The following is a 115,343-nucleotide window of genomic DNA, read 5'->3' as shown; positions in this document are numbered from 1 at the left end:
ATTTTGCATACCCTACCCTCTTCACCCCTTTTATTTTTGCCTATTTTTAGATGTTTTATAATGCTCAAATAAGATCTATAAAAATAGAAATATTTAATTTAGACGCGCAATAAACAAAGTTTTGAATAAAAGCTATTTTCTAAGTTAATAAGGTATATTTTTGTTTTAATGCAGCCGAATACGGACTTTAATCATCAATTATGAAGAAAGTATATTTTGAGGTAGGAGATAAAAAGATCTTAACATCAATAATTTAAAAAATTGATAACATAAGATCTTTCGTGATTAACTTATGAATTATATTAAACTCTCGAATTCTGGTTTAAAGTCCGTGTTTGCAGTTGAGTAATTATAAAATGGCAATCCCCAGATAATAAACTCTTTACCATGCCAAACTTGATCGATTTTATGTTTAGATTTTAACTCCATCAAAAAATCTTGTTTCCACTTATCTTTATCAAGTAATTGAGAGCCTTTTGGCTCAATAAAGACTTGGTATGTAATTTCCAGATTTTCTCTTTTCTGATTTAAAAGTAAAACAAAATCAGGCTCAAAAGCTTTACCATCATCAAATGAGTAAAGTTTAAAGTGTTTTTCATTACGAAGAAGATATACTTCATCATACTTCTTCTGTAAATCACTAATCATTTCATCAATATATCTAACAAGGTATTTTTCTTCTGTTGTTCCATAGTTATCATTGAAAACAAACCAATCTCGATTTGATAAATCTAATTGAAGTTCTTTTTTAGTTGTTTCATTTTGACCAAGACCAAACTCTTGATCAGTTAAACCATCATTAACTATATTAAGAACTTTATCATTTTCATAAAGCCTTCTAATAAATTCAGCTTTAAACTCTGTTGAACCTTTAAAATCAATTCTATCTTGTTTCAACTTTTCACTTATTTGAGCAATAACTTTTTTAACAGCATTCAACTTTTCAATTTGTGGTAGGTAATCCAACACATCTTCACGGCCACTAATTGATACCTTAATATTGCCAAGATAAGAAGTTGATGTGATGAACTCATCAAGTGATTTAAGTTTTGGAAATAAATAAACTAACTCACGAAACTTAAAGGCAGGATTTGAAGCAAGAGCCTTTCTTATGATGTGAGAGCCAAAATCACTGATTTTGAATACTCTTCTTTTTACATCAATATTTTGAATGCTTGATTGCTCAAATACCGTCAAAGTAGACGATGTGCCAGTTTTTACAGAATATGAATAGTCTGTATTGATAAGTGAACTATCTAAACCTACAACATCTTCACGGTCATATGGGAGCCGTTTATTTACATACAAAAAACCATTGTTGTAAAAGTTAGTTTTCTTAAAATCATCCTTTAATTTCAATGACAGTTCACGACTTGTTTTAGCCTTTATCCCTAATTCTTGTAATGCTTGGTTTAACTCTTGAATATATTTAGGGTTATGCGCTGAATGATAATAAAGTTCCTCACAAATCTTCAATTCGTGTTCTTCTTCATTATCATTAAAAGTGTCATATTTCCTTTGATATAAAGGTTGTTCATCATCAACTTTAAATGGGCAATACCTTGCACCACGCCCGATCAATTGAGCCTCTTGTAAAGTTGTCTTACCAACCTTGTTGGCTTTACTATCACGAGTATCATAAAGCCTTACAATATCAAAGAGGTTTAAAACATCCCAACCTTCATTTAATTTATCAACAGCAAAAATTGCACGAATTTCATTACTTTGATCTTCCAAGCTATTTAATAAAAGCTGCTGACTTTCAACGTGATCTTTACTATTTACTTCAAGTGTTTTTTCTATCGAAAAGTCTTCTTTTAACTCCAATGCTAATGTTTCTAAACTTTTGTTATTTGTTTGAAAGAAATCAAATGCCTTACGAAGAACAGAACCATTAACAGATAGGTTTTTGATTTTGTCTAATACGGTTTCATCTAAACCTTCAATCGCTTGGATAAATTCTTTATGAAAACTTTGGCTATCTTTAATAATTTTTGATTTGAATAAGATAACAGGCTTAATAATTAACTTATTTTTTTCAAAAACCTTGCGCCTATACTGACTTAAAATAACTGCCTGTAATGCTCGATCCAATGGCTCACTATCAGCTTGAAGCACTTTAACTTCCTTTGAGTACAGGTCTTGTCGAAACTGTTTTAAAGGGTAATCAAAGAGTAAAACATCTTGGTATTTATCCTTGATTTCAGGAGCAGTGAGATCAGCCGTTGCTGTATATTCAAGCATTATGTTTTCTGTGTTTGAATTGAAAATATCTTTAATCGTATTTTCCCAACTCACAACAGACAAAAGTTCATCGTTAGTTTTTTTCTTTTTCGTTTCAGCGTTGATGTGGTGTGCTTCATCTGAAATTAATACGATTTTATTATCTTCAAAATCTTCAAGAGAGAGAGCATTCTCTTTTGGATGAGACATAACAGAATGAAGCCCTTGAATGGTAGTAAATACAATATTTATATCGTCAGGATTTGCGGAAGCAAAATTATCAACTTCCCTAACATTGATTAATTCACCGTCAATGTTAATCTCATCTTTAAACAGGTATTTTGTAGAGGCTTTGTTTAAAAAGTTCTCTTTTGTTTTTTTTATAATGTTTGTGCTGTTAACAAAGAACAGAAAATTTCTATACCCTCTTTTGTAAAGAGTTAAGATTTCTCCTGCCATTATCAAGGTTTTACCAGAACCAGTGGCCATATGATAAAGCACATTCAATGGCTGATTTTTAGGTTTATTTGGGTAAGTATCAAAGTAATACTCAAACCGCCCGAAGGCTTCTTCTTGATAAGGTCTTATGGCAAAGTTCGGATTGAGATTGTCTATGATGTATTGAGGGACAAGATTGCTAAACGCATCTTGTCCTGCCATATCTTTATAATTAGTAAATTTTTCGTGAAGCATCGTCATTGTTATGCTCCATAAAATTGTTTGTTATATTTCTTATCTTGCTCAGAGATGTCATTCGTCTCATCATCAATTTCAGAGTAATTTACATACAACTGATTTTTATCAATCGCTTCAATCAAGAAACTTTTCTGCTCTTCAATACTTAACTCACTGAAATCTTGTATACTCTTATCAAAACCTTGCGGATTAATTTTGTAAGATAAGTTTGAATTTTGCTTTAAGTCATTCCAGATATTCAGTAATTCTTCATTAGTATTTGCAAGTTCAATTCGATCTGAATATTTAGAAGCTAACTCTGTTAATTCGCAATAGACAAAAGAACCTCCACCTTGCCAACTTACATCTTCAGAAATACCACCAAGATCACCATCTACAACCTTTTTCAATCGTGGAACTGTGGTCGTATTTACATAATCCATTTGTTCACAAGTAACGAAATTTCTTTTCATTTTAAGAGCAGTGCTTGCTGTTGTTCCACTACCACCAAAGAAATCTAAAACAACATCATTAACGTTGCTCCCAAGAGTTAAAATTCTCATTAATAAACTCTCTGGTTTTGGGGTTTCGAAGCCCTCTGGAAGTCTTAAAGTATTTACTTCCTTTTTAGCATCTTGGGTATGACCTACTTCATCATAAAACCAAATTGTTTGAGGTGTTAAGCCTTGTTTAACTTCATTTAAATAACGTTTAAGTTGTGGTGCTCCTTTACCATCTTTTCCAAAATAAAGCCCATTGTTTGCGATTAAGTTTCCATAAGTTTCTTTGTTAAAACGCCAACAACGACCTTCTGGTGGGAAAAATTGCTCATTAGTATTTGGGTTTATAATCGCAAAAACACCTGTTTTAGAAAAAGACTTTACTAAAACATTATCTGTTCTGTATAACCCCTTTCCGTCATTGTCATTATATTTATAGGCTTTATTTTGTTTGTCAGTCCGTGGTAGTAAGTTAGGTCTCCAAATACTTTTATCTTTTGCATAAACTAAAATATGATCATGCATATCAGAAAACCATTTAGCATCACTTTGAGGTGAGTATTTCTTTTGCCATACAACATTTGCGACAAAATTTTCTCGCCCAAAAATATCATCCGCTAATACCTTCAAATAGTGCGCTTCATCATCATCAATATTAATGAAGATTGATCCATCTTGTGATAATAACTCATTCGCTACATTTAACCGATTATTCATAAATGTTAACCAAGTAGAATGGTTAAATTTGTCATTATAACCAAAACTATCAGAGCCTGTGTTGTATGGAGGGTCGATATAGATTAGCTTTACTTTTCCTCGAAATCTTTCTTTTAAAGTATGTAAAGTTAAAAGGTTATTCCCTTTGATTATTAAGTTATCATTTTCTTCTAATTGAAAATCTTTATGCTCACCATTTTCGTCATACTTAACAAAGTTTTGAAGTGCCTTTGGAGCAAGGAGTGTATCAACCTGTTCAGGTGCAAGCGTTTCATTCCAGAAAATTTCTGATCGCTTTTGGTCTTCTTTGGTTTGACCACCTTCAAGAATACAATCTTTATAAGGCCAAGACAGAACAATATCATTTGTTTCTGTTAAATAGTGATTATCAGCAGATAAACCAATTTTGTTTTTGAATTGAGTGAAGCTATCAGGAAGAAAAGATTTATTGCTTACAAAACGCTGAAAAGCCACTTTATCAAAGATCAATATTCCTTCTACATCAGTGAAGAAATGATTTTTCAGTTGCTCGTTAGAAAGTAAGAGTTTCAATAAAGAAGGATCAAGATTAAGAGCAAGTTCAACAATCTTGTTTTTTGCCAACTTTCCATTGATAACGAGACGCTCATCGTTGGAAAGTATTTCTGTTAACTGGGTAAGCAAGGTCATAATTCAACCAAAAATAGTGAAAAAATTGGTTAGATTATACAATAATTGATATTTTTGTTCATTAGTAAAATACAATTATAAGCTTATATAAATGCTGATATAACATTCAAGAGGCTTTATCTTATTTTTGATTTATTTTGTCGTAATCTAAATGCAAAAAAGCCGACCCTATAAAGGATCGGCTTTCTCTAAATATGGTAGCCGAAGACGGGCTTGAACCGTCACTTCCGAAGAAACTAGTGTTTGAAACTAGCGTGTCTACCAATTCCACCATTCGGCCATTAAAACTTATACAACTATATACAACTTATTTAAAGCATTGAATAACACTATAAACAACTGTATTTAAAGAATAATACTTTAAATTATTGATAGATGCAACCAATTTTGAATCCGTCGCGTCTACCAATTTCACCACTCGGGCTGAGTGCGAGAGATTATACCTATGCTCTGTTTACACACAAGTATTTTCACTCATAAAATGTGCAAGCGCTTAAAAACTCGTCAAAATAAGATTAAAAATAATGAGAATTAACAATGCATAAATAAAATGCCAAGTATTAGCACTTTTGCTAAACTCTAGATTCATACTTTTGAGGGATCACTATGGCTAAGAATAATAACGCTAAAATGACACAGTTAGATATAGAAGAGCAGTACCAAACCTGTAAACGGGCTTCTTTTTTTAGACGCTTAGGTGCTTATATTTATGATTTGTTTACTATTAGTGTAGTCGTATTCATTGCTACCCTATTAGCTATCATAGTGGTTTTGATTGCTAATAAAATCGGATCAATTGACCTAACCCTTTACAAAGGAGCTACCGATTTCTTAGGACAAAGCTTGGTATTTTTAATTTATTTATCCGTGGTTATTATTGGATTTTTCGCTTATTTCTGGAGCCAAGTAGGACAAACCTTTGGTATGAAAATATGTCGAATTCGAGTACAAAACAGTGATGGCAGTAATATCACCTTTACCCAATCACTAATTCGTATCGCCACTTCTGCATTTGGTTTAGGTAGCTTTATGGCTTTATTAAAAGATCGTAATGCTTTTCAAGACTTATGGGCTGAATGTGAAGTAGTTTTATTACCAAAAGAATTAAGTAACTGGAAAGGCTTTAGTACCATCTTAAAGCTAGATAAAAAATAACACCTAATTCAACTTCAGTTATGCCGCTTTGTATAACTGAAGTGCTTATCTGAAATACTTACCTGAAATCGCCCAACGCTAAATGATGATTCAAGTACCAAGCAAACCTATTACTTGGTACTTCGTCTATTAGCCGATAAAGCAAAGTGCCCTATTCAATCACCATCATTCTTTTAAACCATCAAAATAATGGAGATCAGTTAAAATGCTAGCTCTGCTTCTTCAGTAAATACATGGCAATCGCTAAAACCAGAATACTAGGTAGCAGTGCGCCCAGAATAGGTGGTAATCCAAATACCAGACTCGCAGGACCAAATAGCTCTCCAGATACATGGAATGCAAAACCACTTGCAATACCGAAGATTAATCGAGTTCCCATTGGCACTGTTCTTAAGCCACCAAAAATAAAAGAAACAGATAACAACATCATTACGATAACAGTGAAAGGCAATACTGCTTTACGCCAAAAAGTAAGCCAATAGGTGTTTGCATCCTGCTCATTACTTTCTAGATAGGTAATATAATTATAAATATCACGCATTGACATCTTATCTGGATCACTAATGATCACCTCTAATTTTTTAGGTGTTAACTCGGTATGCCAAACAAACTCAGGAAATGATTCCACTTTAGTCGATTGCCCTAAGAAGCTTGTCTTACTGACATCTTCTAATAACCACGACTCTTTTTGGAAAGTCGCTTTTTGAGCCAATAATGCATAATCTAACTTTAATTCTTTATCGAAAAAATACAGCTGTACTTTAAATAATTCAGCCTTGCTATTCATACGTCCAATACTAATAAATGAGTCAGTGCCTTTTGCCCATACACCGTATTCATTCTCTACCAATTCACTGCCACTTCTTAATCGGTCTCGCATCGCATAGGCTTCTTTATCTGCACTAGGTACAACAAATTCACCTAATAACATAACGGCTATAACCATTGGTATTGCGGTTTTTAATACAGAGGTAGCAATTCTAAATTTAGACATACCAGCAGCTTGCATAACCACTAATTCACTGCTGCTTGCTAATGACCCTAAACCAATTAAAGCGCCGATTAACGCTGCCATTGGGAAAAAAATTGTTATTTCAGAAGGCATTTTTAAAAGAACAAAGTAAGCAGCAGAAAGGACGTCATAATCGCCTTTACCGACACTCTTCATTTGTTCAACAAATTTAATAATGCTACTTAAGCCATTTAATACAAATAAGCTTAAAAATGTCGCAGCAAAAATCGTACGCCCTATATATCTATCTAAAATACCCATCTATTTTTCCACCTCAACGGCCTTTGCTTGTTTTGGTTTCTTATTGAATTTACCAATTGTTTGTAAATGTAAAATAACACCTATGGCAAAAAATAAAATTTGTACTGCCCATATTCCAATGTAATGAATAATACCGTCTTCTATCAAACTTCTCGACGCACTTAATAAAAGGAAAAAAGTTAAATACAGCGCCAAAGCAGGTAATAGTTTTGAATAACGTCCTTGGCGAGGATTAACTTTTGCCATTGGTACTGCCATAAAAGTTATCAATAAGATAGAAACAGGAATTGCGATACGCCATTGCAGTTCTGCTTGATATTTAGGATCTTCAACCCCGATTAATTTACTGGTTGGCATCGCTTCAACATCACGCTTTTTACTTTCTACTTGTGCATTAGCGATATGTACTTGATAGCTTGAAAAAGACGTATTCTCAAATTCATGCTGTCCAACAATTCCCGCATAACGTTGGCCATTATTTAAGGTTAACCACGTGCCATCTTGCTTAGATTCAACACTACCTGTTTGAGCGGTAATCACCGAAGGAGAAATATCACCTTCTTTAGGCCAATGTGCTGCAAAAATATTTGATAAGTTTTTACCCGCTAAGTATTCCTCAACATAAACAACGCCGCCATTTCCAGAACTTTTATGGAAGCGGCCTTCAATTAACGTCGCAGCACCAGCATCTGATTCCGCATTTTCTATGACGGTTAGCATTTCATCTTCCGCTGCGGGCGCTAAATATAAACTATTAAAACTTGCAAAAACAAAGGTCAGTAACGATAACGCTAACGTTGCTTTTAGTACTTTATTAGGGCTATAACCACAAGAGGTTAGAGCAACCATTTCACTTTCACTATGTAATCGACCATGGGCAAATAAAATGGCAAGATAAAAACTGATAGGTAGCATTAACGTACCTAAGGTTGGCAAGTTTAAATACAATACAGTCAATACGAGATCAGCAGGAATATTACCATTGATAGCTTGAGCAAGAATGGAGATGAACTTTTGGCTTACAAAAATAAGCACTAACACGAAGAGAATCCCGACTTGGGTTTTAAATGTTTCGGACATTAAATAACGAAGAATTATCAAGCTGCTCTCCAATGCAAAATTAAGATATAACAAAAGACGGTAAAATAGTGGATTAAGCAAGTAATTACGGTAAAATTGCTCTTTAAGTAAGTTTATATTACGTTTAAAGATCCACAATTGCTTATGATAACTGCATTTTTACAAAAATAGCACAGTTAATATTAATATAATCGTTTTAAGGATACATATGGAATTTTTAGTTAAAAGTGGTAGCCCGGCAAAACAACGCAGTGCATGTATCGTTGTCGGTGTATTTGAGCCACGTCGTTTATCAGCAGCAGCTGAAGTATTAGACGAAGTAAGTGAAGGATATTTAAGCGCTCTACTACGCCGTGGTGATATCGAAGGTAAAGTTGGCCAGGTCTTATTTTTACATCATGTACCTAACGTTTTAAGTGAACGTGTTTTATTAGTAGGTTGTGGTAAAGAGCGTGAGTTAACGGAAAAAGAATACAAGCAAATCATTGAAAAAAGCATCACGACATTAAATGATACCGGTGCATTAGAAGCAATTAGTTTCTTATCAGAGCTTCATATTAAAGGTCGTGATAGCTACTGGGCGGTTCGCCAAGCGGTAGAAACAACACAGGACAGCTTGTATAGTTTTGATCAATTCAAAACCACTAAAGACAGCGCACGACGTCCATTGCGTAAGCTGACTTTCAATGTACCAAGCCGTAAAGAACTGACTCGAGCAGAGCTTGCCCTACAACATGGTTTAGCTATTGCTGAAGGTATGACGCTATGTAAAGACTTAGCAAATATGCCGCCAAACATTTGTACGCCATTATACCTAAGCCAACAAGCACAAGAACTTGATCAAAAGTTCGACAAGATTACGACTGAAGTGGTTGATACAGAGCAAATGCGAGAGCTAGGCATGAATAGCTACTTAGCTGTTGCACAAGGTTCTGCAAACCCAGCTTATATGTCAATTATGAATTACCAAGGTGGTCCAAGCGATCAAAAACCGATTGTACTTGTTGGTAAAGGCTTAACTTTTGACTCAGGCGGTATCTCATTAAAACCAGGCGCAGGCATGGATGAGATGAAATACGATATGGGTGGTGCAGCATCAGTCTTTGGTACTATGCAATCAATCGCAAAATTAGATCTAAACATTAATGTGATCGGATTAGTGGCTGCGGCAGAAAATATGCCATCAAGTAACGCTTATCGTCCTGGTGATATCCTAACTACAATGTCTGGATTAACAGTTGAAGTATTAAATACTGATGCTGAAGGCCGTTTAGTATTATGTGATGCACTAACTTACGTTGAACGTTTTGAACCTGAGTGTGTTGTTGATATGGCAACATTAACCGGTGCTTGTATTATCGCATTAGGTCACAATATCAGCGCGCTAATGAGCCCACATAAAGGTTTAACAAATGAGCTGTTAAGTGCATCAAATCAAGCAAGTGATAAAGCGTGGCAATTACCAATGGACGATGACTTCCAAAAACAATTGGATAGCCCATTTGCAGATATGGCTAATATCGGTGGCCGCCCAGCGGGTTCAATCACTGCAGCTTGTTTCTTATCTCGCTTCACTAAAGCTTACACATGGGCACATTTAGATATTGCCGGTACAGCATGGCGCTCTGGTGCTCAAAAAGGTGCGACAGGCCGTCCTGTTCCACTATTGACTCAGTTTGTTATTAACCGTAGTGAACAAGATCTAACAGACGTAGACGCTTAAATGTATTTAAATAAGCAAGGTACAAACCAATAATGAGCCAAGTTCTATTTTACATTCATTCTGAAGAAGGAACGGATGCCAACTTACCGCCGTATTTTATGCAAGCGTGTCAGTTGGCGGCTTATTATTATCAGCAAAATCAGAAAGTGTTTATTTATACTGAAAATCAACAAGATGCTTTTATTGTTGATGAGTATTTATGGCAATTTGATGGTGATAGTTTCGTACCACACAACTTAGTGGGCGAAGGCCCACGTTATGGTTCACCTGTTGAAATAAGTTGGCTTGCTCCGCAGCACCCTCGCGCTGTGTTAATCAACCTGAACCAATCCATTCCGGAGTTTAATTTAAACTTCCAACAAATTATTGATTTTGTGCCAGCACAAGAACAACTAAAAATTAATGCGCGAATGCGTTACAGTGCCTATAAAAAATTAGGCCACACCCTATCTACTCAAGATGTTAAAGCAACATCCCAAGAGTCAACCAACCAGACAGAAGACAAATGATGGAAAAAACATACAACCCAAGTGCGATTGAGCAAAAAAATTACCAAACCTGGGAAGAAAAAGGTTACTTCAAGCCACACGGTGATACTGATAAAGAAAGCTTCTGCATCATGATCCCACCACCAAATGTCACTGGTAGTTTACACATGGGTCACGCTTTCCAAGATACGATCATGGATACATTGATTCGTTACCAACGTATGCAAGGCAAAAACACGCTTTGGCAAATGGGTACAGACCACGCTGGTATCGCAACACAAATGGTTGTTGAACGTAAATTATTTGCTGAAACAGGCCAAACACGTAAAGAACTAGGCCGTGAGACTTTCATTGAAAAAATCTGGGACTGGAAAGCAGAGTCTGGTGGTAATATTTCACGTCAAATGCGTCGTCTAGGTACGTCTGTAGATTGGGATCGTGAACGCTTTACTATGGATGATGGTTTATCTGAAGCGGTTAAAAAGACTTTTGTTGATTTATACAACGACGACCTAATCTACCGTGGTAAACGTCTTGTAAACTGGGATCCAAAACTACACACAGCGATTTCAGATTTAGAAGTAGAAAATAAAGATGTTAAAGGCTTCATGTGGCACTTCCGTTACCCACTAGCGAATGGTGTAAAAACTCTCGACGGTAAAGATTACATTGTAGTAGCAACTACACGTCCTGAAACCTTATTAGGTGATACAGGTGTTGCAGTTAATCCAGAAGACCCACGTTACCAACACTTAATTGGTAAAACGATTTTACTACCATTCGTTAATCGTGAAATTCCAATCATAGCTGATGAACATGCCGATATGGAAAAAGGCACAGGTTGTGTAAAAATCACACCTGCACATGACTTCAATGATTATGAAGTTGGTAAACGCAATAAACTACCAATGATCAACGTATTAACCTTTGATGCTTGTATCCGTGAAAGCGCAGAAGTATTTAATACTAATGGTGAAAAGAGCGATGATTACGCAACTGACTTACCAGCACAATTCCAAGGTTTAACGCGCGAAGCTGCACGTAAATTAGTGGTTAGTGAGCTGGAAGAATTAGGTTTATTAGATGAGATTAAAGACCATGACTTAACCGTACCATACGGGGATCGTGGTGGTGTTGTTATCGAACCAATGTTAACAGACCAATGGTATGTGCGTGTTGCACCACTGGCTAAAACAGCAACTGAAGCTGTTGCAAATGGCGATATCAAATTCGTACCACAACAATACGAAAACATGTACAACTCGTGGATGAATGACCTGAATGACTGGTGTGTTTCACGTCAGTTATGGTGGGGACACCGTATCCCTGCTTGGTATGATGAAGCTGGTAAAGTTTACGTGGGTCATGATGAAGCAGAAGTACGTGCTAAGCATAACTTAGATGAGAGTGTTGTTTTAAACCAAGATGATGATGTATTGGATACATGGTTCTCTTCAGGCTTATGGACCTTCTCTACATTAGGTTGGCCAAACCAAACAATGGATCTAAAAACGTTCCATTCAACTGATGTATTGGTAACAGGTTTTGACATCATCTTCTTCTGGGTAGCACGTATGATCATGCTAACCATGCACTTTATGAAGAATGAAGATGGCACACCACAAGTACCTTTTAAAACCGTTTATGTAACCGGGCTTATCCGTGATGAGAATGGCGATAAAATGTCTAAGTCTAAAGGTAACGTATTAGATCCTTTAGATATGATTGATGGTTTAGACCTTGAAAGCCTAGTGACAAAACGTACTGGCAATATGATGCAGCCACAACTTGCTAAGAAAATTGAAAAAGACACGCGTAAAACCTTCGCAAATGGTATCGAAGCACATGGTACTGATGCATTACGTTTCACATTAGCAGCAATGGCTTCAACGGGTCGTGATATCAACTGGGATATGAATCGTCTTGAAGGTTACCGCAACTTCTGTAATAAATTATGGAATGCAAGCCGCTATGTATTAATGGATGCCGAAGATCAAGACTTTGGTTTTGGTGACAACAAAGCAATGCAGTTCAGTCTTGCTGACCGTTGGATCCAAGGTCAATTACAAAATATGATCAAAGAGTTCCGTCAAGCATTAGACTCATACCGCTTTGATATCGCAGCAAACATTCTTTACGATTTCATTTGGAATGAATTCTGTGGTTGGTACTTAGAGCTAACGAAACCTGTTTTATTCAAAGGTGATGAAGAACAACAACGTGGTACACGTAATACACTAATCAATGTATTAGAAACATTATTACGTGTTGCTCATCCTATGCTTCCGTTTATGACTGAAGAAATTTGGCAACGAGTGAAAACAATCACTGGTCAAGGCGGTGAAACCATCATGTTAGAAGCTTACCCTGAATATGATGCATCACAAGTTGATGAGCAAGCTGTCGCTGACCTTGAATGGGTTAAACAAGTTATCGATGCAGTGCGTAACATCCGTGGTGAAATGGATATTAGTCCAAAAGTACCACTTAACGTATTAGTGAAAAATGCAGATGATGAAGCTAGACGTCGCTTTAACGACAATGAAGCTTTCTTAGCTGCATTAGCAAAACTAGAAAGTGTTACTTTTGTTGCACAAGGTGAAGAAACACCAGTGTCTGTTACTGCATTAATCGGTGATCTAGAGCTATTAATTCCAATGGCGGGATTAATTGATGTTGAAGCGGAATTAGCGCGTTTAACAAAACAACTTGAGAAAGCTAAAAAAGAGTTAGATAAAGTATCTGGTAAACTGAGCAATGAGCGTTTTGTAAGTAATGCACCTGAAGCGGTGATTACTAAAGAAAAAGCAAAACAAGCTGAGTACCAAACGACTTGTGGCAAACTTAATGAGCAAATTGAGACAATCAAAGCATTGTAATGTGATGTTGTCATGAGCAGCCCGTTATTAACTGGCTGTTCTTAATATGCACATCAGTAATAGCTAATAAAAGGGACTTATTTTTAAGTCCCTTTTTTCATTGCATTGAATACAACAATGAATTAAACACAGCACCTCTATTTAAAATAAGTTTACGCATTAATTAAAACTACTAAACAAGCGGTCCATTGCTCGATAATTTAATGCTTCACATAAATGCGCTCTAGTTAAATCAGGAGCCTGCTCTAAATCTGCAATGCTCCTCGCCACTTTCAATAAACTATGCCAAGCGCGAATAGATAATCCCATTTTTTCAATTGCTTGCTCTAAAAATAAAGCATCATCATGATTTAAGACACAATAATCATTCACTTCTTGGCTAGATAAATAATGATTTAATTTCCCCTGTCTTTTCCATTGCAGGTCACGCGCAGCTAAGACTCGAGCCCTAATCTCTGCACTTTTTTCCGCTTTATTTTGCTTACCTTGTTGCGATTCAGCTAACATACCCTTGGGTAATAGAGGCACCATAATCGCTAATGCAAAGCGGTCTAAAAAAGGCCCTGATAAACGGTTTAGATAACGTAAAATTTGATCTGGGGTGCTGCGTCTCAAGCTCCCTGAAATATGTCCACAGGGGCTCGGGTTCATCGCTGCAATTAATTGAAAGTGAGCAGGAAAAGTCACTTGATTAGCGGCACGAGAAATAGTGACTTGATGATTTTCCATCGGTTGTCGTAAGCTGTCTAATACTTGTCGAGGAAACTCAGGCAATTCATCTAAAAATAACACGCCATGATGTGATAGTGATATCTCCCCGGGTTTTGGCTTTCCTCCGCCACCCACCAGCGCAACCGCAGATGCACTATGGTGTGGCGCACGATAAGGAGGAAGAAACCAATCGTCTCGTTGCTTGCCACACACAGAATATACGGCTGCAGTTTGTAGTGCTTGTTGCTCCTCTAAATAAGGCAAAAGTGTCATAAAGCGCTCAGCCAACATGCTTTTACCTGTTCCAGGGGGACCAATCAACAATAAATTATGCGACCCTGCTGCTGCCACCTCTAATACTCTTTTAGCTTGCTCTTGTCCCATTACATCACTGAAATCAATATGTGAAGATGAAACTGGAGCAGCTTCTGTTTGCTGTACACCTTCAAGCGTTAATTTATTTTCTAGAAAAGCACATACATCTAGTAAATGCTTCGCCACAAACCCAGTTGCGCCAGTTAATGCACACTCATGTTCATTCTCAACACAAACGAGTACTTTTCTTTGCTGCTTTTTAGCTGCTAAAGCACAAGGAATAATACCGTCAACACGTCGTAGTTCGCCTGAAAGAGAGAGCTCAGCATAACATTCAAAATCTAAAATAGATGGACACTGTATCTGCTCCGATGCGAGTAAAATACCAATGGCAATTGCAAGGTCAAAGCGCCCTCCTTCCTTAGGTAAGTTAGCCGGAGCAAGATTAACAGTGATCCTTTTACTTGGAAATTTAAAGTGACTATTTAAAATCGCACTACGTACCCGATCTTTTGCTTCTTTCACTGATGTTTCCGGTAACCCAACTAAAGAAAACCCTGGCAAACCTGTCCCTAAATGAATTTCTACTTCAACTTCAGGGGCATCTACACCAGAAATAGAGCGACACACTAATCTCGCTAACGCCATGCTTCCCCCTTACTTAAATCAGTAAATATAAGATTAAGTATAGGAGGCATAACCAATTGTGCCCGTCGCATTAGCAAGATTTTATATATTAAAAAAGGTAACCAACACTGGATAATTTAAATTGAGTTATTGTTCACGGTATTACCGCCCATTAAATAGTATGGTATGACAAAATATTTAACCATTAATGATCAAAGTAAAAGGGAAAGTCGATGAAAAGTAACAAAGAAATTGCACTAGACGCCATTGAAGTCGTTAAACCATCTATTGCAAAATTATTTGAGCGTACTAATAGACAAGAATTACACATCGTAATCATGGATCCAGCATTAAAGCCTTGGGAAGCATCATTTGAAGATGCTATTTTAGTAGAGCAATCATTAGGTAACCCAAGTGAGTGGACTATTCCTTTTGACGAGCTAGCAAGAAAGAAAGCGAAACAAGCTTGGCGTAATGGCTGTGCAAATTTAGATATTCAATCTAAACACCCTTCATCATTGCAAGAAGACGATATTTTATTTTATGGTTCTTTTGTATACGGTAATATTGTGGTTGGTTGTAGTGGTGTTGAACAGCACTATGATATGTTGATGAGTAGTTGGATTGCACTTGCTTTTGAACAACTTACCGTTGCTGAATACACAAAAAGCAAGGCTGAAACACCAACAAAAGCGGCAAGATAGTTTTAATATTTAAGCAAACGCGTTTTTATTCTGTAAAAGCGCTTTTGCTATCCTTTCAAGCCCCCCCTGTATTTACTCTAAAATGTATAAGTATCTTTAGGTTTTCATCACTTAAACATTTTGCAGCGAGAAGTGGTGAAAAACTGCTTTTTTATAGCCAATACTACAAAACCATAGCACCGCCCAATATTAAACAGACAGTATCAAACCTAGCAACTTATCCTTAGATCTAGATCCTGTTATTTATCATTGATTAAAAATGTTACAAATCTTGTTTGAACCGCGTATTTTTGCTATAAAGACCACCCTTTTAAAAAATCAATCTTGCCTTTATTACGACAAATTGATTAACCATCATTAATTTCAGGAAGAACCCATGAATGGTGCACATTTTGTTGTACAAGCATTAAAAGAAAAGAACGTTACTCAAGTATTTGGTTACCCTGGTGGCGCGATCATGCCACTATACGACGCATTATATGATGGCGGTGTTGATCACCTGTTATGTCGTCATGAGCAAGGTGCTGCAATGGCGGCAATAGGCTATGCACGAGCAACTGGTAATGTGGGTGTGTGCATTGCGACTTCAGGTCCCGGCGCAACTAACCTAATTACAGGATTAGCTGATGCATTATTAGACTCGATTCCTGTTATTGCTATTACGGGACAAGTGCCAACTCATTTAATTGGTACCGATGCCTTTCAAGAAGTCGATGTATTAGGTTTATCCTTAGCTTGTACTAAGCATAGTTTTTTAGTGCAGTCTGCAGAACAACTTGGCCCTATTATTGAGCAAGCTTTTGAGGTTGCTACCACAGGTCGCCCTGGCCCTGTTTTAATCGATATCCCAAAAGATATTCAAGTCGGTCAAAGTGTCGCTTATCAAGTTGCTCAACTTGCCGCTAAACAACAAATACTCGACGCACAGCTTGTTGAACAAGCACAACAAATGATTAGCAACGCTGATAAACCATTATTATATATTGGTGGCGGTGTTGGCATGGCCAAAGCTGTACCTGAACTACGTGACTTTGTAAAAAACACAGGTATTCCAAGTGTTTGTACATTAAAAGCGATTGGTTGTATTGAGCATGACTCGCCTTACTTTATGGGAATGGTGGGTATGCATGGTAGTAAAGCCTCTAACCTTGCTATTCAAGAGTGCGATCTATTAATTGCTGTGGGTGCGCGTTTTGATGACCGTGTGACAGGTAAGTTAGATGAATTTGCCCCTCATGCAAAAGTCATTCATTTAGATATTGATGCCGCTGAAATTAATAAATTACGTGCAGTGACGTTATCCATGACCGATGATTTAAAATTAGTGTTACCTGCTATTTCAACCAATACTGATATCGCTCCTTGGCAGCAACATGTTAACGATATGAAAATCGAATTTGCTAATCGTTACGATCATCCTGGAGAGCCTATTTTTGCCCCAGCATTATTACGTCAAATTGCAGAAAATATCCCTTCAGATACAGTGATTTGTAGTGATGTAGGACAACATCAAATGTGGGTAGCTCAACATATGTTTGTAGATCGCCCTGAAAACCATATATCTAGTTCTGGTTTAGGTACAATGGGGTTTGGTGTACCTGCAGCGGTAGGTGCGCAAGTTGCTCGCCCTGATAACATGGTGATCGCAGTCGCTGGCGATGGTTCATTTATGATGAACGTACAAGAGCTAGGCACGATTAAACGTAAGAAATTACCAGTAAAGATATTACTCATCGATAACCAGCGTTTAGGCATGGTAAGACAATGGCAAAAGTTATTCTTTAAAGGCCGTTACAGTGAAACAATATTAACTGATAACCCTGATTTTGTGACCTTAGCAAGTGCCTTTGATATTCCAGGGGAAACCATTGTTGTAAAATCACAAATTAATGCTGCTTTAGATAGATTCTTAAATAGTGAAGGCGCCTACTTACTACATGTATCCATCTCTGAAGAAGAAAATGTATGGCCTTTAGTGCCACCAGGCGCACCTAATGATCAAATGATGGAGAGCGTAGAATGAATAATTCAATTGTAATTAAGGCAAGTAATAGCCCTGAATTTCTAGAGCGTGTATTACGAGTTTGTCGTCATCGTGGTTTTAGTGTGGACAGTATGAGTTCACAAACTGAACAACCACAACAGACCTTATCGATCACGTTGAACATTGTCAGTGAGCGCGATATTAGTTTGTTAACCAAACAAATTGAAAAAATCATTGGTGTAATAGAGATCACGCTATCTAAACCACAAGAAATTAAAGCAACTGCATAATTGCAGATTGTACCGGTAAAGGTGATATGCTCTACTTGCACTATCATTGTTATTAAAAATTTAACATATTTATTTGCTCCACAAGCAGTTTAAGGAAATTGAAATGCCAGCTTATCGTTCAAAAACATCAACACATGGTCGTAACATGGCAGGTGCCCGTGCATTATGGCGCGCAACTGGCGTGAAAGATGATGATTTCGGAAAACCGATCATCGCAATCGCGAACTCTTTTACACAATTTGTACCGGGCCACGTTCACCTAAAAGATATGGGACAACTGGTTGCCGGTGCTGTTGAAGCTGCTGGCGGTATTGCTAAAGAATTCAATACTATCGCTGTTGACGATGGTATTGCGATGGGTCACTCAGGGATGCTTTATAGCTTACCGTCACGTGATCTCATTGCAGACTCAATTGAATACATGGTTAACGCTCACTGTGCTGATGCCATCGTTTGTATTTCTAACTGTGACAAAATCACCCCAGGAATGTTAATGGCGGCTTTACGTCTAAACATCCCTGTTATTTTTGTTTCAGGCGGCCCAATGGAAGCAGGTAAAACTAAGCTTTCAGATCAAATCATCAAACTAGACTTAGTTGATGCAATGGTAATGGGCGCTGATAAAACAGTCTCTGATGAAGATGTTGAAAAAGTAGAGCGTAGCGCTTGCCCTACCTGTGGTTCATGTTCTGGTATGTTTACAGCTAACTCGATGAACTGTCTTACTGAAGCATTAGGTTTATCATTACCAGGTAACGGTTCAATGTTAGCAACTCATGCTGACCGTGAACAATTATTTTTAGACGCTGGTAGCCGAATTGTTGATATCGCAAAACGCCATTATCAAGAAGATGATTACTCTGTATTACCTCGTTCAATTGCTAACCGTGCAGCTTTCGAAAACGCAATGGCATTAGATATTGCAATGGGTGGTTCAACGAATACAATTCTGCACTTGTTAGCTTGTGCACAAGAAGCTGAATTAGACTTTACCGTAGCGGATATGGATGAAATGTCTCGTCGTATTCCTCAGCTATGTAAAGTAGCGCCTTCAACGCCTAAATACCACATGGAAGATGTGCATCGTGCAGGTGGTGTAATGGCTATTTTAGGTGAGTTAGACAGGGCTGGTTTATTAAATGGCGACACACCAACTATCTTAAACATGACCATGCGTGAACAGTTAGCAAAATACGATATTATGCAAACGCAAGATCAAGCTATTATTGATTTTTACCGTGCAGGTCCGGCGGGTATCCGTACAACACAAGCATTCAGTCAGTCTTGTCGTTGGGATACTGTTGATAACGATCGTGCAGAAGGTTGTGTACGCTCTCTAGATAACGCTTTCAGTACTGAAGGTGGTTTAGCCGTATTATTCGGTAATATGGCTATTGACGGCGCTGTGGTTAAAACGGCAGGTGTTGATGATGATAACCTAACCTTTACTGGCCCAGCTAAAATATACGAAAGCCAAGATGATGCTGTTGAAGCAATCTTAGGTGGTAAAGTGGTTTCTGGTGATGTTGTTGTTATCCGTTACGAAGGCCCACAAGGTGGACCGGGTATGCAAGAAATGCTTTACCCAACGAGTTACTTAAAGTCAATGGGGTTAGGTAAAGAGTGTGCACTTATCACCGATGGTCGTTTCTCAGGTGGTACATCTGGTTTATCTATTGGTCATGTATCACCAGAAGCAGCTGCTGGCGGTGTCATTGGTTTAATTGAAAATGGTGACATTATCGATATCAACATTCCAACACGTGAAATGAACCTACAAGTATCTGATGAAGTACTAGCAGAGCGTCGTGCTAAACAAGATACTATCGGCTGGAAACCAGTTGATCGTATTCGCCCTATCTCAACGGCGTTAAAAGTTTATGCGTCAATGGCAACATCAGCAGATAAAGGTGCAGTACGAGATTTAACTAAACTTAAATAAAGTTTAAATAAATAGCCATACTGAACCTTACTAATAAGCCAGTGTCGACTTTAACGTCTCACTGGCTTTTTTGTCGCACTTTTCTAGAGATTGTTAACCCCACTGCCGCTAACAATAGCCCACTCTTTTAATCATTCACATTTGCCTTTATTATCACCAGAGAAAACTAACCGTTAAGGCGCTACCTATAATGCAAAATAAGCTATCGATTCGCTCCTATAGCAGTAAACCTGTAAGCCATACCCATCCGTTTAATCAACTAGTGCTGCCTTTACGTGGTGTTATTAATATCACAGTAGAAAACTTCAATGGTAAGGTTGCACCAGGCGAATGCGTTATTGTTAAGCGTGATCAACAGCATTTATTTACAGCTAATTCAGAGGCGAGGTTTGTTGTTGCTGATATGCAACAGTTACCCGCCAACCTGCTATCTTCAAACACGGTGGTATTTGCGATTAATCGTTCTCTTATTCATTATTTAAATGTCATAGAGAGCCAATTAGAAAACAAAATAAACCAACAACTAGAAAAGGTAATGTTTGATATGTTTTATCTCTTATTATCGGAGCTTACCTTACTGCCTAAAGTTGATAAACGCATTGCTGCAGTCATTTCATTTATAGAAAAAAATATTGCCCATTCAATTCAACTTAAACAATTAGCCGCCATTGCTTGTTTAAGCGAAACGCAGCTTAAAAAGAACTTTAAAGTGCAAACCAACAGCACTGTCATGGCATACGTTAGCAGAATACGAATGGAAAAAGCACAAGCTTTGTTAATTCATACAGATTACCCATTACAAATAATCGGTGAAAAAGTGGGCTATCAGGAACTGTCTACTTTTAGTATAAAATTTTCACAATACTTTGGTTTACCGCCGACTAAATTTAAAAAATAACTCGTCTTAATTGTTAATAAATGCGTCTTAATGGTTAAAAAGTCAGATCATATTTACTTTATTATTAGCTCTCAAACATAGCTTGGTAGACTTTATATGAACAATGACTTAAATAACGTTAAAGGTATATTAGCAATCATTTTTGCTAGCTTTTTATGGGGCACAACAGGCACAGTGGCTAGCTATGCACCACAAATAAACTCACTTGCTATTGGTGCTTTTTCAATGGGCGTCGGAGGCATATTTCTTGTTTTTAATGCTCGAGAAAAACTGCTAAAAAACAGTCAAAAATTATTAAGCTCACCAAAATTACTGCTACTCGGCAGCCTATCAATTGTTGTTTATCCACTCGCTTTTTATACCTCAATGCGATTATCTGGCGTGGCGATTGGTACAGTCATTTCTATTGCCAGTGCCCCTTTATTTGCTGCTTTATTAGAGCGTCTGATCAGCAAAAAGGCAATTTCTGCACAATGGTTAATAAGCTTTATCATCGGTGCAATTGGTATTGCCCTGTTGGCCTTAGGTAGGAAAATTGATAGTAATGCGAGCGATATTTATCAACAAAGCATTGGCATTATTTTAGGCTGTATCGCTGGCTTGAGTTACGCCAGTTATTCATGGGCAACTAGACAATTAATTGAAAAAGGAGTCGACTCACAGACTGCTATGTCTACTTTATTTGGTGGTGCGGCACTCCTTCTATTACCATCACTATGGTGGACTGTTGGAAACCTACCTTTCAGCTCAACCAACCTCAGCGTAGCCTTGTACCTTGCGATCGTACCAACGTTTATAGGTTACCTTCTTTTTGCTTTCGGTTTAAAGTTTGTGGACGCGAGTAAAGCAACCTTAATCACCCTGATTGAACCTTTAATTGCGACACTTTTAGCTGTATTTATTATTGGAGAAAAGTTTAAGTTGATCGGTTGGATTGGAGTCTTTTTTGTTTCCTTATGTTTATTGATTCAAACATGGAAGGTTAAAAAAACACCTCAATAAAAACAAAAAATAAGCAGAATGCATTTCTCTAAAAAAACAAAAAGTGATATAAGTAAGTGACATAAGTAAATAATATGGATTCTCACTTACACACTTAAATAAGGAAATTTAGTATGCTTTCTGCCATTAAAAATAAAATTCCCACACAGCTCAAGTTAGCGGTTTTATCACTTTCAATCTTCTCAATCAGTCAAACAGCCATCGCAGCAACAACACCCGCTATTTATAGCCAAATGGCAATCCACCATCCAGTATGGGCAAAAAGTGGCATGGTTGCAACACAGGAAGCACTAGCAACAAAAATTGGTGTAGAGATTTTAAAACAAGGTGGTAACGCTGTGGATGCCGCGGTTGCTGTAGGTTATGCACTGGCAGTAACCCTACCACGAGCAGGTAACTTAGGCGGTGGTGGTTTTATGCTTGTCTACCTAGCAGAGAAACAGCAAGTAATTGCCATTGATTACCGAGAAAAAGCGCCTGCAGATGCTTCTAGAGATATGTATTTAGATGAAAATGGTGAAGTAACACCTAACTTATCTAAATTCCATGGTTTAGCTATTGGTACGCCCGGAACCGTGATGGGGTTAGAGCATGCCCGTAAAACTTATGGCACCCTTTCAAGAGAGCAATTACTTGCACCAGCAATTAAGCTCGCTAAAGAAGGTATTACTGTCACACCTGATTTAGCTGGTTCGTTAGCAGCATTAAAAGATAGATTAGGTAAATCAGAAGAAGCCAAAAACATTTTCTATAAAGAAGACGGGGTTAATTACGCGCCCGGTGACACACTGAAACAAACAGACCTAGCCGATACATTAACCATTATTAGTGAGCAAGGTGAAAAAGGCTTTTACGAAGGAAAAATTGCCAAAGCAATTGCCGCAAGTATCCAAGAAGCTGGCGGTATCGTGACAGAAAATGATTTAAAAAATTACCACTCTGTCGATAGAAAAGCGATTGAAGGTACATATCGAGGATACCAAGTATTCTCTATGCCACCACCATCTTCGGGCGGTGTTCATATAGTGCAAATATTAAATATGCTAGAAAATTATGACATCACAGCAATGGGTCATAATAGCGCACAACATATTCATACATTAGTGGAAAGCATGCGTAGAGCCTATGCAGATAGAAGCCTACATTTAGGCGATAGTGATTTCGTCAAAGTTCCGGTAAAAACATTAACCAGCAAAGCATATGCAAAACAACTTGTTGATACTATCGATCCGGATAAAGCTACACCAAGTAAAGATATTCAACCCGATGCAAACTTACCTTATGAAAGTAACCAAACCACTCACTTCAGTGTAGTCGATAAATGGGGCAATGCTGTCGCGAATACTTATACCTTAAATTACAGTTATGGTTCTGGAATTGTCGCTAAAGGTACAGGTGTTTTATTAAATAATGAAATGGATGATTTCTCTGCGAAACCGGGACATGCTAATGGGTATGGTTTAATTGGTGGTGAAGCAAATGCAATTGCACCTGGGAAGCGCCCACTGAGCTCAATGAGCCCTACGGTTATTCTCAAAGATAACGAGTTGTTTATGGTTACAGGCACACCGGGTGGCTCACGTATTATAACCACTACCTTACAGGTTATCTCTAACGTGATTGATTATGGTATGAATATCGCAGATGCGACTTCAGCAACACGTATTCACCACCAATGGTTACCAGACTACATACGTGTTGAATCTGGGTTAAGTGCAGACACAGTGAATATTTTGGAAGCTAAAGGCCACCAGCTTAAAGTACAAGAGTCGATGGGAAGTACACAAAGTATCATGACCTCTGAAAACGGCTTATACGGAGCGTCAGATCCACGTCGTCCATCATCATTAAGTGCAGGTTATTAATAATATAAAATAAGCAATAACATTAACTATTTGATGATATTGCGACTTAAAAATGAAAGGGCCTGATATCGGCCCTTTCGATTTAGCTTCTCTGCCTAAACCATCACCTACCTATCTCCCCTTTAAAATATTAATAGCCGTAGCAGTGCTAAATAAACATTTTGCTTCGAGTATAAGCCATTAATAACAAAAGTTATCTTTATCGCTACAACCTTTCCAATAAAGCCTTAAAGGGTAATAGGTCACCAACAATAGAATTAAGTAAATCTTCACGAATAGGTAGCAATAGAGTATTAATACAGAGATATTAAAGGATAACTAACTGTGATTTGGTCAAGGTAAACAAAGCAGTATTTATTGAAAGGTTAAATAATATTCATAGCCCAAAGGTAACACAAAGTCTTTAGGTGAATGAATCATTTATATTATTAAGGAGATGTCCTTTGCTATAACATCTTTTTAGACAACTCCCCTATCCTTGTTTAAGGATAATACTAACCTAAGTAAAAATATGATCTAATTGATTTATCTATTGCGATTAAAGCAACTCAGATAGCGCATATAAAAAAGACAGATTTTAAACTACTTGCCTGTAAGCAAACTTCACTTAAGTAAAATGTAACAAGGTAAAGAGGCGAAATGCTTTTTTTATTCATTGCACGTACAAGGGAGGCTGAAAAAAGAAGTCGCAGAGCTCCTTCGCTCATGGTACTAAGCTGACGCTTAATTCGCCCACCGCCCCAAAAAACACTTAATTTCTACTTCGGGGCGGTGACTTTAATCTCCCTGCTTGCATCAAAGTAAAAAAAACAAAACAAACTTCATCTAAATAAAATGCAAAAAGGCAAAGAGCGAAGTGCTTTGTTTTATTGACTGCATCTACAAGAGAGGCTGAAAAAAGGCAATAAAAAAGCCGCGATAAACGCGGCTTATTAAACATGGTAAAACAGGCTAATTATAGAGAGTTAGCTGTTTCAACTACGTTTTTAACAGTGAAACCAAACATTTCAAATAATTGATCAGCAGGTGCAGATTCACCAAATGTCGTCATACCAATTACTTTACCGTTTAGGCCAACGTATTTGTACCAGTAATCAGCAATACCAGCTTCAATTGCAACACGTTTAGTCACTGCCGCAGGTAATACAGACTCTTTGTATTCAGCAGATTGAAGTTCAAATTGCTCAGTACAAGGGATTGATACAACACGTACTGCTTTACCTGATGCTGTTAGTTCAGCAGCAGCTTGCATTGCTAATTCAACTTCTGAACCAGTTGCAATTAAGATAATTTCAGCAGGAGTCTCGCTATCAAGTAGTACATAACCACCTTTTGCAACGTCAGCTAATTGCTGTGCATCACGCGCTTGTGGTTTTAGGTTTTGACGGCTAAAGATAAGTGATGACGGTGCATCAACAGATTCAATTGCAAATTTCCAAGCAACAGCAGATTCAACACTGTCACATGGGCGCCATGTGTTCATATTTGGCGTTAAACGTAAGCTTGCAATTTGTTCTACAGGTTGGTGAGTTGGACCATCTTCACCAAGACCAATTGAGTCATGTGTAAACACTTGAATAGAACGTTGTTTCATTAATGCAGACATACGTAATGCGTTACGTGCATATTCCATGAACATCAAGAACGTTGCGCCGTAAGGAACAAAACCTTTGTGTAATGCGATACCGTTAATGATAGCGGCCATTGCAAACTCACGTACACCGTAATGTAGGTAGTTTCCTGCAGCATCATCAGCAGTAATAGCTTTAGTACCAGACCACATAGTTAAGTTTGATGGTGCTAAGTCAGCAGAACCACCTAGTAACTCAGGTAGCATTGCACCGTAAGCTTCGATACAGTTTTGTGATGCTTTACGTGTCGCGATATTACCTTGGTTTGCTTGTAAATCAGCAATGTATGCTGAAGATTTTGCTTCCCAGTCAGTTGGTAATTCATTATTTACACGACGCTTGTATTCGCTTGCTAATTCAGGGTAAGCAGATGCGTATGCAGCAAACTTATCTTCCCAAGATTGCTCAGCAGCTTGACCTTGCTCTTTGTTATCCCAACCAGCGTAGATGTCAGCAGGAATCTCAAACGGACCGTGGTTCCAACCTAATGCTTTACGTGTAGCAGCAATTTCATCGTGACCTAGTGGTGCACCGTGACAGTCATGTGTACCTTGCTTAGCAGGAGAACCAAAACCAATGATTGTTTTACAACAAATGATAGTCGGTTTAGTCGTTTCCGCTTTAGCAGCAATGATAGCGTCTTTAATTTCTTCAGCGTTATGGCCATCAACAGAAAGCACTTGCCATCCGTAAGACTCAAAACGTTTCGGTGTATCATCAGTGAACCAACCTTCTACTTCACCGTCAATTGAAATACCGTTGTCATCCCAAAATGCAATTAGTTTACCTAGGCCCAATGTACCAGCTAGAGAACACGCTTCATGAGAAATACCTTCCATTAAACAACCATCACCTAAGAAAGCGTAAGTGTTATGGTCAACAATTTCATGGCCGTCTTTATTAAATTGCGCTGCTAATGATTTTTCAGCAATCGCCATACCAACAGCATTAGTGATACCTTGACCTAATGGGCCTGTTGTTGTCTCAACACCAGGTGCATAACCATACTCTGGGTGACCAGGTGTTTTTGAATGTAACTGACGGAAACCTTTAAGATCGTCAATTGACAGATCATAACCAGTTAGATGCAATAGAGAATAAATAAGCATTGAACCATGACCATTAGAAAGAATAAAACGGTCGCGATCAGCCCAATCAGGGTTAGTCGGGTTGTGCTTTAGAAAGTCAGTCCATAGAACTTGTGCAATATCGGCCATACCCATTGGTGCGCCTGGGTGACCTGAATTGGCTTGTTGGACAGCATCCATACTAAGGGCGCGAATTGCATTAGCTAACTCTTGACGAGAAGGCATCTGTTTCTCCTGATTACATTTTGGTTTAATAGAAATTGCGGATATATAGGGTGCGGATTATCCCAAATCCCCTGTACAGGGGCAAACGATAATTTACTAGTTGATCACATATTTGCGTTAAATAAATAAATTTATCGCTAAGCTTTTAAATTTAAAAGGATAAATATAAATATAAAAATAAAAAAAGGAGGCAAAACCTCCTTTAAAAGCTTAAAAAAATTGATTTTTAGCTTTGTTGTTCTGCGTAACCAGTATCTCGGTTAGGACCAAACACAAAAATAATCCCTTTATCTAATAATAACTGTGTAGTTTTATCAAAAAAAGTAATCGCCTGATCATTCGGCATATGTTTTAAAATCAGTTCAATCACAACATCAAAACCTACTGCATCAGGTAATGCTTTAGATAACTCACCTGACTCGATGAAGTATAGATAGGTATTAATTTTCTCTTGTAATGTAAATAAATGTATATTTTCATCATCCCAAAGTAGCGAATCAATAATACTTAAGAATACACGCTTCGCTTCTTTTTCCATTCCGATAGCATCAATGCTATCAGTATCAACTACACTCATAATTTACCTTTTGAAATAATATTAATTAAATAGGATTACTCTGAACCGAGTGGGAAAAGCTGGCGCCACATTGCCATTCCACCTTCAACACTGTAAGTATCTTTGTAGCCTTGCTCTGCTAAATATTGCGCAACCCCTTTACTACTATTACCATGATAGCAAACCACAAAGACAGGCGTATCAACATCAATCTTATCCATAAACACTGGCAGTGTTTCATTATTCAAATTGAATGCCCCAGGTGCATGATCTGCTGCGTAAGACTGTGCGTCTCGCGTATCGACTAAGATAGCCTTTTCACTTTGTAATCGTTGCTTTGTTTCTGCTATTTCTATCAATTTAAACGAAGGCATTAAATTTCCTTTTTGACATGTTTGATGCTCTAATTCCTGCAAAGAAGTTTATAAAACGAGGATTTACCTTTCAACTATTTATATTGTGCACTAAAATAGTCGTTTGTATATTTCATATTCTCTTTGTATTAATGAAATATTTTATTATAAAAGTAGCCTAAACCATATCATAAACTGCTTTAACTAACCTCGCATAACTGAGTATTCTAATGCTAAATCAAAAACTAACTTACCTCAGCTCACTATTAATATTCTTGTATTCAACTACTATCTTAGCAACGGGGAAAAGTTATTCTTATATCGCTGCTATGTTATGTTTAGTTTCCTTAACCACTTTACCTAAATTAATAAAAAATAAACGCCCTACTGACTTCTATCTGATAACCAGTGCATTTATGGGGTACTTCTTGACCACAGGTTTATCCCTTCTGTTACTGGGAGGAAAGTTAAGCAATCTTGATATGCCTAGCCGTGTTCTTTTTGTTATTCCCGTCTTTATTTTTCTTTTACATTATCCACCTAAAAAAGAATGGCTTTTTAGTGGTATTTTGGCAGGCTCTTTCCTGAGTGGCATGATCGCTCTATACCATTATCAAATTCTTGAGATCAGGGCATTTAGTAGCTTTAAATATATGGTTATTCAATCTGGCAACATGGCTATGTCATTAGGTGTGTTTTCATTGATCATATCAATACAATATCTTAAAGATAAAAGAGGCTACTTAACCGCAATTGCTTTAATTTGTGCTTCATTTGGTTTTTTAGCAAGCTTATTATCAGGTGCTCGAGGCGGTTGGCTAATTGCTCCTTTTGTTATTGTCTGGTTACTGCTCATCAATCGCCAACTGATAACAAAAAAGGTGATATTAGTGCTCCTTATTATCTCTGTGGTAGGTGGTGTTGTGTCTAAAGATTTAGTGGAGCGACGTGTACAGAAAGTAATTGATGATTTAACTTTATTTAGTGAAAAAGGTAATAGTAATACATCTGTGGGTGCCCGTTTAGAAATGTGGAAAAGTGGTATATACACTTTCAAAAGTAACCCTATCTTTGGGTCTGGCTACCAAAATAGGCTTCAACATAAACAAGCTTTAGTGGATCAAAAAATAGTTGCTCCTGTTGTTCTTAAGTATGAACGCTTACATAACAATTATATTGAAGAAGCATCAACAAAAGGAGCGATTGGCATATTAGCATTATTGTTGTTTTTTTGTGTCCCTTTGTATTTATTTTCCAGCACACACAAGGTAAAACACAATCCTAATACTGACATTTTTAGACAATTAGGTATCGCACATATTGTGTTAGTTATGGGGTACTGTTTGACACAAAACTATGTAAATCATCATTCAGGAATATTACATTACTTATTTTACACCGTAATTTTTTATGCTTTGTTTGTGCAAACAGACAAACTAAAAAAATAATAAAATGATATTATTGACGGTCGAACTTTAAAGGTAATTCAGTGACTGAAAGTATCATTTTATCGGTAATTTTAAAAACTAACTTATTTAAGTTAGTATAATCAACGTTAACTAACTAAAAAATTGAGGAAAAACTATATGTTCATAGTCACTGGTGGTGCAGGTTTTATCGGCAGTAATATTGTTAAATCATTAAATGATCGCGGTATTACAGATATACTGGTTGTTGACGACCTGACTGATGGCACTAAATTCGTAAACTTAGTTGACCTAAAAATTATGGACTACATGGATAAAGATGAGTTTATTAATCAAATAGTCTCAGGACAAGAGTTTGGTGATGTTGACGCAATCTTCCACGAAGGTGCTTGCTCTGCAACCACTGAATGGGATGGGAAATTCATGATGGAAAATAATTATGAATACTCAAAAGATCTACTGCATTACTGTATTGAAAGAGATATCCCATTTTTATACGCCTCTTCAGCAGCAACTTATGGCGGCAATAATACATTCAAAGAAGAATTAGAATTTGAAAAGCCATTAAATGTGTATGGTTACTCTAAATTTCAATTCGATCAATACGTACGAAATCTATGGAAAGATGCAGAAGAACACGGTGAAATGTTACCGCAAATTACTGGCTTCCGTTATTTCAATGTCTATGGTCCAAAAGAACAACATAAAGGCAGCATGGCCAGCGTTGCTTTCCACTTAAATAACCAGATCAATGCCGGAGAAAACGCGAAATTATTCGAAGGTGAGCATAAGCGTGACTTCGTATATATAGATGATGTTTGTAAAGTTAACTTATGGTTCTTTGACAATATTGTTTCTGGTATTTTCAACCTAGGTACAGGTAAAGCAGAGTCTTTCTTAGAAGTGGGTAAAGCTGTTGTTGAATATCATAAAAATGAAAAAGGAAGCCATGCTGAAATAGAACGCATTCCTTTCCCAGATCATCTAAAAGGCCGATACCAAAGCTTTACTGAAGCAGATTTAACCAATTTACGTGCTGCAGGTTACACAGATAGCTTTACCTCAGTCGCAGAAGGGACAACTAAATATATGTCATGGTTAAACAAATAGAATGAAAATTTTAATTATCGGCCCTTCATGGGTCGGTGATATGGTGATGTCTCAAAGTCTCTATATCACCTTAACAAACTTACACCCTGGGGCTATTATCGATGTAATGGCTCCGGCTTGGTGTAAGCCAATTTTAGAGCGCATGCCTGAAGTCAATAAAGCAATTGAAATGCCTTTAACACATGGCCAATTTAGCTTTTTTGAGAGACGTAAACTAGGCATAGCTTTACAAAAAGAACAATATAATCAAGCTTATATTTTACCTAATTCTGCTAAATCAGCATTAATTCCATTTTTTGCCAAAGTCCCTACTCGAACAGGGTGGAAAGGTGAAATGCGTTATGGTTTATTAAATGATTTACGCCCTAACAAAAAATCATTTCAATATATGGTTGAGCGTTATGTTGCACTTGCTTACCCTAAGCAAGAAATGCAAGATTCGAGCAGCCTAGGCGGATTAAATAAAATAGCAAAACCTGCCTTGTTTATCGATAAGAATTTACAGCAACAAGCCATTAATAAATTTAATATTAGCCTCGACTCCCCTGTTGTTGGGCTTTGTCCAGGAGCCGAGTTTGGCCCTTCTAAACGCTGGCCTGAGCAACACTATGCAAAGGTCGCCAATGAAATGATAAAGCAAGGCTTTCAAGTCTGCTTATTTGGTTCCGCTAAGGACAGAGATGTCACGGAACAAATTAAAAACCAAGTTGATAGTGCTCAGCAAGATAAAGTACATAACCTTGCAGGTAGCACCAACCTAATTGAAGCAGTTGATTTACTCGCAAACTGTGAGATTGTCGTCAGTAATGACTCAGGACTCATGCATGTTGCAGCAGCTGTTGGCTGTAAAGTGGTGGCTGTATATGGCTCAACATCTCCTAAATATACTCCACCATTAGCAGGTTCTGTTGAAATTGTCAGTACAGATATCGAGTGCCGACCTTGCTTTGAAAGAGAGTGTGAGTTTTCGCATATGAAATGTTTAACAGAATTAACCCCTGAAAGCGTTTTATTAAGCATTAAAAAACTCCGCGCAATTAAAGTCGCGTCATGTTAGTTCGTTTTTTCTATACCCTTATATTAGTCTTAGTTTCCCCTTTCTTTTTATATTCTCTGTATAAAAAGAAACCTGGGAAGCCGAGTGTAGGTAAGCGCTGGAAAGAGCACTTCGGTATAACACCTGCCTTAGAAACGCTGCAACAGCCAATTTGGATACATGCTGTTTCTGTTGGTGAAGTGTTAGCTGTTTCGCCTTTGATAAAACGTTTAAAACAGAAATACCCTGACCAAGCGATAGTATTAACAACGACCACTAGCACTGGAGCAGAACAAGCGAGCAAATTAAACAGCTTAGTAGAACATCGCTATATGCCACTTGATTTCAGTTTTTGTGTTACCTCATTTATCAAAAAAATAAACCCTAGCCAATTATTTATCATGGAAACTGAGCTATGGCCAAATACATTACATTCAGCTGCAAATGCTAATTTACCTATTACAATTATTAATGCGCGACTGTCGCAACGTTCAGCAGATCGTTATGCAAAAGTCCCAGCTATCTTCAAGTTACTCTCTCAGCATATAACTCAAGTGTTGTGCCAGCATATAGATGATGCAAATCGTTTTATAACGCTTGGTGTAAATAAGGATAAGATAAAGGTCACCGGATCAATAAAATTTGATATTGAGATAACCGAGCAAGTTAAACAACAGGCTACATCTCTAAGAAATGAGTTAGGCTTACAGCGCCCAGTTTGGATTGCAGCCAGTACCCATCAAGGCGAAGATGAGCAAGTTTTAGAAGCGCATAAATTACTGCTAAAACAACATTCAAATGCATTATTAATACTCGTTCCTCGTCATCCAGAACGCTTTGATAGTGTGTATACACTTGCATCGAAAGAATATTGTTTTGATACAACTAGACGCAGTGATAATCAAACGGTCAGCGTAAATACGCAGGTTTACCTTGCTGATACTATGGGTGAAATGTTGATGTTATTAGGAGCTGCAGATCTTTGTTTTATGGGGGGGAGCTTAATAGGTGATAAAGTCGGAGGACATAATTTATTAGAGCCTGCAGCGCTGGGTATTGCGAGCATCACAGGACCAAGCTACTTCAACTTTACAGACATCACTAAGCAATTATGTGCAGCTGATGCGACAACGATTGTTAAAGATTCAGAGCAATTAGCTACCGTAACAGCAGCGTTATTTAACGATAACATGAAGCGCCTAACTCAAGGGCAATCCGCTTTAAAAGTAGTGAAGTCAAATCAAGGGGCTATTAACCAAACATTAGCAGAATTTAATTTATAACTGCCCTGAACGCTCAAAATATTTTTGCGCGACAAGCAGCTCAATTAGCTTCTCTCTTTTTTCATCTTTAAATTGTTCAACATATTGATTAGCATTGTTAATAATCTGCAATGCTTTATCTTCGTTCGCCAAATAATAGTTCATTTTTTCGATTAAGTCAGAATAATCCCCCTTAAGCTCAACATAATGAACTCCAGCTTCTAGCCTACCTTCCATAAACCATGTTTCAAACTTAGGTTTAGACATCATGCATAATGAATTTGATGACATCACCCATTTCAGGTTGGTGGCAACATCATTACCTTCGATACACAATAAGAATTTATATTGTAGCTGTTCATTAATACACATAAATTCTTTTTCCCAAGGGTTTCCTCGGTAGGGCTTAGTTTGCCCGATATTACACATTTTATGTGCATAAAACTGTTTGAGTACTTGTACTCGATGCGGTTGGTAACCTACTCCTCGCCATACGCTCATATTTTTTTTGTCTTTATAAGGTATCTCATCCTTAATAAAATTGAAGTGTCGAATTTTATTCAATTTTAACAGTACTGAGTTTTCATTATGGCCATTAATAGGGCGACTTTTAACAAAGCTAGGGGAATTGGGGATACAGGTAACATCCCCTGCTATCATAGAAAACTTAAATGAAGATGGAAAATATTTTATAACATTACGCATATCAAAATAATAAGTTGTACCTTTCGTTTTCTTATATGAGGCAACACAATGTTCAAACTTAATATCAAGATTAACAACAGATAATTTATTGTAGTAATCAACTCGACTTTTAATGTAACCCTGGTTTTCACAGGATAATTTATTTAAATTCCTTTTAAGTAAACGGCGAAAGATAACATTAGGAACAAATAGTCCTAGTGCATTAAAAAAATAATAAGAAAAACGTTTTATTTGATTCTTATTGTTCATTGTGCCTGTCTTAATACAATTGAAAATAGGATAATGGTAACTTACTTAACTGATTGATAAATAGTATTATATAGGGAACTTGTAAAAGTTATATCAAATTCTTTCAATTTTTCTTGAGCTCCATCCTGTAAACACGCTTTTAAATCACTATCGGATGTAATAGCAACAATTGCACTGGCTAAAGACTCTCCGTTCTTAGCTTCAATTAATAACCCACTAACACGATCTTCAATAATATCAGGAATACCACCAGCATTACTGCCTATCACAGGTAATCCAGCTTTAATAGCCTCTAAAATTACCGAACCTAGGCCTTCGCTGTCAGAAGGGTGAATAAGCAAATCTGCAGCAGTAAACCAACTTCCCATATCACTTTGTTTACCAGCAAAAGTAATGTTCTTCATTCCTGTTGACTGTGCTAATAAACTTTCTTTTTCAGGCCCCTCGCCAAGTAACACCAAATGTAGATCCGGCTGTGTTATTTCCAATAACTTAAAAGCCTCGATACTGGTTCGATGTCCTTTATGTTTTAATAAATTAGAAGCTTGGATAATAATCTTTTTACCTTTAAAACGGGTTTTAATCTCAGCGACAAACTTTTCATTTGCAGGGTAAAACACAGGCGAGCTAGGTATTTTTTGGATATTAGCTTGTGGGTGGCGCAATTTAATTGCATCGACAATGGCTGTACTTAATCCAATTAAACAAGAAGCATTACTGTAAGCACGATTAGCAAGCCATTTATCTTTTAGCGGGTTATCAATGCGACGCGTTATAATATAGGGAACATTAAATAAGCACTTTTGTATCAAAGCCCAATAAATTGCACGCCCTTCGTGTACATGTATTAAGTCACAATCCACCGTCGTTTTTTTATGGTGCGCCCCTGTAAAGTGCGATGCTAATACAAGTTTAACGGGTAATTTTTTTATTTCATCAACAAACGGGCTTTTAGGGTTAGCAACAACCGTTAACTGATAACCTTCGACAACTTGTTGTTTTATTAATTGTAACGTTTGGCGTTCACCACCGCTGAAGCCTGATGCTAAATTGACATGACAAATATGCATTTTAAATCCCTTTACTTATTTTTTTTTACATAATCGCGAAGCCAAAGATCAGCATAACGAGTGAAAACAACATTTGCACTTAATATCGCTAAAAGTAAGCCATGTCTACCATCTAAAAAACCTTTTTGAATAAAGTACATTTTGATGAAGCGAAAAAAACCATGGGAGATAGCCTGGCTAAAAGAAGCCTTTTTACGCCCTTCCCTTTGATCTACCCATGAGGATATGTAGAGCGAAGTTTTTTGAGTGTATTGTGATAAGTTATCAAAAGTAAAATGAAGTAAATTCCCTTCTAACTTATTAATAATATAACCTTTAGGAACATCGACTTGTTCGTGTACTAATGAATCATTATATTGCATTTCAGTACGAGGGTATAAACGTAACACCCAATCAGGGCTCCAACCAGAGTGCTTAATATAAGACCCAAAGGCTTTACTTAAGCGGTTTATTTTATAACAGCATGCCTGATTATTTTCTTTTACTGCATTTAAAATAGTTTCTTTTAGTTGCTCTGTGACAACCTCATCAGCATCAAGTGCCAAAACCCAAGTTGATTGCATATAAGACTGTGCTATTTGACGTTGTTTACCAAAGCCTGGCCATTTAGAGTGTACATAAAACTTATCAGTATATTTTGCTGCAATCTCAGCAGTATTATCTGTACTACCAGAGTCGACAATCACAATTTCATCAACCCAATCTTTTACTGATTCTAAACAATTTTCTAAATGAACCTGCTCATTTTTTACTATCATTAAAACGCCAATAGTTGTCTTTTTCATCTTTGTTCTCTTTATTTTTTTAATATCATACCTGTAATGTAATCAGTTGCATAATACACGGACAAGTCATTGACATCGTAATCCATAAAAAATTCTATATTATCAATGAAATATGTAACTCCCTCCAAATATTATCGCAAAAAATAATAGAAATTACCTTGGCTAAAAACATATAAAAAAGATAATGGTAAAACAGTATTTTGGTTAATTTAATTCATGTCACTGAGTGATTTATACCTGTTCATACGCTTTTAATAACAACTGCCAATCCTTGATCGTCCATTTGATTTGTCGTTTTTTTAATTCTTTCTTAAAAGAGCGTAATAGACGCTGTAGATTAACTGCTTTCCAACTATCACCTTCTTCTTGATAACATTTGTCAAAGTCGATAATCCACGCTTTAGCGTCTTTATCTATTAAAATATTATGGATATTTAAGTCGGTATGATTCACTTGGGCGCGATGCATTTTTTTTATTTGAATAGCAATCGCTTTATATTCATTTTCTGTCAGTGCTCGCTGTTGCAATAAGTCAACTAAGTCAGAGGCATTTGGAATTTTTTCAGAGAGTAAATCCGCCTTATAAAATAGACCCTTCTTCACCACTCTAGCGGCAATCGGTTTAGGGACATTTACGTCAGATTTAATTAATTTTTGCAACAGCCTGAACTCTGCAACAGAGCGTGTTTTTTGCCAACCTAAAAATAAATAATGGTCTGCGATTAGTTTTCCAAATAAGCCGCCGCGACGATAATGACGCAGTGCCCCTTGCATTGTTTCTAGCTGAACAAACCAAGTAGTGCCTCGCCCTGAAGCTGATCCCACCACTTTATTTGCAGACTGCCAATATTGAGGATCAAAACAACGTTCAATATTTTCATCAATTAAGCTATCATCGAATACGATATATAAATTATTTTGCTCAACCGTTTTCAGCATGATTATGACCCATTAACCCAAAAATAAGATATTAACATGCCTTTATTTACATCTGCACCAAAATCTATCTGCTTACTGCGTCTTTCCGCTATTGGTGATGTTTGCCATGCTGTGGCCATGGTGCAAGCCATTCAAAAGCAATGGCCAAGCACTAAAATAACTTGGATTATGGGGAAAATAGAGGCTCAATTATTAAATGACCTACCTGGTGTAGAGGTCATTATTTTTGATAAGAAAAGCGGTTATAAAGGAATGAAAGCAATTTGGAAGCAACTTTCTGATCGCAAGTTTGATGCGTTATTACATATGCAGCTTGCATTGAGGGCCAGTGCATTAACAGTAGGAATTAAAGCAAAGTATAAAATCGGCTTTAATTTTAAGCGTGCTAAAGAAGGCCAGTGGTTATTCACCAATAAAAAAATCTCAGATAAAAACTCGTTACATGTATTGGATAGCTTTTTTGAATTTGCTTACTTTCTTGGTATTGATAAAACATCCCCTCATTGGAATATCCCTCTTAGTCGCGACGATATTCGCTTTGCACAACAAATTACAGAGGATGATAAACCGTTATTTGTGATCAGCCCTGCTGCCAGTAAAGACGAAAGAAACTGGCTAACAGAGCGTTATGCAGCGGTTGCAGACCATGCGGTAGAAAAAGGTTACACAGTTGTATTGTGTGGTTCACCAATGCTAAGAGAGCAGAAATTAGGGGAGCAAATTGAACACAGTATGCAGCACTCAGCGACCAATCTCATTGGTAAAACCTCATTAAAACAATTAACGGCAACATTAAAGCAAGCGAGCTTAGTGCTTGCACCAGACTCAGGTCCAGCGCATATCGCCACTACACAAGGTACCCAAGTGATTGGCTTATATGGACACAGTAACCCTAAGCGTACAGGGCCTTATCTTAGCCAAGATAACGTCATTAGTGTTTATGAGAAGCATGTTCAACAACAGCATAAAAAAGCGTTAAAAGACCTGCCTTGGAGTGCTCGTGCAAAAGGTGACCATATAATGCAAGGTATCAGGACAGAGCAAGTCATTAAAAAGTTTGATGAGCTTATACTGACAAATTAAAGAATAGATATGGTCTAAGTATGGTTAATTGCCAAGGCTAGCCCTTTTCCATCAAACCAATCCCCTTCAATGCTATAAACCCACATTTACTAGCAACGTAGAGCGCTATAAAAACAAAAAAGCCCCATTAAAAATTAATGAGGCTTTGTACTTTTAAAATCCGCTATTGAAGAATAATTACTTCCAAGCTTTCCAAGCATTGATTAAACCGTTGGTTGAGCAGTCATGACTTTCTACGCAGTCATTGTTACTTAATTCAGGTAAAATTTGTCCTGCTAATTGCTTGCCTAATTCCACTCCCCACTGGTCAAAAGTAAAGATATTCCAAATAACACCTTGGGTGAAAATCTTTTGCTCGTACATCGCGATCAATTGACCTAATGTTCTAGGTGTGATTTTTTTAACAAGGATAGAGTTGGTTGGTTTATTACCCTCAAATATTTTATATGGCACTAAATCAGCCACTTCCTCTAGAGATTTACCAGCGGCTGTAAACTCAGACTCTACTTGCATTTTGGTTTTACCAAAGGCTAATGCTTCGGTTTGAGCAAAGAAGTTTGATAGTAATTTAGGGTGGTGATCACCGGCTGGGTTATGGCTAACAGCTGGTGCGATAAAATCACAAGGAATTAATTTGGTCCCTTGATGCACTAACTGGTAAAAAGCATGTTGCCCATTTGTACCAGGTTCACCCCAAATGATAGGCCCTGTTTGGTAATCTACTGGGTCCCCATTACGGTCGGTACATTTACCATTAGATTCCATATTCCCCTGTTGGAAGTAAGCTGGGAAACGGTGCATATATTGATCATAAGGTAAGATCGCCTCAGACTCAGCACCATAGAAATTGTTATACCAAATACCAATCACAGCTAATAATACTGGAATGTTGTCTTTAAAATCAGTCGTCGCAAAATGCTGATCCATTTCATGAGCGCCGGCTAATAGCGCTTCGTAATTATCAAAGCCAACAGTTAATGCGATGGATAAACCAATTGCAGACCAAATTGAGTAACGTCCACCAACCCAATCCCAGAACTGGAACATATTCGCGGTATCGATACCAAACTCAGTAACTGCTGCGGTATTGGTTGAGAGTGCAGCGAAATGTTTTGCAACAAACGCTTCATCTTGTGCAAAATTTAAGAACCAATCACGAGCACTGTGTGCATTAGTCATGGTTTCTTGTGTAGTAAACGTTTTAGAAGCAATCAAGAATAACGTTGTTTCCGGATCCACCTTAGTGAGGGTTTCAACAATGTGTGTACCATCAACGTTAGAGACAAAGTGTGTCTCAATACCATCAACTTTATAAGGACGTAGCGCTTCTGTCACCATGTAAGGCCCTAAATCAGAGCCGCCGATACCGATATTAACGACATCGGTAATACGTTTACCGGTGTAACCTAACCATTCACCTGAATGCACCTTTTCACAAAATGCTTTCATTTGTGCTAGTACTTCATTGATTTTAGGCATGACATCTTCACCATCCACAAAAACAGGTGAATTACTACGGTTACGAAGTGCAGTATGTAAAACAGCGCGCCCTTCTGTAATATTAATTTTTTCTCCTGAGAACTGTGCTTTTATTGCGCTATCCAAATCAACTTCTTTAGCAAGATCTAACAGACTTGTTAAAATTTCTTCAGTGATTAGATTCTTAGAGAAATCTAATAAAAAGTCGTCGTTAAATTGGCGTGAAAATGTTTCAAAGCGCTGAGCATCCTCGGCAAACAATTCAGAAATTTGCATATCAGCGTGTTCATTAAATAAACTTTGTAACTTAGCCCAAGCTTTAGTTTGTGTTGGTTGAATATTTTTCAGCATAATAGAATCCCAAGTTTAAAATATTAGAGCAGTAATAATTCGTCGACGAATAACAGATTACCTTGATAGTAGAACACAGTCATAAAACACTACTATTTTCATGAATAAATCATAATAACAATTAATTTATACTACTTATGGTCAAAACGTAACATTAAATTAGCATAAAATAAGAAACAAAAAGAATCTCAGTATCAACAATAAAGATCCAAATATTCTTTAAATATTGCTATCATGCAAGGATTTAAAATGAACGATACATTTTTCCGTAAGGTAAGAGACAATCATGCAAGAAAACCCAGACAAAACAACCCATTTTGGTTTCAAAACCGTCGAAGAAGATAAAAAAGTAGAATTAGTTGCCGACGTATTCCACTCTGTAGCGGCCAAATACGACATCATGAATGATGTTTTATCAATGGGCATTCATCGCATCTGGAAGCGTTTTACGATTGATTGTTCTGGCGTACGTCAAGGTCAAAAAGTATTAGACTTGGCAGGCGGAACGGGTGATTTAACCGCTAAGTTCTCACGTATTGTAGGTAAAAATGGACAAGTAGTTTTAGCTGACATCAATGATTCAATGCTAAAGGTTGGCCGCACTAAATTACGTGATATGGGCCTTGAAGGAAACATTAGTTACGTTCAAGCCAATGCAGAAGAGCTGCCTTTTCCTGACAATCATTTTGATTTAATTACCATTGCCTTTGGTTTGCGTAACGTTACTGATAAAGATAAAGCACTTGCCTCTATCTACCGCGTGTTAAAACCAGGCGGCCGCTTACTTGTTTTAGAGTTTTCAAAACCAATTTATAGCCCGGTCAAAAAATTCTATGATTTCTATTCTTTTAATATTCTTCCTAAACTGGGTAAGTTAATCGCGAATGACAGTGAGAGTTATCAATATCTAGCTGAAAGTATTCGTATGCATCCAGATCAAGAGTCACTGAAAAAAATGATGGAAGATGTTGGCTTTGAAGGCACTGAATTCTTCAATTTAAGTGCTGGCATTGTTGCGTTACATCGTGGTTATAAATATTAACACCATAAACACAGAAAAACGGGACTTTAATGCCATTAGTTAATTTACTTTGTGGATTATTAGAAACAGGTGTAAATCAATTACACTCATTAGATAGCGGTGCCGCCGTAAAGCGTAAACAACTTAATGGCGTCGTCGTTGGTGTTAGCTTAAAGGAAGTCAACTTCCCTTTATATTTTGCTATTTCAGAGCAACAAGTTGATATTTTGCATCAATTTGAAGGTGAACCAAACTGCCGTATACAAGTCAGTTTGAGTGCACTAGGCAAAATACAAGATAATAATGAGCTGACCAATTTAATTAAAACAGACCAATTAGAAGTCGAAGGCGATATTCAGCTTGTACAGCAATTTGCGCAGTTATTAACTGAGATGGATATTGATTGGGAAGAGCATTTATCACACAAAGTAGGCGATGTGATTGCCCATAAACTTTGTTATCACGCTAAATCCTTAAGCAAAGAGTCTAAGAATCAGTTTTCTAAAATAGAAAAGCAAACTGCATTGTATTTAACCGAAGAGATTAAACTTGCACCGAGTGCTTTAGAGGTTGTTTATTTTTGTGATCAGGTATCACTATTAAATGAGCAAACTGAACGTTTAGAACAGCGAATAGAAAAGCGACTTACGAATAAGTAATTGGAAATAAATGATTAAAATTAAAGAGTTATCCCGTTTATATCAAATAGCTAAAACAATTATTGAATATGGGTTAATAGATCTCGCGCCGGAAGGCCAAATACCTAAGAGCTACTGGTTATTACGTACCTGTTTATTTTGGGTAAGCCCTAAGCATCAAGATAAAACGACACCTGAACGCTTACGCCTTAGTTTGCAATCTCTCGGTCCTATTTATATTAAATTAGGCCAAATGCTATCAACTCGTCGTGATTTGTTATCCCCTATTTACGCTGATCAACTCGCTTATTTACAAGATAATGTCCCTGCCTTTGATGGTGAGATCGCCATCAAGCAAATAGAAGAGGCTTTTCAGAAGCCTATACAAGATATTTTTACAAATTTTGATAAAGTTGCCTTAGCGTCAGCCTCTATTGCGCAAGTCCATACTGCTACCCTTAAAGAAGATGGTCGTGAAGTGGTCATCAAAGTAACCCGTCCTGATATTCATCAAACCATTGTTGCAGATATCCAACTCATGAAGTGGTTAGCAGGTTTAGTGCAACGTTTTGTAAAACAGGCAAAACGCTTACGCCCTGTAGAAGTCATTAAAGAATATGAGAAAACCATTCTAGATGAACTCGATTTAATGCGTGAAGGTGCTAATGCCATTCAATTACGTCGTAACTTCTTAAACTCTAAAGTCTTATATGTCCCTGAAATCTATTCAGACTACTGTACTAAAAATGCATTAGTGATGGAGCGTATTTACGGCATTCCAGTATCAGACATCGCAGCTTTAGAAGCACAAAATACTAACTTTAAATTACTTGCTGAACGCGGTGTTGAAGCCTTTTTCACCCAAGTATTTAGAGACAGCTTTTTTCATGCTGATATGCACCCCGGCAATGTCTTTGTTTCCTACGAGCATCCTGAAGATCCGCTTTGGATTGGCATTGATTGTGGCATAGTTGGTACTTTAACCAACGAAGATAAGCGTTACCTAGCCGAAAACTTTTTAGCCTTTTTCAATCGAGATTACCGACAAGTCGCGCAGCTGCACATTGACTCTGGTTGGGTACCTGCAGATACACCTGTTGAAGAATTTGAATTTGCTATTAGAGCAGTATGCGAACCTATATTTGAAAAGCCATTATCGGAAATTTCTTTTGCACAGGTATTGATTAACTTATTCAACACAGCCCGTCGTTTTAACATGCAAGTACAACCACAACTTGTGTTATTACAAAAAACCTTATTATACATTGAAGGTTTAGGCCGTCAGCTATATCCACAGTTAGACTTATGGGACACCGCTAAGCCTTTCTTAGAAAATTGGATGATGGAACAAGTTAGTCCTAAAACGCTGATCAAAAAAATAAAGACAAAAGCGCCCTTTTGGTTAGAGAAGTTGCCGGACATTCCAGAGTTGGTTTACCACAATTTAGCGCAAACAAAACAAGTTCAACAGCAACAGCAGTTATTAATACAACGCTTGAATGAACAACAAAGCCGTAATAGTAAAAACCAGGTCATTACCGCCTTAGCAATTACATTAAGTATTATTTCTACACTTCTATATTTGCAAGACGATGGCAAGATTAACTTGTATTTAACAGTTCCTGCAGTAATATCTTGGGTACTTGCTTGGCGATTTAATAAATAAATATGACAACTGTAGTAAAAAGTTCACATTAATAGGTTATTGTTAATCAATTAATTTACAACATCATTTACACATAGGAAAAATATTATGGGCGGTATCGGAATTTGGCAGTTAGTTATTATTGCTGTGATTGTTATTCTTTTATTTGGAACAAAAAAGTTACGCGGTATTGGCACTGATTTAGGTGGTGCAATTAAAGGCTTCAAAAAAGCAGTAAAAGATGACAATAATACTACGGAATTAGATAAAAAATCACCAGAAAGCCTAAAGGCTGAAAAGAGTGAAACAAAAGACTAATACCAAGCACACTCATTAAGACTTCTACTTTACTTCGCAATACGATGTAGACCATAAATAACTTTTTGAGTGTCATCGACATAACTTTTTTGAAGACGACCACCTAACAGAGTTCGATGCTAAAAATGTTAGGTAGGTTTTAGTAAAAGGCACATCATTTAATGTTTGATATTGGTTTCTGGGAGATAGTTTTAATCTCCGTCATTGGCCTTGTTGTACTAGGTCCACAACGCTTACCTATTGCTATCCGCACTGTTTTAAAATGGGTTAATACGGCCAAAAACATGGCAAACTCAGTTAAAAGTGAGATCTCTCAAGAACTTGAGTTGCATGAGATAAATGAGAATATGATCAAAAAAGGTAAGCAGGAGCTAGAGCAATTAAATCCTAACCTAAAAGCATCGATTGATGAGATAAAGCAGGATGTTGAACAGTTTACTCAACCCTACAAAAAAGAAGTTGATGAGCTTAAGAAAGCGACCACAGAAACAACACAGCCTATTACTAATGAGGCAGCTTCAGAAAAAACACCTCCGCAGGATAAATAACCCATGAGTGAGTCAATGTCAGATCAAGAACAACATAGCTTGCCACTAATAACCCACCTTTTAGAATTGAGAGATAGACTGCTAAAAGTGGTGATCATTGTCTTAGTGTTATTTTTAGGTTTGGTTTATTTTTCCAATGATATTTACCAGTACATCGCAATTCCACTGACTAGCCAATTACCTGAAGGCTCCAGTATGATTGCAACAGGTGTGGCAACGCCATTTTTCACCCCTATAAAATTAACGATTGTTCTGTCTATTTTCATTGCGATCCCTGCTATTTTATATCAAGTGTGGGCATTTGTGGCGCCGGGTTTATACAAACATGAACGTAAACTTGTCGCACCACTTGTTGCCAGTAGCGCCTTTTTATTTTACCTCGGCATGGTATTTTCTTACTACGTTGTCTTCCCGCTGGTGTTTGCTTTTTTTACCACTACAGCACCAGAAGGCGTCACTATTGCGACAGATATTAGTAGCTACCTAGACTTTGTCTTAAAATTATTTTTTGCTTTTGGTTTAGCCTTTGAAATACCGGTTGCAACTCTGCTTTTATGCTGGACAGGTGCAACAACGCCGGCCTCATTAAAAGCCAAACGTCCTTATATCGTGGTAGGCGCATTTGTATTTGCAATGTTTTTAACGCCACCAGATGTTATTTCTCAAACATTATTAGCGGTTCCAATGCTTATTTTATTTGAGTTAGGGCTTTTATTTTCACGCTTTTATGTCAAAACAGAAGATAGTAACGAAACAGAACAAGAGTCAGAAAAACATGATTGATATTGGCGTTAACTTAACTAATTCACGTTTCGATAAAGATTTAGCAACGGTTATTGAACAAGCTAAACAAGCTGGCTTAACTAATCTCATTGTTACTGGCACCAATATTGAAGAAAGTGAGCAAGCACTTACTTTATCAAAAAAATATCCAGAGTTTTTATACTGTACAGCAGGTGTTCACCCCCATGATGCTAGCAGTATGGGTAAGCAAGCACTTACAAAGCTACGCTCATTACTCGCACAGCCAGAAGTGAAAGCAGTCGGCGAGTGCGGTTTAGACTTCAACCGAAATTATTCGACGCCCCAAGAGCAAGAAGAAGCCTTCATTAAACAGCTAGAATTAGCAGTAGAGCTTCAACTACCTGTGTTTATGCATGAGCGAGATGCCAGCGCACGGTTTATCGAGTTAGTAACTCCTTACATTAAACAGCTGCCTAGCGCGGTAGTACATTGCTTTACTGGCACAGAGTCTGAATTAGCACACTATTTAGCGTTAGATTTACATATTGGCATAACAGGCTGGATTTGCGATGAACGTCGCGGCCAACACTTGCTCGATATTGTGAAAATGATCCCAGATGATCGTTTAATGATTGAGACAGATAGCCCTTACTTACTGCCTCGCTCAATGAGACCTAAACCAAAATCAAGTCGCAATGAGCCTAAATACTTACCTTATATTGCAAAAACCATTGCCGAAGCAAGGCAACAAGATTTACAATCCTTGTTGGTTAATACGCAAAAAACAAGCAACAGATTTTTTAATTTAACACCTTAACGATACAGCTAGGTATATCGTCTTTCTTGCCATTCACATTTTAATACCTAGCGCCCTATTGATAACATTGGAGCTTTTATGACTGTTTCTCAATCTTTCCCCGCTCGCCGTCTACGCCGCTTGCGTAAGCACGACTTTTCTCGCCGTTTAGTACAAGAAAACCAACTTAGCGTAAACGATTTAATTTACCCAATGTTTGTGATTGAAGGTGAAAATCGCAGAGAAAAAATCCCTTCAATGCCGGGTATTGAGCGGTTATCGTTAGACCTATTAGAAAAAGAAGTACAAGAATTAGCTGCGCTAGGTATCCCCGCTGTTGCCCTTTTCCCAGTGACACCTGATGACATTAAAACAGAAATGGCTGAAGAAGCTTATAATGAAGATGGTTTGGCACAACGCGCAGTAAGATGTATTAAAAAAGTAACACCTGAATTAGGTGTGATTACCGATGTTGCCTTAGACCCTTTCACAACGCATGGTCAAGATGGCATTATCGATAATGAAGGCTATGTATTAAATGATATTACCACTGATATTTTAGTTAAACAGGCGCTTTCACACGCACAAGCAGGAGCTGATATTGTTGCGCCATCGGATATGATGGATGGACGAATTGGTGCGATACGTAAAGCATTAGAAAACGCTGGTTATATTAATACACAGATTATGGCTTATAGTGCTAAATACGCATCTTGTTACTACGGCCCTTTCCGTGATGCAGTCGGCAGTGCAGGTAATTTAAAAGGCGCTAATAAGTTTACTTACCAGATGGATCCGGCAAATAGTGATGAAGCTATTCATGAGGTGGCATTAGATATCCAAGAAGGTGCGGACATGGTTATGGTTAAGCCGGGTATGCCTTATTTAGACGTGGTTCGCCGCGTAAAAACTGAATTACAAGTGCCTACTTTTGCTTACCAAGTTAGTGGTGAATATGCGATGCATAAAGCAGCCATTGATAACGGTTGGTTAAAAGAAAAAGAGTGTGTTTTAGAATCGTTATTATGTTTTAAACGAGCAGGCGCTAACGGTATTTTGACTTACTTTGCTAAGCAAGTAGCGACTTGGTTAAAAGAGCAAGAAAACAGAGCTTAATTCATTTCCTAACTGCAATAAAAAAGGTCAAAACACTTGGTTTTGACCTTTTTTATTATTACTAACAGTCGTTTAAAAGAACTGTCAATATCAAAACAAGCTGAGCAGCTTTTTATTTAACTAGCTCTAAATGATCCACGTCGATTTTAGTTTCAGTCCAGTCTTTATCAACCTCACCTGAAATTTTAATCGTGTCATTTGGTGTGACAGTGGTTTCTCTAAAGTCTTCTTTATCAATCTCAACCATTACTTCACCACTTTTATCTTGGAATAAGTAATGCTCTTTTTCCGTTTGTTTAATTAGATTACCTTCTAAAACAACTTGGCTATCTTCAGCTAATTCAATAGCTTCTTTAACCGTAATTGTTTTGGTCGCTGTTGAGCCAGGGCCAACAAACTCCGCAAATACATTAAATGAAAGGACACTGGCTACGGCAACTGTTAATACACTCTTAAACATAAAAACCTCAATAATTGTACGAATAAAAATATCTTTAATACAAGGTGAATGGTTAAGACATGGTGATAATCAATTAGTTCACATTTAATTGATTAATCACATCGAAAGATTAAGGTAACAATAAATCTTTATCAATTGCATTAAACTGTGTGCAGCTATCAATGAGTGCTTTGGCTGTTAATTTAGGAACGCCGTAAGCTTCTGTGGTCACGTTAAACCTCTCTTTAACTTTATTTAATAACATCGCAAAATCACCATCTCCTGTTAACAGAATAACCGTATCTACTTGTTCAGCTACTTCCATTACATCAATGGTGATCCCAACATCCCAATCCCCTTTTGCACTGCCATCACTGCGCTGAATAAAGGGTTTAAGTTTCACTTCGAAACCCAAGTGTTTTAACATCTCTTGAAATTTTTTTTGTTGGTTATCACCGCGATCAATAGCGTAAGCATAGGCGCAAACTATCTCACCTTGTGCGGCAATATGCTGCCAAACTTTGCGATAATTAAATTGTTTTTGATAGGCTTGCCGGGTAGTGTAATAAATGTTTTGTACATCGGCAAAAATAGCAATTTTTTTCATTAATAGTGTCCTTTCGCTTGCAGCAACAGCCTTTTTTTAGATGCGGGTTAAGTGATAGCAAAAAGATAATACCCCGCTCTAATATAAAATTTAATTAAAAGGATACCAAAATAGTTGTTCATCAAATACGCGCTTGATAATCGCTAACGATAAACAAATAACAATCGTTAGTAAACAGATCCAGTCTTTTGTTTGTAATGGTTTTAAGCTATACCAAGTTCTTGATTTATGACGACCAAAACCACGCAATGTCATGGCGTTAGAGATTTCCTCCGTTCTATCTAAACTGGTAAAAATCAACGGTCCTAAAATACGCGTCAGGTTTTTTAAACGTGAAAATAAAGACGCTTTCTTAGATAACTCAATCCCACGCGCCTGCTGAGCATGCATAATATTAATATAGTCTTTTTTGATTTCAGGTAAGTAACGTAAGGTTAAACTCACTGCATAGGCTATTTTATAAGGTAACCCTAAGCGATTCAGACTGGCAGAAAACTCCGTCGGATGCGTGGTAAACACAAATACCAAGGCTATTGGAAACATACTAAAATATTTTAAAGTCACCGTGATCAAATAAAACAATGTCTCTTGCGTAATAGAGTAAAAACCTAGTGGTACTAACACTGTCTCTGTTCCCATATACAATGTCCCCTGTTGTGGGGCCAATAAAAACATAAACAGTGCATTTAACGACAGCACACTGGCCGTGGCAATCAACAAAGTGCGGTAAGCTTGAACAGGTACTTTAGTCATTTTAAGTAATAACAATCCTAAACAAACTAATACGGTGATCAAACGCAAATCAAAGGTCGTCAATACCACAGTCACCCAAGCCATAAATAATATAAACTTAGTGATTCCATTTAATCGGTGAAGGACAGATCCTGTCTCGATAAAACTAATTCCGAAAGATATTTTTTCTGCTTTCACGCAAGGTTTCTCGCTTGTTCTGTATGAATAAAGTACTGCATAAAAGCACTGGTATCATCAATACCTAAACTTATTGCTAACTCGTATAAACTGGTTGTGGTGAGGTTCGCTGCGGCTAATAAATCAGGTTGACTAAATACTTCAGTCATTGCTGCATCGGCAATCAATTTACTATCAGATAACACAATAGAACGCGTAGTATATTCCAACACTAAATGCATATCGTGGGAGATAATAACAACGGTAATACCTAAACGGGCATTGAGCTCTTTAATGAAACTCAACATAGCAGTATAGCTACGATAATCCTGACCAGCGGTTGGCTCATCTAAAATCAGTAACTCAGGCTCTAACACTAAAATAGAAGCAATTGTAACTCGCTTCTTTTGTCCATAACTCAATGCATCAATTGGCCAGTTTCTATATTTCTTTAACCCGCATAGTGTTAACACCTGAAGCACTTTTTCATTAATGATATCTTCGTCTACACCACGATTACGCAGTCCAAATGCAACTTCATCAAATATCATATGATGAGAAATCATATGATTAGGGTTCTGCATGACAACGCCAACACGAAGACTGCGCTCAAAGATACTTAACTCAGAGAGGTCTTGGCCATTAAGCAATATATGTCCCGCATCAGGCTCAACAACGCCCATAATAAGCTTAGTTAAAGTTGATTTACCTGAGCCATTTTTACCTAAAATAGAAACAAACTCACCCTTGTTGACCGTAAAACTAACGTCATCAACAGCGTTAACGTCTCCGTTATAGGAATAAGTTAATTCAGATAATGCTAATAAAGGAGCCTGTTCTACTGCCGGTATTTCAGGGGAATAAGCAGTGAACCAATCCAATACATTTTGTTTATGCTTCTGTAGATAGGAGGTATTTACATTAGATGGCTTATCAGCTTCCACAATATGACAATTAGCGGATTTCAGTGCAGACAAAAAAAGCGGTTCACGTATGCCGTGAGTAGTTAATAATGACGAGGCTAACAGTGCATCGGGCGTCATATCCGCCACTATCTCACCATTATCCATTAGAATAACCCGATCAACATGACGATGTAATACATCTTCTAAACGATGCTCAATGATAACAATAGTTTTACCTGCTTCACGATGCAACTGATCAATTATTTCAATAGTTTTTTTACTGGTTTTAGGGTCTAAAGCCGCTAACGGCTCATCAAACAGTAAAATATCAACATCATCAACTAAGATTCCCGCAAGTGATACACGCTGCTTTTGCCCGCCTGATAACTCCTGTGGAGAACGTGCTAACAAGGTTTCTAGCTCCACCATCTGAGCCGTTGATTTAACAACCGGATACATATCAACGGTCGGTGTACATTGGTTTTCTAAAGCAAAAGCAATATCTTCAGCTACCGTTAATCCAACAAACTGACTGTCCGTATCTTGTAATACCGTTCCCACCAGCTCAGTATAATGGTGCATATCAAAATCACTTACCGCTTTTCCAGCAATATGCAGGTCGCCGGTACTTTGCCCTTTTATTGCATGGGGAATAAGCCCATTTAAACAGCGGCCAATGGTCGATTTACCACTACCACTGGCACCGATAATGACAATTTTTTCGCCTTTTTCTATTTTCAGATTAATATTTTTAAGCGTTGGTTTATCCAACGATTCATATTGAAAAGAAAAATTTGAAAACTCAATCTGCATGATTGTTTATTCCTCGCGTAGCTTGCTACTTTGTAAATTTCTTTTCGCTGCAGACTTCAAAATGAAGTAACCAACTACTGCAATTAATACTGTATTAGCCAGAGCCACAATCGATAACTGTGTGAAGACTTTAGTAAACGGTTCAGCGTATAAAATAGTATCTAGGAAAGCAGAGCAACCATAACCCACGACGTTCCCGATAAACGCAAGTAATACAAACAAAGAAAAATCTTTCATATCGAACAGGCCAGCTTTAATTCTGCCCTTGGTTAGCGATGGGAATAAACCAATCACTAGTCCGACAATGCCCGATCCCAATACCCAAGTGAACCAAACACCCCAACCAGCAAATAAGTCAGTTACCCAATGGCCAATAAAGCCAACCAAAAAGCCAACAACTGGACCAAATAATACAGAGAATAGCGCAAGAATCGCCATTGCAGGTTTTAAGGTAGTATTGGCAAATACCGGAATACCAAACATAGGTAAACCACCTATGCCATAAAGGGCTGCTCCAATAGCAATAACAACAACGGTTTTGGTGGATAATTTCATGTTTGCCTCATTAGTTAAATTAATCGAGCTGATTATACGGGTATTAAAAAATAATAAGAAGTCTAAGAGTCTAGATGCCTAGTAATAAACAGGAAGGATTTTGATGTTACAAAGCGGCTTACCAATAGGCGACTCAGTTTAAAGCAACTGATTTGAACTGAGGTTGTTCTGTGCTCGACGCTCAATTATATAATTAGGTGTCATCACCCAGCCATACCACCAGCTGACTTTGGACATTTACTGACAAGCATTAAAACGAAAACAATCAGTTGTGTGGTCGTTCAATAATCCAACCGATTGCATAAAGGCATAAACCGTCGTTGGGCCTAAAAATTTAAAACCCTTTTTCTTTAACTCTTTACTGATCAGCGCTGATAATTCAGTTGAGGCAGGCACCTCTTCCTTTGATTGCCAGTGACCTACAATGGTCTTGTGGTCAGTAAACTGCCAGATATAATCTGAAAAACTGCCGAATTCCTTTTGTACATTCAAAATACATTGTGCGTTATTAATGATGGCGGCTATTTTTGCTCGATGTCGAACGATGCCAGCATCCAACAGCAACTCTTCAATTTTTGCATCATCAAATGCAGCTACGCTTTTAAGATCAAACTGATTAAACGCAGCACGATAACCTTCACGTTTGTTTAGGATGGTATGCCAACTTAACCCTGACTGACAAAGTTCTAAAGACAGTGCTTCAAACAGTTTTCGATCGCCATAAACAGGTACGCCCCATTCGGCATCATGATAGGCTTCTTCAAGTTTGGTTTTTAAAGCCCACTGGCATTTTTTTGTTTGGTTCATGGGTAATGGTGGCCTGTTGAATGTATTAGGTTGGTTTTATTTGTTTGCATACAGTAATGAAAAGGATCAGGTTTAGCTAGTTGATTCTTTATAGGTTGTTAGAAGTTACTTGCAAATTACTATTGATTTAGGCTCGTCTATGCTCGTCGGATCATTTAGGTATTGTAAGCAGAGTTTTCGCCCTGTCGGCGACTTTACTTTCTCTAAACCAGTAGAGAAAGTAAGCAAAGAGAGCTGGCCCCGAATCACTTTCTGATCCAATCAATGTAGAACTTTCTTAACGCACCAGTTCATACGGCACTTCCCTGTGCTGAATGAGCTTACAGCAAACGTCCTGTTTGCTGTTGCTGAAAGTTATCCATCGCTTGGGAAAGCTCAACCGGGAAATGGATGTAGCCACATTGATACATGTTTTATCGTTAACTATTAATGTTGATTATTTGAGCTTTGGCTCGTCTGCGCTCGTCGAGTCTTTTAAATATTTAGTTGCGGTGATTTCGCCCTATCGGCGACTTTACTTTCTCTAAACCAGTAGAGAAAGTAAGCAAAGAGAGCTGGCCCCGAATCACTTTCTGATCCAATCAATGTAGAACTTTCTTAACGCACCAGCTCATACGGCACTTCCCTGTGCCGAATGAACTTACAGCAAACGTCCTGTTTGCTGTTGCTGAAAGTTATCCATCGCTTGGGAAAGCTCAACCGGGAAATGGATGTAGCCACATTGATACATTCTTCATTCTCAAATCCATCTTATCTAACATTGCTTTCTATACGCTAATTACGTACACTTTTATTTATGAAATGTATATTTGTAGAATCAAAAATATTTGAGAAATACCGAGATGAATATCTCAGTGATGAAGAGTTTAGGCTGTTTCAAGCTGAGTTGATGTCAAATCCAAAGCAGGGAGATGTGATTCAAGGTACAGGTGGCTTGAGAAAAATTCGAGTTGCAAGTAAGGGGAAAGGGAAACGTGGTGGTTCACGTATTATTTATTACTATCTAGATGAAAAAAGACGTTTCTATTTACTGACTATTTATGGAAAAAATGAAATGTCAGACTTAACGGCAGAGCAAAAGAAACAGTTAAAATATTTTATGGAGGTATGGCGTAATGAGCAATCGTGATTTGTTTACAGAATTAAGCTCGGCTCTTATTGAAGCAAAAGAGCATTCAGAAGGGAAGCTAACCCTTAAAACACATCAGATAAATGATGTAAGTGAACTTGATATATCACCTAATGAAATAATACATATTAGAGAAAGTTTTAATATGTCTCGTGGTGTATTTGCTAACGTACTTCATACATCATCCCGTACTTTAGAGAACTGGGAACAAGGGCGCAGTGTCCCAAATGGACAAGCTGTTACTCTTTTAAGGTTAGTACAACGTCACCCTGAAACTCTCAAGCACATAGCTGAGTTATAATAGATAACTTAGGTAGAATTACCTCCCTCTTAATTCGCTAGTTTATAAGGCTCTTTCCGGTGCCGAATGAACTTACAGCAAACGTCCTGTTTGCTGTTGCTGAAAGTTATTCATCGCTTGGGAAAGCTCAACGGGGAAATGGATGTAGCCACCTTGATACATGTTTTATCATTAGCTATTAATGTTGATTATTTGAGTTTTGACTCGTCTTCGCTCGTTGGTTTTTCAATATTTATTTACAATGATTTCGCCCTATCGACGAGTAACGGTTGAAAGATCGAAACGTAGTTTCGCAGTCTGAAAAAGTATGTTTTATCGTTAACTATTCGATATTGCTTATTTCAATATACCCTTCTTTGGTCACGGACAAGCAACCTGAAATGGCGGCACAACAAAGTAAATCGAGGGTGATATTTTTTGGGACATGATTCTGTTACTACAAATGCGCTTACCAAAGTCTCTACTGAGAATCGCAAACTCATCTAAATCATAAAATGAAAGTCTACAAATAGCAAAAAACCAATACAAGATCGGTTTTTTTAATTCTGATTATTAATATTACTTATGATTTAGCTGAAGACACAACTCTTCTAACAGTTCCAGACTTCAAAGCACTTGAATAGGCTTTAGATAGTTTTTTTAGTGCTTCAGATTTACGCTGTGATACTTCATTAACATTTTTTAAACGCATAATTTACTCCATAAGGGCCAAATTCACACCATTTTTGATATTTTAACTCGACTGAATACCTTTTAGCAAGTCTATTATAGTACTTAACTAAATTATTGTGGGCAGCAGAGGCAGTATAAAGCTCTCCACCTTTAAATTTTGAGTGGGCTTCAATAGTTGAAGCGAGAACAAGTCCTAGTCGAGAAAGAGCTTTTAAATCAAAATTTGAGGTTGGAGGCTCAAACTGCTGCTCTTTTTCTCTATTTTCAGCAAGATCAAATTTAACTTCATAAGCACTTTTAGTTAGTTTATGATCAGTTAAATCTTCAATAGCCTGAGTTTCATCAGGGCAAGAATATGCATCGTATGATGGTGAGAAATAAATTTCATATCTACGGCCATTAATAGCAAATGACTTAATCTCCACCTCATAAACACCAATGTCCATAACTTCAAACTCACACTGAAGCAAACTAACTATGGAAAGGCTTGAAAAAGTATGAATTAAATCACCCACAACTGTTTTAGAAGACAAATAGTTATTATTTACTAAATTATAATTATAGAAATCAGCACCGCTAGCGAGAACCTGTGATTCTAAATGAGCCAAGGGGTACCCATCATTACTAACGCCGATAACAACTAGTATGTCATTTTGTTCCCAGACTATATTACTCATATCTACATTTGGTAAATAGCGATGCTCTATCAATGTATTAAAATCATCAATACAACCATAAATATGTGTGGCACTACTATCAGCCTGCTCAATTAAATCATCTACATTCAAAGTATAGTGATGAAATTCAATACCAAGTATTTCACAGTAATCTTCTATTTCACAACACTGGTGATGAACTTTATTGGGCTTACAAGCGGAATATTTCTGATAGAATTGCTCTGCAATACTTATCGCTTCTTCTTTTTCTGCTAAGAAGAACTGCTGGTAGCTTTTATCGTTTTTTATGTTCTGATACGAAGGTAACCCTGAATGAATCGATATCCCGGCACCTGAAAAAATAACTAACTTCATTTAAACTCTAATCTATTAAAATCAGTCACGTACCGATCTTTAAGTGAATACTAAAGTATTTTTTTAAAAAAAAGAATAGAACACAATAAATAATTTCATCTGAATATCCTCTACCCCCGAAACAAAAATCTTATAAAACAAAAACTTAAATAAAAAAATATTGGATTAGCCGTTCATTGAAATCAACAATACTAATAAGTTAATAAACTACACTAATAAGTTAATAAACTACGAAGCTCAATGCGGCTGCGCCAACTCTCCCGTTGAGTTTTTCTGAATCAATTACAGACTTCAGCAAGCTAAGGCAAGGATGCCGTTGCTAGCGAACTTCGCGATATGGACGTCGCGTATGAGCGGTGCGTTAAAAAGACTCAACGAGCGAAGACGAGCTTTTTCCCAAAACAATAAAGAAAACTAAAAATAATCACTCATTGAAACCAAACGTCCTGTTTGCTGTTGCTGAAAGTTATTCATTGCTTGGGAAAGCTTAACGGGGAAATGGATGTAGCCACATTGATACATGTTTTATCATTAGCTATTAATGTTGATTACTTAAGCTTTGACTCGTCTTTGTTTATCGGGGTTGTTAGATATTTACTAGCGGTTGTTGAACGAGTAGCCCAAATGCTAAGAGAGGGTGCCGATATCTGGTCGAAGGTAGAAAATGGTAATTACGGCAATCGAATTGCTTTACTTTGTTGGCGAACGATTTCGGCTGAACTCTAATTTTCGATAAAAGAAGATAAATATGAGTACTTTCTTTAGATAATTAACTTCCTTAAAAACGAATAAAAAAGTGTGTCTAGCATGCTTTTTTTTTGACGGATTTAGTCATTTTTTATCGTAAAACGTCTATTTATAGTAGCTAAAATACCTATTTAACATCAACTCCATTTCCTACACACAGCTTGCGAGAACATTATTTTCATATATAATCCGGTTTTTAATCAATAAAACGTGATAAATACATGAAAAAAACTATTTTAATTGGACTCTCTCTATTAGCGATGACTGGTTGTACTGTTCGTGTTGCAGATATGACTGTTGGTAGTACTAAAAACTATGATATTAATTCAGGACCTTTTATAAAAGGTCCTCGTGTTACAGGTGAAGATCTTTATCCTGTATTTATTTTTCCTTTAGGAATTCCTAACGTTAAGACCGCAATGGATAATGCAATACAATCTGAAAAGTGTGCTGTTGGATTAACAGATTTAGTTATTTCTCAACTGAATCATTCCTTTCTGGTTGGACAAATTGGTTTCAGAGTTGAAGGTGATTTGATTATTGATAGCAGTATGGATGGATGTGGTAAATAGCGTATAACAAATGGGTATGGTTTTTGTTGACCATAATAACCGTTTTACGAAACAAAAAAGGCTGCCTCAATGGTGGCTTTTTTTAGCTCCAGAGATAGCACATTTTAAATTAAGACCAAATCATACTTTGCTTACTTTCTTTTCTGATAAAAAAGTAACTCGCCGACAGGGCGAAACCACAGTAAATAAATATCAAGCAGCCTCAACGAGCAGAGACGAGCCCTCTCCCAAAATAATACAGAACATTAAGAATCATCAACTATTGAAATCAAGAAGCTCATAAACAGTAACGTTCATTACGGCTGTGACCTCCAGCCGTAAAGCTTTCCCAAATCATACCTTGCTTTTAGCAAATCCAAACAGGATGTTTGGCTTAGGCTCGTTCTGGCCATGGATGGCCAGCAAGAGCCGGTGCGTTAGAAAAGCAAGGTATGATTTGGATTAGAAAGTGACTCGGTGTGCCTTTTTCTTTGGTTACTTTCTTTTGGGCAAAAGAAAGTAACTCGCCGACAAGGCGAAACCACTGCAAATAAATATCAAACAGACCCGACGAGCGCAGACGAGCCCTCTCCCAAAACAATAAAGAAAACTAAAAATAATCATTCATTGAAACCAAGAAGATAATAAACAGTAACACTCATCGCTGCTACACGATCAAAAAAGCCCTTATCACCAATCAAAAAGATTGAATAATAAGGGCTTATTATTAGCGGTGCTTACCTTCACATAACGTAAAAACTAACCTTAACCACCTACAAAATTATTACGTACACCACGTGGTTTCTTATTACCACCTGCACGATTAGCCGGCTTAGCCACCTTAGGCTTCTTAATCTTCTTCTCACGTGTATCTAAAACAGAAGGCTGTAACGGCTCACCTGGTTCAAAACCCGGTTGTACACGACGTGGCACAACTTTCTTAATGAAACGCTCAATATCTTTTAACAGCTTAAACTCTTCCTGACACACTAACGAAACAGCAAGGCCTTCATTACCAGCACGACCTGTACGGCCGATACGGTGAACATAATCTTCACTGACATGAGGTAAATCGAAGTTCACTACATTTGGTAATTGGTCAATATCAATACCACGTGCAGCGATATCAGTTGCTACTAACACTTTAATTTGGCTTTCTTTAAATTGTGCTAATGCTTTAGTACGTGCACCTTGGCTCTTATTACCATGAATAGCAGCACTACGAATACCACGCGCTTCTAGATTTTTAACAAGGCGGTTAGCACCGTGCTTAGTTTTAACAAACACTAACACCTGCTGCCATTTATTCTCTACAATCAGCTCGCTTAACAATGCTGTTTTTTTGGTTTTATCAACTTCGTATAACACCTGTTCGATTTTCTCTACTGTGGTGTTACGCGGTGTAACCGAAATTTCAACTGGGTTATTTACTAAGCCTTTTGCTAACGTACGAATTTCATTTGAGAAAGTCGCTGAAAACAATAAGTTTTGACGTTTAGGCGGCAAGACTTTTAAGATCTTCTTAATGTCGTGAATAAAGCCCATATCCAACATACGGTCAGCTTCATCAAGCACTAATACTTCAAGTTGTTGAAAGCGAACTGCATTTTGTTGGTAAAGGTCTAATAAACGTCCTGGCGTTGCCACTAGAATATCAACACCGCGGCGCAGGTTTTGCATTTGCGGGTTAATTTTAACGCCGCCATATACCACCATGCTACGTAACGGCATATTTTGACCGTACTTTTGTACACTCGCTTGCACCTGTGCTGCTAACTCACGAGTAGGCGTTAAAATTAAGGCACGCACTTGATTCGGTTTTGCACGCGGCCCTTTCTCTAATTTCGCTAATAAAGGTAACGTGAAACCAGCCGTTTTACCTGTACCTGTTTGTGCAGCAGCCATTACATCTTTTCCTGCAATAACGGCAGGAATGGCTTGTTCTTGAATTGGAGAAGGCTTTTCATAGCCTTGCGCTTTAACTGCTTCTACTAACGATACGGGTAAACCTAGTGAATCAAAACTCATATAAAATCTCATTAAAATACGGCATATGCCTTTGGATGCGTAGCTTACCTTAATCGAGAGTTGCATACTATCTGTTAGTTTAAGTCTGATGCATAAAATTCATACAATTGAAAGATGATTAAGCTCTCATTATATGTATAATACCTCCCTTAAAAATATGCATAAAAGCAATACTCAAATAATTTAGGAATAAGCCGTGTTAAGTACAAACAACATCACCATGCAATTTGGTGCAAAACCGCTTTTTGAAAACATCTCTGTGAAATTTGGTACTGGAAACCGTTACGGTTTAATCGGTGCAAATGGTTGTGGTAAATCTACTTTCATGAAAATCTTAACCGGTGACCTTGAGCCAAGTGCTGGTAACGTAACTAAAGATCCTAATGAACGTATTGCTAAACTACACCAGGACCAATTTGCTTTTGAAGAGCACACAGTACTTGATACAGTATTGATGGGCCACAAAGAGATGTGGGAAGTAATGAATGAGCGTAACCGTATCTACTCTTTACCAGAAATGAGTGAAGAAGACGGTATGAAAGTGGCTGATTTAGAAACTGAATTCGCAGAAATGGACGGTTACACAGCTGATTCACGCGCTGGGGAAATCCTATTAAGCGTTGGTATTCCATTAGAGCAACATTACGGCCCAATGTCTGAAGTTGCGCCGGGTTGGAAACTCCGTGTATTACTAGCGCAAGTACTTTTCTCAAATCCAGATATCATGCTACTTGATGAGCCTACCAATAACTTGGATATCGATACTATCCGTTGGTTAGAAACAGAGTTAAATGCACGTCAATGTACTATGGTTATCATCTCGCATGACCGTCATTTCTTAAACTCAGTATGTACACACATGGCTGATATCGATTACGGTGAGCTACGTTTATACCCAGGTAACTACGACGAATACATGACGGCTGCAACGCAAGCTCGTGAACGTCTATTATCTGAAAATGCGAAGAAAAAAGCACAGCTATCTGAATTACAAGAGTTCGTAAGCCGTTTCTCTGCTAATGCATCAAAAGCAAAACAAGCAACGTCTCGTGCTAAGCAAATGGATAAAATCCAGTTAGATGAAGTTAAAGCATCTAGCCGTGTTAACCCTTACATTGTCTTTAAACAAGAAAAGAAACTATTCCGTAACGCATTAGAAACAGTTTCAATGACAAAGAGTTTTGAAAATACGTTATTTAAAGACTTAAACCTAATGATTGAAGTAGGCGAGCGTGTTGCTATCATTGGTCAAAATGGTGTAGGTAAAACGACATTATTACGTACTTTAATGGGTGAAGTTGAGCTATCTTCAGGTGAGTACAAATGGTCTGAAAATTCACAATTAGGTTACTATGCTCAGGATCATTCATCTGATTTTGAAAAAGACCAAAACCTGATGGACTGGATGGGTCAATGGATGCAAGAAGGTGACGATGAGCAAGCTGTTCGCGGTACTTTAGGGCGTTTATTATTTGGTGCAAATGACATTACTAAGTCTGTAAAAATCATCTCAGGTGGTGAGCAAGGCCGTATGTTGTTTGGTAAGTTAATGATGACTAAACCAAATATTTTATTAATGGATGAACCAACCAATCACTTGGATATGGAATCAATCGAATCATTAAACTTAGCCTTAGAAAACTACGAAGGCACATTGTTATTTGTCAGTCATGACCGTGAGTTTGTATCTTCATTAGCAACACGTATTATTGAAATCAAAGAAGATAAAGTAATCGACTTCCACGGCACTTACGAAGAATACCTAAAAAGCCAAGGTGTTGATGCGTAAAAGTAATGAATTTTAGCTGGTAATAACAAGCCGTTGTTATCAGATTTTATCATTAAGCCAAAAAATCCGATGCTTAAAAACATCGGATTTTTTTATACCTTTTTAAAAGATAATGGTCAGAAACGCTCAACGCCCCTTTTAAATAAAGTTTAAAATCACGCCAAATACAGCAAAAGTTAGCACTAAATATAGAACAGGCAGCTTCTGACGTTTTAGTAAATAAAAGCCAATCAAAACCAACGCCATATCCAGACCAGAGAACACCGAACTAGTAAATACCGGTTGATACAAAGCCGTCACTAATAACCCGACCACTGCGGCATTTACGCCATTCATCACAGCGGCAAGGCATGGATTTTTTGCTAATCGCCCCCAATGCTTTAAGCAACTTAAGAGTAATAAAAAGCCCGGTAAAAATATCGCAATAGTGGCAATTAATGCGCCAGCAATTGGTGTGTTAGGTAGAATGAAATAGCCTAAATAGGTTGCTAAGGTAAACATTGGCCCTGGAACGGCTTGCGCTATCGCATAACCAGATAAAAACTGATCACTAGTAACCTGCTCCGTTAACATGCCTTGTAAGATGGGTAATACCACATGCCCGCCACCAAAGACTAAACTGCCAGCATGAAAGAAGTCTGAAAATACCGAGAAGAACGGTGATAAAGAGAATAAAAGATTAGGGATAAGTAATAGAGCAAGAAATAAAAGTAGTGGAATATAATTAATACAGGTGAAACTACTTTTAATTAAACAATGCCTTTTTTTCTTGGGACTCTCTAGCTTAGTTGCCTTTAAAAATAACAGTCCAATCACTGCAGCAAACACCAACACCACTATTTGACTTAAAATGCTTGGGAAAACTAACAAGATACAGGCCGTGAATAAACACACAAAAATACTTGATGTTTCCTTACAAAAATTGCGATACATGATCAATACGGCATCAAATACCACGACCACGGCTAATAATTTAAGGGTATGAACTACTGATGCAAAAAGTGTGTTATCAGCTAATTGCCCTGCACTAATAACCAGCACTAACATAATAAGAATTGAAGGAAGGGTAAAACCTAAAAATGCACTAATTGCGCCTTTTAGACCTGCGCGATGATAACCAATGGCAAACCCCACTTGGCTTGAACCCGGGCCCGGTAAAAATTGGCTCAAGGCAACAAACTCAGCATATTGTCGCTCACTTAGCCAAGATAAACGTTGTACAAAGGTTTCTCTAAAATAAGCAATATGTGCAGCTGGGCCACCAAAACTAATACAGCCTAATATGAAAAAAGTCTTAAAAACAAACCACATGTTCACAACCCGCTACTAAGAAATAAAACCAAAAAAGCAATATATACAGGATGTTTATGACAGTTTTATGACTTACTCAATGTGTGACCATATCATTTATTGAGCAACGTGAGCTAAACCAGATTTTTTATTAAATAAGCACTAGTTTAACGCGCTTAGTTTATCCTTTATTTACCACTATATCGGCCGGGCTTATGGTTAACGACCAGTGTTAGGTTACAGGCTGTGGCACCGATGATCGATAAGACAATTGATCGCCAATCGACAATAAAAAAAGCAAGTAGGAGCACAACAAAATCAACAGACATTTGAAATTTACCAATAGAGATCTTGTATTTATTAGATAAAAATTGCGCTAATATCATTAACCCACCTAAACTTGCTCCGTGACGAAATAGCATCAGTAACCCAAAGCCGACCAAGAAACCACCGACTACCGCTGAATAGAGAGGATGTAAAAAACTTACCGTAAGGAATGAAGGTGTAAACTCAACAAATACTGAAAGCAATAAAACAGCAATGAATGTTTTAAAGGTAAACCTCCACCCTAACTGTTTATAAGAAAGTATGTAAAAAGGCAGGTTGATCATAAAAAATATTTCACCGAAACTAAAGTTGGTGGCGTATTGCCCCAAAAAAGAAAGGCCAGCCGTACCGCCAATTAATAACCCTGTGGTTTTAAACAAAGTAATACCAAGTGAAGCAAGTAAAGTCGCGATCACTATCGCTTGAACATCTTCGATTAAACTATGTTTATTAGCTGGCATTGCATTCTCTTTATTCGTTTCATGAAAAAATAATAAAAGTAACCTTCAAAAATATGATAGCCGCAAAAGCATTCGACATTAGCGCTCACTCTCAGTTATTTAGAAGTGTTTAGCAAAATTAGCAATAAACAAGCCAATATAATTTAGGTTCAAGAAAACAACAGCAAGCGCTTAAGGCAGTTAATATAGGCCTATTTTAGATTTTATAAAAGTAAACAAAAGTTGAACTGATACAAGTGGATCAAAATGGTGCACTGAGTTGATTAAAATGCCCAATAAAAAGCAAAGTTTATATTAAAACCCATCACACTAGATAGCTAACGTTATCTATAACTCTTAATAGGCAAAATAATAAATTAATTTATTGCATCTGTATAATTAACAAGCATAATGAAATTTCCTTCTAATCTAATGATAACAATGGTTTTTATGTCTTCAATCGCTGAAAATAAATATACATTTTATGGTGTCTTTGCCATTTTGCTTTGGAGCTCTGTGACGGCTTTCATCAGAGATCTATCTGAACTATTTAGCCCGATAGCAGGGGCAGCCATGATGTATAGTATCAGCGCCATATTTTTGATGTGTGTAATGGGTGTGCCAAAAATTAAAAACTACCCAAAACCTTACCTATTGATCGGTGGGGGATTATTTGTTGCCTATGAAATCTGTTTAGCATTATCCTTGGGTATGGCTAATGATAGAAGCCAAGCGATGGAAATGTCGATTATCAATTATTTATGGCCAGCATTAACCATATTATTGAGTGTGTTAATTAGCCCTAAAAAAGTGAATATCTTGGTTTACCCAAGCATTCTCATTGCATTTGCAGGGGTTGGCTGGTGTATAGCCGGAGACCAAGGTCTCTCTATCGACACCTTATCCGGTAACATTGCAGATAATCCAATTACCTATCTCATGGCTTTTTCTGCCGCTATTATTTGGGCGGTTTACTGCGTGGTAACAAAGAGGATCAGTAATGGTAAAAATGCTATTGTTTTATTCTTTGCCGCTACCGCAACAACCTTATGGATAAAATACTTTTTCAGTAATGAGCCAAGTATAGAATTCACAGCATCATCAAGCTTTATCTTGGTTATTGCTGGCATCAGTATCGGGGCAGGTTATGCGTTCTGGAATCAAGCTGTGATAGGTGGCAATATTATATTATTAGGTACCCTTTCCTACTTTACGCCAGTGTTCTCGACTCTGTTTGCTTCTGTTTATTTATCATTAACATTAAGCGGAACATTTTGGCAGGGTGTGGCTTTAGTGACATTAGGATCATTAATCTGCTTTATCGTAACAAGAGAAAAGCCAGAGAAAGTCGTCGCCACAGCTTAATCAATAATTTCTTGTTTAATTGCAAGACTTAATAGCAACGAAAAGGGAGCCTAATGATGGCTCCCTTTTCGTTCATCTACTAACAATGCAAATTCTCAGCCTCTGCTTAAAAACACCAACGCTTGCGCTAAGTTCATTTAACCAACAACGGAGCCGAGCTGGAATATTGGTAAGTACATCGCAATAATTAAGCCACCAACCACTATGCCTAATACAACCATAATCATTGGTTCTAGCAAACTGGTTAGCGCATCGACGGCATCATCTACTTGCTGCTCATAAATATCAGCAACCTTAGTTAGCATTCCCTCTAAGTGCCCTGACTCTTCACCAATCATTACCATTTGTGAAACCATATCTGGGAAACACCCTGTCGCTCGCATCGCATCATTAACTGGTAAACCAGCAATCACCTGGTCGCGCATATCAAGTACTGCTTGCCTATAAACATAATTACCGGAGGCACCGGCTGCTGAAATTAATGAGTCGACTAAAGTAATACCAGCAGCGGAGGTTGTCGCTAAAGTACGAGCGAAACGCGCCACCGCGGCCTTTTTTAATATCGCACCGATGATCGGAATATGAAGCATCAACCGATCTGTTTTATTTCTCACATTAGCATTGCTACGGTGGCTCTTGATAAAAATAAGTAAGAGTAAGGTGTTACTCCCTAGTATAGAGAGCCAGTATTTTTGAATTAAATCAGACAGGTTTAAAACAAACAGAGTAAAAGTCGGTAAGGTAGCGCCAAATCCAATGAAGATTTCTTGGAACTGAGGAATAACAAGTATCAGTAATAACATAGTGACGATGAGGGCGACGATTAATACCGCCGCAGGGTAAAATAGTGCTTTTTTTATCTTAGATTTTAGTTGCTCTGATTTCTCTTTATAAGTTGAAATTCGCTCATAAATAACATCTAAACACCCCGACTTCTCCCCTGCTTCCACCAGTTCACAATAGAGATCATCAAATTGTCTAGGAAACTGACGTAGGCTTTGTGAAAGAGGAGTACCCGATGCAACTTGATGCTCTAAGACAATAAGCAACTTTCTCAAGTTTACTTTTTGATTGCTCTTAGCAATAAGCTGTAGACTTTGCACTAGCGGAACACCTGCATTCAGCATTGTTGCGATTTGACGTGATATCAAGGCAATATCTAAAGCCGTTACACTTTGATTAAAGGAGAAAAGAGGAGCCGGTTTTTTGCTTATTTTAGTGATGCTAATCCCTTGCCTTCGCAGCTCAGACTTAACCTCATTAATCGCTTTCCCTTGCTGCTCGCCATTTACTTTTATGCCTTTTTTATTAATGCCATTCCAGATAAAAATAGGACATTCAACGTCTTTATCGTATGAACTCATAAATCCCTCTTTACCCTAAAATGGACAATAGAAATAACACATAAACAGTTACACTAAATGGCTGACAGCTAGGTAACACGAATCACTTCATTAAGGCTTATGACACCATTCAAAGCTTGTTTAATCGCTGATTCTCTTAATATATTCATACCTTGCGATTGTGCTATTTCAGCAATTTGTAGTGCATTACCCCCTGCTAAAATGACATTACCTAATTCAGGAGACATTTCCATCACCTCATATAGACCGACACGGCCTTTATAACCATCTGTACATTCTAAACAGCCAACTGCGGTAAATATTTTATTGTTCTCTAAAAGTTGCTGCTTGCTAACACCGATATTCAGTAGCTCTGCATCAGAGATAGTTAATGGTACTTTACAGTTTTCACATAATCGGCGAGCTAAACGCTGGGCAACAATTAGCGTGACAGAAGCGGCAATATTAAAAGCAGGTACGCCCATATTTAATAAACGGGTTAATGTTTCCGCTGCAGAATTAGTATGTAACGTTGATAAGACTAAGTGACCTGTTTGAGCAGCTTTAATTGCAATCTCAGCTGTTTCTAAATCACGTATTTCCCCCACCATCACAACATCTGGGTCTTGACGTAAAAAAGAGCGAAGTGCTGAAGCAAAAGTTAACCCTGCTTTATTGTTAATTTGTACTTGGTTGATTCCTGCTAAGTTAATTTCCACAGGATCTTCAGCAGTAGAGATATTACGCTCCACAGTGTTAAGAATATTTAAGCCTGTATATAAAGAAACGGTTTTGCCACTACCCGTTGGGCCTGTAATTAAAATCATTCCCTGTGGTTTCATTAACGCGTTGATGTATTTACTTTTTTGACTCTCTTGGTAACCTAATTTATTGATATCTAAATTGGCAGAGGAAGCATCTAAAATACGCATAACAATTTTCTCCCCCCACATTGTAGGCAAGGTACTAACGCGTAAATCGATATTACGTTGATTAGATATTTTAAGCTTGATGCGTCCATCTTGCGGTAAGCGCCTTTCTGCAATATCTAGTTTTGCCATGACTTTTAAACGAGCAGAAAAGCGGTTAGCTAAATTAACCGGAGGTGAGGAGAATTCATGTAATATGCCATCAACCCGAAAACGGATACGGTATTTCTTTTCATAAGGTTCGAAGTGTAAGTCTGACGCCCCTTTTTTAACGGCGTCTACTAAAACGCCATTAATGTATTTCACAATTGGTGCATCGTCATCGGTAACCTGTCGTTCATCTAATCGAGAAGCTGAATCATCCACCTCAATATCATCCATGCTACCGATATCTTCAAGGTAGTTAGTACCATCGTCGAATAATGAATCTAGGGCTTCATTTAATGCATTATCTTCAACTAATAAGGCCTCTACATGCATATTAAAACTAAAAGAGAAATCCTCTAGAGCTGATACATTGGTAGGGTCTGACATGGCGAGATATAGAGTGTTTGCCTTAGCATAAAGTGGTAATGCATGATGTTTTTCGATCAGGTTTTGATGCAGAAATTGCGTAGGTATATTATCTAAATCAAACACATTGCTACTTAATAGTGGGATACCATATTCAGTTTCACAAAATTTAGCCAATGCGACACTTTCGATATATTTATTTTCTACAAGATAAGTCACTAATGCCTTTTTTTCAGAGGCGGCCGCATGGGCAATTTGAGGTAATTTATCAAACTCAAGTAAACCACATGCAGCGAGGCTAGATACTAGACCACTAATATTATGATCGACCATAATTTAACAAAGACCCGCAGCATTACAGGTAGCATTGGTATCTTTTACCCATGTAACTTGACCATTACCTCCAAGTGTACCGTTTAATTTATACTCTTCACCCTCTAAACCACCTTCAGATTTAGCTGAAGCGGTAATCACCCCAACCTCTTTATCGTCTGTTTCTGAAGATGAATATATTACACTTTCTACTAATCCAAAGTCCCCTATCTCATCTGTACCAGGACAATCCTCTTGCTTGATAGTACCTTGTGTTTGCGCGCATAAGTTAACCGCTTGTTTAATAGGTGTGACGGCCATGATCACTTCCGAGAACTTGGCTTTTTTGGTGTAATTATTGTAGGAAGGGACTGCGACAGCAGCAAGAATACCGATAATTGCAATCACAATTAATAGCTCAATTAATGTAAAACCTTTATTTATCTTTTTCATGATTAATCCTTAATTTAACTTAAAAATTCAACATGTTTTACATACTTCAATCACTTTCAACTTATTCAAACACTTTAAAGTTAAATTTCTAAAAAAAGAAAGGGAAAAACTTTAAAGCATTGAAAATAAAAGAATTTAAATCAAAAAAGCATGCTGCCTATTAATAAATATAGTAGTGGTTTTATGAATAAACAAATGCACTGATTGAATTTATTGAAAAAGATTAAGTGAGGGTAATTTACAAATTATTATTCAAAACGAGCCTAGCTCTAAACTTACTTTTTATAACAAAAGGTTAGCTGTTGAATGTAAAAAAGATGTTGACCATGAACCATCAAATAACGATGAAAAAGGAGTACTATTGCAATAACAGTACTCCTAAAAGCTTTAAAAGTATGAAGCATTAACCCATAAATGCACAAGAATACTCGCGATATAACCTAATGCAATCACAGGAGTCCACTTCAAGTGTGCACCAAAGGTATAAATACCTCTCGCTTGTCCCATTAACGCAACCCCTGCAGCACTACCGATAGATAACATACTGCCGCCAACGCCAGCTGTTAAGGTCACCAACAACCATTGCCCAGTACTCATGTCAGGGTGCATACTTAATACTGCAAACATTACCGGAATATTATCGACAACAGCAGAAAGCATCCCTACAAACACATTCGCATAAGTAGGATCCCAGTTACTGTACATAACTTCAGACACCATGCTTAAGTAACCAATGAAACCTAATCCGCCAACACATAACACCACACCGTAGAAGAATAACAAGGTATCCCATTCCGCTTTTGCGACTTTAGTAAATATATCAAAGGGAGCCCCGTTACCTAGCGCACGTAAACGCTCATGTTCCTTTTTATCTACTGTGTGTGCCATTGCATATTTATAATGATCTTTTTGTGTTTTACGTAAGAAGAACGCGAAAAACTGTAATAAACCTAGCCCTGTCATCATGCCCAGTACCGGTGGCATTCCTAAGAATGAATGACCAGCCACTGCAAAGAAAATAGTCACTAAAAATAATGCCACGATACGGCGAGCACCACGTTTTAGCTGAATAATTTCTCCATCACTTTTTGTATCCATTTTAGGAATAAACAAGCTAAAAATAATAGCGGGAATCAAGAAGTTAACTACAGAAGGAATGAATAAAGCAAAGAAGGTAGTAAAATCAACAACACCTTTTTGCCAAACCATTAACGTAGTTATATCGCCAAATGGGCTAAATGCCCCACCAGCATTGGCTGCGACAACGATATTAATACAAGACAATAGGATAAATTTATGATTTCCTTCACCTACTTTCATGACAATTGCACACATTAATAAGGCTGTTGTTAAGTTATCGGCGATAGGTGAAATGAAAAAAGCTAAAATCCCTGTTAACCAAAAGACAAGACGTAATGAAAAACCTTTATTAACCATCCAAGATCTTAATGCATCGAACAGCTTGCGCTCCTCCATGGTATTTATATAGGTCATTGCAACTAACAGAAAGAAGAATAACTCTGCATATTCTAATAGATTATGACGAAATGCAGCCTCACCGGCGTGACTCATACCATGTTGGGAATAATAAAAACCAATCATAGCCCAAATAATACCAGCGGCGATTAGAACAGGTTTAGATTTACGTAAATGAATAACATCTTCCAACATCACTAAACAGTAAGCAAAAGCAAAAAGTAAAATCGCTAAATAACCTATCCAATGTGATGTTAGGTCAAGATAATTTCCAGTATTTGCCAATACAGAAGTAGAAAAAAAGAGAGTAGGAAATATCATCAAGATACTTAATAAATTGGAACGCTTTAACATTACATTTTCCTTAAAGTAAGTAATCAAAAGGGAACAAATTTTTATATGCAACATCCGAGCATATGGACCACAAAAGCGTTACACGTAGCAAATAAAAAGGCATTCAATACGAACTTTCAGCAATAAACATTTTGCATGTATGTTAATTGGCTTGTGATTGTCAATTTGTATGACTTATTCTATTCCTATCCTTGATATATTTTTTGCGCTTAATCAAATATCTGTAAGTTTGTAATATAATTACAAAATTATTACACCTTAAATAACAGGAATTAAAGGCTGAATATGGCCGTTAAACAAGAAGCGGGAAAATAGGAAGGTAAAGAACGCCTGTTATAAATGGTTATTAATACCGGCACATCTTGATAAAGCGGGTTGGTTTGGCACGACTTGAAGCTGTGACACACTTATTTTATCTACCTTTAATGTTAACGCATGCGCTAAGGGAATATGTAAAAAGTGGGAAAGTATTGAACGTATCACGCCAGCATGAGCAACAATAAAAATAACTTTTTTTGTAGTAAACTGACGTAACTGCTCATTTAATAACTTCCAAGCATTGATCACTCGTGCATCAAAAGTATGTGCACTTTCACCCTCAGGAAAAGTGAAATCCAATAGACTCTGACTCCACTCATCTAAACGTTCTTTGCCAATTTGATCCCAAGTTAATCCTTCCCAAGTGCCGAAGTTGATCTCTTGAAAATCATCATTAACTTTTAATTCGAGTGATTCATCTACTTGTTTTTGAGCTGCACGACTCAATTTCAAACAGCGTGTTAAAGGACTTGAAATAATCATCGATTGCCCTGTTATTTGATGACGGCGAATAAAATTGCTAAGCGCAATCACATCGTTTTCAAAAGAGTCCGTTAAATCACAATCTAATTGGCCGTAACAAATATCAGCAGAGATCGCGACCTCCCCATGGCGAATAAGGTAAATCTGATGCTGTAGCAACGTATTATTGTTTGTTGAAGTCATGACAGAGAATGCCACCAAGCTAAACTCATTAACAAAATAAGTACCTCATTTAACTGCTGCAAAAAACCCAAACAATCGCCAGTATACCCGCCTATTTTGTTATCAAAATAGCGTTTACATAAATAAGTACTGAGGCCCACAACTATAATAATCATTAATATCAACATATTGGGCATAAGCAACAACGAAAATAACGCGGTAATGAATGCGACACATAAATATTGAGCAGGTAAGCATTGAGATGATGCGCTGGACTTACTGGACTCATCATCTCGCGCATACTCACTGTATTGCATTAACAGTAAAGCACTGAAGCGACTAAATACCGAAGCACAGAAAATCACACTAAAAAAAGCAACATACCCTTGTGTCGATAGCTGAGAAAGCAAACTAACTTTTAAGGAAAACAGTGTGATTAACCCCAACACGCCATAAGTGCCTATATGGCTATCTTTCATAATCGCTAAATATTGCTTTTTATTATAGCCTCCACCAAAACCATCGCAGGCATCAGCAACCCCATCTTCATGCAAAGCACCGGTGAGTAATAAACCAGCCACAAGCATCAGGATAATACTCACCACAGACTCACCAAGCACACTATCACTGAGCATAAAAACAATACTCACTAGTAATGCATAAATAGCACCGACGGCAGGAAAATAGGCATTACTTAAGTGGAACGGGTAAGCGCTAAAATCAGTTGTTTTGGCAACGGGAATGCGAGAAAAAAAAGAAATAGCATAGTTAAATAACAAGTACTGTTTTTTTAATTTAGTCAGCATCATTGCCCCTTTATATTAGCTGTAAATAACATTAGCTATCTGACACGCCGGCACTTGCAAATGAAGCCATCTCATTTAAAAAGGCCAATGAAGAAACTAATAAAGGGTAAGCAACGGCAACACCCGATCCTTCACCCAGCCTTAGTCCTAAGTTTAATAAAGGTTGTGCATTCATTTTATTTAATAACAGTTGATGTGCTTGCTCTTCAGACTGATGACAAAACTGCGTGTAGTGTAAAAAATTATCATCAATTTCACTGGCTACTAACGCGGCACTTGATGCAATAAAACCATCAACTAACACCAACATAGACAGCTCCGCGGCTTGCAACATAGCGCCTACCATCATGGCAATTTCAAAACCGCCTACTTTTTGTAATACGGTTAATGCATCGGCGTCATAAAGTTGATGTTGCTTAATGGCGGCATCGATCACTGCTGCTTTTAAAGAGATCCCCTCTTCATCAATGCCAGTGCCTTTACCTGCACATTGCTGCCCTTTTAAATTTAAAATAGCCGCCATAATCGCAGCAGCAGAGGTGGTATTGGCAATGCCCATTTCTCCAAAACCAATAACATTGCAGCCGGCTTGGTATTGTTGTTTTACAATATTAGCCCCCGCATTAATCGCATCAGTACATTGCGCTGCTGTCATTGCCGCTTGTTTAGCAAAGTTTTGCGTGCCATTTGCGATCGGTTGGTTAATAAAGTCAGGATGTTTAATATCATCAAAGTTCGCTTTTACACCTGCATTAACAATTTTTAAATTAATATCATGTTGTTTTGAAAAACAATTAATTGCCGCGCCACCGTTTAAAAAATTTAACACCATTTGTTCTGTGACCACTTGCGGGAATAAACTAACTCCCTCATCAGCAATACCATGGTCAGCGGCAAAAATAATAATACTCGGCTGAGTAAAGACTGGAGAAAGAGTGCCTTGTAGCAATGCAGTTTTAAATGCGACTGATTCCAACAGACCTAAACTGCCTTGAGGTTTTGTTTTTAAATCGATTTTTTGTTGAAGTGCTGTTATAAATTCATTTGGAACGTTACTTACAGGCGCATTAATTTCAAACACTGTATTTCCTTTATCTAAAGTGGTGATCGACTCTTAATATAGCAATCAATCTTACTGATTATCAGTCTTCGCATCCAGAACATTCTTAATCTCTTCATTTAACCAGTATATTTTGATAAATATGCCAATAAATAGACAATTCTCTCCCTAAATGCCAACTTTGCTTTATAATGCCTTTTTTGTTTTATTGTATTGGAAATCATCATGTCATTTGAATCGCTAGAGCTTGATCAGCACCTTTTAAACGCCGTTGCGAAAATGGGCCATACTCGTCCAACCAGCATCCAAAGCTTAGTTATACCACCAGCAATGGATGAGCGAGATATCATGGCGAGTGCCCCTACTGGTACAGGTAAAACCTTAGCTTTCTTATTACCTGCCGTACAAAGATTGATTGACTACCCTCGTCGTAAAGGGGGATCAGCACGAATTTTAATCTTAACCCCTACTCGAGAATTGGCTGTACAAATCAGCGAAGTTGCTGAGCAGCTAGTTGCAGGAACACAATTAGTCGTGGGCAATATAATTGGTGGTGTTTCTTATCAAGAGCAAGAAGACCTTATTATGGGCTCTGTTGATATCGTTATTGCAACACCTGGTCGTCTAATGGAGTATATCGATGCAGAAGCATTTGATTGCCGCGAAGTAGAATGTTTAGTGCTAGATGAAGCAGATCGCATGTTAGATATGGGCTTCATTGGTGAAATGGACCGTATCGCGGGTGAAGCACGCTGGCGCAAAATGACAGCTCTATTTTCTGCGACCCTAGAAGGTAAAGGCTTACGTGAATTCGCACGTGATGTATTAAAAGATCCAGTGAAACTTGATGCAGAAGTGACACGACGTGAAAGTGGTAAAATTTTACAATACGCACACATAGCAGATAATCCAGAGCATAAATTACAATTATTAGCTGTGATTTTGACACAACAACCAGAGCATGATCAGGTTAATAAAATTATTGTGTTTGTTAAAACACGTGACCGTCTTGCGGCATTAGTTGCACAATTAGCTGAACTGAATATCCGTTGTAATTACCTTAGAGGTGAAATGGATCAAGAAAAACGTAACTTATCATTACGCCAGTTTAAAGAAGGTACAACAAATATTTTAATTGCCACTGATGTTGCAGCGCGAGGTATCGATGTACCTGATATTACTCATGTTATTAACTATGATATGCCACGAAGTGCAGATGTGTATGTGCATCGAATTGGACGTACGGCACGTGGCGGTAAAAAAGGCACAGCCATCTCATTAGTTGAAGCACATGATATTGATATGCTAGCTAAGGTTGAGCGTTATACTGACCAAATCTTAAAGCGCCGTGTGATTCCAGGGTTACGACCTCAATACAAAGAAGCTAAACTGAGCGTTCGTAAAACTAAGAAGCCGTTAACTAAAAAAGGCAAAGCACGCGAAGAAGAAGTAAAACGCTTACAAAAAGAGAAACGCCAAAAGAAAAAACAGGATATGGGTAAACAACGTCACCGTACTATCAAGTCTAAGGGCAAACCTAACTGGGCTGGTAAAAAGAAAACCGAAGAAAGCTAAAATACTCATATTGAAATTAAGTCATGAACTTCTTAATAAGTTGAGAAGTTCATGTTTTAGGTTTTACGCTAAATTATCTATAATAAGCAGGACTTGTTGAGCGTCCTATTAAAATGGCTTCTACGCTAATGAATAAAGAATATTAACCTCGTTCAACAAGACCTTTTATATTGAAGTATTGATAATATCGTCTTATATCAATTTCATAACTGCTTTTGAGGGAATTTATGCGATTTTATCTTACGTTCATATCGAGCATTCTATTAACTGCATGTTCTAATTCTACTCCCCCAAACAACTCCACACCCGATACCCAAAAAATCAATACCCAGCAAACTCAATTTATAGATCTCCAAGGTAGCCATTTCAGAGGCAAATTATTTTATAAAAACAATAACGCATATTTTCAATCCTGTGGTCATGCAAATGCATTGCCCGTTGAAACCAACAGTAACTTAGCGAGCATTTATAACAGGATCAATGGTGCGAGCGAGACACCTGTTTATATTGAGTTTAGCGGTGAAATATTATTTACAGATAATCAAAGTTCCTCATCGTCAGTGATTACTTATATTGAGCATATAGATCACTTAGCCGCAGCTAAAAGCTCTCTACAGTGCGCGAAAATAGTTGATACCTTCGACTTTAAAGCAAAGGGGGAAGCGCCTTATTGGCGTATTAACTTGCAACAGGGAAGTCTATTCTTCGCAACCAAGGAAAGTAATCAATCCTATACATTATCCAACCAACACATTGATAACGCACAAGTAAAGTATATTGAAGCGGTGAATCAGCAAGGACAACCTTTAACATTAACGATCAAGAGCAATGGCTGTTACTCAACAGATAAGCAAGCATATTGGGCGGCAACGACACAAGTAAGTAGTGCTTATGGTGATTTTGAAGGTTGTGGGGAAATAGGCAAAAAAAATATGAGTCTACCTTTTGCGGGTAACTACCTTGCTAAATCTATTGAGCAGAATAAACAAGCAACCAGCACCCTCACCTTAAATGTAGATCATTCATTACAATATGAGCTGCAAGATGAAACACAAAAGATCATTAAAACAGGTTATTGGAAAAGTAATTCACCTCACACCTTAGTCGTCATGTTCACTGAAACTGACAAGCACAAAACGCAAGAAGAAATCATCTTTCAACGTAAAGATGACGTGCTTTATAGCGATAAGATAAATAGAAATAATCACTTAATCAGATTAGATTCTGAGTTAGTTTTTGAAAAGGAGCAAGTTGACTCTGAGGTTGTAAGTAATGCACATGGAAAACTCAGTAGAGACTTTGAACCAGAAAGTATTACCCCCGATTTAACAGTTGATACTGAAGTGCAACAAGCGATACAAAAATACTTCAAAATTCATCAAACAGATCCTAAACAAACACGTTTTAATTCGGTTCGGTTTGATTTAAATGGAGATGGTAAAAAAGAAGCGATTGCTTTATTGGACTGGTGTTCAGAAAATGGCTGTGAAATGTTAATTTTTGAAGAGCAAGCACAAGGCCTGGTATTTTCAAGTCGTGTATCACGTGTTCATGCTCCTATTCTTGTTTCTCAGAATCAAAGCTTTTCTTGGCAAAGTTTATTAGTTGAAAAACAAAAGCAATGGTTACAATTGGACTTTGATGGTCTACATTATCCATTACAAATCAGTACAGCAACCAAGGTCAACCAGCCTCACAATACAACGGGAGTCGTACTATTTGAACAAGGACAACCCGATCACTGGTTTAGGGTTAAATAGTAGACCTAGCTTAATAAAATAAATATTAAGCTAGGTGAAAACCAATTTACTAGCTGTTATCACCGCTGTATATTCTATTAAAGAACGCTTTTTCAAATAAGTATACCGAGGCATCTTTACTACGAGGTTGTTTAGCATTGGTTGAGCTATATGCGCGATTATAACCATTAATCATCAACACAAAGAACCTGTCGCCTAAATCACTTTTAACAACGCCAACAAGGTTTGCTACCCCTTTCAATGAGCCGGTTTTAGCAATAATCTTGCCTTTTAATGCTTCATCATTTACTCCGCGGTGATACTTCAGTGTTCCATCAACACCAGAGACAGCTAAGCTATCCATTAAATGTAGCTTTTTATCTTGCTGATAGACAAATTTCATCACCGTGATTAATAATTCAGCACTCATTAAATTATGTCGAGACAAACCAGAGCCATCTGCAATATATGCATTCTCAAGATCGACTTTATGTTTTTTTAGAATCTCTCTCATCGCTTGAGCGCCATTACGAAAGTTTCCAGGCTGCTGGTAATAATGGCCACCAATAGTTTTAAAAATACTGTCTGCAATTAAATTATCAGAACGTTTTAACATTCTTGTTAATAAGTCTGCTAATGGTGGAGACTGATAAAGTGCGAGAATAGCTGATTTTTCGTAGGCTTTTTCCTGTGAATCGATCTTCACCTCGCCCGATAAATCAATCCCGACAGATTTTAGCTCCATTTCAATAATTTGTTGAGCATAATGTTCAGGATCATTAATTGCGAAAGACAGAGGGAATGCGCGCTTACGAGGGACCATACAACCCCATAAATGGAACTTATTATGGCTATCTCGATTAACTTCTAATGCACAAAACTCTTCATTCCGCTGCTTATTGGTCACCACATCGATATCACTTGTAACAAGGATCGGTTCATAATCAGGCACAAATAAAGTCGCTTTAGTATCTTCAGCCTCTTTAACACTCAAATTACCATAAACACAGTTTCTATTAACGATAATGGCATTACTTGGTGATGTATAACAAACAGATAAATCATTCCAAGGCTGACCATTACTCCATTGATAGCCGTTGAAATGACTATTATTAAGGACAAAGTCACCATCGATACTCTGAATACCTAATCCTTTAAGGTCGGTCAGCATCTTTTTTAAATGAGCCCGTGTTAGTGTTGGGTCTCCACTAAAGTGTAAATTTAAGTCACCTTGAAAGACACCACCAATCACTCCTTGCCCATCACCTTCTATCACTGTTTGATAACGAAAGTTTTCACCTAACTCTAATTTAGCAGTGGTTGCAGTTAATAACTTTTGAACACTAGCCGGTGTTTTTAGTATCTCATCTTGAAAACTGGCTATGGTTTTATGATTTTTAGCATCAACGACTAAATATGAAACCTGTGTTCCTTTGGGTAATAAGGACTGTAAATCTTGCCAGGTTGCAGCCATCACTTGACTACAAACAAGACTACTTAATATAAATAAAGATGCTTTTAACATAACTAACCACTCAACAAAAAATTTAATTTTTAGCATAACCTTTATACTGATTTCTTGCGATCAAAATTTAATGGATAAATAACAACAAAAACAATTGATAATGCTATAATTTGCTAAATCTCATCATCACTTTAACTTGGCTAACAATATGAGTGTAAAAAAATGAACAATCCGCTATACCAAAAAAATATTATTTCCATTCCCGATTTATCCCGTTCTGAATTAGAGCTTATTCTTCAAACCGCTCACTCCTTAAAACAAACACCTCAACCTGATCTTTTAAAAAATAAAGTGGTTGCAAGTTGTTTTTTTGAAGCATCTACACGTACTCGTTTATCATTTGAAACAGCGGTACAACGTTTAGGTGGAAGCGTGATTGGCTTTGATAGTGGTGGTAATACATCATTAGCACAAAAAGGTGAAACCTTAGTTGATTCAGTAAAAGTTATTTCATCTTATGCGGATGCATTTTTTATGCGTCACCCTCAAGAAGGCGCAGCTCGCTTAGCCTCTGAATTTACTTCGATTCCAGTGATTAATGGCGGAGATGGTTCAAATCAACACCCGACGCAAACGTTACTCGATCTTTTTACTATCTATGAAACACAAGATAGATTAGATAATCTCAATATTGCCTTTGTAGGTGACCTAAAATATGGACGAACAGTTCATTCATTAGCTCAAGCATTATCATTATTTAATTGTAATTTTTACTTCATTGCGCCAGAAGCTTTAGCAATGCCAGAGTACATTTTAGAAGAATTAAATGAGCGTAATATTAACTTCTCTTTCCATAGTAATATTGAAGATGTCATCGATGAACTTGATGTGCTATATATGACTCGCGTACAAAAAGAACGCTTTGATGAAACTGAGTATCAGCATATGAAGTCAGCTTTTGTATTAAATGCAAGCATGCTCAGCAATGTGCGAGATAATCTTAAAGTGTTACACCCACTTCCTCGAATAGATGAAATTAATATCGATGTAGACCAAACACCTTATGCTTATTACTTCCAACAAGCACAAAATGGGGTTTATGCACGCCAAGCATTACTTGCTTTATTATTAACTAATCATTTTCAAGCAAACGCTTAAGGTTTTACCATGCAAAAAAAATTACAAGTTGAAGCGATTGAACATGGATCTGTAATTGATCATATTCCAGCGCAACAGGGAATAAAAATATTAAAGTTTTTTAAATTTACCCAAACTAATGAAAAAATTACTATTGGTTTAAACCTGGCAACGCATAACGGGGAGAGTAAAGACTTAATCAAGATTGAAAATACTATCCTTAACGATCAGCAAGCAAATCAGCTAGCGTTATTTGCACCTAATGCAACCATTAATCAAATTAAAGACTTTAAGGTAGTTAATAAATTTCAAGTACAATTACCTGAATGTTTTGTTGATGTATTAGCTTGCCCTAATAGTAACTGTATTAGTCATAATGAACCTGTTCAAAAACGCTTTTATGTACAACAGAAAAAGACATTAAAACTAAAATGCCATTACTGTGAAAAGTCTTTTGAACGTACAACATTTGATGAGTTAGACTAGTTTTTTAGCTGTATCAAACCATGATTAACAGAAAGTGGAGAGTTAAACACTTTCTGTTAATAAAAATACCTAAAAGCTAAGCTAAGTCGCTATAATATAGAAGATATAAAAACACAGTTCCCCTTTTTTAGCGCCCCTTAGTCGTACAACGATGAACGGATTAAGCTCATATTTTAATCCCCATTGTCATCAACTTTTAACCAAGTTACCCTAGTTTACTATTAACCCAACATTTTTGAGCACTATCTATCTAAACATGAACAATTTTCAAGCAAATGGCTGGAAATTAGATTTAAATAGAGTATGTTAGCTCTATGCTGTTAAAAACTTAATAACAGATTTACTTCATCATTAAAAAGAGAGCCTGTTTATGCATTACAATACTTCTACTTTATGTGATATCTACGCGGATACAATTGACGTAGCTGAACCACTATTGACCAACTTTGGTGGATGTAATTCTTTTGCCGGAGAGTTAGTAACAATAAAATGTTTTGAGTCTGTAGGTTTAATCTACAAAGCATTAGAAGAAAATGGTGCAGGTAAAGTATTACTGATAGATGGAGGCGGCTCATTAAGACGTGCGCTAGTCAATGCCAATATCGCTGAGTTAGCCATTGAAAATGGTTGGGAAGGTCTTGTCATTAACGGTTGTGTACGTGAAGTGGATGCCTTAGAAGAACTTGATATAGGTATTCAAGCGATTACTGCCATTCCAGTCGGCGCTGAAGACAGTGAAATTGGTGAAATAAATGTGCCGGTTAATTTTGCAGGTGTGACCTTTTACCCAGAAGACTTCTTATATGCCGATAGTACAGGCATTGTCATTTCAGCAGATCCTTTAGATCTAGATTATGATTTAGAAGATGAGGATGATGAAGAAGAAGACGAAGAGTTTTAAAATTTTAGCGACATTTAAATAACAAAAAGCCCAATTAATATTGGGCTTTTTGTTATCTAAAAATAATCATTTAGCGAGTTTGACCTCGATATTATTTTTATACGAATTAAGCGTTTTCTTCTGCTTGTTCGATTTTACCAACAAGTGCACTTAAACGCTCTTGCCATTGTTGATGCTCAGCATTTAAACGGTCATTATCAGACTGAAGTTGTTCAGTTTTACCTGCTAAATTAGCTTTATCTTCTTTAAGCTCTTCGATCTCCATTTGCAATAATGCAATTGTTTCTACTGCTTGGTTAATTTTATTTTCTAATTTTTCTAATAGTTCGAATGTCATTTAACAACCCTTAATACAAAATGAATAATAACTTGATTGCTGTGAGAATAAGCATTCCAAGGTGCTTATTCAACCTTTGTTTTAAATTTCATGAAAAAAAAATGAAAATCGTCTTTAAAGTCCCACTATGCTAGTGTATTTCGATAAAATGATGACTATTTAAGGACTAAACAATGACAACACCACTACAACTTGGCCGCTACCAACATTATAAGGGTCCATTCTATCAGGTTGAAGGCGTCGCTATTCATAGTGAGACAGAAGAAGAGATGGTAATTTATCGCCCTTTATACGGCGAAGGTCGCACCTGGGTACGACCTTTAAGTATGTTTTTAGAAACAGTTGAAGTTGATGGGAAACAACAAAGCCGCTTTACTTATATTGCAGATTAAAGATTTTGCTCCATTGAAAGAGACGGCATTTCACATGAGGGTCTGCCCACTATTTTAGCAGGCACCCCCGCAACAGTTGTGTGTGCAGGAACGGCTTCTAATACCACGCTTCCTGCACCTACTTTTGCACCAATACCAATTTCAATATTACCTAACACTTTCGCGCCGGCGCCAATCATCACTCCTTGACGAATTTTAGGGTGGCGATCGCCACTTTCTTTACCTGTTCCGCCTAAAGTAACACCTTGCAGTAAAGAGACATTGTCTTCAATCACTGCAGTTTCACCCACAACAACACCCGTTGCATGGTCAAACATAATACCTTTACCAATAGTCGCCGCTGGGTGTACATCTACACCGAAAATAACAGAACTACGATTTTGTAAATACAGTGCTAAAGCAATGCGTTTTTCGTTCCATAACCAATGTGCAACACGATGAATTTGTAATGCATGGAACCCTTTTAAATATAATAAAGGAATCGAATATTCCTCTACTGCAGGGTCACGCTCTTGAACGGCTAAAATATCTGCCATTGCACTTTGTATAATACCTGGATCGGCTTCAAATGCTTCATCAATAACCTCTCTCACTAGAATGCCTGGCATGGTACGACTATCTAGGCGATTTGCTAGTTGATAGCTTAATGCTGAACAAAAAGTCTTATGATTTAAAATAGTCGAATGAAAGAAACTTGCTAGAATAGGCTCATTACTTGAGCTTTCCCATGCTTCATCTCTTATTTTATCCCACAGCTCAGTAATTCTGTTTTGCATTATACGTCCTTAAGCTAACTAGTATTTTTTATATCGATTTTTCGTTCGTTGTATTTTCAACTCTTGATACAGGATCAAGGTGTATTAATATATCTGCATTCGGAAAGCTTTGTTCAAGCAATAAATGCACTTTATCTGATGTTTCATGTGCTTGGTATAAACTTTGCCAATCGTCTAACTCTAAATGTAGCTGTATGAATTTAACATTACCGGAAGAGCGAGTTCTTAAATCATGAACACCACGTACGCCATCCACCTTATGCGCTAATTCAAGTACTAAATGATCATCTTCTTTAGTCAGTTGTTTATCCATTAAGGCATCAATTGATTGCTTCCCGATTTCCCAGGCACCATGCAAGATATAAAGGCTAACAGCAATAGCAAAAACACCATCAGCCCAAATCAAGCCAAAACTGGCTAAAATGATAGCGCACAATACTGCCCCATTTAACGCAATATCAGTTCGATAATGTAACGCATCAGCTTTGATAGCCATGCTGTTGGTTTTCTTTACCACATAACCTTGATATAAAACCAATGAAATGGTCACTAAAAGTGAGAAAAGCATAACCGTTATACCGATATTACTGGCGCCAATCTCACGTTGGTTAATAATCGCAGAAACACCGTTGATCATTAAGAAAATAGACGAACCAGAAATAAATGCAGCTTGAGCGAGTCCAGCTAAACTCTCCGCTTTTCCATGCCCAAAACGGTGATCATCATCGGCGGGTTGTAATGCAACTTTGATAGCAAATAAGTTGATAAGTGAAGTACTCACATCCATTAATGAATCAGTTAATGCTGCTAGAATACTTGATGAGTCTGTCATTATCCAAGCAATCAATTTTACAATAATTAATAACGATGCGGCTAGCACGGCAGCTTGCCCTGCTCGCTTCACTAAGTAAGAATACTGTTCTGTTGGTGCTGATTGATTCACAATAATGACACTCTATAAAGTTTTGGAACGTTAGTATACCGATTATTATTTCAGATACAAAACCCACCTATTAGATAGATACCCAGACGATTCTAAGCAATTGATTGTATCGCCCCTTATTCAAGAGATGAGTTAAATTAAAGCATTTGAATCAACAAGCTTGAGGCAAGTTTATTAAAAATAGGTATTAACTGGCTTAGTTTTTCAATAAAATAGTTAAGATATAATACTCCACTTAATAATAGAGCTTACTCATGATTGAAGTTGCATTGTACGAACCTGAAATCCCACCTAATACAGGAAATATCATTCGCTTATGTGCCAATACAGGCTGTGTATTGCATTTAATAGAGCCTTTAGGCTTTGATTTAGATGAAAAAAAAGTACGTCGCGCTGGCTTAGACTACCATGAAATGATTAATGTACATCAACATAAAGATTTCGAGAGCTTCTTAAAAGCAGTTGAAGGTAAACGTTTACTTGCATGTACAACAAAAACAACGACCTATCATCATAATGCCAACTTTCAGGACGGTGATGTACTGCTATTCGGACCTGAAACGCGTGGTTTACCCGCGACTATTTTAGACTCATTACCGCTTGAACAAAAACTGCGTATTCCAATGAGAGCTGATAGCCGCTCTATGAACTTATCTAATGCTGTTTCTGTGTTTGTTTATGAAGCGTGGCGTCAGCTCGACTTCCCGGGGGCTGTATAACCTCGATATAAGATTGGTAGCAATCAGCGCCTTGATTGGATTCTATCCATTCAGTGTTTTTTATTGCTATCATCTCACTCTTACACAAGATCAAATCAATAAATGGAGTTAACATGAATAATAAAATGATGGGGATATTGCTAATCGTTTTCGGTGGGATGTTATTTGTATGGGGTTATAATATGTATGATGCATCGACATTAGACGTTAACTCAAATATCCCTCCATTTCGAGCATGGGTTGGGATGATTGTAGGCGGCATTAATGTGTTTGTAGGTTTCTTAAAACTAAAACAATAAACCAAAGCCATCGTCTTTTTCAAATGCCTGAGTTTATATTAAACACAGGCATTTAATTGTCTGAAAGCCCCTCTTCAATCTTGTTTACTATATTTAGCTGCAAACTAGATTTTAAAGGGACAATGACCATCACCTAAAAGCCTATCTTGGTTGTACAGATTGCACCAATAACTGAACCGTTCGTTGCCCTCTAAACTCATTTACATCTAAGCTATAGACACAAAAAACTTCTTGAATCGACAAATCAGGCCAATATTCAGGGTCAATATTAAAAGCAATCGCATCGATTAATTTATCCCCTTGCTGCAAAATCATTTTTAAATGTTTTTGACCAACAATTCTTTGCTGCTTTAATTTAAAAACACCATCAAACACTGGTGCAGGGAAACCTTGTCCCCACGGCCCAGCATCACGTAACTCTTGCGCAACACTTAAATCCAATTCTTCAGGCGCTAACTGTCCATCAGATAGAATAATATTTTGCAAAACATCGTCAGTAACTTGTTCTTTTAGAATCAAATTTAAAGCGTCATTGAATAAACTAAAATCTTTCTCTAATAAGCTTAACCCTGCAGCCATGGCGTGTCCGCCAAACTTCAAAATAACGCCAGGTATCTTTTTATCCACCAAGTCCAGCATATCTCTTATATGTATACCGGGTATTGAGCGAGCAGAGCCTTTAATTTCACCGTCATTAGCACGTGCAAATGCGAAGGTAGGACGGTAATACTTTTCTTTAATACGAGAAGCAACTAAACCTATCACACCTTGGTGCCAATCCGCTTCAAAAAGACAAAGCGCATAAGGCAGATTAGCTTGATCAATAGATAGCTTCTCTAAACTATTTAACGCTTCTTGCTGCATACTTTGCTCTATTTCTCTACGAGAGAGGTTTAAAGCATCTAACTCTGTCGCTAAGCTATTGGCTTGAACAGGGTCATCACATAATAATAATTCAACGCCATGGCTCATTTCATCCAAGCGCCCTGCTGCATTCAACCTTGGCCCAAGTGAAAAGCCTAGATCACTGGCAACTAATTGTTGTTGATTACGCTTGGCCACTTGAATCAGCGCACTAATACCCGGTCGACAAAAACCAGCACGAATACGCGCTAACCCTTGATGTACTAAAGTACGGTTATTAGCATCTAACTTAACAACATCGGCAACAGTGCCTAGGGCTACAATATCTAAGAAATTGGCTAAATTAGGTGGAGCTATGTGAGTGAACGCGCCCTTTTTTTGCATTAATGAGCGCAGTGAAAGCATCACATAAAAAGCGACCCCTACCCCTGCTAAGTTTTTACTAGGAAAGTCACAACCATGTTGATTTGGATTCACGATTGCATCGGCAATCGGCACTTCATCGCCAGGTAAATGATGATCTGTCACTAACACATCTAAACCAAGTGATTTTGCATGAGCAACACCGCTGATACTGGAAATACCATTATCTACAGTCATGATTAGTTGAGCATGTTGCTGTATTGCTAGGTCAACAATCTCAGGACTTAAGCCATAACCATAATCAAAGCGATTCGGTATTAAGTAATCGACATCCTTAAACCCTAACGCTTTAAGAGATAAAATAGTGAGCGCTGTGCTAGTTGCCCCGTCAGCATCAAAGTCACCAATGATAATAATCTTTTTATGCTTTAAAAAGGCATCATATAAAAGCTCACAAGCATCACCGATCCCTTTTAATTTATTCGCATGAATTAAGCTTTTGGTGCTGTTATCTAACTCTTGATCAGTACAGATACCACGGCTTGTATATAGTTTTTTTAATAAAGGAGAGCAGGAAAGAGACAATAAACTCTGATCACCCTGAGATCGTTGTTGAACTTGTGTTTCTGTAGACATAAAAAAACCGCACGATAAAAAGAATATCAGTGCAGTTTATTATGGATTGACGAAGAGAAGAAGCCTTAGCTTATTTTTTTTCTTCTAAAATTTGTAATAAACGATCAGCAGGTAAATACCCTGGTAACATTGTGCCATCTTCTAAGAATAAAGAAGGTGTACCGTTTACGCCTAATGCAAGACCTAATTGGTATTGTTCAAAGACAGTATTGTCACAAGTTTTGTACTCAAGCTTACCATTATTTTTAGCTGCTTCCATTGCCGATTTAGGGTCATCAGAACACCAAATAGAAACCATTGTGTTGTAAGCATTAGACTCTTGTCCGCCACGAGGGAAAGCCATATAACGAATAGTAATGCCTAGTTTATTATAATCAGCCATTTCAGAATGAAGCTTTTGACAGTAAGGACAGCTGGTATCAGTAAAAGCAGTAACGACAAATTTTTCATTGTCTGCTTTATAAACGATCATGTCTTTTTCGAAGTCTTTAAGTTTAACAAAGTGTTTTGCGGTATTCTGTTTACGTAACTCAGCTGTTTTTTCAGCCGTTACATTTTTCATTTCATCATCAAAATCAAAAATCGTACCCGCGACTAAATATCGAGCATCTTCACTGATATAATACATTTTACCTTGGCTATAAAATTCGTATAAGCCCTTAATTGGTGACTCACTAACTGTTCCATGGTCAACACCCATCGATGCTAAACGCGTTATTAAACTTTCATTTAAGTTACTAGAAGCACTTACATTCTTCGCACTGTCTTCTGCTAATTTTGTTGCGCTAGCCTCTTCAGCAAAGCTAAAACTACTTATCGAACTAATTAATAAACCAACGAATAATGCGCTTACTTTTGTCTTAACGTTAAATACCGACATGATGCTCCCCAGAAAAATAAATTAACATGATTATGCCTACCTTATTAGATAATGTGAATAATAGTTGACCTTAATAGTCGAACTTTAATTTCACTTAACATTGAAACAATCTTATTCACTTTTATCATCTCACCTACTTCTCCATTTAAATGACATTGTTCGCGGCGACTTAAGCTCTTGGATGATGCTCGTCATGCAACACTTTCAAACGGTCTTGAGCAATATGTGTATAAATTTGTGTTGTAGATAAGTCGCTATGACCTAGTAACATTTGTACCACACGTAAGTCAGCCCCATAATTCAAAAGGTGTGTCGCAAAAGCATGACGTAGTACGTGCGGTGACAAAGCTTCTTTATCAATACCTGCAATTAATGCATAGTGTTTAATGCGATGCCAGAATGTTTGTCTGACCATTTGTGTTCCTCGACGACTAGGAAATAAAATATCACTACTTTGCCCCCCTAACAGCGCAGGTCTCATCTCATCAATATAACGTTCTAACCAATAAACGGATTCTTCGCCTAAAGGGACTAAACGCGTTTTACCACCTTTACCTGTCACCCTAATCACGCCCTGTTTTAAATTAACCTCCTCCATTGCTAATCCAACCAATTCAGTGACACGCAACCCAGTTGCATATAACACCTCCAGCATGGCTTTATCTCGAAATTGAATAGGATCATCTAACTCAGGGGCGGCTAATAGTGCATCGACTTCAGACTCTGATAAAGATTTAGGTAACGGTTTGACGACTTTAGGGCTTTCCAGTTTTGCACTTGGATCATCTTCACGAAACTTCTCTCGACATAAGTATTGATAATAGCGACGAATTGCACTCATTAATCTCGCAGTGGAAGTATTTTTATAATCAATATTGCCCTCTAAACGAGATTCAAAATAATTATTTAAATCTCGCTCAGTAGCTTCTGTTAATGTGACCTCTGATTTTTGTAGAAATAGCTCCACTAAAGTTAAATCATGGCGATAAGATTCGAGTGTGTTTTTAGACAACCCTCGCTCCAACCACAGTGAATCTAAAAATTGTTCTATGCTTAGTACTTCCATTCTATGTGCCTTAGCGGTAAATTAGCGCCTCTTTTATTTATAATTCAAAGGTCGCATATGAAAATTGGTTTATTTTATGGCTCTAGCACTTGTTATACAGAAATTGCTGCAGAAAAGATTCAAGCAGAGCTAGGTGATTCATTAGTTGACCTATTTAACATAAAAGATCAGGGGTTAGACAAGGTAAACGATTACGATATTTTAATATTGGGTATTTCTACTTGGGATTTTGGTGAACTTCAAGAGGATTGGGGTAAATTATGGGACCAAATTGATGGAATAGATGTCAGTGATAAAATTATCGCCATTTTTGGATTAGGCGATCAGGACGGTTACAGTGAATGGTTTGTTGATGCAGTAGGTATGTTGCATGAGAAACTCTTACCGCAAAGCCCTAAATTCATTGGTTACTGGCCTACTGAAGGGTACCAATTTGAAGCCTCTAAAGCGGTAACTGAAGACGGTGAGTATTTTGTTGGATTAGCCTTAGATGAAGATACACAATATGAACTAAGTGACCAACGTATTAGTGATTGGAGTTTACAAATATTAGAAGAGATACAAAGCTTACTCTAATCATGGCAGCAAACAGCAGGGAGTTAACCCTCCCTGCTAAAAATAAATTATATTTCAATTAGTTACAAAAGAATAACTTAAAAAACACACGCCTACAAACATCCCCTTTTATTTTTCAGCCACCACCTAGAAAGAAAGTTACCTGCGCTTATTTTCCACCTTTTTGTAATTTAATTACAAGTCCGCCTAAAGCTTGACATGAATCAACTTTTTAAAAAAAACCTTTGCTAGAATCTTAACTAATCCATGAGAGGTAACTTTTATGAAACAAGTGAAGGTGAAAATTAACACTAACTTAGTTTTTCAAATATAGCACTTGTTAACAATAAGCACCCTAGTTTTAGTTGTAGATATGACCAACACTTTAGGGTGAGGATTTAAGACTGAGAATTAATTTTAATATTCTTTTTAATCATTAACGGTGAAGGTAAATCTTTATGACTAAATTAAACGAAGCATTTGTATCAGCATGGGACGGTTTTGCTGGTGAAGCTTGGAAAACTGACGTTAACGTTCGCGACTTCATTCAACAAAACTATACGCCATATGAAGGCGATGAAAGTTTCCTAGCAGATGCAACTAAAGCGACTGATAAGCTTTGGGAAAATGTAATGGTAGGAATCAAACAAGAAAATGCAACACATGCACCTGTTGATTTTGATACCGATGTAATCAGTACAATTACTGCACATGATGCAGGTTACATTAACAAAGATTTAGAAACGATCGTTGGTCTACAAACTGAAAAACCACTAAAACGTGCACTTATCCCGAATGGCGGTATCCGCATGATCGATGGCTCATGTAAAGTGTATGGTAAAGAATTAGATGATGGTATTCGTACTATTTACTCAGAGCACCGTAAAACACACAACCAAGGTGTATTTGATGTGTACACAGGCGATATTCTAAAATGTCGTAAATCAGGTGTATTAACTGGTTTACCTGATGCTTACGGACGTGGTCGTATCATTGGTGACTACCGTCGTGTTGCTTTATACGGTATCGACTTCCTAATGACAGAAAAAGCGGCACAACATAAAAGCTTAGAAGCAGAGTTAATTGCCGGCAGTTCACTAGAAGAAACCATAAAATTACGTGAAGAAATTTTTGAACAATACCGCGCACTTGATCAAATGAAAACAATGGCTGCTAAATATGGCGCCGACATTTCAGGTCCAGCAAGATCGGCTAAAGAAGCGATTCAATGGACATACTTTGGTTACTTAGCAGCAATCAAATCACAAAATGGTGCTGCAATGTCATTTGGCCGTACTGCATCATTCTTAGATATTTACATTGAAAAAGATTTAAAAGCAGGTGTTATCACTGAAACTGATGCACAGGAACTGATCGACCACCTAGTAATGAAACTTCGTATGGTACGCTTCTTACGTACACCTGAATACGATGATCTATTCTCTGGTGACCCTATTTGGGCAACTGAGTCAATCGGTGGTATGGGTGTTGATGGTCGTACATTAGTGACTAAAAACAGCTTCCGCTTCCTACATACTCAATACACTATGGGCCCATCTCCAGAGCCTAACATTACTGTATTATGGTCTGAAGCACTGCCAGTTAACTTCAAAAAATACTGTGCAAAAGTATCTATTGATACCTCATCTATTCAATATGAAAACGATGATCTAATGCGTACCGACTTTGATAATGATGACTATGCAATTGCATGTTGTGTGTCACCAATGATTGTTGGTAAGCAAATGCAATTCTTTGGTGCTCGTGCAAACTTAGCGAAAACATTACTTTACTCAATCAATGGTGGTGTAGACGAAAAATCAAAAGTACAAGTTGGCCCTAAAACGCTACCTGCAATTACAGCAGAAGTATTAGATTATGATGAAGTTTACTCAAACCTTGATCACTTTATGGATTGGTTAGCAGAGCAATATGTGACAGCACTTAACTGCATACACTACATGCACGACAAATACAGCTACGAAGCATCGCTAATGGCACTTCATGACCGTGACGTAACACGTACTATGGCATGTGGTATTGCAGGATTGTCAATTGCAGCAGACTCATTAGCAGCGATTAAATATGCAAAAGTACGTCCGATTCGTGATGAAGATGGTATTGCGACTGATTTTGATATCGAAGGTGATTACCCTAAATTTGGTAACAACGATCCACGTGTTGATGACATTGCATGTGAATTAGTAGAAACCTTCATGAAGAAAATTAAATCACGTCCAATGTACCGTAACGCACGTGCTACACAGTCAATTCTTACTATCACATCTAATGTGGTATACGGTAAGAAAACAGGTAACACACCAGATGGCCGTCGTGCAGGTGCACCATTTGCACCAGGTGCAAACCCAATGCATGGTCGTGATGAAAAAGGCGCAGTGGCATCATTAACATCAGTCTCTAAATTACCGTTTGCTTACGCTCAAGATGGTATCTCTTATACCTTCTCTATCGTACCAAATGCATTAGGTAAAACTGATGATTCACAAAAATCAAACCTAGCAGGTCTGATGGACGGTTACTTTAAGCACACACCAGAGATTGAAGGTGGACAACACTTAAACGTGAATGTAATGAACCGTGAAATGTTAGTGGATGCAATGGAAAACCCAGAGAAATATCCTCAGTTAACGATTCGTGTATCTGGTTATGCAGTACGATTCAATTCATTAACTGCAGAGCAGAAACAAGACGTTATTACACGTACCTTCACAGCAACACTATAAATTGAAGCGAGGGTAAACAATTACCTTCGTACTTCTTTTTAGTTACTTATATTTACTTGAATTTTGTATAGTAAATAATAACAAGGTTATGATTATAAAAGGTTTCATCTGCAAAGATGAAACCTTTTGTCATTGAAAAACAAAGCTTTTTTAGCTTTTATCAATAACATTAAAGAAATAAAATGATTTAAGTTATTCGCCTAGTTGGTATTATATCTTTCTTGAGCCCGAGCTTAATTAAGAATCAAATGCTAATTAAGAGGCGATACAACTAATCTACTTCATGAGGTTAAATCATGTCAGTTACAGGTCGAGTACATTCAATAGAAACTTGCGGTACCGTTGATGGTCCAGGTATTCGCTTCATCATTTTTTTACAAGGCTGCTTAATGCGCTGTCAGTACTGCCATAACCGCGACACTTGGGATACCGAAAGCGGAAAAGAAACCACTGTTGAGGAGTTAATGTCAGAGTTACTTCAATACCGTAACTTCATGGAAGCATCAGGCGGTGGCATAACTATTTCAGGCGGTGAAGCAATGTTACAACCTGAATTTGTGCAAGCCATGTTTGAAGCTTGCCGCTTAGAAGGCATTCATACCTGTTTAGATACCAACGGTTTTGTTCGTAAAATAGATGAAACAACTAAAAATATTTTAAATAGCACAGATTTAGTACTGCTCGATATTAAACAAATGGATCTGAAAAAACATATTGCTTTAACCCATGTTAGTAATAAATATACTCTGGAGTTTGCTAAATACTTACAACAACATGATCAAGCTGTGTATTTACGCTATGTGGTTGTCCCTGGTATCACAGATGATTTCGCAGATGTTCATGCCCTAGGTGAATTCATTAAGCCAATGAAAAACATTGAAAAAATTGAATTACTACCCTACCACGAGTTAGGCAAGCACAAGTGGATAGCGATGGGCGAAATCTACCCTCTTGATGGCGTATCTCCACCGAGTCGAGATACGATGACGTCAATAAAATCAATATTAGAAGAATACCACCCTAATGTGATATTTTAACAGCAACAAAAATAAGGCGGTTTGGTACCGCCTTTATGCTATTATCACCTTTATTTTTAAACAGTAATCCTTATGACATCTTTTATTTGCCCGCTCTGTAATACACCCTTTAATAAAGTAAATAACAGCCAAGTTTGTAATAACAATCATCACTTTGATATTGCCAAAGAGGGTTACCTGAACTTATTACCCGTACAATCAAAAAGCTCTAAAAACCCAGGTGATAACCAACAAATGATGATGGCTAGACGAGCTTTTTTAAATACAGATGGTTACTTGCCATTGGCACAAAAAGTCGCTGAAATTAGTCAACAATATTTGGATGGGGTCGAGCAGGCTAATATTTTAGATTTAGGCTGTGGCGAAGGTTATTACACCAATATCATTAACCAACATTTGCCTGAACATACGATGTTAGGACTAGATATCTCTAAAGTTGCTATTCGCTATGCAGCCAAGCGTTATAAAGATATCGATTTTTGTGTAGCCAGTGCATACCAAGTGCCTCTTGAACAGCACAGTGTAGACTTACTGATTCGTATTTATGCCCCATCAAAAGCACAGGAATTATTACGTTTAATCAAAAAAAATGGTTATTTAATTACAGTTACACCTGCTCCTCGTCACTTATATCAGATCAGAGAGGCGATATATGAACAGGTAAATGCGCATTTACAAGAGAATGAAGCGCTAGAAGGTTTTACAAAAATACAACAAATTCCTTTGAATTATGAGTTAAATATTAATAACCCGCAGCAATTGAAAGACCTTATTAATATGACCCCCTTTGCATGGAAATTCACAGAGGAAAAATTACAAAAACTTCTCAATAACGCAACATCATGGAAAATTGAATGTGACTTCAATATTGAAGTTTTCCAGCATTGTTAAATAAGCTCATTATTATATAAAAAGTTATCGCCCCCCTTCTTAAACCCTTTATTTAATAGTTTTGCTAAATCTATAAAGCGAGGGTTTTCTATCATCACTTTCTGTCCTCCATTTAACACTTCGCTTATTTCCAAATACCACGTGGATAGTGATGGAGACAAGTGTTGTTGCGAACGTTTACCCAACCATAAAAGACAATGCATTGGTAATCCGATCATGAAAACAATAAAAGTCGCGGTACTTGGCCAAGAAAAATAAAGTGGAAAAACGATATACAAGGAAGCAACTAAAACGATAAAAACAGGAAATATTTTTATTAAAATATTGGTGTAATAAACCATTTTACTATCCACAAATAATGAATATAGACAAGCTTGCTTTGGCCAAGCCTTTAGGTATATATCCCCTTTCTTTATAGAGTCAAAAAACATAAATAGGTAAATTCCTTTCTTTAAAAAGAGATAAAAGTGACGAATCGAGCAGAAAAGATGTTGTCTAAAAAAACATTCTGATCAAACTTTGATTTCGGATAATTTTTATCTAATTGTCATTTGTAATTTTATTACATATGGGTAAAATCAAATCATAACTTAATTTAAAAAATCAATGGCGCTTATGCCTTAATCAAGTTATGTTTTTCATTATATATTAATATCAAATTTTACCTTGATATTATCAATTTAATTTTAGAAATTGGAAGCTTTTATGAGCAATAAATTAGTCCTTGTACTCAACGGTGGTAGTTCATCACTTAAGTTTGCTGTCATCAATGTAAAAACTGGGGAAGCAATGATTAGTGGTTTAGCAGAATGCTTTAACCTCCCTGAAGCCCGTATAACTTGGAAACATAACGGAACCAAAAATACAGCTAGCTTGCCTGAAAATGGGGCTCGTTCTCAAGCGATGGTATTTATTGTTAATAATATTCTCAATAAAATTGAAGGTATTGAAGAGCAGTTAATTGCAGTTGGTCATCGAATTGTACATGGTGGAGAACACTTCAGTAAATCCATGGTTATTGATGATACGGTATTTAAAGGCATTGAAGATTGTATTCCATTAGCGCCATTACATAACCCTGCTCATATTTCTGGTATTAAAGCAGCAAGAGTCGCTTTTCCAAAACTAAAACAGGTTGCTGTATTTGATACTGCATTCCACCAAACAATGCCTCAAAAAGCTTACCTATACGCGCTACCTTATGAGCTATACCAAGACTCTCATATCCGTCGTTATGGTATGCATGGTACAAGCCACCAATTTATAATGAAACAAGCTGCTGATGCGCTAGACATTCCAGTAGACAAAATTAACATTATTTCTGCTCACTTAGGTAATGGTGCATCGGTCGCTGCAATTAAAAATGGTCAATGTGTTGACACAAGCATGGGCATGACGCCTCTTGCTGGATTAGTAATGGGTACACGTTGTGGAGATCTAGACCCAAGTATAATTGAGTTTTTAGTTGAGCAAAAAGGCTACTCATTAGAAGAAGCAATGAACCTATTACAAAAGGAAAGTGGCTTAAAAGGTATTTCAGGCGTATCGAGCGATTGGCGTCAAATTGAAGAAGCTGTTAATAATGGTGTTGAACGTGCAATCCTAGCCGTCGATATGTTCTGTTACCGCCTCGCAAAATACATTGCAAGTTATGCCGTTCCATTAGGCCGTATTGATGCGCTTGTGTTCACTGGTGGTATCGGTGAAAACGCAGTAGAAATGCGTACTAAAGTACTCGAAAACCTAGCGATATTCGGTTACAAGATTGACCAAGAAAAAAATGACGCAGCTAAATTTGGCGAGTCAGGAATTATTACTGCTGACCAGTCCCCTATCGCGATTGTTATCCCGACCAATGAAGAATGGGTAATTGCACAAGACGCTGCTGAACTTGTCTCTCAATAAAGTAAAACTAATTTAAGAGGGAATTAATACTCCCTCTATTCACCTCTTAAAAGGAATAATCATGTCTCGTACAATAATGTTAATCCCAATTGGCACTGGTGTTGGTGTCACTTCGGTTAGCCTTGGAATGGTTCGCGCGATGGAACGCCAAGGTGTCGCTGTTAACTTCTTTAAGCCAATTGCACAACCTCGCCCTGGTGACCATGGTACAGAACGCTCTACAACAACATTAAGAAACTCAAGCAACATACAACCTCCTGAGCCTTTTGCAATGAAATATGCTGAAGGCCTTATTTCATCTGGTCATACTTCAGAGCTGCTTGAAAATATTGTTGAGCGCTTCCGTGAAGGAACAAAAGACAATGATGTGATTATTGTAGAAGGTTTAGTACCAACAGATAAACATCAATTTGCTAATAGTGTTAACTACAGTATTGCTAAAGCACTCGGCGCTGAAATGGTATTTGTTACTCACCCAAGTAACGATAGCTCTCAACAATTAAAAGAGCGCATGGAAATTGCTGTTTCTTCTTTTGGTGGTAAACAAAATAAAAGCATTGCCGGTTGTATCATTAATAAAGTTGGCGCACCTATTGATGAAAATGACAGTGCTGGCTTTGACTTATCAGAAATGTTTGACATTCCAGAGGGTTCAGTTAATAACAATCTTGAAGTGCTACAGATGTTTAGCAAAAGCCCACTACCGATTTTAGGCTGCATCCCATGGAGTGCTGATTTAATTGCGCCTCGCGTTAAAGATTTAGCAGCGCATTTAGAAGCTGATATTTTAAATGAAGGCGATCTAGAAAATCGACGTCTACACTCAGTGACATTCTGTGCACGTTCAATTCCAAATATGGTTCAACACTTTAAACCTGGTTCAATGCTAGTTACTTCAGGTGACCGCAGTGATGTTATCATCGCAACTTGTTTAGCAGTAATGAACGGCATGAAAATCGGCTGTTTATTATTAACAGGTGATTACACACCTGAAGAAGAAGTTTGGAAACTTTGTCGTAGCGCAATGGCTTCAGGTTTACCTGTATTGTTAATTAAGAGCAATACTTGGCAAACAGCCCAGCGCTTACAAAACTTCAACATGGAAATTCCAGTTGATGATTTAGAGCGTATCGAAAAAGTACAAGAGTATATTGCCAGCCACATTGATAAACATTGGTTAAATACCTTAACTGAAGATTCTTCATTATCACGTCGTTTATCGCCACCAGCATTCCGTTATCACTTAACTGAATTAGCACGTAAAGCAAATCAACGCATTGTGTTACCTGAAGGTGAAGAACCTCGTACTATTCAAGCAGCTGTTATTTGTGCTGAACGTGGTATTGCTAAACCCGTGTTATTGGGTAATCCAGCTGAAATCCGTCGTGTAGCAGCACAACAAGGTATTGTGATCACTGATGAAGTAGAAATCGTTAACCCTACCGATGTGATTGAACAATATGTTGCACCTATGGTTGAGTTACGTAAAGGTAAAGGTCTAACTGAAGTAGTTGCACGTGAACAACTGCAAGATACTGTAGTTTTAGGTACGATGATGTTAGCGGAGAATGAAGTAGCAGGTCTAGTATCTGGTGCCGTTCATACAACAGCAAACACTATCCGCCCTGCTTTACAGTTAATTAAAACAGCACCAGGTGCAAGCCTAGTATCTTCAATCTTCTTCATGCTATTGCCTGATCAAGTATTGGTATACGGTGACTGTGCAATCAATCCAGATCCAACAGCTGACCAGTTAGCAGATATTGCTATCCAATCGGCAGATTCTGCAATCGCTTTTGGTATCGACCCTAAAGTTGCCATGATCAGTTACTCCACTGGTAATTCAGGTGCAGGCTCTGACGTTGAAAAAGTACGTGAAGCAACTAAAATCGCACAAGAGCGCCGTCCAGACTTATTAATCGATGGGCCGCTACAGTACGATGCAGCTGTGATGGAAAATGTAGCGAAGAGCAAAGCACCAGACTCTAAAGTAGCTGGTCAAGCAACCGTATTTATCTTCCCTGACTTAAACACTGGTAATACAACTTACAAAGCGGTACAGCGTAGTGCTAACCTAATCAGTATTGGTCCAATGCTGCAAGGTATGCGCAAACCTGTTAATGACTTGTCTCGCGGTGCTTTAGTGGATGATATTGTTTACACTGTCGCATTAACAGCAATTCAAGCAACACAGGCGAATGAAAAAGCGGCATTAGCAAAAGGTTAATACACGCTTAAAAAGCTTAAATAAAAAACCTCGATTCTCTAAGCTGACTTGACTTATAGTTAAGCACTTTAGTAAATCGAGGCTTTTTTATAACTACCTAAATCAAAAGTCTAAAGGTAGATGCAATAATAGTAACAATTAAAATATTACTACTCTTTCTCTTAATGCCTATAACTGCACTAACACACACTTCAAGCCCTTATCAGGATCAATGTTAGTATATTCTGCAGGCGGCGTAATAACCTTAATGACCTTTGCTTCAGGGCAATGCTCCGCTAATGAGTCATAAATAAATTGAAAACCTAGATCTGGGCTATTTAAACACAGTAATGCTTGCCCACCTTCAGTTAATAACTCAGGTAAACGTCGCATTATTTTAGGGTAATCTCGTTTGATATTGACACTGCCCTTCTGCAATGACGGAGGATCAGCAATCACAATGTCATAAGGCCCTAATCGCTTAACTTTCCCCCAAGACTTAAAGAGATCATGTCCAAGATATTTTACCTTACTTAAATCATGTTCATTTAATCGATGATTATCACGGCCAACGGCTAATGCCGCTTTACTCATGTCTAAGTTAACTACCTTTTCAGCGCCACCAGCCAGCGCTGCAACAGAGAAAGCACACGTATAAGAAAAAAGGTTTAGTACACGTTTATTTTGACCATGTTCCCTAACCCAAGAACGACCATTTTTCATATCTAAAAAGATACCGTAATTCTGATTTGTACCTAAACTAATTTTATAGGTTAAGGCATTTTCATCCGCACTAAAATCCGTTATCTCCTCACCGTATAAAACGAAAGTAGGAGCGAGTTCACGACAACGAAACTGTACTTGAATACTCTTTACAGCAAAGCCTTTGCTAGTTAACTCAGACAATAAGCATTGACTTAAATCCGCTAACCACTGATCGCTTTCCTCTTTATATAGAATCACTAAAACGACAGGTGATAGCCAATCAATATTAATGTGCTGGTATTCAGGATAATTAAAACCACGTCCATGAAATAAACGCGCCATCTCTTTCTCTTGTCCTGCTTTTACTTCAGGAAAATGCATTTTTTCTAGCAATGCTGTAAACATATTATATATCTTCTTTATTAGCAGGAGAGGCACTCGATTCCGAGCCCTCTTTTTGTTCAGGTACTTTTTCACTTAAAGGCTCACCATAGAGCGCTTCATTAAACACTTCTTCTTTGCCTTTCTCTTCAATCATTCTAACTTCTTCATCAGAGCTTAATAAAATCGCAAACCATCGCCCATCTTCACTATTTTCTAAAGCCATTTTAAGGATCATGGTTAATGGAACAGATAATAACATGCCCACCACACCTAATAACCACCCCCAAAAAATTAATGATAAAAACACAATAAGTGTAGATAAGCCTAGTCGTCTGCCCATAAAACGAGGCTCAACAACATTTCCCATTACCATATTCACACCAACAAACAGCCCGACCACAACAGCGGCATGAGCCGCACCAAGCTGTAAGAATGTTAGAATAACGGCAGGAACAGCAGCAATAATAGAGCCGATATTAGGGATGTAATTTAATAAAAAAGCCAATAAAGCCCAGAGTACAAAAAACTGTACGCCTAGTAGCCATAAAACGATTCCAATGATGACACCCGTCGCCAAGCTAATCATGGTTTTAATGGCCATATACTGATTAACTTTCGTTAAAAACAAATCTAACTTTCTTTCTGCTTGTGAAGAGTCATCAAAGGCAATATGTAATTTTTGTGCAAAAACTTTACCTTCCGATAACATAAAGACAACCGTTAACAGTAATAAGAAGATATTGCCTAATACACTACTAAAGCCACTTAACGTTGTTGTCACCATGTTAATCACTTTAGCCGGATCAAAGTATTCTTGAATACTATCAAAAGAGACCACGATGTCATGAGTCGCAAGCCAGTTGAGCAACCAATTCAATTGCTCTGATAATTGTGCTTCATAGGTAGGAATTGCTTGTCTAAAACCATTTACAGCAGCACCAATAGTGCCACCTAAAATGAGAAACAAAGAAAATATTGTAAAAATAACCAGTCCAATAGAAAGGCCTCTCGGTATTTTTTTACTTTCTAAATACATAACAGCTGGATTACAAATAATCGCTACAAATAATGAAAGTAAAAAAGGCACTACAATGGGAGCTGCAATCTTAATACCAGCCAATGAAATAACAAAAGCAGAAAAAAATAACGCACTGCGTCCTATCGTGGAAATATTCCCCATCGTTCAAATCCCTTTAATAAAATAGCTTATCTAGCAAGCAAGATGCAGGAAGTATAAAGCATCCCTGTATATTAATAAAAATAACTTAAAAAGAAGCAAACAATGTTTTACCCACTCCCTATAAATACTATTGTAATACAATAGTAACTTGTTTATTTTCAATAACTTATAATAGCAATTAAGCCATTTATCTCACCCCACAAAAAACGTGACACAGATCACTAAAACAACAGACAGAAGTCGAGCCTGAACGTGATCTCGATCAATGTTCAATTTAGCAAAGTTCCTATAATCAGATCGAAAGTTATTTACTAAGGCACTTTTATTAACAAAACAACTTTAATAAAACACTTTTAAAACTTTTTAAATTTATAACATTTTGGAGAAATATATGACGGTAAGTAATGTCAAAGAACTCAATGCAATGGTTGCTAAAGTTAAAGCAGCACAGAAAGAATTTGCAAACTACTCTCAAGAACAAGTTGATAAAATTTTCAGAGCAGCATCATTAGCAGCATCGACTGCACGTATTGAATTAGCAAAAATGGCCGCAACTGAATCTGGCATGGGTATCATGGAAGATAAAGTAATCAAAAACCACTTTGCTTCTGAATTCATTTACAACAAATATAAAGATGAGCTTACTTGTGGTGTCATTGACCGTAATGAAGAAGGCGGGACGATCACTATCGCAGAACCTGTTGGTATCGTTTGTGCGATCGTACCAACGACTAACCCGACATCAACTGCTATCTTTAAAGCATTAATTTGTCTTAAAACACGTAATGGCTGTATTTTCTCACCACATCCACGTGCGAAGAATGCAACCAATTATGCAGCTAAATTAGTACTAGAAGCAGCAATTAAAGCTGGTGCACCTAAAAATATTATTGGTTGGATTGACCAACCTTCTGTTGAGCTTTCTAACGGTTTAATGAAACATGACGATATTAACCTTATTTTAGCGACTGGTGGTCCAGGTATGGTTAAAGCAGCTTACTCTTCAGGTAAACCTGCGATTGGTGTGGGTGCTGGTAATACACCTGTTGTTATTGATGAAACAGCTGATATCAAACGAGCAGTATCATCGATTCTAATGTCTAAAACATTTGATAACGGTGTTATTTGTGCTTCTGAGCAAGCTGCGATTGTTGTTGAATCTATTTATGACGAAGTTAAAGCACGTTTTGCAAAATACGGTGCTGCAGTACTTGAAAAAGCAGATGCTGATAAAGTACGTAAAGTATTGATTATTGACGGTGCATTGAATGCAAAAATCGTAGGTCAGCCAGCATACAAAATTGCTGCTCTAGCAGGTGTTAAAGTACCAACATCAACTAAAATCCTAATCGGTGAAGGATTAGAAGCATCATGGGCTGATGAGTTCGCACATGAAAAACTATCACCAACATTAGGTTTATTTAAAGCGAAAAACTTTGAAGATGCAGTACGCCAAGCAGGCATCGTATTAGACATAGGCGGTGTTGGCCATACGTCAGTACTTTACACAGACCAAGATGCAAACGCTGACCGTATCGCTTACTTTGGCGACAAAATGAAAACAGCACGTATCTTAATTAACACACCTTCTTCTCATGGTGGTATCGGTGACCTTTACAACTTTGAGTTAGCGCCTTCTTTAACGTTAGGTTGTGGTTCATGGGGGGGTAATGCTATCTCTGAAAACGTAGGTCCAAAACACCTTATCAATAAAAAAATTATTGCGAAGAGAGCTGAGAATATGTTGTGGCATAAACTACCAAAATCTATCTACTTCCGTCGCGGCTGTTTACCAGTTGCAATGACTGACCTTGAAGGCAAAAAACGTGCACTTATCGTCACCGACCGTTTCTTATTCAATAACGGTTACATCGACGATTTACGCAGTATCTTAAAAGAAAATGGTATGGAAGTTGAAGTATTCCATGAAGTGGAAGCAGACCCAACTTTAGCAGTGGTTAAAGCAGGCGCAGCGGCATGTTTAAGCTACCAACCAGATGTGATTTTAGCAGTCGGTGGTGGTTCACCAATGGACGCAGCGAAAATCATGTGGGTAATGTACGAGCACCCAGAAACTGACTTTGAAGATTTATCTATGCGCTTTATGGATATCCGTAAACGTATCTACAAATTCCCTAAAATGGGGTCAAAAGCAGAGTTAGTATGTATTACGACTACTTCAGGTACAGGTTCTGAAGTAACACCATTTGCTGTTGTAACAGATGAACAAACAGGTCAAAAATACCCATTAGCAGATTACGAACTAACACCAAACATGGCGATTGTTGACGCAAACCTAGTCATGGATATGCCTAAATCTTTATGTGCATTCGGTGGTTATGACGCAGTAACACACGCATTGGAAGCTTATGTATCAGTACTAGCAAATGAATACTCTGACGGCCATGCTTTACAAGCACTTAAAATGTTGAAAGAGTACTTACCAAGCTCTTATCAAAACGGTAAAAAAGATCCGATTGCACGTGAGAAAGTACATAATGCAGCAACTATCGCTGGTATGTCATTCGCCAATGCATTCTTAGGTGTTTGTCACTCAATGGCACATAAACTAGGCGCGGAATTCCACATTCCACACGGTTTAGCAAATGCGTTATTAATTTCGAACGCAATTCGTTACAACGCAACTAATAACCCAACTAAACAAACTGCATTCTCACAGTACGATCGCCCTAAAGCACGTGCTCGTTATGCAGAAATAGCAACGCACTTAGGCTTTATCGAAGGCAATACTGAAGATAAACTAAATGCACTACTAAACTGGTTAGAAGAGTTAAAAGTAGCGTTAGATATTCCACTATCAATCCAAGCAGCTGGTGTAAACGAAGCGGAATTCATGGCAAAAGTGGATGAACTAGCAGAACATGCATTCGATGACCAATGTACAGGTGCAAACCCACGCTACCCATTAATTGGAGAGCTTAAAGAAGTATTAATCGCTTCATACTACGGTACAGCTTACGCAGATGTAATGGACGCTCCTGAAGTTGAAGTAAAAGTTGAAGTAAAAGAAGAGAAAAAAGTAGTAGCTAAAAAAGTGAAAGAATTAGCTAGCTAATCAACTCTCTAAATAACCTGACCAAGCCTGCTATAAGCAGGCTTTTTTGCGTTTTCAATTTGGTAAATAAACGGGAAACATAACCACTAAGTGCAGCACTACACAAAGCATATGAAGGGTTGTGTGTAGTGATATCTTTTAAACATACTAAAAGTCATTAAGTGTCCAAGAGCATACTATTAGTTTCACACGTACTCGTATACTGACTAGCCCACGAGAATAACCAAATAGAACGACCTTCAACATCACTGATGGTGAGTAAGCCGCTGCGCCATCTTTATCTTTATCGTTGCCATACCATTTAACAAATGTGCTTAAATCGAGAAGCCTTAGTACACGAAATTAAATGCTATTGCGTCGTTTGGCGGAAAGTACCCTATTTCATCTTTTACATGAGACAGCGCTTTAAACTTTTTATCTTAGTTGCTAATTTAAAACAGTTAGAACGAGCCATAAAAGAAATAACTTTATCTTTTCCACATAAAAATGCACGGTGACACAACGAGAAATACAATGATAATAAGGTGTGTCAGATAGTGACACTTGAGACTGTCTAGATCGGGTCATAATAAACTACCTCCTAGCAATAAAACTGTATTACTAAAAAGTAGATTACTTTTAAATGTTAATCAAAAAGTTTGGATCTCCTACCTTTTTTACTAGTGTGATTGGTATTATGAGGAGTCATGTTTTTAATTCAACAAAACTCCTTTCCTTTTTACTTTAATATTTTCATTTAATTATTGTTTTTAACTTAGAAAATTTTCTTGATTTAATTTTTAATAACTTAATCTTAGCACCATACCAATTAGCCATAGGAGCTGCACTAATACCGTGAATTAAAGTGCTCATCCAAACAGCATTGATGGCAACAATTAAAATTGAATGCCCATAATCACCTAAAATATCTTTAGAAATAATCAATGCAAAAAGTGCTGTTGCGAGACCTCTTGGACCAAAAAACCCCATAAAAACTCGCGTTAACGCTTTTGCTTTTGTACCGATCAATGAAAGATAAATAGCGAGTGGACGAACAATAAAGATACTTACCAAAATATATCCAGCGACCGGTAAAGTTAAATGCTCTATAGCAGAGGGTAATAACCCTAAGCCAATAATTACAAAAGAAGTCCATATTAATATTTGCCCTTCACTTTCAGTAAATTGATAAATGAATCGACAATGTCCTTTGACAATATGTCCAAATGCTAAGCCAGCAATAAAAGCGGAAATAAAGCCATTCCCTCCCAATAAACTAGCCATTAAATATGATGTTCCCGTAAGCGCTAAAACACCAATTCCTTCATATACACTTGACGAGATATTTTTTGACTCTACATATAAAAATAAGCGCCCACTAGACCACCCCATTAATGCTCCAACCAATATCCCCACAAATATTTGGCTAAATCCAAAAACTAACCATGACATTTCATTTTTTTCAGGTCCTGCATTCATGGCTACGATGCTGGCAAAAAAGAGAATAATGGGTAATGCAAGCCCATCATTTAAACCACTTTCAACTGATAAGCTTTGTCTCTCGTTAATAGGAACACTCTCGTTGCTAACAACAGCTTGCCCTAACGCAGCGTCAGTTGGTGCTAAAATGGCAGCAATTAAGGCTAACATTGGCCAAGGCCACTCAGGAAAAAATAAATAAGCGAAACCAGTACCAATTAAAATGCTCAATGGAAGGCCTATTAGTAACATTCTCAATGGCCAAGTATTTTGCCTTTTTAATCTACGTAGGTTTATTTGTGATGCATCTAAAAATAATAATACAACTAATGATACCTCTGCGATTAAGTACACTGTTTCATGTGCATTGCCAATATTAATCAGCTCAAATTGAGAAATAATAAAGCCCATACTTAAAAATACCATTGGCGCAGTAATAATCGTCGTTGATAGCTTTTTTGCTAACATAGAGTAAGCACTAACTGAAAAAAGAAGAATAAGTAATCCTATTTCCATTAGAAATCCTTTTCGGCTGATTTGATATATTTTGTAAATTAATACTAATCACACTAATTAATTAATCTACTTTACTGGTTAAAATAGCTTATTTTTTTGTTGTAAATTGCGTAAAGAAACCAATCATTAAAAAGTTAACCTCTTTTAGTTAACTCTCGACAGACGATTAACTAAGTTAATCTTCGAAAGGCTTTAAACTAAGTCATTTTTTCCTGTGTAAAATTTAAATAACTTACTTAATGTAGTTGGTATAAGGGGAGAATAAAAATAAGTTATTAAATTAATTTTTGTAATTAATATTTTATTTTAATTACTATTTTATTTTAATTACTATTTTATTTTAATTACAGATGTAACCGACGCTCTAATAAAATTTAAAAGTCGATTACATTTGATATTTATCTTATAAAATTAATTTATTGGTTATTTAGCTGCTCTATATTTAGCATCTAAGCCCAGTAACCTATCAACAGATAAGACTCCTGGTCCACGAGCAAAGATGACTAATAATGAAACAGCCCACCAAGAAGCAGGGTTAATCCAGTGGTCTAGCGTAGGGAAAACAGCAAGTTGAATAAACATTGTCATACCAATAAGACCGAATGCTGCGAATCTTGAAAAGAAACCGATAATCAATAATACTGGCAAGAGTACTTCTACAACACCTGCAATCACAGCTAACGATTCAATCATTTTTACCATAAATGAACCATCCACATAATCTAATGTTTGCGGATCACAAAGTTGTAAAGCACCTGCTCGAACGGGATCAGGACAAAAGAATTCATATTTAAATAGATCAAACTTATCAACATTAAATTGTAAGAAACCATCCCATTTGCTTAAGCCAGAATCGAGGAAAACTTTAGCAACCATAAAACGAAGGAAGAGTAATGCTAAAGGTTCTAGAAACTTTGACAGTTGCTCTCCCATTTGTATGTACAGCAGTTGCATTTTTTTAATTATATCCATATTGATTATTTCCTATTGTAATGTTGATTAATTAATACTTATTTCTAATAATTCATTTTGTAAGCAGGCTGTAAAAGCATCGCTAACTTCAAATTCTTCATCTACTGTTAATGCTGCGTCAAAAGCCTTACCTAGAGTGCTTCCCTCACCTTGTAGTGATTGCATAAGCTTAGTTTCTGCAATAGAAAGTAAACGAGCTTGCACAGCACCTTGCAAACGCCAAAACATAACACTGTTCATTGTAGGCGAACATTTTTCAACCGTATTATGATTTGTTTTTAAAGATATCCACTCCGAAAACGCTTCAGTACTCACTTCGACTAGTAAAACACTATCATTGAGCTTTACATTAAGTTCAGTCAGCTCAAATTCTTGTCCTATGAGTTCATTAACGTATTCTATCGTTAACGTTTCTTTTGAGTCTCCGCTCATCAAACTCATCAACCATGTATAATCCAAACGTGCAATATCAACTAACTTCAAATCTAAATTGAGAGTATTTATCAAAGATTTACTTGATTGAAGTGGCTCTTCTTCCTCAAGTTTAATTTTATTAATAAAATCAGTAATAAAGCTAGGAAAATCTAAACCATATCCTACCAGTGTGCCATGCTCTGGAGGAAAACGATCAACATAAGCTTTTGCTATCTTCTTAAAGTTATTATTACCCATTTTCTTTTCACACATAGGGTAATTGGCAATTAATGCATCCACACAACCTTTATAAAAGCCATTACGATATATAGCTAATCGTTTAATGTCTGATGGATTTTCACAAAAAACTTCGATAGCGCTTGGGTCACCACTCAGTAAGTACTTTGTAAAAGCCTCAATATATTGACTATCACTCATTAATTAGTCACTTTTTTATTAAGAGTAGATAAATTATTTTGTAACTGGCATTGATTCAAATAATGTTGTGCTGTTTTTCTCTCATTCATTAACTCATCAAATGATGGAATATTAGCATCTCTTTCAACAAGTACTGGTCGATGACCAAACAAGTTTAATGCTTCTTCTAATAAGTCCCATACCGGAGGGGCAACAGCTGCTGCATGGCTATCAATTAATAACGAGTCACCTAATGCGGGATCAGGGTCATGCCCTGCAATGTGAATCTCCCCAACAAGCTCAGCTGGAATCTGCTTTAGATAATTTAGTGCATCAACACCTGTATTTTTACTACTAATATATAAATTATTAATATCAATAAGTAATCCACAACCGCTTCGTTTAGCTGCTTCCACTAAAAATTGAGGCTCATCCATATCACTTATGAAGTCTAAATAGTTACTTGGGTTTTCAATTAAAATAGATCGGCCAATCCCAGATTGATAGCAATCAATACCATTAATTAAAGATTGAAGAGCATCTTGTGTACGAGGTAAAGGCATTAAATCTGCAAAGTACTTTCCGTTAGCTTTTGACCAAACTGCATGCTCAGAAACTAATGATGGTTGAAACTCATCGATCAAGGCTTTCACTCTTTTAGTGTGTGCAGGCATAACTTTAAGATCAGCCCCCAATGAACCACCAACACCATGAAAACTAATATTATAATTTTCACGAATAGCCCTTAAATAAGCTAGTCGAGGTCCACCTGCAACAAAATAATTTTCTGTATGCACTTCGAACCAAAGATTATTATCTGAAGCGCTGTTTTTAACCGGTAAAACTAAAATATCATCAAGATGTTCAGGCTTTAAACTTAGGCCAGCACCTAAATGCTCCCCGACAAGAAATTGCTGGGGAGAATGTAATGAATTAACCTTCAAGAGAACCTTGCCCATTAGGTGTTACGATTGATTCACACACACCCTTAGGTGCATATGTCCATGCATTTTCTTGAAAATCTGCAGTTGAAGTACCTTCACAACTAGTACCTGCACCAGCTTTACAGTCATTCTCACCAGCTAAAGCAATACCGTAGCATTTATCTTTACGGCCACTCACTTTTTCACCAGCAACCCAACCTTTAAACTGCTCTTGTACTTTAGGTGAAGCACCTTCTGCGATGGTTAATTGGCTGTTTGGACCTGCCATTGCAGCTGAGCTTAAGATTGCTGTTGATGCGCCAACTAATAAAGCTTTAGTTAAGTTTACTTTTTTCATATGTATGCTCCTGATTAAAATAGTTGCTTGTTTTATCTGTGATTATTAATAAATATATTAAATAACGCCCACAATCCCTAAACAAGTACAATAAGGAATAAGCGATATCGCCGTTTTTGTAACTTACTAGACCTACTCCCTCTATAATAAATTTCAAATAACTCAAATATTTTGTAAATGAGCTGCAAAAAAACTAAAAACCTTAAAATACAAAAATTAAAAAATAAAAGGTAAATCAAAAAAGTCATATTAATGACTTTAAAACATCCCATAGAGGTATAGATCTAAGTGCATGAGTCATTCGTTAACTCGGACACCAGAAAAGGCATCGCATAATGCCAATAGCGAGTCTTTATTGAATATTATACCAATCACACTAATTAACTGATCTATTTTACTTGCTAAAATAACTTATTTCTTCGTTGTAATTTTCGCAAATAGAACAACTATTTAACTCAAATTACGCCTTAAACTAAGTCATTTTTTCTGCGTAAAATTTAGATCACTTATTTAATATAATTGGTATTACAACGTAATATTGGTTCTCAACCCGCAGAGCAAATCTCGAGGTAACCATCTTCGTTGTTATAACGCTTCACCTATTAGATATTTATCTTTAGGCCTAGACTTTATTTACCTCTCGACTTACTGATTTTTACGGCTTGAATAGTGACGGGTATACTTATTCTTTTAACACAAGAATAGGTGAATTAATTACAAACAAACTTAACTTTAAAAGTTATAATAATGAATTAAATTAATAAAAAAATGGGACATCCATACACTTTATTAATTTAATTCATGATAAGCAATTAATATGATTAATATTCAACAATCAGATGTCCCGAAGTTTTATCTTCTTAAAACAGAGAATGATGTGACGCATCCATGTTGAACAAGGAGCGTTCGTAAAGCTTGGGTTATTAAAAAGGCTTAAGGCAAGATGCCCAGCGTATTCAAGGTTTTTTTGTACAATGGGAGTTATAAAAAAAGAACGTAAAAACGTTCTTTTTAATATGCTATTAATGTACAAGCAATTGGAAATCATACTTTAATTAAATAATAGAACAAATGACTCCCATTGGTTATTTAAAAGTAACCTACTTTTTAGTCGCTCTTAACATCCAAGCTGTTTTTTCATGTATACGCATACGGTCAGATACAAGTGCAGCTGTTGATTCATCATCAGCGTCTTGTGCTACTTTTAGCACCTCACGAGATGTTTTAATCACTTGCTCATGTGCTTTAGTTAATAGTTCAACCATTTCTGATGAACTTGGAACACCATCAACTTCTTTAATAGAGCTTAGTTTTGCAAATTCTTTGTAAGTACCTGGCGCTGGTACATCGAGGGTTCTGATACGTTCAGCAATATCATCAACAGCGGTCGCTAACTCAGTGTAATGCTCTTCAAACATCAAATGCAATTCACGGAACTGTAAACCTGTTACATTCCAATGGAAGTTATGCGTTTGTAAATATAAGGTATAAGAATCAGCTAATAATTTTTTCAAACCTTCTGAGATTGCTGTTCTGTTTTCTTTACTAATACCAATATCTATATCTGTCATTTTATTTCCTCATGTTTAAAATTTGGTAAATGAAGCACTAAATCAAAGTCATCAAAGTTGCTTAATAGGTGGATGATTAAAAACACCAAAGCAATCATTATTGCCAACTTTATTGCCTTACCCTTTGGTCGGAAACAATTTATTCAGTAAATTCATTTATTATATTAATTGGAACATATTTTATGGTGACGCATATTATTCACCGGCATTTTTATATTAAAAACACCTTAAAATGTAGAGAAACTTGCTTACAGTAAAAAATAATAACACTTGTATCACAACTAATATTTAGTCGTAATTAACAAGGTCTATAAACATATCTCTATGTTCACTTTACGCGCATGTGCAACAAAATGAAAGTGTTGGAAGCTGATAATTTTATTGTTTTTATTGTTTTTTTATTAACAAAAAATCAGCGAACTGTTCATGATACAAATAATAACTATAGCCTCTATAAATATTGATAATGTGCTTTTAAAATAAGTACCTAGATTACAATTTAGCATCATAAAATGGCATAAAAATTATAATAATGGGCTGAATAAATATAATAACCCTTCCAAAAAACGTTTAACGAAAGATCGTTGACTCCACTGTTCAAGAGTTAATTGTTTAGATGCTAAAGTATAGTGCATTTGTGTTCTTAATAACTCACCAGCAAAACACTCGTTATCGATCAACATCGTCATTTCAAAGTTTAGCCAAAAGCTACGTTGGTCTAAATTAACCGTCCCTACTAATGCTAACTTTTCATCAATCACGATACTCTTAGTATGTAAAAGACCACCATGAAATTGATGAATCTCCACCCCTACTTTTAATAAGTCTTCAAAAAATGCGCGCGATGCATACTTAGCCATAATCGAATCATTTTTAGCAGGCAAAATAATTTTTACATTAACTCCTCGCATTGCTGCTACCTGTAAAGCCGTGAGTAAACTCTCATCAGGAATAAAGTAAGGAGAAGTTAGAACTAAGCTATATTTGGCTTCATAAATAGCTGTTAACAACACTTGATGTATGCCTACTTTCCCAAACTCAGGGCCAGAAGGAATTAATTGTGCATTCTCGCTACCAACGAGACAAAACAGATCTTTGTTCGCCTCAGGTAACATCAGCTTTTCACCTGTTTCTAAACTCCAATCCCATAAAAACAAGCCTTGCATATGTTGAACGATAGGTCCTTCACAACGAACCATGACATCGATCCACTGCCCTATATTTTTTTCAACTTTAAAAAAAGCGGGGTCCACTAAATTCATACTGCCTGTATAAGCAATATGCTCATCAATACAAACAAGTTTACGATGCAGCCGTAAATCTTGTCGTTGAAAGATTAACCTAAAAGCACCTACAGGTAGAGCTTCAACCACATCAACACCGGCTGCTCGCAGTTGCCCTGGTAATTTAGAGGTCAAAAAGCGATGACTACCTACAGAGTCTAGTAATAATTTACAATTAACCCCCCTATAAGCAGCCAGTTTTAACTCTTCCAACAAAGGGTCAACTAACCCACCTTGCTCACAAATATAAAACATCAAATAACAATGGCTTTTTGCGGCTTTTATCTCTTCTATAAGCTTCAGCAGTATTTCATCTGTAGAGGTGAGTAACGTATGTTTATTCCCCATTACCATTGGCATATTAGTGTAGGATTCGACGAAGGCTTGCATAGCATGTGCATTTTCACTGACTTGCTCTTTATCCTGCCGATAGGTTACCGCCTCCTCTTTTAACCAACGTAAAAAAGCACCGGAAAATAATTTCCTTTGTTTACTGCGTTTAGCCCCTAAATTAAGCTCTCCAAAAATAAGGTAGCCAATCATCCCAGCTAATGGAATGGCATAAATAAGAAACAGCCAAGCAAGTGAAACCCCAATTGCTTTTCGTTTTATAATCACTCGTAATGTAATTAATGTTAAAAAAGTAAAATATAGCGTAGCAGAAACGGCGATATAAATTTCACTTTCTAACCAAGACATGTTTAACCAAGTCTGTTGCATAGTGTTCCTAAACCAATGAGTTAAATAAAAATAACGGAATATACTTAAAAATATCAGGATTATACAGGGAAGTGAATCAGAGGTATGTTAATCACCCTTTTTAATTGGCATTAACATCGGTATTTAGACTATAAACATAGCTCAGTTATGAGCGGAGTATCGATAATATAAAATAAATTTCTAAAATAAAGATTTGTAAAATAAAGGGGAGCAATGTGCTCCCCTTTGATCAGTTAATTAATTAACCTAACTGTTTACGTACATTTCGGAACATACGCATCCATGGACTGTCTTCTTTCCACTCATCTGGGTGCCAAGAGTTAGCGACTGTTCTAAATACACGCTCAGGGTGAGGCATCATAATAGTGACACGACCATCCTTAGACGTTAGACCAGTAATACCGTTTGGCGAACCATTTGGATTAGATGGGTAAGCTTCAGTGTTGTTACCGTAGTTATCGATAAAGCGTAATGCAACTGAACCACTTGCTTCAATAGCAGCAAGGTGTGAGCTGTCTTTCACTTCTACACGACCTTCACCATGAGAAACGGCGATAGGCATTTGTGAACCGGCCATGTCATTTAAGAATAACGAGTTAGATTTTTGTACTTCTACTAAGCTGAAACGTGCTTCAAAACGCTCAGAGTTGTTACGTACAAAACGCGGCCATAAATCAGAACCTGGAATTAACTCGTTTAGGTTTGATAACATCTGACAACCGTTACATACACCTAATGCAAATGAGTTTTCACGCTCAAAGAAAGTTTGGAACTGGTTACGCGCTTGTTCGTTGAACAAGATAGACTTAGCCCAACCTTCACCAGCACCTAGTACGTCACCGTAAGAGAAGCCACCACAAGCAACTAAACCAGCAAAGTTATCTAGTTGTACGTTACCTGATAAGATATCACTCATATGTACATCAATCGCAGCAAAACCAGCACGATTAAAGGCAGCTGCCATCTCTTGTTGCGAGTTAACACCTTGCTCACGCAAAATAGCCATACGTGGCTTAACGCCTTTCGCAATATAAGGTGCAGCAACATCTTCATTGATATCAAACGTTAATTTAGTTGATAGACCTGGATCTTTATCATCTAATTTAAGGTCAAACTCTTGTTGTGCACATTCTGAGTTATCACGTAATGATTGCATTTTCAGTGTTGTTTCAGCCCAAATACCACGGAATTCAGAACGTTTAGCTGTTAATACTTCAACACCATCACGTAAGAACTCAATTTGGTCAGTACTATTGATTGAACCAATCACTAACGAGTTAGATGATAAACCGTGTCCAGCTAAGGTATTCAATACAGCTTCTTTATCTTCACGTTTAACTTGAATCACAGCACCTAGCTCTTCCGAGTACAATGCAGAGAAATCATCGTTACCAACTTGGTCAAGTTTAACAGTTACGCCACAGTGCCCAGCAAAGGCCATTTCTGTAATAGTTGAGAATAAACCGCCATCACTTCTATCGTGGTAAGCTAATAATTTCTTATCAGCTAGTAAACTTTGTACTGAGTTAAAGAAGCCTTTTAGTAATTCAGGGCTATCTAAGTCTGGTGTTGTTTCACCTAGTTGTTTGTATACTTGTGCAAGTGATGAACCACCTAAACGGTTTTTACCATTACCTAAATCGATTAGGATCAGGTCAGTATCACCTTGGTCTGTACGTAATTGTGGTGTTACTGTCTTACGAATATCACGAACAGCACCAAATGCAGTAATGATTAATGATAATGGTGAAGTCACCTCTTTATCACTACCATCTTCTTCCTGCCAACGTGTTTTCATTGACATTGAGTCTTTACCAACAGGAATCGTTAGTTCCAGTTCAGGACATAACTCTTCACCTACGGCTTTAACAGCTTCATATAAACCCGCATCTTCACCTGGGTGGCCCGTTGCAGACATCCAGTTAGCAGACAGTTTAATACGTTTGAAATCACCAATATCAGAACAAGCAATATTAGTAATTGACTCAGCCACTGCTAAACGAGCAGATGCACCAAAGTTAAGTAATGCAACTGGTGTACGCTCACCTAATGCCATCGACTCACCAAAGTAAGTATCGTAGCTTGCTGCTGTTACCGCACAATCGGCAACAGGCACTTGCCAAGGGCCAACCATTTGGTCACGAGCAACTAAGCCCGTTACCGTGCGGTCACCGATAGTGATTAAGAAAGTTTTTTCTGCGATTGACGGTAAACGTAATAAACGCTCTGCCGCTTCTTTCACACTTGCACCAGATAAGTCTAACGCTTTACCTTTAGCTGTTTGTGATTGAACATCACGGTGCATTTTAGGCGCTTTACCTAATAACACTTCAAGTGGCATATCAATCGGTTTGTTATCAAACTCTGGATCGTTTAGCGTTAAGTGCAACTCTTCAGTTGCAGTACCAATTACAGCGTATTGCGCACGCTCACGTTTACAAATTGCTTCAAAGGTTGCTAAGTTTTCAGGCTTAACTGCCATTACGTAACGTTCTTGAGATTCATTACACCAGATTTCATGTGGTGCCATGCTCTTCTCATCATTTGGAATAGCGCGTAAATCGAATACACCACCACGGCCGCCATCATCCACTAGCTCAGGCATTGCATTAGATAAACCACCTGCGCCTACATCATGAATAAATTGAATTGGGTTATCTTCACCCATCTGCCAACAACGGTCAATCACTTCCTGACAACGACGTTCCATTTCTGGGTTTTCACGTTGTACTGATGCAAAGTCTAAGTTTTCTGAAGAAGCACCAGAGTCCATTGAAGAGGCAGCACCACCACCTAAACCAATGTTCATTGCAGGACCACCTAACACGATTAATTTCGCGCCAACTGGGATATCTTTTTTCTGTACATGTTCACGGCGGATATTACCTAAACCACCTGCTAGCATAATAGGTTTGTGGTAACCACGGATTTCATTACCGTTATGGCTATCTACTTTTTCTTCATAAGTACGGAAGTAACCTAAAATATTAGGACGACCAAACTCATTATTGAATGCAGCGCCACCTAACGGTGCTTCTAACATAATATCTAACGCAGAAACGATACGGCTTGGCTTACCGAAATCTGTTTCCCATGCTTGTTCAAAACTTGGAATACGTAAGTTAGATACAGAGAAGCCCACTAAACCCGCTTTAGGTTTTGAACCAATCCCCGTTGCGCCTTCATCACGAATTTCACCACCAGAACCTGTCGCTGCACCTGGGAATGGCGAGATAGCTGTTGGATGGTTATGAGTTTCAACTTTCATTAAGATATCGATATCTTCATGGTGGTAACCAAACTCACGGTCATCAACGCTTGGGAAGAAACGCCCAGCTTGGTAACCTTCCATTACCGCTGCATTATCTTTATAAGCAGACAATACATGTTCAGGGTGTAATTCGTGGGTATTACGAATCATTTTAAATAATGATTTAGGCTGTTTTTGACCATCGATAGTCCAATCAGCATTAAATATTTTATGACGACAATGCTCAGAGTTTGCCTGTGCAAACATCATTAATTCGATATCGTTAGGATTACGTTCTAACTTAATAAAGTTTTCTACTAGGTAATCGATTTCGTCATCAGCAAGTGCTAAACCTAAGTTCACATTCGCAACTTCTAATGCGCTACGGCCTTCACCTAACACATCAACACTGGTCATTTTGCCTGGCGTACCCTGTACAAATAAGGTCGCAGCGTCTTCCAACGAAGTTAACACGACTTCCATCATGCGATCATGCAACAAGTCTGTTAACGCTTGAATTTGTTGTTCATTTAACTCTGTTTTAGTTTCAACGTAATAAGCGATACCTCGCTCTAAACGTTTTACTTTGGTAAGACCACAGTTCTTAGCAATGTCCGTTGCTTTTGAAGACCAAGGCGAAATAGTGCCTGGGCGTGGTGTAACAAATAACAGAGTGCCCACTGGGTCATGCTCTGCAATTTTAGGTCCGTAAGTTAATAGCTTTTGTAGAACAGCTAACTCTTGGTCATTTAAAGAATCAGATAGATCTGCAGCATGCATAAATTCAGCATAAATGCCTGTCACAGGTAAATCTAATGCTTCACAGTTTTTCAACAACTGATTAACACGAAATGTCGATAAGGCAGGTGCCCCTCGCAAAATTTCCATAGGTTATTACTCTCGTTGGATAATTAAATGAACTTGGGTTTAGTGCTATATTATAAAAGAAAAGCATTTTTTATTAAATAGAAACACTCTATAGTCTGACTCAAATACAAAGATAAATTACTAAATAAACGGAAATTTAAATTAAGATAGCCGTATAACTTACAGGATCAATGTACATATTTATGATTAAACCATTTTTTTCAGCCTTCTCAATGGCACCGATAAAGTACATTCTCAGCATAATAAGCATATTATTGTTAATGGCGTGTAACCCGAGTGGAGAATCTTCAGATTTAAAAAAATTGCAAGACAAAAAAGCAATTGTCATGGGGACCATTAATAGCTCATTAACTTATAGCTATGATGGGGAACATTACAGCGGATTAGATTATGAATTAGGCAAAAAATTTGCGACTTACCTGAACTTAGATTTTACCGTTAAAGAGTTTGATAGTATTGAACGACTGATACAAGCGCTGGACAATAAAAGTATTGATTTTGCTGGCGCAGGTTTAACACTCACGCCTAAACGTGCAGAGAAATACCGTAGCTCACCGCCCTATTACCACCTAACACAAACGCTTGTTTATCGAAAAGGTAATTTTAGGCCTAAAAGCTTAGCAGAGGTGAATGCGCCTATTTATGTATTAAAAAGCAGTAGCCATGAAGAAACCATTAAATCATTACAAATCACTTTTCCAAATTTACAGATTATTGTCTTAGAAAATGAAGATCAAGAATCCTTATTACAAAAAATAGCAGAGGAAGAGATCAAGTTTGCTATTGTCGATAGCACCACATTAGCGCAAAGCCAGCGTTATTATCCTTTATTAGCAGAAGCCCTTGCCATTAAAGAAAAGCAGCCTGTTGCTTGGTTAATGCCTAAAATCAAAAATGACTCTTTATATGCAGCCATGATTGAGTTTATGGGAGAGCAGTATGAATCAAATACTATCACCAAACTAGAAGACAAATATTTTGGACATATCAGTGAATTTGATTTTGTTGATACACGCGCTTTTCTAAACCGCATTGAAAGCAGATTACCTAAATACGAAGCGTTATTTAAAAAATATGCCACTGATAATATCCCTTGGTTATTATTAGCTTCAATTAGTTATCAAGAGTCTCACTGGGATCCTAATGCAGTCTCTCCAACGGGTGTAAGAGGCATGATGATGTTAACGCTCGACACCGCAAAATTTGTTGGTATCAAAAATAGACGAAATGCCGAGCAGAGTATTCAAGGTGGTGCAAAGTATCTTTCTCAATTAATTAATCGCGTACCCGATAGCATTCCTGAAGATGAAAAAATATGGTTTGCTTTAGCCTCTTATAATATTGGTTTAGGCCATGTATTAGATGTAAGACGTTTGGCGACTATGCGCGGTCAAAACCCTGATTCATGGGTAGATGTTAAAGAAAATCTACCTTTATTGCATCAACGACAATGGTATACAAAAACACGCTATGGTTATGCTCGTGGGTTAGAGGCTAAACATTACGTTGATAACATAAGAGAATACTTAAAAACACTAACTTGGCATGAGCAAGAAAAAATAAAAGCCGCAGAGAAAGCGAAAAAAGAAAAAGAAGAAAAGAGACTTGCCGCAATTGAACTAGAAAAGCAGCTAGAGAGTGAAGTCGAATCTGAACAAAAAGCCAAAAAAGCAAAATTAGTTGAACTTGAATTAGAAAAACAAGCAAAAGCAGCTAATCAAGCATTAATAACATTAGAAAAACAAACAAAGGCAGAGTTAGATAAAAATAGTATTGAACTTAATAGCTCTGTTGTTGAATTAGAAAAACAAACTGAAGAAGCAAAAAACGCTGCTGTTGAATTAAAAAAACAAGTTGAAGCCGAAGCCGCACAAAAAATTAAAGAAATAGATAACAGAGTTATTGATTTAGAAAAGCAAGTGGAAGAAGCAAAGTTAAGTGCAAGCCAATTAGCACAACAAGCTCAAGCAGAGGCTCAACAAAAAATAGAAGCTGCACAGGCATTAGCACTTGAACTAGAAAAAAAAGCAGAAGACGCTCGACTCAATACTATCGAACTTGAAGAGCAAGCTAAAATAGAAGTCGCTGAAGCAGAACAGAAAAGGCTCGCAGAAATAGAAGAAGAAAAACAGAAAGTGCTCGAACAACAGAAACAAGCACAAGAAAAACAACAAACAGAAGAATTGGAAAAACAGAAAGCGCTCGAGCAGCAAAAACAAGAACAATAAAAACAACAAACAGAAGAATTGGAAACACAAGAAAAACAGAAACAACAAGATATAGAGCTAGAAAAAAAAATGAAAGCAAAACAGCAAGCTATTTCAGCAGCCTAATAAACACCAGCAACTACTATTTTAATATAGAGTATCCTTATAGCGCTCTTTTTTAACTAAAGAGCGCCAACCCATAGCTAAAACAAATTAAACCTAAAATATAAATCGATTATACCGTAAGCGTCTAGCAAACCACACCTATTTTTTGAAATTCCATGGTAACAGGCGGT

General features: G+C 37.3%; 94 protein-coding genes, 1 tRNA gene and 2 pseudogenes. 45 read left to right on the top strand and 52 right to left on the bottom strand.

Going from position 1 to position 115,343, the window contains the following annotated elements; genetic code table 11:
• Positions 1-297: 297 nt before the first annotated feature.
• From V6256_RS00480 to V6256_RS00470, 3 genes are all read right to left on the bottom strand, one after another.
• Entirely contained in the window at positions 298-2,922 is a 2,625-nt protein-coding gene (locus V6256_RS00480; protein WP_341596004.1) for a DEAD/DEAH box helicase family protein, read from the bottom strand.
• Between the two features lie 2 nt (positions 2,923-2,924).
• Positions 2,925-4,784, bottom strand: a complete 1,860-nt coding sequence (locus V6256_RS00475; RefSeq protein ID WP_341596003.1) for a DNA methyltransferase — start codon at positions 4,782-4,784, stop codon at positions 2,925-2,927.
• Between the two features lie 195 nt (positions 4,785-4,979).
• Positions 4,980-5,064, bottom strand: a tRNA-Leu gene (locus tag V6256_RS00470).
• 326 nt (positions 5,065-5,390) lie between these two features.
• Between V6256_RS00470 and V6256_RS00465 the strand changes: the two genes are divergently transcribed.
• A complete protein-coding gene (locus V6256_RS00465; protein ID WP_341596002.1) occupies positions 5,391-5,939 on the top strand; it encodes an RDD family protein in 549 nt (182 codons plus the stop codon).
• A 208-nt stretch (positions 5,940-6,147) separates the two neighbouring features.
• Here V6256_RS00465 and lptG read toward each other — a convergent pair whose 3' ends face one another.
• The gene (gene lptG / locus V6256_RS00460; RefSeq protein WP_341596001.1) at positions 6,148-7,212 is read right to left on the bottom strand and encodes an LPS export ABC transporter permease LptG; all 1,065 of its coding nucleotides are present in this window, start codon (positions 7,210-7,212) and stop codon (positions 6,148-6,150) included.
• Positions 7,213-8,313, bottom strand: a complete 1,101-nt coding sequence (gene lptF, locus V6256_RS00455) for an LPS export ABC transporter permease LptF (protein ID WP_341596000.1) — start codon at positions 8,311-8,313, stop codon at positions 7,213-7,215.
• Between the two features lie 187 nt (positions 8,314-8,500).
• Here lptF and pepA point away from each other — a divergent pair, with 187 nt between their 5' ends.
• From pepA to V6256_RS00440, 3 genes are read left to right on the top strand one after another with little or no spacing between them, the layout of a single operon-like run.
• Positions 8,501-10,015: a leucyl aminopeptidase gene (pepA, locus tag V6256_RS00450; RefSeq protein WP_341595999.1), complete on the top strand. Its 1,515-nt coding sequence runs from the start codon at positions 8,501-8,503 to the stop codon at positions 10,013-10,015.
• 32 nt (positions 10,016-10,047) lie between these two features.
• Entirely contained in the window at positions 10,048-10,524 is a 477-nt protein-coding gene (locus tag V6256_RS00445) for a DNA polymerase III subunit chi (protein WP_341595998.1), read from the top strand.
• Positions 10,524-13,382 (top strand): valine--tRNA ligase, encoded by a 2,859-nt coding sequence (locus V6256_RS00440; protein WP_341596012.1) that lies wholly within the window; start codon positions 10,524-10,526, stop codon positions 13,380-13,382. Before V6256_RS00445 ends, V6256_RS00440 begins: the two co-directional genes overlap by 1 nt.
• A 159-nt stretch (positions 13,383-13,541) precedes the next feature.
• Here the strand turns inward: V6256_RS00440 and V6256_RS00435 are convergent, their stop codons facing one another.
• Positions 13,542-15,056, bottom strand: a complete 1,515-nt coding sequence (locus V6256_RS00435) for a YifB family Mg chelatase-like AAA ATPase (protein ID WP_341595997.1) — start codon at positions 15,054-15,056, stop codon at positions 13,542-13,544.
• Positions 15,057-15,268: 212 nt separating this feature from the next.
• Between V6256_RS00435 and V6256_RS00430 the strand changes: the two genes are divergently transcribed.
• The 7 genes from V6256_RS00430 (at position 15,269) to ggt (ending at position 23,720) form a co-directional block, all read left to right on the top strand.
• Positions 15,269-15,739, top strand: a complete 471-nt coding sequence (locus V6256_RS00430) for a hypothetical protein (protein WP_341595996.1) — start codon at positions 15,269-15,271, stop codon at positions 15,737-15,739.
• A gap of 376 nt (positions 15,740-16,115) precedes the next feature.
• A complete protein-coding gene (gene ilvG, locus V6256_RS00425; RefSeq protein ID WP_341595995.1) occupies positions 16,116-17,762 on the top strand; it encodes an acetolactate synthase 2 catalytic subunit in 1,647 nt (548 codons plus the stop codon).
• Entirely contained in the window at positions 17,759-18,013 is a 255-nt protein-coding gene (ilvM, locus tag V6256_RS00420) for an acetolactate synthase 2 small subunit (RefSeq protein ID WP_341595994.1), read from the top strand. The genes ilvG and ilvM overlap by 4 nt, the downstream gene beginning before the upstream one ends.
• Positions 18,014-18,116: 103 nt before the next feature.
• Positions 18,117-19,955 (top strand): dihydroxy-acid dehydratase, encoded by a 1,839-nt coding sequence (gene ilvD, locus V6256_RS00415; RefSeq protein WP_341595993.1) that lies wholly within the window; start codon positions 18,117-18,119, stop codon positions 19,953-19,955.
• Between the two features lie 190 nt (positions 19,956-20,145).
• Positions 20,146-20,853: a helix-turn-helix domain-containing protein gene (locus V6256_RS00410; RefSeq protein WP_341595992.1), complete on the top strand. Its 708-nt coding sequence runs from the start codon at positions 20,146-20,148 to the stop codon at positions 20,851-20,853.
• A 96-nt stretch (positions 20,854-20,949) separates the two neighbouring features.
• Complete coding sequence (locus V6256_RS00405) at positions 20,950-21,855, top strand: DMT family transporter (RefSeq protein WP_341595991.1); 906 nt, start codon at positions 20,950-20,952, stop codon at positions 21,853-21,855.
• Between the two features lie 113 nt (positions 21,856-21,968).
• Positions 21,969-23,720, top strand: coding sequence for a gamma-glutamyltransferase (gene ggt / locus V6256_RS00400; RefSeq protein WP_341595990.1), 1,752 nt, complete (start codon positions 21,969-21,971; stop codon positions 23,718-23,720).
• Positions 23,721-24,675: 955 nt separating this feature from the next.
• Here ggt and tkt read toward each other — a convergent pair.
• The 3 genes from tkt to glpE all read right to left on the bottom strand — a co-directional run bounded on the left by tkt (position 24,676) and on the right by glpE (position 27,594).
• Positions 24,676-26,664, bottom strand: a complete 1,989-nt coding sequence (gene tkt, locus V6256_RS00395; RefSeq protein WP_341595989.1) for a transketolase — start codon at positions 26,662-26,664, stop codon at positions 24,676-24,678.
• Between the two features lie 226 nt (positions 26,665-26,890).
• On the bottom strand, positions 26,891-27,241 hold the full coding sequence (locus V6256_RS00390; RefSeq protein WP_341595988.1) for a DUF6572 domain-containing protein: 351 nt from the start codon (positions 27,239-27,241) through the stop codon (positions 26,891-26,893).
• A gap of 35 nt (positions 27,242-27,276) precedes the next feature.
• Positions 27,277-27,594 (bottom strand): thiosulfate sulfurtransferase GlpE, encoded by a 318-nt coding sequence (gene glpE / locus V6256_RS00385; RefSeq protein WP_341595987.1) that lies wholly within the window; start codon positions 27,592-27,594, stop codon positions 27,277-27,279.
• Positions 27,595-27,803: 209 nt separating this feature from the next.
• On the opposite strand from glpE, the gene V6256_RS00380 reads away from it, so the two are divergent.
• The 4 genes from V6256_RS00380 to waaA all read left to right on the top strand — a co-directional run bounded on the left by V6256_RS00380 (position 27,804) and on the right by waaA (position 32,429).
• A complete protein-coding gene (locus V6256_RS00380; RefSeq protein ID WP_341595986.1) occupies positions 27,804-29,021 on the top strand; it encodes an O-antigen ligase family protein in 1,218 nt (405 codons plus the stop codon).
• 138 nt (positions 29,022-29,159) lie between these two features.
• Positions 29,160-30,110: an ADP-glyceromanno-heptose 6-epimerase gene (rfaD, locus tag V6256_RS00375; protein ID WP_341595985.1), complete on the top strand. Its 951-nt coding sequence runs from the start codon at positions 29,160-29,162 to the stop codon at positions 30,108-30,110.
• Position 30,111: 1 nt separating this feature from the next.
• Positions 30,112-31,167 carry a lipopolysaccharide heptosyltransferase II gene (gene waaF, locus V6256_RS00370; protein WP_341595984.1) on the top strand — a complete coding sequence of 352 codons (1,056 nt, stop codon included), beginning with the start codon at positions 30,112-30,114 and terminating at the stop codon, positions 31,165-31,167.
• Complete coding sequence (gene waaA / locus V6256_RS00365; RefSeq protein ID WP_341595983.1) at positions 31,161-32,429, top strand: lipid IV(A) 3-deoxy-D-manno-octulosonic acid transferase; 1,269 nt, start codon at positions 31,161-31,163, stop codon at positions 32,427-32,429. The genes waaF and waaA overlap by 7 nt, the downstream gene beginning before the upstream one ends.
• Here waaA and V6256_RS00360 read toward each other — a convergent pair.
• The 4 genes from V6256_RS00360 to V6256_RS00345 all read right to left on the bottom strand — a co-directional run bounded on the left by V6256_RS00360 (position 32,424) and on the right by V6256_RS00345 (position 36,156).
• Positions 32,424-33,362 (bottom strand): glycosyl transferase family 90, encoded by a 939-nt coding sequence (locus V6256_RS00360; protein ID WP_341595982.1) that lies wholly within the window; start codon positions 33,360-33,362, stop codon positions 32,424-32,426. The genes waaA and V6256_RS00360 overlap by 6 nt on opposite strands.
• A 41-nt stretch (positions 33,363-33,403) precedes the next feature.
• Positions 33,404-34,432, bottom strand: a complete 1,029-nt coding sequence (locus V6256_RS00355) for a glycosyltransferase family 4 protein (protein ID WP_341595981.1) — start codon at positions 34,430-34,432, stop codon at positions 33,404-33,406.
• Between the two features lie 11 nt (positions 34,433-34,443).
• Positions 34,444-35,217, bottom strand: coding sequence for a glycosyltransferase family 2 protein (locus V6256_RS00350; RefSeq protein ID WP_341595980.1), 774 nt, complete (start codon positions 35,215-35,217; stop codon positions 34,444-34,446).
• A gap of 231 nt (positions 35,218-35,448) precedes the next feature.
• Entirely contained in the window at positions 35,449-36,156 is a 708-nt protein-coding gene (locus tag V6256_RS00345; protein WP_341595979.1) for a 3-deoxy-D-manno-octulosonic acid kinase, read from the bottom strand.
• A 36-nt stretch (positions 36,157-36,192) separates the two neighbouring features.
• Here V6256_RS00345 and V6256_RS00340 point away from each other — a divergent pair, with 36 nt between their 5' ends.
• The gene (locus tag V6256_RS00340; RefSeq protein ID WP_341595978.1) at positions 36,193-37,239 is read left to right on the top strand and encodes a glycosyltransferase family 9 protein; all 1,047 of its coding nucleotides are present in this window, start codon (positions 36,193-36,195) and stop codon (positions 37,237-37,239) included.
• A gap of 177 nt (positions 37,240-37,416) precedes the next feature.
• Here the strand turns inward: V6256_RS00340 and pgi are convergent, their stop codons facing one another.
• The gene (gene pgi / locus V6256_RS00335) at positions 37,417-39,069 is read right to left on the bottom strand and encodes a glucose-6-phosphate isomerase (protein WP_341595977.1); all 1,653 of its coding nucleotides are present in this window, start codon (positions 39,067-39,069) and stop codon (positions 37,417-37,419) included.
• Between the two features lie 286 nt (positions 39,070-39,355).
• Between pgi and ubiE the strand changes: the two genes are divergently transcribed.
• From ubiE to hemB, 8 genes are all read left to right on the top strand, one after another.
• A complete protein-coding gene (gene ubiE / locus V6256_RS00330) occupies positions 39,356-40,111 on the top strand; it encodes a bifunctional demethylmenaquinone methyltransferase/2-methoxy-6-polyprenyl-1,4-benzoquinol methylase UbiE (protein ID WP_341595976.1) in 756 nt (251 codons plus the stop codon).
• A gap of 29 nt (positions 40,112-40,140) precedes the next feature.
• Positions 40,141-40,749, top strand: coding sequence for a ubiquinone biosynthesis accessory factor UbiJ (locus V6256_RS00325; protein ID WP_341595975.1), 609 nt, complete (start codon positions 40,141-40,143; stop codon positions 40,747-40,749).
• Between the two features lie 10 nt (positions 40,750-40,759).
• Positions 40,760-42,394 carry a ubiquinone biosynthesis regulatory protein kinase UbiB gene (gene ubiB / locus V6256_RS00320; protein WP_341595974.1) on the top strand — a complete coding sequence of 545 codons (1,635 nt, stop codon included), beginning with the start codon at positions 40,760-40,762 and terminating at the stop codon, positions 42,392-42,394.
• A gap of 87 nt (positions 42,395-42,481) precedes the next feature.
• Positions 42,482-42,691 carry a twin-arginine translocase TatA/TatE family subunit gene (tatA, locus tag V6256_RS00315; protein ID WP_341595973.1) on the top strand — a complete coding sequence of 70 codons (210 nt, stop codon included), beginning with the start codon at positions 42,482-42,484 and terminating at the stop codon, positions 42,689-42,691.
• Between the two features lie 161 nt (positions 42,692-42,852).
• A complete protein-coding gene (gene tatB / locus V6256_RS00310; RefSeq protein ID WP_341595972.1) occupies positions 42,853-43,239 on the top strand; it encodes a Sec-independent protein translocase protein TatB in 387 nt (128 codons plus the stop codon).
• A 15-nt stretch (positions 43,240-43,254) separates the two neighbouring features.
• Positions 43,255-44,022 carry a twin-arginine translocase subunit TatC gene (tatC, locus tag V6256_RS00305; protein WP_341596011.1) on the top strand — a complete coding sequence of 256 codons (768 nt, stop codon included), beginning with the start codon at positions 43,255-43,257 and terminating at the stop codon, positions 44,020-44,022.
• On the top strand, positions 44,015-44,800 hold the full coding sequence (locus V6256_RS00300; RefSeq protein ID WP_341595971.1) for a TatD family hydrolase: 786 nt from the start codon (positions 44,015-44,017) through the stop codon (positions 44,798-44,800). Before tatC ends, V6256_RS00300 begins: the two co-directional genes overlap by 8 nt.
• Positions 44,801-44,878: 78 nt before the next feature.
• Entirely contained in the window at positions 44,879-45,895 is a 1,017-nt protein-coding gene (gene hemB, locus V6256_RS00295) for a porphobilinogen synthase (protein WP_341595970.1), read from the top strand.
• Between the two features lie 112 nt (positions 45,896-46,007).
• Here the strand turns inward: hemB and V6256_RS00290 are convergent, their stop codons facing one another.
• The 6 genes from V6256_RS00290 to V6256_RS00265 all read right to left on the bottom strand — a co-directional run bounded on the left by V6256_RS00290 (position 46,008) and on the right by V6256_RS00265 (position 50,930).
• A complete protein-coding gene (locus tag V6256_RS00290) occupies positions 46,008-46,355 on the bottom strand; it encodes a YgiW/YdeI family stress tolerance OB fold protein (RefSeq protein WP_341595969.1) in 348 nt (115 codons plus the stop codon).
• Between the two features lie 109 nt (positions 46,356-46,464).
• On the bottom strand, positions 46,465-46,941 hold the full coding sequence (locus tag V6256_RS00285) for an NYN domain-containing protein (protein WP_341595968.1): 477 nt from the start codon (positions 46,939-46,941) through the stop codon (positions 46,465-46,467).
• Positions 46,942-47,031: 90 nt separating this feature from the next.
• The gene (locus tag V6256_RS00280; RefSeq protein WP_341595967.1) at positions 47,032-47,871 is read right to left on the bottom strand and encodes an energy-coupling factor transporter transmembrane component T family protein; all 840 of its coding nucleotides are present in this window, start codon (positions 47,869-47,871) and stop codon (positions 47,032-47,034) included.
• Positions 47,868-49,568 (bottom strand): ABC transporter ATP-binding protein, encoded by a 1,701-nt coding sequence (locus V6256_RS00275; protein ID WP_341595966.1) that lies wholly within the window; start codon positions 49,566-49,568, stop codon positions 47,868-47,870. The genes V6256_RS00280 and V6256_RS00275 overlap by 4 nt, the downstream gene beginning before the upstream one ends.
• Before the next feature lie 6 nt (positions 49,569-49,574).
• Complete coding sequence (locus V6256_RS00270; RefSeq protein ID WP_341595965.1) at positions 49,575-50,123, bottom strand: ECF-type riboflavin transporter substrate-binding protein; 549 nt, start codon at positions 50,121-50,123, stop codon at positions 49,575-49,577.
• A 237-nt stretch (positions 50,124-50,360) separates the two neighbouring features.
• The gene (locus V6256_RS00265) at positions 50,361-50,930 is read right to left on the bottom strand and encodes a DNA-3-methyladenine glycosylase I (RefSeq protein WP_341595964.1); all 570 of its coding nucleotides are present in this window, start codon (positions 50,928-50,930) and stop codon (positions 50,361-50,363) included.
• Between the two features lie 796 nt (positions 50,931-51,726).
• Here V6256_RS00265 and V6256_RS00260 point away from each other — a divergent pair.
• Both V6256_RS00260 and V6256_RS00255 read left to right on the top strand, forming a co-directional pair.
• Positions 51,727-52,059, top strand: a complete 333-nt coding sequence (locus V6256_RS00260; protein ID WP_341595963.1) for a type II toxin-antitoxin system RelE/ParE family toxin — start codon at positions 51,727-51,729, stop codon at positions 52,057-52,059.
• A complete protein-coding gene (locus V6256_RS00255; protein ID WP_341595962.1) occupies positions 52,046-52,360 on the top strand; it encodes a helix-turn-helix domain-containing protein in 315 nt (104 codons plus the stop codon). The genes V6256_RS00260 and V6256_RS00255 overlap by 14 nt, the downstream gene beginning before the upstream one ends.
• 562 nt (positions 52,361-52,922) lie before the next feature.
• On the opposite strand, the gene V6256_RS00250 is transcribed toward V6256_RS00255, so the two are convergent.
• Together V6256_RS00250 and V6256_RS00245 are read right to left on the bottom strand one after the other, a co-directional pair.
• Positions 52,923-53,051 (bottom strand): hypothetical protein, encoded by a 129-nt coding sequence (locus V6256_RS00250; protein WP_341595961.1) that lies wholly within the window; start codon positions 53,049-53,051, stop codon positions 52,923-52,925.
• Positions 53,032-54,063, bottom strand: a complete 1,032-nt coding sequence (locus tag V6256_RS00245) for an SIR2 family protein (protein WP_341595960.1) — start codon at positions 54,061-54,063, stop codon at positions 53,032-53,034. Before V6256_RS00245 ends, V6256_RS00250 begins: the two co-directional genes overlap by 20 nt.
• A 968-nt stretch (positions 54,064-55,031) precedes the next feature.
• Here V6256_RS00245 and V6256_RS00240 point away from each other — a divergent pair.
• Positions 55,032-55,382: a hypothetical protein gene (locus V6256_RS00240; protein WP_341595959.1), complete on the top strand. Its 351-nt coding sequence runs from the start codon at positions 55,032-55,034 to the stop codon at positions 55,380-55,382.
• Between the two features lie 744 nt (positions 55,383-56,126).
• Here the strand turns inward: V6256_RS00240 and V6256_RS00235 are convergent.
• The gene (locus V6256_RS00235; protein WP_341595958.1) at positions 56,127-57,389 is read right to left on the bottom strand and encodes a DEAD/DEAH box helicase; all 1,263 of its coding nucleotides are present in this window, start codon (positions 57,387-57,389) and stop codon (positions 56,127-56,129) included.
• A gap of 196 nt (positions 57,390-57,585) precedes the next feature.
• Between V6256_RS00235 and V6256_RS00230 the strand changes: the two genes are divergently transcribed.
• The gene (locus tag V6256_RS00230) at positions 57,586-59,178 is read left to right on the top strand and encodes an ABC-F family ATPase (protein WP_341595957.1); all 1,593 of its coding nucleotides are present in this window, start codon (positions 57,586-57,588) and stop codon (positions 59,176-59,178) included.
• 138 nt (positions 59,179-59,316) lie between these two features.
• Here the strand turns inward: V6256_RS00230 and chrA are convergent, their stop codons facing one another.
• Both chrA and V6256_RS00220 read right to left on the bottom strand, forming a co-directional pair.
• Positions 59,317-60,489, bottom strand: coding sequence for a chromate efflux transporter (chrA, locus tag V6256_RS00225; protein ID WP_341595956.1), 1,173 nt, complete (start codon positions 60,487-60,489; stop codon positions 59,317-59,319).
• A 167-nt stretch (positions 60,490-60,656) separates the two neighbouring features.
• Positions 60,657-61,256, bottom strand: a complete 600-nt coding sequence (locus V6256_RS00220) for a YitT family protein (protein WP_341595955.1) — start codon at positions 61,254-61,256, stop codon at positions 60,657-60,659.
• Between the two features lie 429 nt (positions 61,257-61,685).
• Here V6256_RS00220 and yddG point away from each other — a divergent pair, with 429 nt between their 5' ends.
• Positions 61,686-62,600, top strand: coding sequence for an aromatic amino acid DMT transporter YddG (gene yddG / locus V6256_RS00215; protein WP_341595954.1), 915 nt, complete (start codon positions 61,686-61,688; stop codon positions 62,598-62,600).
• Positions 62,601-62,737: 137 nt separating this feature from the next.
• Here yddG and V6256_RS00210 read toward each other — a convergent pair whose 3' ends face one another.
• The 7 genes from V6256_RS00210 to cobT form a co-directional block, all read right to left on the bottom strand.
• The gene (locus V6256_RS00210) at positions 62,738-63,964 is read right to left on the bottom strand and encodes a type II secretion system F family protein (protein ID WP_341595953.1); all 1,227 of its coding nucleotides are present in this window, start codon (positions 63,962-63,964) and stop codon (positions 62,738-62,740) included.
• Positions 63,965-64,032: 68 nt separating this feature from the next.
• On the bottom strand, positions 64,033-65,718 hold the full coding sequence (gene pilB / locus V6256_RS00205) for a type IV-A pilus assembly ATPase PilB (RefSeq protein ID WP_341595952.1): 1,686 nt from the start codon (positions 65,716-65,718) through the stop codon (positions 64,033-64,035).
• A gap of 3 nt (positions 65,719-65,721) precedes the next feature.
• Entirely contained in the window at positions 65,722-66,150 is a 429-nt protein-coding gene (locus tag V6256_RS00200) for a pilin (RefSeq protein WP_341595951.1), read from the bottom strand.
• Positions 66,151-66,537: 387 nt separating this feature from the next.
• Positions 66,538-67,980, bottom strand: coding sequence for a sodium:proton antiporter NhaD (gene nhaD / locus V6256_RS00195; protein WP_341595950.1), 1,443 nt, complete (start codon positions 67,978-67,980; stop codon positions 66,538-66,540).
• Positions 67,981-68,313: 333 nt separating this feature from the next.
• Complete coding sequence (locus V6256_RS00190) at positions 68,314-68,964, bottom strand: histidine phosphatase family protein (protein ID WP_341595949.1); 651 nt, start codon at positions 68,962-68,964, stop codon at positions 68,314-68,316.
• The gene (gene cobS / locus V6256_RS00185; protein WP_341595948.1) at positions 68,961-69,749 is read right to left on the bottom strand and encodes an adenosylcobinamide-GDP ribazoletransferase; all 789 of its coding nucleotides are present in this window, start codon (positions 69,747-69,749) and stop codon (positions 68,961-68,963) included. Before cobS ends, V6256_RS00190 begins: the two co-directional genes overlap by 4 nt.
• Before the next feature lie 31 nt (positions 69,750-69,780).
• A complete protein-coding gene (gene cobT, locus V6256_RS00180) occupies positions 69,781-70,830 on the bottom strand; it encodes a nicotinate-nucleotide--dimethylbenzimidazole phosphoribosyltransferase (RefSeq protein WP_341595947.1) in 1,050 nt (349 codons plus the stop codon).
• Positions 70,831-71,034: 204 nt separating this feature from the next.
• On the opposite strand from cobT, the gene srmB reads away from it, so the two are divergent.
• Together srmB and V6256_RS00170 are read left to right on the top strand one after the other, a co-directional pair.
• A complete protein-coding gene (gene srmB, locus V6256_RS00175) occupies positions 71,035-72,384 on the top strand; it encodes an ATP-dependent RNA helicase SrmB (protein WP_341595946.1) in 1,350 nt (449 codons plus the stop codon).
• 227 nt (positions 72,385-72,611) lie between these two features.
• Positions 72,612-74,144 carry a hypothetical protein gene (locus V6256_RS00170; RefSeq protein ID WP_341595945.1) on the top strand — a complete coding sequence of 511 codons (1,533 nt, stop codon included), beginning with the start codon at positions 72,612-72,614 and terminating at the stop codon, positions 74,142-74,144.
• 49 nt (positions 74,145-74,193) lie between these two features.
• On the opposite strand, the gene dacB is transcribed toward V6256_RS00170, so the two are convergent.
• A complete protein-coding gene (dacB, locus tag V6256_RS00165) occupies positions 74,194-75,684 on the bottom strand; it encodes a D-alanyl-D-alanine carboxypeptidase/D-alanyl-D-alanine endopeptidase (protein ID WP_341595944.1) in 1,491 nt (496 codons plus the stop codon).
• A gap of 126 nt (positions 75,685-75,810) precedes the next feature.
• On the opposite strand from dacB, the gene pyrB reads away from it, so the two are divergent.
• The 3 genes from pyrB (at position 75,811) to rraA (ending at position 78,112) form a co-directional block, all read left to right on the top strand.
• The gene (gene pyrB / locus V6256_RS00160) at positions 75,811-76,746 is read left to right on the top strand and encodes an aspartate carbamoyltransferase (protein WP_341595943.1); all 936 of its coding nucleotides are present in this window, start codon (positions 75,811-75,813) and stop codon (positions 76,744-76,746) included.
• Between the two features lie 9 nt (positions 76,747-76,755).
• Entirely contained in the window at positions 76,756-77,211 is a 456-nt protein-coding gene (gene pyrI / locus V6256_RS00155) for an aspartate carbamoyltransferase regulatory subunit (RefSeq protein WP_341595942.1), read from the top strand.
• Between the two features lie 370 nt (positions 77,212-77,581).
• The gene (gene rraA, locus V6256_RS00150) at positions 77,582-78,112 is read left to right on the top strand and encodes a ribonuclease E activity regulator RraA (protein WP_341595941.1); all 531 of its coding nucleotides are present in this window, start codon (positions 77,582-77,584) and stop codon (positions 78,110-78,112) included.
• A gap of 106 nt (positions 78,113-78,218) precedes the next feature.
• Here the strand turns inward: rraA and V6256_RS00145 are convergent, their stop codons facing one another.
• Complete coding sequence (locus V6256_RS00145; protein WP_341595940.1) at positions 78,219-78,449, bottom strand: cell division protein ZapB; 231 nt, start codon at positions 78,447-78,449, stop codon at positions 78,219-78,221.
• A gap of 173 nt (positions 78,450-78,622) precedes the next feature.
• On the opposite strand from V6256_RS00145, the gene V6256_RS00140 reads away from it, so the two are divergent.
• The gene (locus tag V6256_RS00140; RefSeq protein ID WP_341595939.1) at positions 78,623-78,841 is read left to right on the top strand and encodes a DUF1653 domain-containing protein; all 219 of its coding nucleotides are present in this window, start codon (positions 78,623-78,625) and stop codon (positions 78,839-78,841) included.
• Here V6256_RS00140 and cysE read toward each other — a convergent pair.
• A complete protein-coding gene (gene cysE, locus V6256_RS00135) occupies positions 78,838-79,617 on the bottom strand; it encodes a serine O-acetyltransferase (protein WP_341595938.1) in 780 nt (259 codons plus the stop codon). The two genes, V6256_RS00140 and cysE, sit on opposite strands and share 4 nt — an antisense overlap.
• A gap of 28 nt (positions 79,618-79,645) precedes the next feature.
• Positions 79,646-80,560 carry a cation diffusion facilitator family transporter gene (locus tag V6256_RS00130; RefSeq protein WP_341595937.1) on the bottom strand — a complete coding sequence of 305 codons (915 nt, stop codon included), beginning with the start codon at positions 80,558-80,560 and terminating at the stop codon, positions 79,646-79,648.
• A 254-nt stretch (positions 80,561-80,814) separates the two neighbouring features.
• Between V6256_RS00130 and trmL the strand changes: the two genes are divergently transcribed.
• Together trmL and V6256_RS00120 are read left to right on the top strand one after the other, a co-directional pair.
• Complete coding sequence (gene trmL / locus V6256_RS00125; protein ID WP_341595936.1) at positions 80,815-81,279, top strand: tRNA (uridine(34)/cytosine(34)/5-carboxymethylaminomethyluridine(34)-2'-O)-methyltransferase TrmL; 465 nt, start codon at positions 80,815-80,817, stop codon at positions 81,277-81,279.
• Between the two features lie 113 nt (positions 81,280-81,392).
• The gene (locus tag V6256_RS00120; RefSeq protein WP_341595935.1) at positions 81,393-81,578 is read left to right on the top strand and encodes a DUF3185 family protein; all 186 of its coding nucleotides are present in this window, start codon (positions 81,393-81,395) and stop codon (positions 81,576-81,578) included.
• 141 nt (positions 81,579-81,719) lie between these two features.
• On the opposite strand, the gene recJ is transcribed toward V6256_RS00120, so the two are convergent.
• From recJ to xerD, 3 genes are all read right to left on the bottom strand, one after another.
• Positions 81,720-83,441 (bottom strand): single-stranded-DNA-specific exonuclease RecJ, encoded by a 1,722-nt coding sequence (recJ, locus tag V6256_RS00115; protein ID WP_341595934.1) that lies wholly within the window; start codon positions 83,439-83,441, stop codon positions 81,720-81,722.
• A gap of 70 nt (positions 83,442-83,511) precedes the next feature.
• The gene (locus V6256_RS00110; RefSeq protein ID WP_341595933.1) at positions 83,512-84,321 is read right to left on the bottom strand and encodes a thioredoxin fold domain-containing protein; all 810 of its coding nucleotides are present in this window, start codon (positions 84,319-84,321) and stop codon (positions 83,512-83,514) included.
• Between the two features lie 169 nt (positions 84,322-84,490).
• Positions 84,491-85,387: a site-specific tyrosine recombinase XerD gene (xerD, locus tag V6256_RS00105; RefSeq protein ID WP_341595932.1), complete on the bottom strand. Its 897-nt coding sequence runs from the start codon at positions 85,385-85,387 to the stop codon at positions 84,491-84,493.
• Positions 85,388-85,444: 57 nt separating this feature from the next.
• Here xerD and fldB point away from each other — a divergent pair, with 57 nt between their 5' ends.
• The 4 genes from fldB to rlmA all read left to right on the top strand — a co-directional run bounded on the left by fldB (position 85,445) and on the right by rlmA (position 90,614).
• The gene (gene fldB, locus V6256_RS00100) at positions 85,445-85,963 is read left to right on the top strand and encodes a flavodoxin FldB (RefSeq protein WP_341595931.1); all 519 of its coding nucleotides are present in this window, start codon (positions 85,445-85,447) and stop codon (positions 85,961-85,963) included.
• A 437-nt stretch (positions 85,964-86,400) separates the two neighbouring features.
• Positions 86,401-88,686, top strand: a complete 2,286-nt coding sequence (gene pflB / locus V6256_RS00095) for a formate C-acetyltransferase (protein ID WP_341595930.1) — start codon at positions 86,401-86,403, stop codon at positions 88,684-88,686.
• 296 nt (positions 88,687-88,982) lie between these two features.
• Positions 88,983-89,723, top strand: coding sequence for a pyruvate formate lyase 1-activating protein (gene pflA, locus V6256_RS00090; RefSeq protein ID WP_341595929.1), 741 nt, complete (start codon positions 88,983-88,985; stop codon positions 89,721-89,723).
• 72 nt (positions 89,724-89,795) lie between these two features.
• Positions 89,796-90,614, top strand: a complete 819-nt coding sequence (gene rlmA, locus V6256_RS00085; protein ID WP_341595928.1) for a 23S rRNA (guanine(745)-N(1))-methyltransferase — start codon at positions 89,796-89,798, stop codon at positions 90,612-90,614.
• Here the strand turns inward: rlmA and yfbV are convergent.
• A complete protein-coding gene (gene yfbV, locus V6256_RS00080) occupies positions 90,611-91,045 on the bottom strand; it encodes a terminus macrodomain insulation protein YfbV (protein ID WP_341595927.1) in 435 nt (144 codons plus the stop codon). The two genes, rlmA and yfbV, sit on opposite strands and share 4 nt — an antisense overlap.
• A gap of 274 nt (positions 91,046-91,319) precedes the next feature.
• On the opposite strand from yfbV, the gene V6256_RS00075 reads away from it, so the two are divergent.
• Together V6256_RS00075 and pta are read left to right on the top strand one after the other, a co-directional pair.
• The gene (locus tag V6256_RS00075; RefSeq protein WP_341595926.1) at positions 91,320-92,519 is read left to right on the top strand and encodes an acetate kinase; all 1,200 of its coding nucleotides are present in this window, start codon (positions 91,320-91,322) and stop codon (positions 92,517-92,519) included.
• A 61-nt stretch (positions 92,520-92,580) separates the two neighbouring features.
• Positions 92,581-94,746, top strand: a complete 2,166-nt coding sequence (gene pta, locus V6256_RS00070; protein ID WP_341595925.1) for a phosphate acetyltransferase — start codon at positions 92,581-92,583, stop codon at positions 94,744-94,746.
• Between the two features lie 168 nt (positions 94,747-94,914).
• Here the strand turns inward: pta and V6256_RS00065 are convergent, their stop codons facing one another.
• Positions 94,915-95,835: a class I SAM-dependent methyltransferase gene (locus V6256_RS00065; RefSeq protein WP_341595924.1), complete on the bottom strand. Its 921-nt coding sequence runs from the start codon at positions 95,833-95,835 to the stop codon at positions 94,915-94,917.
• A gap of 1 nt (position 95,836) precedes the next feature.
• Positions 95,837-96,994, bottom strand: a complete 1,158-nt coding sequence (locus V6256_RS00060) for an AI-2E family transporter (RefSeq protein ID WP_341595923.1) — start codon at positions 96,992-96,994, stop codon at positions 95,837-95,839.
• A gap of 391 nt (positions 96,995-97,385) precedes the next feature.
• On the opposite strand from V6256_RS00060, the gene adhE reads away from it, so the two are divergent.
• Entirely contained in the window at positions 97,386-100,070 is a 2,685-nt protein-coding gene (gene adhE / locus V6256_RS00055) for a bifunctional acetaldehyde-CoA/alcohol dehydrogenase (RefSeq protein ID WP_341595922.1), read from the top strand.
• A gap of 147 nt (positions 100,071-100,217) precedes the next feature.
• Here the strand turns inward: adhE and V6256_RS16545 are convergent.
• The 10 genes and pseudogenes from V6256_RS16545 to purL all read right to left on the bottom strand — a co-directional run.
• Positions 100,218-100,391 (bottom strand): annotated as a pseudogene (locus tag V6256_RS16545) (hypothetical protein); the annotation flags it as partial.
• Between the two features lie 148 nt (positions 100,392-100,539).
• Positions 100,540-100,637 (bottom strand): annotated as a pseudogene (locus V6256_RS00050) (transposase); the annotation flags it as partial.
• A gap of 165 nt (positions 100,638-100,802) precedes the next feature.
• On the bottom strand, positions 100,803-102,044 hold the full coding sequence (locus V6256_RS00045) for a cation:proton antiporter (protein WP_341595921.1): 1,242 nt from the start codon (positions 102,042-102,044) through the stop codon (positions 100,803-100,805).
• Between the two features lie 423 nt (positions 102,045-102,467).
• Complete coding sequence (locus V6256_RS00040) at positions 102,468-103,016, bottom strand: DoxX family protein (RefSeq protein WP_341595920.1); 549 nt, start codon at positions 103,014-103,016, stop codon at positions 102,468-102,470.
• Positions 103,017-103,043: 27 nt separating this feature from the next.
• On the bottom strand, positions 103,044-103,868 hold the full coding sequence (locus tag V6256_RS00035) for an HvfC/BufC N-terminal domain-containing protein (RefSeq protein WP_341595919.1): 825 nt from the start codon (positions 103,866-103,868) through the stop codon (positions 103,044-103,046).
• Positions 103,868-104,791 carry an MNIO family bufferin maturase gene (bufB, locus tag V6256_RS00030; RefSeq protein WP_341595918.1) on the bottom strand — a complete coding sequence of 308 codons (924 nt, stop codon included), beginning with the start codon at positions 104,789-104,791 and terminating at the stop codon, positions 103,868-103,870. The genes V6256_RS00035 and bufB overlap by 1 nt, the downstream gene beginning before the upstream one ends.
• On the bottom strand, positions 104,781-105,128 hold the full coding sequence (locus V6256_RS00025; RefSeq protein ID WP_341595917.1) for a BufA1 family periplasmic bufferin-type metallophore: 348 nt from the start codon (positions 105,126-105,128) through the stop codon (positions 104,781-104,783). The genes bufB and V6256_RS00025 overlap by 11 nt, the downstream gene beginning before the upstream one ends.
• 1,100 nt (positions 105,129-106,228) lie before the next feature.
• Entirely contained in the window at positions 106,229-106,699 is a 471-nt protein-coding gene (locus tag V6256_RS00020) for a Dps family protein (protein WP_341595916.1), read from the bottom strand.
• A 524-nt stretch (positions 106,700-107,223) separates the two neighbouring features.
• Positions 107,224-108,702 carry a cardiolipin synthase gene (gene cls / locus V6256_RS00015; RefSeq protein ID WP_341595915.1) on the bottom strand — a complete coding sequence of 493 codons (1,479 nt, stop codon included), beginning with the start codon at positions 108,700-108,702 and terminating at the stop codon, positions 107,224-107,226.
• 241 nt (positions 108,703-108,943) lie between these two features.
• Complete coding sequence (gene purL / locus V6256_RS00010) at positions 108,944-112,840, bottom strand: phosphoribosylformylglycinamidine synthase (protein WP_341595914.1); 3,897 nt, start codon at positions 112,838-112,840, stop codon at positions 108,944-108,946.
• A gap of 182 nt (positions 112,841-113,022) precedes the next feature.
• On the opposite strand from purL, the gene mltF reads away from it, so the two are divergent.
• Positions 113,023-115,068 (top strand): membrane-bound lytic murein transglycosylase MltF, encoded by a 2,046-nt coding sequence (mltF, locus tag V6256_RS00005; RefSeq protein WP_341595913.1) that lies wholly within the window; start codon positions 113,023-113,025, stop codon positions 115,066-115,068.
• The last annotated feature ends 275 nt before the right edge of the window (positions 115,069-115,343 follow it).

This window comes from Psychromonas aquatilis (assembly GCF_038155185.1).
Lineage (GTDB): Bacteria > Pseudomonadota > Gammaproteobacteria > Enterobacterales > Psychromonadaceae > Psychromonas > Psychromonas aquatilis.
Note: the sequence above shows the minus strand (reverse complement) of the source record. Positions and strands in the feature narration are given on the sequence as shown.

Bases quoted from the DNA above. Each gene is read 5' to 3' on its own strand.
- V6256_RS00480 (WP_341596004.1), bottom strand. From the start codon at position 2,922: ATGACGATGCTTCACGAAAAATTTACTAATTATAAAGATATGGCAGGA.
- V6256_RS00475 (WP_341596003.1), bottom strand. From the start codon at position 4,784: ATGACCTTGCTTACCCAGTTAACAGAAATACTTTCCAACGATGAGCGT.
- V6256_RS00465 (WP_341596002.1), top strand. From the start codon at position 5,391: ATGGCTAAGAATAATAACGCTAAAATGACACAGTTAGATATAGAAGAG.
- lptG (WP_341596001.1), bottom strand. From the start codon at position 7,212: ATGGGTATTTTAGATAGATATATAGGGCGTACGATTTTTGCTGCGACA.
- pepA (WP_341595999.1), top strand. From the start codon at position 8,501: ATGGAATTTTTAGTTAAAAGTGGTAGCCCGGCAAAACAACGCAGTGCA.
- V6256_RS00445 (WP_341595998.1), top strand. From the start codon at position 10,048: ATGAGCCAAGTTCTATTTTACATTCATTCTGAAGAAGGAACGGATGCC.
- V6256_RS00440 (WP_341596012.1), top strand. From the start codon at position 10,524: ATGGAAAAAACATACAACCCAAGTGCGATTGAGCAAAAAAATTACCAA.
- V6256_RS00435 (WP_341595997.1), bottom strand. From the start codon at position 15,056: ATGGCGTTAGCGAGATTAGTGTGTCGCTCTATTTCTGGTGTAGATGCC.
- V6256_RS00430 (WP_341595996.1), top strand. From the start codon at position 15,269: ATGAAAAGTAACAAAGAAATTGCACTAGACGCCATTGAAGTCGTTAAA.
- ilvG (WP_341595995.1), top strand. From the start codon at position 16,116: ATGAATGGTGCACATTTTGTTGTACAAGCATTAAAAGAAAAGAACGTT.
- ilvM (WP_341595994.1), top strand. From the start codon at position 17,759: ATGAATAATTCAATTGTAATTAAGGCAAGTAATAGCCCTGAATTTCTA.
- ilvD (WP_341595993.1), top strand. From the start codon at position 18,117: ATGCCAGCTTATCGTTCAAAAACATCAACACATGGTCGTAACATGGCA.
- V6256_RS00410 (WP_341595992.1), top strand. From the start codon at position 20,146: ATGCAAAATAAGCTATCGATTCGCTCCTATAGCAGTAAACCTGTAAGC.
- V6256_RS00405 (WP_341595991.1), top strand. From the start codon at position 20,950: ATGAACAATGACTTAAATAACGTTAAAGGTATATTAGCAATCATTTTT.
- ggt (WP_341595990.1), top strand. From the start codon at position 21,969: ATGCTTTCTGCCATTAAAAATAAAATTCCCACACAGCTCAAGTTAGCG.
- tkt (WP_341595989.1), bottom strand. From the start codon at position 26,664: ATGCCTTCTCGTCAAGAGTTAGCTAATGCAATTCGCGCCCTTAGTATG.
- V6256_RS00390 (WP_341595988.1), bottom strand. From the start codon at position 27,241: ATGAGTGTAGTTGATACTGATAGCATTGATGCTATCGGAATGGAAAAA.
- glpE (WP_341595987.1), bottom strand. From the start codon at position 27,594: ATGCCTTCGTTTAAATTGATAGAAATAGCAGAAACAAAGCAACGATTA.
- V6256_RS00380 (WP_341595986.1), top strand. From the start codon at position 27,804: ATGCTAAATCAAAAACTAACTTACCTCAGCTCACTATTAATATTCTTG.
- rfaD (WP_341595985.1), top strand. From the start codon at position 29,160: ATGTTCATAGTCACTGGTGGTGCAGGTTTTATCGGCAGTAATATTGTT.
- waaF (WP_341595984.1), top strand. From the start codon at position 30,112: ATGAAAATTTTAATTATCGGCCCTTCATGGGTCGGTGATATGGTGATG.
- waaA (WP_341595983.1), top strand. From the start codon at position 31,161: ATGTTAGTTCGTTTTTTCTATACCCTTATATTAGTCTTAGTTTCCCCT.
- V6256_RS00360 (WP_341595982.1), bottom strand. From the start codon at position 33,362: ATGAACAATAAGAATCAAATAAAACGTTTTTCTTATTATTTTTTTAAT.
- V6256_RS00355 (WP_341595981.1), bottom strand. From the start codon at position 34,432: ATGCATATTTGTCATGTCAATTTAGCATCAGGCTTCAGCGGTGGTGAA.
- V6256_RS00350 (WP_341595980.1), bottom strand. From the start codon at position 35,217: ATGAAAAAGACAACTATTGGCGTTTTAATGATAGTAAAAAATGAGCAG.
- V6256_RS00345 (WP_341595979.1), bottom strand. From the start codon at position 36,156: ATGCTGAAAACGGTTGAGCAAAATAATTTATATATCGTATTCGATGAT.
- V6256_RS00340 (WP_341595978.1), top strand. From the start codon at position 36,193: ATGCCTTTATTTACATCTGCACCAAAATCTATCTGCTTACTGCGTCTT.
- pgi (WP_341595977.1), bottom strand. From the start codon at position 39,069: ATGCTGAAAAATATTCAACCAACACAAACTAAAGCTTGGGCTAAGTTA.
- ubiE (WP_341595976.1), top strand. From the start codon at position 39,356: ATGCAAGAAAACCCAGACAAAACAACCCATTTTGGTTTCAAAACCGTC.
- V6256_RS00325 (WP_341595975.1), top strand. From the start codon at position 40,141: ATGCCATTAGTTAATTTACTTTGTGGATTATTAGAAACAGGTGTAAAT.
- ubiB (WP_341595974.1), top strand. From the start codon at position 40,760: ATGATTAAAATTAAAGAGTTATCCCGTTTATATCAAATAGCTAAAACA.
- tatA (WP_341595973.1), top strand. From the start codon at position 42,482: ATGGGCGGTATCGGAATTTGGCAGTTAGTTATTATTGCTGTGATTGTT.
- tatB (WP_341595972.1), top strand. From the start codon at position 42,853: ATGTTTGATATTGGTTTCTGGGAGATAGTTTTAATCTCCGTCATTGGC.
- tatC (WP_341596011.1), top strand. From the start codon at position 43,255: ATGTCAGATCAAGAACAACATAGCTTGCCACTAATAACCCACCTTTTA.
- V6256_RS00300 (WP_341595971.1), top strand. From the start codon at position 44,015: ATGATTGATATTGGCGTTAACTTAACTAATTCACGTTTCGATAAAGAT.
- hemB (WP_341595970.1), top strand. From the start codon at position 44,879: ATGACTGTTTCTCAATCTTTCCCCGCTCGCCGTCTACGCCGCTTGCGT.
- V6256_RS00290 (WP_341595969.1), bottom strand. From the start codon at position 46,355: ATGTTTAAGAGTGTATTAACAGTTGCCGTAGCCAGTGTCCTTTCATTT.
- V6256_RS00285 (WP_341595968.1), bottom strand. From the start codon at position 46,941: ATGAAAAAAATTGCTATTTTTGCCGATGTACAAAACATTTATTACACT.
- V6256_RS00275 (WP_341595966.1), bottom strand. From the start codon at position 49,568: ATGCAGATTGAGTTTTCAAATTTTTCTTTTCAATATGAATCGTTGGAT.
- V6256_RS00270 (WP_341595965.1), bottom strand. From the start codon at position 50,123: ATGAAATTATCCACCAAAACCGTTGTTGTTATTGCTATTGGAGCAGCC.
- V6256_RS00265 (WP_341595964.1), bottom strand. From the start codon at position 50,930: ATGAACCAAACAAAAAAATGCCAGTGGGCTTTAAAAACCAAACTTGAA.
- V6256_RS00260 (WP_341595963.1), top strand. From the start codon at position 51,727: ATGAAATGTATATTTGTAGAATCAAAAATATTTGAGAAATACCGAGAT.
- V6256_RS00255 (WP_341595962.1), top strand. From the start codon at position 52,046: ATGAGCAATCGTGATTTGTTTACAGAATTAAGCTCGGCTCTTATTGAA.
- V6256_RS00250 (WP_341595961.1), bottom strand. From the start codon at position 53,051: ATGCGTTTAAAAAATGTTAATGAAGTATCACAGCGTAAATCTGAAGCA.
- V6256_RS00245 (WP_341595960.1), bottom strand. From the start codon at position 54,063: ATGAAGTTAGTTATTTTTTCAGGTGCCGGGATATCGATTCATTCAGGG.
- V6256_RS00240 (WP_341595959.1), top strand. From the start codon at position 55,032: ATGAAAAAAACTATTTTAATTGGACTCTCTCTATTAGCGATGACTGGT.
- V6256_RS00235 (WP_341595958.1), bottom strand. From the start codon at position 57,389: ATGAGTTTTGATTCACTAGGTTTACCCGTATCGTTAGTAGAAGCAGTT.
- chrA (WP_341595956.1), bottom strand. From the start codon at position 60,489: ATGTGGTTTGTTTTTAAGACTTTTTTCATATTAGGCTGTATTAGTTTT.
- V6256_RS00220 (WP_341595955.1), bottom strand. From the start codon at position 61,256: ATGCCAGCTAATAAACATAGTTTAATCGAAGATGTTCAAGCGATAGTG.
- yddG (WP_341595954.1), top strand. From the start codon at position 61,686: ATGTCTTCAATCGCTGAAAATAAATATACATTTTATGGTGTCTTTGCC.
- V6256_RS00210 (WP_341595953.1), bottom strand. From the start codon at position 63,964: ATGAGTTCATACGATAAAGACGTTGAATGTCCTATTTTTATCTGGAAT.
- pilB (WP_341595952.1), bottom strand. From the start codon at position 65,718: ATGGTCGATCATAATATTAGTGGTCTAGTATCTAGCCTCGCTGCATGT.
- V6256_RS00200 (WP_341595951.1), bottom strand. From the start codon at position 66,150: ATGAAAAAGATAAATAAAGGTTTTACATTAATTGAGCTATTAATTGTG.
- nhaD (WP_341595950.1), bottom strand. From the start codon at position 67,980: ATGTTAAAGCGTTCCAATTTATTAAGTATCTTGATGATATTTCCTACT.
- V6256_RS00190 (WP_341595949.1), bottom strand. From the start codon at position 68,964: ATGACTTCAACAAACAATAATACGTTGCTACAGCATCAGATTTACCTT.
- cobS (WP_341595948.1), bottom strand. From the start codon at position 69,749: ATGCTGACTAAATTAAAAAAACAGTACTTGTTATTTAACTATGCTATT.
- srmB (WP_341595946.1), top strand. From the start codon at position 71,035: ATGTCATTTGAATCGCTAGAGCTTGATCAGCACCTTTTAAACGCCGTT.
- V6256_RS00170 (WP_341595945.1), top strand. From the start codon at position 72,612: ATGCGATTTTATCTTACGTTCATATCGAGCATTCTATTAACTGCATGT.
- dacB (WP_341595944.1), bottom strand. From the start codon at position 75,684: ATGCTAAAAATTAAATTTTTTGTTGAGTGGTTAGTTATGTTAAAAGCA.
- pyrB (WP_341595943.1), top strand. From the start codon at position 75,811: ATGAACAATCCGCTATACCAAAAAAATATTATTTCCATTCCCGATTTA.
- pyrI (WP_341595942.1), top strand. From the start codon at position 76,756: ATGCAAAAAAAATTACAAGTTGAAGCGATTGAACATGGATCTGTAATT.
- rraA (WP_341595941.1), top strand. From the start codon at position 77,582: ATGCATTACAATACTTCTACTTTATGTGATATCTACGCGGATACAATT.
- V6256_RS00145 (WP_341595940.1), bottom strand. From the start codon at position 78,449: ATGACATTCGAACTATTAGAAAAATTAGAAAATAAAATTAACCAAGCA.
- V6256_RS00140 (WP_341595939.1), top strand. From the start codon at position 78,623: ATGACAACACCACTACAACTTGGCCGCTACCAACATTATAAGGGTCCA.
- cysE (WP_341595938.1), bottom strand. From the start codon at position 79,617: ATGCAAAACAGAATTACTGAGCTGTGGGATAAAATAAGAGATGAAGCA.
- trmL (WP_341595936.1), top strand. From the start codon at position 80,815: ATGATTGAAGTTGCATTGTACGAACCTGAAATCCCACCTAATACAGGA.
- V6256_RS00120 (WP_341595935.1), top strand. From the start codon at position 81,393: ATGAATAATAAAATGATGGGGATATTGCTAATCGTTTTCGGTGGGATG.
- recJ (WP_341595934.1), bottom strand. From the start codon at position 83,441: ATGTCTACAGAAACACAAGTTCAACAACGATCTCAGGGTGATCAGAGT.
- V6256_RS00110 (WP_341595933.1), bottom strand. From the start codon at position 84,321: ATGTCGGTATTTAACGTTAAGACAAAAGTAAGCGCATTATTCGTTGGT.
- xerD (WP_341595932.1), bottom strand. From the start codon at position 85,387: ATGGAAGTACTAAGCATAGAACAATTTTTAGATTCACTGTGGTTGGAG.
- fldB (WP_341595931.1), top strand. From the start codon at position 85,445: ATGAAAATTGGTTTATTTTATGGCTCTAGCACTTGTTATACAGAAATT.
- pflB (WP_341595930.1), top strand. From the start codon at position 86,401: ATGACTAAATTAAACGAAGCATTTGTATCAGCATGGGACGGTTTTGCT.
- pflA (WP_341595929.1), top strand. From the start codon at position 88,983: ATGTCAGTTACAGGTCGAGTACATTCAATAGAAACTTGCGGTACCGTT.
- rlmA (WP_341595928.1), top strand. From the start codon at position 89,796: ATGACATCTTTTATTTGCCCGCTCTGTAATACACCCTTTAATAAAGTA.
- yfbV (WP_341595927.1), bottom strand. From the start codon at position 91,045: ATGTTTTTTGACTCTATAAAGAAAGGGGATATATACCTAAAGGCTTGG.
- V6256_RS00075 (WP_341595926.1), top strand. From the start codon at position 91,320: ATGAGCAATAAATTAGTCCTTGTACTCAACGGTGGTAGTTCATCACTT.
- pta (WP_341595925.1), top strand. From the start codon at position 92,581: ATGTCTCGTACAATAATGTTAATCCCAATTGGCACTGGTGTTGGTGTC.
- V6256_RS00065 (WP_341595924.1), bottom strand. From the start codon at position 95,835: ATGTTTACAGCATTGCTAGAAAAAATGCATTTTCCTGAAGTAAAAGCA.
- V6256_RS00060 (WP_341595923.1), bottom strand. From the start codon at position 96,994: ATGGGGAATATTTCCACGATAGGACGCAGTGCGTTATTTTTTTCTGCT.
- adhE (WP_341595922.1), top strand. From the start codon at position 97,386: ATGACGGTAAGTAATGTCAAAGAACTCAATGCAATGGTTGCTAAAGTT.
- V6256_RS00045 (WP_341595921.1), bottom strand. From the start codon at position 102,044: ATGGAAATAGGATTACTTATTCTTCTTTTTTCAGTTAGTGCTTACTCT.
- V6256_RS00040 (WP_341595920.1), bottom strand. From the start codon at position 103,016: ATGGATATAATTAAAAAAATGCAACTGCTGTACATACAAATGGGAGAG.
- V6256_RS00035 (WP_341595919.1), bottom strand. From the start codon at position 103,868: ATGAGTGATAGTCAATATATTGAGGCTTTTACAAAGTACTTACTGAGT.
- V6256_RS00025 (WP_341595917.1), bottom strand. From the start codon at position 105,128: ATGAAAAAAGTAAACTTAACTAAAGCTTTATTAGTTGGCGCATCAACA.
- V6256_RS00020 (WP_341595916.1), bottom strand. From the start codon at position 106,699: ATGACAGATATAGATATTGGTATTAGTAAAGAAAACAGAACAGCAATC.
- cls (WP_341595915.1), bottom strand. From the start codon at position 108,702: ATGCAACAGACTTGGTTAAACATGTCTTGGTTAGAAAGTGAAATTTAT.
- purL (WP_341595914.1), bottom strand. From the start codon at position 112,840: ATGGAAATTTTGCGAGGGGCACCTGCCTTATCGACATTTCGTGTTAAT.
- mltF (WP_341595913.1), top strand. From the start codon at position 113,023: ATGATTAAACCATTTTTTTCAGCCTTCTCAATGGCACCGATAAAGTAC.